At 63.3% G+C, this 114,164-nt stretch carries 113 protein-coding genes, 1 tRNA gene and 1 pseudogene (2 of these 115 cut by a window edge); 35 read left to right on the plus strand and 80 right to left on the minus strand.

The annotated features are described in order from the left end of the window. Together radA and disA are read left to right on the plus strand one after the other, a co-directional pair. On the plus strand, positions 1-504 hold the final stretch of the coding sequence (gene radA, locus ACUCCZ_RS09255; protein WP_435917252.1) for a DNA repair protein RadA. It extends 954 nt beyond the left edge of the window; the window shows 504 of its 1,458 coding nt (coding positions 955-1,458); its start codon lies beyond the left edge, outside the window; the stop codon is at positions 502-504. Beyond that, positions 501-1,604, plus strand: coding sequence for a DNA integrity scanning diadenylate cyclase DisA (gene disA, locus ACUCCZ_RS09260; RefSeq protein ID WP_435917253.1), 1,104 nt, complete (start codon positions 501-503; stop codon positions 1,602-1,604). The genes radA and disA overlap by 4 nt, the downstream gene beginning before the upstream one ends. Positions 1,605-1,658: 54 nt before the next feature. On the opposite strand, the gene ACUCCZ_RS09265 is transcribed toward disA, so the two are convergent. The 3 genes from ACUCCZ_RS09265 to ACUCCZ_RS09275 all read right to left on the minus strand — a co-directional run bounded on the left by ACUCCZ_RS09265 (position 1,659) and on the right by ACUCCZ_RS09275 (position 5,688). Continuing rightward, positions 1,659-2,021 carry a hypothetical protein gene (locus ACUCCZ_RS09265; protein WP_435917391.1) on the minus strand — a complete coding sequence of 121 codons (363 nt, stop codon included), beginning with the start codon at positions 2,019-2,021 and terminating at the stop codon, positions 1,659-1,661. 335 nt (positions 2,022-2,356) lie between these two features. Continuing rightward, a complete protein-coding gene (hemQ, locus tag ACUCCZ_RS09270) occupies positions 2,357-4,258 on the minus strand; it encodes a hydrogen peroxide-dependent heme synthase (protein ID WP_435917392.1) in 1,902 nt (633 codons plus the stop codon). Between the two features lie 95 nt (positions 4,259-4,353). Continuing rightward, positions 4,354-5,688, minus strand: a complete 1,335-nt coding sequence (locus ACUCCZ_RS09275) for a glutamyl-tRNA reductase (protein ID WP_435917393.1) — start codon at positions 5,686-5,688, stop codon at positions 4,354-4,356. Positions 5,689-5,812: 124 nt separating this feature from the next. On the opposite strand from ACUCCZ_RS09275, the gene hemE reads away from it, so the two are divergent. From hemE to ACUCCZ_RS09335, 12 genes are all read left to right on the plus strand, one after another. Next, complete coding sequence (hemE, locus tag ACUCCZ_RS09280; protein WP_435917254.1) at positions 5,813-6,874, plus strand: uroporphyrinogen decarboxylase; 1,062 nt, start codon at positions 5,813-5,815, stop codon at positions 6,872-6,874. A 23-nt stretch (positions 6,875-6,897) separates the two neighbouring features. Continuing rightward, positions 6,898-8,328 (plus strand): protoporphyrinogen/coproporphyrinogen oxidase, encoded by a 1,431-nt coding sequence (locus ACUCCZ_RS09285; RefSeq protein ID WP_435917255.1) that lies wholly within the window; start codon positions 6,898-6,900, stop codon positions 8,326-8,328. A 40-nt stretch (positions 8,329-8,368) separates the two neighbouring features. Continuing rightward, positions 8,369-9,373, plus strand: a complete 1,005-nt coding sequence (hemC, locus tag ACUCCZ_RS09290) for a hydroxymethylbilane synthase (protein WP_435917256.1) — start codon at positions 8,369-8,371, stop codon at positions 9,371-9,373. Next, positions 9,370-10,095, plus strand: coding sequence for a uroporphyrinogen-III synthase (locus ACUCCZ_RS09295; RefSeq protein WP_435917257.1), 726 nt, complete (start codon positions 9,370-9,372; stop codon positions 10,093-10,095). The genes hemC and ACUCCZ_RS09295 overlap by 4 nt, the downstream gene beginning before the upstream one ends. 141 nt (positions 10,096-10,236) lie before the next feature. After that, complete coding sequence (gene hemB, locus ACUCCZ_RS09300; protein WP_462981572.1) at positions 10,237-11,172, plus strand: porphobilinogen synthase; 936 nt, start codon at positions 10,237-10,239, stop codon at positions 11,170-11,172. 47 nt (positions 11,173-11,219) lie between these two features. Next, the gene (gene hemL / locus ACUCCZ_RS09305) at positions 11,220-12,527 is read left to right on the plus strand and encodes a glutamate-1-semialdehyde 2,1-aminomutase (protein WP_435917259.1); all 1,308 of its coding nucleotides are present in this window, start codon (positions 11,220-11,222) and stop codon (positions 12,525-12,527) included. 6 nt (positions 12,528-12,533) lie between these two features. After that, the gene (locus tag ACUCCZ_RS09310; protein WP_435917260.1) at positions 12,534-13,415 is read left to right on the plus strand and encodes an HhH-GPD family protein; all 882 of its coding nucleotides are present in this window, start codon (positions 12,534-12,536) and stop codon (positions 13,413-13,415) included. Between the two features lie 35 nt (positions 13,416-13,450). Next, entirely contained in the window at positions 13,451-13,948 is a 498-nt protein-coding gene (locus ACUCCZ_RS09315) for a nucleoside/nucleotide kinase family protein (RefSeq protein WP_435917394.1), read from the plus strand. A 148-nt stretch (positions 13,949-14,096) separates the two neighbouring features. After that, positions 14,097-14,813 (plus strand): N-acetylmannosamine-6-phosphate 2-epimerase, encoded by a 717-nt coding sequence (locus ACUCCZ_RS09320; RefSeq protein ID WP_435917261.1) that lies wholly within the window; start codon positions 14,097-14,099, stop codon positions 14,811-14,813. A 1-nt stretch (position 14,814) separates the two neighbouring features. Then, on the plus strand, positions 14,815-16,341 hold the full coding sequence (locus ACUCCZ_RS09325) for a PTS transporter subunit EIIC (RefSeq protein ID WP_435917262.1): 1,527 nt from the start codon (positions 14,815-14,817) through the stop codon (positions 16,339-16,341). A gap of 11 nt (positions 16,342-16,352) precedes the next feature. Beyond that, entirely contained in the window at positions 16,353-16,826 is a 474-nt protein-coding gene (locus ACUCCZ_RS09330) for a PTS sugar transporter subunit IIA (RefSeq protein WP_435917263.1), read from the plus strand. Between the two features lie 4 nt (positions 16,827-16,830). Next, positions 16,831-17,742, plus strand: coding sequence for a PRD domain-containing protein (locus ACUCCZ_RS09335; RefSeq protein WP_435917264.1), 912 nt, complete (start codon positions 16,831-16,833; stop codon positions 17,740-17,742). Between the two features lie 181 nt (positions 17,743-17,923). On the opposite strand, the gene ACUCCZ_RS09340 is transcribed toward ACUCCZ_RS09335, so the two are convergent. Beyond that, complete coding sequence (locus tag ACUCCZ_RS09340; RefSeq protein WP_435917395.1) at positions 17,924-18,418, minus strand: FxLYD domain-containing protein; 495 nt, start codon at positions 18,416-18,418, stop codon at positions 17,924-17,926. Between the two features lie 252 nt (positions 18,419-18,670). On the opposite strand from ACUCCZ_RS09340, the gene ACUCCZ_RS09345 reads away from it, so the two are divergent. The 3 genes from ACUCCZ_RS09345 (at position 18,671) to ACUCCZ_RS09355 (ending at position 21,268) form a co-directional block, all read left to right on the plus strand. Further along, a complete protein-coding gene (locus tag ACUCCZ_RS09345) occupies positions 18,671-19,903 on the plus strand; it encodes a sensor histidine kinase (protein WP_435917266.1) in 1,233 nt (410 codons plus the stop codon). Positions 19,904-19,982: 79 nt separating this feature from the next. Beyond that, a complete protein-coding gene (locus tag ACUCCZ_RS09350; protein ID WP_435917267.1) occupies positions 19,983-20,639 on the plus strand; it encodes a response regulator in 657 nt (218 codons plus the stop codon). A gap of 74 nt (positions 20,640-20,713) precedes the next feature. Further along, positions 20,714-21,268 (plus strand): nucleoside/nucleotide kinase family protein, encoded by a 555-nt coding sequence (locus ACUCCZ_RS09355; RefSeq protein WP_435917268.1) that lies wholly within the window; start codon positions 20,714-20,716, stop codon positions 21,266-21,268. Between the two features lie 17 nt (positions 21,269-21,285). Here the strand turns inward: ACUCCZ_RS09355 and ACUCCZ_RS09360 are convergent, their stop codons facing one another. The 6 genes from ACUCCZ_RS09360 to ACUCCZ_RS09385 form a co-directional block, all read right to left on the minus strand. Beyond that, on the minus strand, positions 21,286-22,188 hold the full coding sequence (locus tag ACUCCZ_RS09360; RefSeq protein ID WP_435917269.1) for a rhomboid family intramembrane serine protease: 903 nt from the start codon (positions 22,186-22,188) through the stop codon (positions 21,286-21,288). Further along, complete coding sequence (locus ACUCCZ_RS09365) at positions 22,185-23,084, minus strand: TIGR01777 family oxidoreductase (protein ID WP_435917270.1); 900 nt, start codon at positions 23,082-23,084, stop codon at positions 22,185-22,187. Before ACUCCZ_RS09365 ends, ACUCCZ_RS09360 begins: the two co-directional genes overlap by 4 nt. 69 nt (positions 23,085-23,153) lie before the next feature. Beyond that, positions 23,154-24,641, minus strand: coding sequence for a DHA2 family efflux MFS transporter permease subunit (locus tag ACUCCZ_RS09370; protein ID WP_435917271.1), 1,488 nt, complete (start codon positions 24,639-24,641; stop codon positions 23,154-23,156). A 71-nt stretch (positions 24,642-24,712) separates the two neighbouring features. Continuing rightward, positions 24,713-25,585 carry a 5-oxoprolinase subunit C family protein gene (locus tag ACUCCZ_RS09375; protein ID WP_016666905.1) on the minus strand — a complete coding sequence of 291 codons (873 nt, stop codon included), beginning with the start codon at positions 25,583-25,585 and terminating at the stop codon, positions 24,713-24,715. Then, on the minus strand, positions 25,582-26,202 hold the full coding sequence (locus tag ACUCCZ_RS09380; protein ID WP_435917272.1) for a 5-oxoprolinase subunit B family protein: 621 nt from the start codon (positions 26,200-26,202) through the stop codon (positions 25,582-25,584). The genes ACUCCZ_RS09375 and ACUCCZ_RS09380 overlap by 4 nt, the downstream gene beginning before the upstream one ends. Then, on the minus strand, positions 26,199-26,969 hold the full coding sequence (locus tag ACUCCZ_RS09385) for a LamB/YcsF family protein (protein ID WP_435917273.1): 771 nt from the start codon (positions 26,967-26,969) through the stop codon (positions 26,199-26,201). The genes ACUCCZ_RS09380 and ACUCCZ_RS09385 overlap by 4 nt, the downstream gene beginning before the upstream one ends. A gap of 128 nt (positions 26,970-27,097) precedes the next feature. Here ACUCCZ_RS09385 and ACUCCZ_RS09390 point away from each other — a divergent pair, with 128 nt between their 5' ends. From ACUCCZ_RS09390 to ACUCCZ_RS09400, 3 genes are read left to right on the plus strand one after another with little or no spacing between them, the layout of a single operon-like run. Then, positions 27,098-27,862 carry a DUF969 domain-containing protein gene (locus ACUCCZ_RS09390; protein WP_435917274.1) on the plus strand — a complete coding sequence of 255 codons (765 nt, stop codon included), beginning with the start codon at positions 27,098-27,100 and terminating at the stop codon, positions 27,860-27,862. Next, positions 27,859-28,845 (plus strand): DUF979 domain-containing protein, encoded by a 987-nt coding sequence (locus tag ACUCCZ_RS09395; protein ID WP_435917275.1) that lies wholly within the window; start codon positions 27,859-27,861, stop codon positions 28,843-28,845. Before ACUCCZ_RS09390 ends, ACUCCZ_RS09395 begins: the two co-directional genes overlap by 4 nt. Further along, entirely contained in the window at positions 28,842-29,864 is a 1,023-nt protein-coding gene (locus tag ACUCCZ_RS09400; protein WP_435917276.1) for a DUF2891 family protein, read from the plus strand. The genes ACUCCZ_RS09395 and ACUCCZ_RS09400 overlap by 4 nt, the downstream gene beginning before the upstream one ends. A 1,863-nt stretch (positions 29,865-31,727) precedes the next feature. Here ACUCCZ_RS09400 and ACUCCZ_RS09405 read toward each other — a convergent pair. From ACUCCZ_RS09405 to xylA, 3 genes are all read right to left on the minus strand, one after another. Continuing rightward, entirely contained in the window at positions 31,728-33,110 is a 1,383-nt protein-coding gene (locus tag ACUCCZ_RS09405) for a xylulokinase (RefSeq protein ID WP_435917277.1), read from the minus strand. A gap of 83 nt (positions 33,111-33,193) precedes the next feature. Further along, positions 33,194-34,549: a sugar porter family MFS transporter gene (locus ACUCCZ_RS09410; RefSeq protein WP_435917278.1), complete on the minus strand. Its 1,356-nt coding sequence runs from the start codon at positions 34,547-34,549 to the stop codon at positions 33,194-33,196. 169 nt (positions 34,550-34,718) lie between these two features. After that, a complete protein-coding gene (gene xylA / locus ACUCCZ_RS09415) occupies positions 34,719-36,065 on the minus strand; it encodes a xylose isomerase (protein WP_435917279.1) in 1,347 nt (448 codons plus the stop codon). A gap of 355 nt (positions 36,066-36,420) precedes the next feature. Here xylA and ACUCCZ_RS09420 point away from each other — a divergent pair, with 355 nt between their 5' ends. Further along, positions 36,421-37,671 (plus strand): ROK family protein, encoded by a 1,251-nt coding sequence (locus tag ACUCCZ_RS09420; RefSeq protein WP_435917280.1) that lies wholly within the window; start codon positions 36,421-36,423, stop codon positions 37,669-37,671. Positions 37,672-37,749: 78 nt separating this feature from the next. On the opposite strand, the gene ACUCCZ_RS09425 is transcribed toward ACUCCZ_RS09420, so the two are convergent. Both ACUCCZ_RS09425 and ACUCCZ_RS09430 read right to left on the minus strand, forming a co-directional pair. Further along, a complete protein-coding gene (locus tag ACUCCZ_RS09425; RefSeq protein ID WP_435917281.1) occupies positions 37,750-40,284 on the minus strand; it encodes an ATP-dependent Clp protease ATP-binding subunit in 2,535 nt (844 codons plus the stop codon). A 261-nt stretch (positions 40,285-40,545) separates the two neighbouring features. Continuing rightward, entirely contained in the window at positions 40,546-40,863 is a 318-nt protein-coding gene (locus tag ACUCCZ_RS09430; protein WP_435917282.1) for a histone-like nucleoid-structuring protein Lsr2, read from the minus strand. 139 nt (positions 40,864-41,002) lie between these two features. Here ACUCCZ_RS09430 and ACUCCZ_RS09435 point away from each other — a divergent pair, with 139 nt between their 5' ends. Beyond that, positions 41,003-42,193: an NADH-quinone oxidoreductase subunit D-related protein gene (locus tag ACUCCZ_RS09435; RefSeq protein ID WP_435917283.1), complete on the plus strand. Its 1,191-nt coding sequence runs from the start codon at positions 41,003-41,005 to the stop codon at positions 42,191-42,193. Between the two features lie 96 nt (positions 42,194-42,289). Here ACUCCZ_RS09435 and ACUCCZ_RS09440 read toward each other — a convergent pair whose 3' ends face one another. The 22 genes from ACUCCZ_RS09440 to ACUCCZ_RS09545 form a co-directional block, all read right to left on the minus strand. Then, the gene (locus ACUCCZ_RS09440; protein ID WP_435917284.1) at positions 42,290-42,967 is read right to left on the minus strand and encodes a cell division topological specificity factor MinE; all 678 of its coding nucleotides are present in this window, start codon (positions 42,965-42,967) and stop codon (positions 42,290-42,292) included. 84 nt (positions 42,968-43,051) lie between these two features. Then, on the minus strand, positions 43,052-43,591 hold the full coding sequence (locus tag ACUCCZ_RS09445) for a DUF3180 domain-containing protein (RefSeq protein ID WP_435917285.1): 540 nt from the start codon (positions 43,589-43,591) through the stop codon (positions 43,052-43,054). Further along, positions 43,588-44,130 (minus strand): 2-amino-4-hydroxy-6-hydroxymethyldihydropteridine diphosphokinase, encoded by a 543-nt coding sequence (gene folK, locus ACUCCZ_RS09450; protein ID WP_462981573.1) that lies wholly within the window; start codon positions 44,128-44,130, stop codon positions 43,588-43,590. The genes ACUCCZ_RS09445 and folK overlap by 4 nt, the downstream gene beginning before the upstream one ends. Before the next feature lie 26 nt (positions 44,131-44,156). Next, a complete protein-coding gene (gene folB / locus ACUCCZ_RS09455) occupies positions 44,157-44,519 on the minus strand; it encodes a dihydroneopterin aldolase (protein ID WP_016666893.1) in 363 nt (120 codons plus the stop codon). Positions 44,520-44,606: 87 nt separating this feature from the next. Beyond that, a complete protein-coding gene (gene folP, locus ACUCCZ_RS09460; protein WP_435917287.1) occupies positions 44,607-45,455 on the minus strand; it encodes a dihydropteroate synthase in 849 nt (282 codons plus the stop codon). A gap of 21 nt (positions 45,456-45,476) precedes the next feature. Then, complete coding sequence (locus ACUCCZ_RS09465) at positions 45,477-45,950, minus strand: hypothetical protein (RefSeq protein WP_435917288.1); 474 nt, start codon at positions 45,948-45,950, stop codon at positions 45,477-45,479. Then, positions 45,947-46,348: a Tat pathway signal sequence gene (locus ACUCCZ_RS09470; RefSeq protein WP_252906064.1), complete on the minus strand. Its 402-nt coding sequence runs from the start codon at positions 46,346-46,348 to the stop codon at positions 45,947-45,949. Before ACUCCZ_RS09470 ends, ACUCCZ_RS09465 begins: the two co-directional genes overlap by 4 nt. A 181-nt stretch (positions 46,349-46,529) precedes the next feature. Then, on the minus strand, positions 46,530-47,996 hold the full coding sequence (locus tag ACUCCZ_RS09475; protein ID WP_252908266.1) for a hypothetical protein: 1,467 nt from the start codon (positions 47,994-47,996) through the stop codon (positions 46,530-46,532). Between the two features lie 107 nt (positions 47,997-48,103). Then, positions 48,104-48,580, minus strand: a complete 477-nt coding sequence (locus ACUCCZ_RS09480; RefSeq protein WP_435917396.1) for a hypothetical protein — start codon at positions 48,578-48,580, stop codon at positions 48,104-48,106. Between the two features lie 170 nt (positions 48,581-48,750). Further along, entirely contained in the window at positions 48,751-49,851 is a 1,101-nt protein-coding gene (locus ACUCCZ_RS09485) for an OmpA family protein (protein ID WP_435917289.1), read from the minus strand. A 148-nt stretch (positions 49,852-49,999) separates the two neighbouring features. Then, positions 50,000-50,617 (minus strand): pilus assembly protein TadG-related protein, encoded by a 618-nt coding sequence (locus ACUCCZ_RS09490; RefSeq protein ID WP_435917290.1) that lies wholly within the window; start codon positions 50,615-50,617, stop codon positions 50,000-50,002. Positions 50,618-50,760: 143 nt separating this feature from the next. Further along, positions 50,761-50,982, minus strand: a complete 222-nt coding sequence (locus ACUCCZ_RS09495; RefSeq protein WP_435917291.1) for a hypothetical protein — start codon at positions 50,980-50,982, stop codon at positions 50,761-50,763. A gap of 159 nt (positions 50,983-51,141) precedes the next feature. Further along, positions 51,142-51,828: a response regulator gene (locus ACUCCZ_RS09500; RefSeq protein ID WP_435917292.1), complete on the minus strand. Its 687-nt coding sequence runs from the start codon at positions 51,826-51,828 to the stop codon at positions 51,142-51,144. Beyond that, positions 51,821-52,987: a sensor histidine kinase gene (locus tag ACUCCZ_RS09505; RefSeq protein ID WP_435917397.1), complete on the minus strand. Its 1,167-nt coding sequence runs from the start codon at positions 52,985-52,987 to the stop codon at positions 51,821-51,823. Before ACUCCZ_RS09505 ends, ACUCCZ_RS09500 begins: the two co-directional genes overlap by 8 nt. A gap of 5 nt (positions 52,988-52,992) precedes the next feature. Beyond that, entirely contained in the window at positions 52,993-53,898 is a 906-nt protein-coding gene (locus tag ACUCCZ_RS09510; protein WP_252908260.1) for a type II secretion system F family protein, read from the minus strand. After that, positions 53,895-54,818 (minus strand): type II secretion system F family protein, encoded by a 924-nt coding sequence (locus tag ACUCCZ_RS09515; RefSeq protein ID WP_435917294.1) that lies wholly within the window; start codon positions 54,816-54,818, stop codon positions 53,895-53,897. The genes ACUCCZ_RS09510 and ACUCCZ_RS09515 overlap by 4 nt, the downstream gene beginning before the upstream one ends. After that, positions 54,815-56,128 carry a CpaF family protein gene (locus ACUCCZ_RS09520; RefSeq protein WP_435917295.1) on the minus strand — a complete coding sequence of 438 codons (1,314 nt, stop codon included), beginning with the start codon at positions 56,126-56,128 and terminating at the stop codon, positions 54,815-54,817. Before ACUCCZ_RS09520 ends, ACUCCZ_RS09515 begins: the two co-directional genes overlap by 4 nt. Continuing rightward, positions 56,125-56,487, minus strand: coding sequence for a TadE/TadG family type IV pilus assembly protein (locus ACUCCZ_RS09525; RefSeq protein WP_252908257.1), 363 nt, complete (start codon positions 56,485-56,487; stop codon positions 56,125-56,127). The genes ACUCCZ_RS09520 and ACUCCZ_RS09525 overlap by 4 nt, the downstream gene beginning before the upstream one ends. Further along, positions 56,484-56,861 carry a hypothetical protein gene (locus ACUCCZ_RS09530; protein WP_252908256.1) on the minus strand — a complete coding sequence of 126 codons (378 nt, stop codon included), beginning with the start codon at positions 56,859-56,861 and terminating at the stop codon, positions 56,484-56,486. The genes ACUCCZ_RS09525 and ACUCCZ_RS09530 overlap by 4 nt, the downstream gene beginning before the upstream one ends. Next, positions 56,858-58,135: an AAA family ATPase gene (locus ACUCCZ_RS09535; RefSeq protein ID WP_252908255.1), complete on the minus strand. Its 1,278-nt coding sequence runs from the start codon at positions 58,133-58,135 to the stop codon at positions 56,858-56,860. Before ACUCCZ_RS09535 ends, ACUCCZ_RS09530 begins: the two co-directional genes overlap by 4 nt. Then, a complete protein-coding gene (gene cpaB, locus ACUCCZ_RS09540; protein ID WP_252908254.1) occupies positions 58,132-58,860 on the minus strand; it encodes a Flp pilus assembly protein CpaB in 729 nt (242 codons plus the stop codon). The genes ACUCCZ_RS09535 and cpaB overlap by 4 nt, the downstream gene beginning before the upstream one ends. Continuing rightward, a complete protein-coding gene (locus ACUCCZ_RS09545; RefSeq protein ID WP_435917296.1) occupies positions 58,857-59,630 on the minus strand; it encodes a hypothetical protein in 774 nt (257 codons plus the stop codon). The genes cpaB and ACUCCZ_RS09545 overlap by 4 nt, the downstream gene beginning before the upstream one ends. Before the next feature lie 246 nt (positions 59,631-59,876). Between ACUCCZ_RS09545 and ACUCCZ_RS09550 the strand changes: the two genes are divergently transcribed. Next, a complete protein-coding gene (locus tag ACUCCZ_RS09550; protein ID WP_252908252.1) occupies positions 59,877-60,458 on the plus strand; it encodes a hypothetical protein in 582 nt (193 codons plus the stop codon). 79 nt (positions 60,459-60,537) lie between these two features. On the opposite strand, the gene ACUCCZ_RS09555 is transcribed toward ACUCCZ_RS09550, so the two are convergent. The 7 genes from ACUCCZ_RS09555 to dacB all read right to left on the minus strand — a co-directional run bounded on the left by ACUCCZ_RS09555 (position 60,538) and on the right by dacB (position 67,947). Further along, positions 60,538-61,212, minus strand: a complete 675-nt coding sequence (locus tag ACUCCZ_RS09555; protein WP_435917297.1) for a prepilin peptidase — start codon at positions 61,210-61,212, stop codon at positions 60,538-60,540. Positions 61,213-61,302: 90 nt separating this feature from the next. Next, positions 61,303-61,875, minus strand: coding sequence for a GTP cyclohydrolase I FolE (gene folE, locus ACUCCZ_RS09560; protein WP_435917398.1), 573 nt, complete (start codon positions 61,873-61,875; stop codon positions 61,303-61,305). Positions 61,876-61,930: 55 nt separating this feature from the next. Continuing rightward, positions 61,931-62,695: a DUF6498-containing protein gene (locus tag ACUCCZ_RS09565; protein ID WP_435917298.1), complete on the minus strand. Its 765-nt coding sequence runs from the start codon at positions 62,693-62,695 to the stop codon at positions 61,931-61,933. Positions 62,696-62,752: 57 nt separating this feature from the next. After that, positions 62,753-64,915 carry an ATP-dependent zinc metalloprotease FtsH gene (gene ftsH, locus ACUCCZ_RS09570; RefSeq protein WP_435917299.1) on the minus strand — a complete coding sequence of 721 codons (2,163 nt, stop codon included), beginning with the start codon at positions 64,913-64,915 and terminating at the stop codon, positions 62,753-62,755. Between the two features lie 141 nt (positions 64,916-65,056). Continuing rightward, positions 65,057-65,611, minus strand: a complete 555-nt coding sequence (gene hpt, locus ACUCCZ_RS09575) for a hypoxanthine phosphoribosyltransferase (protein WP_435917300.1) — start codon at positions 65,609-65,611, stop codon at positions 65,057-65,059. Positions 65,612-65,638: 27 nt separating this feature from the next. Continuing rightward, positions 65,639-66,574 (minus strand): tRNA lysidine(34) synthetase TilS, encoded by a 936-nt coding sequence (gene tilS, locus ACUCCZ_RS09580; RefSeq protein WP_435917301.1) that lies wholly within the window; start codon positions 66,572-66,574, stop codon positions 65,639-65,641. Next, positions 66,574-67,947 carry a D-alanyl-D-alanine carboxypeptidase/D-alanyl-D-alanine endopeptidase gene (gene dacB, locus ACUCCZ_RS09585; RefSeq protein ID WP_435917399.1) on the minus strand — a complete coding sequence of 458 codons (1,374 nt, stop codon included), beginning with the start codon at positions 67,945-67,947 and terminating at the stop codon, positions 66,574-66,576. The genes tilS and dacB overlap by 1 nt, the downstream gene beginning before the upstream one ends. A gap of 128 nt (positions 67,948-68,075) precedes the next feature. Between dacB and ACUCCZ_RS09590 the strand changes: the two genes are divergently transcribed. Then, a complete protein-coding gene (locus ACUCCZ_RS09590; protein ID WP_435917302.1) occupies positions 68,076-68,636 on the plus strand; it encodes an inorganic diphosphatase in 561 nt (186 codons plus the stop codon). Positions 68,637-68,779: 143 nt separating this feature from the next. Further along, positions 68,780-69,793: a TRM11 family methyltransferase gene (locus ACUCCZ_RS09595; protein ID WP_435917303.1), complete on the plus strand. Its 1,014-nt coding sequence runs from the start codon at positions 68,780-68,782 to the stop codon at positions 69,791-69,793. A gap of 2 nt (positions 69,794-69,795) precedes the next feature. On the opposite strand, the gene ACUCCZ_RS09600 is transcribed toward ACUCCZ_RS09595, so the two are convergent. Further along, the gene (locus ACUCCZ_RS09600; RefSeq protein ID WP_435917304.1) at positions 69,796-70,785 is read right to left on the minus strand and encodes an acetylxylan esterase; all 990 of its coding nucleotides are present in this window, start codon (positions 70,783-70,785) and stop codon (positions 69,796-69,798) included. Positions 70,786-70,832: 47 nt separating this feature from the next. Here ACUCCZ_RS09600 and ACUCCZ_RS09605 point away from each other — a divergent pair, with 47 nt between their 5' ends. After that, positions 70,833-71,318 (plus strand): SixA phosphatase family protein, encoded by a 486-nt coding sequence (locus ACUCCZ_RS09605; RefSeq protein WP_435917305.1) that lies wholly within the window; start codon positions 70,833-70,835, stop codon positions 71,316-71,318. Positions 71,319-71,337: 19 nt separating this feature from the next. Here ACUCCZ_RS09605 and ACUCCZ_RS09610 read toward each other — a convergent pair whose 3' ends face one another. The 3 genes from ACUCCZ_RS09610 to ACUCCZ_RS09620 form a co-directional block, all read right to left on the minus strand. Then, on the minus strand, positions 71,338-72,237 hold the full coding sequence (locus ACUCCZ_RS09610; RefSeq protein ID WP_435917306.1) for a hypothetical protein: 900 nt from the start codon (positions 72,235-72,237) through the stop codon (positions 71,338-71,340). Positions 72,238-72,735: 498 nt separating this feature from the next. Beyond that, a complete protein-coding gene (locus ACUCCZ_RS09615) occupies positions 72,736-72,939 on the minus strand; it encodes a hypothetical protein (protein WP_435917307.1) in 204 nt (67 codons plus the stop codon). A 150-nt stretch (positions 72,940-73,089) separates the two neighbouring features. Continuing rightward, a complete protein-coding gene (locus ACUCCZ_RS09620; RefSeq protein WP_435917308.1) occupies positions 73,090-74,439 on the minus strand; it encodes a flavin monoamine oxidase family protein in 1,350 nt (449 codons plus the stop codon). 188 nt (positions 74,440-74,627) lie between these two features. Here ACUCCZ_RS09620 and ACUCCZ_RS09625 point away from each other — a divergent pair, with 188 nt between their 5' ends. Then, a complete protein-coding gene (locus tag ACUCCZ_RS09625) occupies positions 74,628-75,443 on the plus strand; it encodes a trimeric intracellular cation channel family protein (RefSeq protein ID WP_435917309.1) in 816 nt (271 codons plus the stop codon). A 109-nt stretch (positions 75,444-75,552) separates the two neighbouring features. Here ACUCCZ_RS09625 and ACUCCZ_RS09630 read toward each other — a convergent pair whose 3' ends face one another. Genes ACUCCZ_RS09630 through ACUCCZ_RS09655 form a run of 6 tightly spaced genes read right to left on the minus strand, consistent with a single transcriptional unit; the run spans position 75,553 to position 79,497 of the window. Further along, on the minus strand, positions 75,553-76,218 hold the full coding sequence (locus ACUCCZ_RS09630; RefSeq protein WP_435917310.1) for an ABC transporter ATP-binding protein: 666 nt from the start codon (positions 76,216-76,218) through the stop codon (positions 75,553-75,555). Further along, complete coding sequence (locus tag ACUCCZ_RS09635) at positions 76,167-77,654, minus strand: beta-carotene 15,15'-monooxygenase (RefSeq protein WP_435917311.1); 1,488 nt, start codon at positions 77,652-77,654, stop codon at positions 76,167-76,169. The genes ACUCCZ_RS09630 and ACUCCZ_RS09635 overlap by 52 nt, the downstream gene beginning before the upstream one ends. Next, entirely contained in the window at positions 77,651-78,022 is a 372-nt protein-coding gene (locus ACUCCZ_RS09640) for a hypothetical protein (RefSeq protein WP_435917312.1), read from the minus strand. Before ACUCCZ_RS09640 ends, ACUCCZ_RS09635 begins: the two co-directional genes overlap by 4 nt. Before the next feature lie 17 nt (positions 78,023-78,039). Further along, positions 78,040-78,630, minus strand: a complete 591-nt coding sequence (locus ACUCCZ_RS09645) for a hypothetical protein (protein ID WP_435917313.1) — start codon at positions 78,628-78,630, stop codon at positions 78,040-78,042. A gap of 4 nt (positions 78,631-78,634) precedes the next feature. After that, positions 78,635-79,213, minus strand: a complete 579-nt coding sequence (locus ACUCCZ_RS09650) for a stage II sporulation protein M (RefSeq protein ID WP_462981574.1) — start codon at positions 79,211-79,213, stop codon at positions 78,635-78,637. Then, positions 79,213-79,497, minus strand: a complete 285-nt coding sequence (locus ACUCCZ_RS09655) for an uberolysin/carnocyclin family circular bacteriocin (protein WP_435917315.1) — start codon at positions 79,495-79,497, stop codon at positions 79,213-79,215. Before ACUCCZ_RS09655 ends, ACUCCZ_RS09650 begins: the two co-directional genes overlap by 1 nt. A 287-nt stretch (positions 79,498-79,784) precedes the next feature. Here ACUCCZ_RS09655 and ACUCCZ_RS09660 point away from each other — a divergent pair, with 287 nt between their 5' ends. Beyond that, entirely contained in the window at positions 79,785-80,069 is a 285-nt protein-coding gene (locus tag ACUCCZ_RS09660; protein ID WP_435917316.1) for a hypothetical protein, read from the plus strand. A 33-nt stretch (positions 80,070-80,102) separates the two neighbouring features. Here ACUCCZ_RS09660 and ACUCCZ_RS09665 read toward each other — a convergent pair. After that, positions 80,103-80,178 (minus strand) — tRNA-Thr (locus tag ACUCCZ_RS09665). Between the two features lie 157 nt (positions 80,179-80,335). Between ACUCCZ_RS09665 and ACUCCZ_RS09670 the strand changes: the two genes are divergently transcribed. Then, the gene (locus ACUCCZ_RS09670) at positions 80,336-81,985 is read left to right on the plus strand and encodes a DUF885 domain-containing protein (protein ID WP_435917400.1); all 1,650 of its coding nucleotides are present in this window, start codon (positions 80,336-80,338) and stop codon (positions 81,983-81,985) included. A gap of 104 nt (positions 81,986-82,089) precedes the next feature. Here ACUCCZ_RS09670 and ACUCCZ_RS09675 read toward each other — a convergent pair whose 3' ends face one another. The 10 genes from ACUCCZ_RS09675 to ACUCCZ_RS09720 all read right to left on the minus strand — a co-directional run bounded on the left by ACUCCZ_RS09675 (position 82,090) and on the right by ACUCCZ_RS09720 (position 94,286). Beyond that, complete coding sequence (locus tag ACUCCZ_RS09675; RefSeq protein ID WP_435917317.1) at positions 82,090-82,422, minus strand: hypothetical protein; 333 nt, start codon at positions 82,420-82,422, stop codon at positions 82,090-82,092. 127 nt (positions 82,423-82,549) lie between these two features. After that, the gene (locus ACUCCZ_RS09680; RefSeq protein WP_435917401.1) at positions 82,550-83,992 is read right to left on the minus strand and encodes an alpha/beta hydrolase; all 1,443 of its coding nucleotides are present in this window, start codon (positions 83,990-83,992) and stop codon (positions 82,550-82,552) included. A 268-nt stretch (positions 83,993-84,260) separates the two neighbouring features. Further along, a complete protein-coding gene (ricT, locus tag ACUCCZ_RS09685; RefSeq protein WP_435917318.1) occupies positions 84,261-84,935 on the minus strand; it encodes a regulatory iron-sulfur-containing complex subunit RicT in 675 nt (224 codons plus the stop codon). 74 nt (positions 84,936-85,009) lie between these two features. Next, positions 85,010-85,816, minus strand: a complete 807-nt coding sequence (locus ACUCCZ_RS09690) for a DoxX family protein (protein ID WP_435917319.1) — start codon at positions 85,814-85,816, stop codon at positions 85,010-85,012. Positions 85,817-85,948: 132 nt separating this feature from the next. Beyond that, entirely contained in the window at positions 85,949-87,157 is a 1,209-nt protein-coding gene (locus ACUCCZ_RS09695) for a DNA polymerase III subunit delta' (protein ID WP_435917320.1), read from the minus strand. A 54-nt stretch (positions 87,158-87,211) separates the two neighbouring features. Further along, entirely contained in the window at positions 87,212-87,859 is a 648-nt protein-coding gene (gene tmk / locus ACUCCZ_RS09700) for a dTMP kinase (RefSeq protein WP_435917321.1), read from the minus strand. Beyond that, positions 87,852-89,339: a hypothetical protein gene (locus ACUCCZ_RS09705; protein WP_435917322.1), complete on the minus strand. Its 1,488-nt coding sequence runs from the start codon at positions 89,337-89,339 to the stop codon at positions 87,852-87,854. The genes tmk and ACUCCZ_RS09705 overlap by 8 nt, the downstream gene beginning before the upstream one ends. Before the next feature lies 1 nt (position 89,340). Beyond that, positions 89,341-92,133, minus strand: coding sequence for a type I DNA topoisomerase (gene topA, locus ACUCCZ_RS09710; RefSeq protein WP_435917323.1), 2,793 nt, complete (start codon positions 92,131-92,133; stop codon positions 89,341-89,343). A gap of 243 nt (positions 92,134-92,376) precedes the next feature. Then, positions 92,377-92,667, minus strand: coding sequence for a DUF2249 domain-containing protein (locus ACUCCZ_RS09715; protein WP_435917324.1), 291 nt, complete (start codon positions 92,665-92,667; stop codon positions 92,377-92,379). A 101-nt stretch (positions 92,668-92,768) separates the two neighbouring features. Next, entirely contained in the window at positions 92,769-94,286 is a 1,518-nt protein-coding gene (locus ACUCCZ_RS09720) for a DUF7059 domain-containing protein (protein ID WP_435917325.1), read from the minus strand. Between ACUCCZ_RS09720 and ACUCCZ_RS09725 the strand changes: the two are divergent. Beyond that, positions 94,274-96,577: pseudogene (locus ACUCCZ_RS09725) on the plus strand (DEAD/DEAH box helicase); the annotation flags it as partial. The gene ACUCCZ_RS09720 and the pseudogene ACUCCZ_RS09725 sit on opposite strands and share 13 nt — an antisense overlap. Before the next feature lie 313 nt (positions 96,578-96,890). On the opposite strand, the gene ACUCCZ_RS09730 reads toward ACUCCZ_RS09725, so the two are convergent. From ACUCCZ_RS09730 to ssd, 7 genes are all read right to left on the minus strand, one after another. Then, complete coding sequence (locus ACUCCZ_RS09730) at positions 96,891-97,310, minus strand: Rv3654c family TadE-like protein (RefSeq protein ID WP_435917326.1); 420 nt, start codon at positions 97,308-97,310, stop codon at positions 96,891-96,893. Continuing rightward, positions 97,307-97,624 carry a TadE family type IV pilus minor pilin gene (locus ACUCCZ_RS09735; protein ID WP_435917402.1) on the minus strand — a complete coding sequence of 106 codons (318 nt, stop codon included), beginning with the start codon at positions 97,622-97,624 and terminating at the stop codon, positions 97,307-97,309. The genes ACUCCZ_RS09730 and ACUCCZ_RS09735 overlap by 4 nt, the downstream gene beginning before the upstream one ends. An 89-nt stretch (positions 97,625-97,713) precedes the next feature. Next, complete coding sequence (locus tag ACUCCZ_RS09740) at positions 97,714-98,001, minus strand: DUF4244 domain-containing protein (protein WP_435917327.1); 288 nt, start codon at positions 97,999-98,001, stop codon at positions 97,714-97,716. Between the two features lie 215 nt (positions 98,002-98,216). After that, positions 98,217-98,951, minus strand: a complete 735-nt coding sequence (locus tag ACUCCZ_RS09745; RefSeq protein WP_435917403.1) for a type II secretion system F family protein — start codon at positions 98,949-98,951, stop codon at positions 98,217-98,219. An 11-nt stretch (positions 98,952-98,962) separates the two neighbouring features. Then, positions 98,963-99,733 carry a type II secretion system F family protein gene (locus tag ACUCCZ_RS09750; RefSeq protein WP_435917328.1) on the minus strand — a complete coding sequence of 257 codons (771 nt, stop codon included), beginning with the start codon at positions 99,731-99,733 and terminating at the stop codon, positions 98,963-98,965. Continuing rightward, positions 99,730-100,896, minus strand: coding sequence for a TadA family conjugal transfer-associated ATPase (locus ACUCCZ_RS09755; protein ID WP_435917329.1), 1,167 nt, complete (start codon positions 100,894-100,896; stop codon positions 99,730-99,732). The genes ACUCCZ_RS09750 and ACUCCZ_RS09755 overlap by 4 nt, the downstream gene beginning before the upstream one ends. Beyond that, complete coding sequence (ssd, locus tag ACUCCZ_RS09760) at positions 100,893-101,939, minus strand: septum site-determining protein Ssd (RefSeq protein WP_435917330.1); 1,047 nt, start codon at positions 101,937-101,939, stop codon at positions 100,893-100,895. Before ssd ends, ACUCCZ_RS09755 begins: the two co-directional genes overlap by 4 nt. Positions 101,940-102,067: 128 nt before the next feature. Here ssd and ACUCCZ_RS09765 point away from each other — a divergent pair, with 128 nt between their 5' ends. The 3 genes from ACUCCZ_RS09765 to ACUCCZ_RS09775 all read left to right on the plus strand — a co-directional run bounded on the left by ACUCCZ_RS09765 (position 102,068) and on the right by ACUCCZ_RS09775 (position 104,872). Next, positions 102,068-102,826 carry a class I SAM-dependent methyltransferase gene (locus ACUCCZ_RS09765; RefSeq protein ID WP_435917331.1) on the plus strand — a complete coding sequence of 253 codons (759 nt, stop codon included), beginning with the start codon at positions 102,068-102,070 and terminating at the stop codon, positions 102,824-102,826. A 167-nt stretch (positions 102,827-102,993) separates the two neighbouring features. Then, entirely contained in the window at positions 102,994-104,262 is a 1,269-nt protein-coding gene (gene nhaA / locus ACUCCZ_RS09770; RefSeq protein ID WP_435917332.1) for a Na+/H+ antiporter NhaA, read from the plus strand. Positions 104,263-104,356: 94 nt separating this feature from the next. Continuing rightward, the gene (locus ACUCCZ_RS09775) at positions 104,357-104,872 is read left to right on the plus strand and encodes a phage holin family protein (RefSeq protein ID WP_435917333.1); all 516 of its coding nucleotides are present in this window, start codon (positions 104,357-104,359) and stop codon (positions 104,870-104,872) included. 101 nt (positions 104,873-104,973) lie between these two features. Here the strand turns inward: ACUCCZ_RS09775 and ACUCCZ_RS09780 are convergent, their stop codons facing one another. Then, positions 104,974-105,618 carry an NUDIX hydrolase gene (locus tag ACUCCZ_RS09780; protein WP_435917334.1) on the minus strand — a complete coding sequence of 215 codons (645 nt, stop codon included), beginning with the start codon at positions 105,616-105,618 and terminating at the stop codon, positions 104,974-104,976. 73 nt (positions 105,619-105,691) lie between these two features. After that, a complete protein-coding gene (gene nth / locus ACUCCZ_RS09785; RefSeq protein WP_435917335.1) occupies positions 105,692-106,417 on the minus strand; it encodes an endonuclease III in 726 nt (241 codons plus the stop codon). A 96-nt stretch (positions 106,418-106,513) separates the two neighbouring features. Between nth and ACUCCZ_RS09790 the strand changes: the two genes are divergently transcribed. Further along, a complete protein-coding gene (locus tag ACUCCZ_RS09790; protein ID WP_435917336.1) occupies positions 106,514-107,245 on the plus strand; it encodes a Crp/Fnr family transcriptional regulator in 732 nt (243 codons plus the stop codon). A gap of 112 nt (positions 107,246-107,357) precedes the next feature. Here the strand turns inward: ACUCCZ_RS09790 and ACUCCZ_RS09795 are convergent, their stop codons facing one another. From ACUCCZ_RS09795 to ACUCCZ_RS09805, 3 genes are read right to left on the minus strand one after another with little or no spacing between them, the layout of a single operon-like run. Continuing rightward, positions 107,358-107,813 carry a RidA family protein gene (locus ACUCCZ_RS09795; RefSeq protein ID WP_435917337.1) on the minus strand — a complete coding sequence of 152 codons (456 nt, stop codon included), beginning with the start codon at positions 107,811-107,813 and terminating at the stop codon, positions 107,358-107,360. Between the two features lie 5 nt (positions 107,814-107,818). Beyond that, positions 107,819-107,983 (minus strand): DUF4177 domain-containing protein, encoded by a 165-nt coding sequence (locus ACUCCZ_RS09800; protein ID WP_435917338.1) that lies wholly within the window; start codon positions 107,981-107,983, stop codon positions 107,819-107,821. Beyond that, a complete protein-coding gene (locus ACUCCZ_RS09805; RefSeq protein ID WP_435917339.1) occupies positions 107,980-108,279 on the minus strand; it encodes a WhiB family transcriptional regulator in 300 nt (99 codons plus the stop codon). The genes ACUCCZ_RS09800 and ACUCCZ_RS09805 overlap by 4 nt, the downstream gene beginning before the upstream one ends. 112 nt (positions 108,280-108,391) lie before the next feature. On the opposite strand from ACUCCZ_RS09805, the gene ACUCCZ_RS09810 reads away from it, so the two are divergent. Beyond that, the gene (locus ACUCCZ_RS09810) at positions 108,392-109,414 is read left to right on the plus strand and encodes a Gfo/Idh/MocA family protein (protein WP_435917340.1); all 1,023 of its coding nucleotides are present in this window, start codon (positions 108,392-108,394) and stop codon (positions 109,412-109,414) included. A gap of 81 nt (positions 109,415-109,495) precedes the next feature. Here the strand turns inward: ACUCCZ_RS09810 and ileS are convergent, their stop codons facing one another. From ileS to ACUCCZ_RS09825, 3 genes are all read right to left on the minus strand, one after another. Beyond that, the gene (gene ileS / locus ACUCCZ_RS09815; protein ID WP_435917341.1) at positions 109,496-112,801 is read right to left on the minus strand and encodes an isoleucine--tRNA ligase; all 3,306 of its coding nucleotides are present in this window, start codon (positions 112,799-112,801) and stop codon (positions 109,496-109,498) included. 397 nt (positions 112,802-113,198) lie between these two features. Next, complete coding sequence (locus ACUCCZ_RS09820; RefSeq protein ID WP_435917342.1) at positions 113,199-114,008, minus strand: Cof-type HAD-IIB family hydrolase; 810 nt, start codon at positions 114,006-114,008, stop codon at positions 113,199-113,201. Positions 114,009-114,017: 9 nt separating this feature from the next. Next, positions 114,018-114,164 carry the end of an HAD hydrolase family protein gene (locus tag ACUCCZ_RS09825; RefSeq protein WP_435917343.1) on the minus strand. It continues 654 nt past the right edge of the window, so only the last 147 of its 801 coding nucleotides appear in the window; its start codon lies off the right edge, out of view — the gene reads right to left on this strand; it ends in the stop codon at positions 114,018-114,020.

Raw genomic sequence — 114,164 nt, forward strand, 5'->3', positions numbered from 1 at the left:
TACCCGCGTCGCACCACCCACGGGGTCGAGGGCGGTAGGGTCGCCATGATTCTGGCCGTTCTGGAACGCAAGGCTGGCCTACCGCTGAGCAACCGGGACGTCTACGTCTCGACGGTGGGCGGAGCCAGGGTGTCTGACCCGTCAGCCGATCTCGCGATCGCGGTTGCGGTGGCCTCGGCCATTCTCGACACCAACTTCCCGACGCGAGTCGTCGCCCTGGGAGAGGTTGGACTCGCCGGTGATCTGCGACGAGTCCCTGGTCTGGAAAGGCGCGTCGGGGAGGCCGCACGTCTGGGCTTCGACCTCGCCGTCGTGCCACGCAATTCCCGGGAGGCGCACACCAAGGTCCCGACGATGCACGGACTCCATGTCATCGAGGTCGGCAGCGTGGCCGAAGCCCTGTCGGTGCTCAACTTGCGTCGGCAGCGCCAGCGCCAGGCGAGCCAGCATGACAAGACACCGGAGGTGAGAACTTCGGTGGGTAGAACTAGAGTCGTCTCATGAGCGATGCCCAGCCCGCCCCCGAGAGCGACCGGGAGATGGAGGCCGCGCGGATCCGTCACCTGATGGCTCTGCTCGCCCCTGGCACACCTATTCGGGAGGGACTCAATCGGATCATCAATGGGCGTACCGGTAGCCTCATCGTGCTCGGTAACGGCCCGGAGATCGACGAGGTCTGTTCGGGCGGTTTCCCCCTTGACATCCAGCTCACCCCGCAAGCGCTCCGCGAGCTGTCCAAAATGGACGGTGGTCTGGTCGTCTCCAGCGACCACGAGCGCATCACAGCCGCTGCGGTTCACTTCGTACCTGATGGCAATCTGCCGACGATGGAGACCGGCACACGTCACCGCACCGCCGATCGACTCTCGCAGCAGACCGGCGCACCGGTGGTCGTCGTCTCGTCATCCATGTCAGTGATGTCGCTGTTCCTCAATGGTCGCCGCTACCCGATCGAGAGACCGGAGCAGCTGCTGGCTCGGGCGAACCAGGCCTTGGCAACCCTGTCGAGTTATCGCGCACGTCTGGTCGAGGAGGCCGAGAACCTCACCATGCTGGAAGTCCGCGACCAGGTGCAGGTTCGCGACGTCGCCGCTGTCGCTCAACGAGTCGAGATGTGGCGTCGCATCGACGCCGAGGTCCGCAGTTATGTGTCAGCACTCGGCGTCGAGGGTCGGCTGGTCCAGTTGCAGCGCAACGAGTTGTCCCTAGGCGTGGAGGACCTGGGCCGTCTCCTCACCGAGGACTACCGGCCTGAGACCGTCGCCCCGGGCGAGTTTTCCCTGTCCGGGCTACAGGAATTGCCGTGGGAGGACCTTCTCGACGTCGCCAAGGTGGCTGAAGCCATCGACCTCGATCCCGTCGAGCATCCTCTCCACGCCCCCATGCAGCCACGCGGCCACCGCCAGCTGGCATCAGTCGCCGATCTGTCGTCCCTGACGATCCAGGCGATCATAGATCATTTCTCAAACCTGCAGAGTCTGGTTTCGGCGTCCACCTCGGAACTTGGCGACGTCAAGGGAGTCGGTCTGAAACGGGCACGCGAGATCAGGCAGGCCTTGGAGGCGATTTTCGAGAACGACCAACGCACCCACCGCTTCCACTGACACATGACATCGGTCCCAGCTCATGAGCTGGGACCGATGTCATGTGTCAGAAGGTCACTCACTCACCTGCATGACGAATCGATCGCTTGAGCCGCCGTCGATCTCAACGGTGGCAATGTAGTAGCCACCACCCAGGGGTTCCTTCGACACCTTGCACTTGCCGGTGGAACGCTTCGTCGGCCATGAGACCTTGTAGGTCCACGGATTCTTAGACGTGATCTCGTGGACTCCCCTCGGCCCCCAGGACCCGCAGTCCTCGGTCGACCAGATGCGATCGGTTCCGGACGTCACGGTGAGGGATTGCGTCACCTTCTGGGTGTCCCAGCGGCAGTCAGACGAGCTCTTCACCTCCACGGTGAAAGTCTCGGTGCCACCCACCTTGGGTTTCGCGGTGTCTCCCGTAACCTTGACCGCCAGCTGAGATCCGTCACAAAGCTTGCCGACGGTCGGCGCGGATGGAGATGACGACGCTGATGGGGATTCCGATGGGGAAGCGGACGTGTTGGAGCTGGCTGAACCCGCGGAAGTCGGAGCCTCCTGCCCCCATGCGGTGTCCGTCCATGACGGATTCGGGGTGACGGAGGATGCCACCGGCGCAGCCTGTTCCTTCGAGTCACCCATGAGCTTGGACATACCCGCGATCACCAGGACAACGACAACCACCAGGGCGATGAGCAGGACGAGACGCCGCACCCAATAGGTCTGCGGTGATTCCGGACCCACTGGGTCAGTCAGGCCATGCAAAGGCACCATCAGGCTCTCATCTGACGGTCGGCCCACACCACCGGGGAAACACGCTCACCAGTGAAGAAGGGGGTGTCGACGTCGACATGACGACGAGCCTCGACGTAGCGCAGGTCCTTCATGACGTCGACGAGACGGACGAGGTCGTCACCCTCCAGGGTGAGAATCCACTCGTAGTCGCCCAGGGCGAAGGCAGCCAAGGTGGACGCCTTGACGTCGGAGCTGGCGGCACCGACCATGCCGTGCTCGCGCAGCATCCGAGAACGGTCGGCAGCCGGAAGCAGGTACCACTCCTTGGATCGGATGAAGGGGTAGAAGGCTGCCCACTGTCGCGCAGCGACTCCGGCGAAGCAGGAGGGCAGGTGAGACTTGTTGAACTCTGCCGGGCGATGCACGCCCATGTTCGACCACACCGGGTCCAGGTGGTGACCCAGGCCGGACCCACGGAAGCGGTGGTAGGCGTCCTGCAGTGCAGCCGGGTCGTCGCTCAGCCACCACACCAGCAGGTCGGCGTCAGCACGCAGACCCGACAGGTCGTACCAGCCACGGGTCTCGACCCCGGACCGTCCGACCCACTCGTGAGAACCGTCAATGAGCTGACGACGCTCGACATCATCAGCGGGCAGCGGGGTGGCAACGCGGAACACGGAGTACATGGCCCACTTGCTGGAGGAATTGACCTCCTCCGGGACGACGGCGTGGTCACGCGGGTCAGTCGGCGCGGTGTAGGAACCGGCGGGGGCCTCGTCGTCGCGAGGCTCCTCACGCACCGAGTCGGGGCTCGAGGGATCAGTCATGGGGATCTCCTTGGTCAGAAGGTCGTAAGGGGACCGAGACTCCGGCTCCGATTCGCAGACCGCGGAGGCGGCGACCAGTTCGCAGGCCTGACTCTCGTCAGGCTCGGCGATGTCACTTCCAGAAATGGCCGGAATGTCCTTGGCATCCGGGCAACGTCGGCAGCATCCGGGCGCGCAGGGGGTGGGCCAGGAGGTCAGACTTCCACCCTCTCCTCGAGCAGCCGCTGCCTGGGCCATGATGAGGCCCGCCATGTCGGCGACGAAGGCCGGATGGGCGCCAGCGGTCGCAGCTCGGGCAAAGGCCAGTCCGATCTCGGCCGCCGTCTCGGCTGCTTCGTGATCGAGGTCATTGACGACCTCCATGTGATCAGCAATGAACCCGATCGGCGCAACCGCGACGGACTTGACTCCTTGCTCCGGAAGGGTGCGCAGGTGGTCGTTGATGTCAGGACCCAGCCAGGGATCGGTCGGTCGTCCCGATCGTGAACAATAGGCCAGATCCCACTGCGGCATGTTGCCGAAGGTCTGACGCACCTGGTCGGCGATCTTCTCGCACACCGCCTTGTGCTGGGAGACGTAGTCGGTCCCCGGCTGTCCCGTCCCGGACGCCTCCTGCATGGAATCAGGGATGGAGTGGGTGACGAACACGACTCGAGTTGCCTCGAGCGGGGTCGGCGGGATGCGCATGAAGGACTGCATGAGGGCTTCCGCATTGGCACGGATGAAGCCGGGCGCCTCGTTGAAGGGAGGTACCTTGTCGATCTGCATGTCGGTGACGCCGGCCTTGTCGAGGGCGGCAGCAATCTCCTCACGGTACTGCCGACAACCGGAGTAGCAGGCGTATGCGGAGGTGACGACGACAAGAACTCGACGCACACCGTGGTTGTGCATCTCCGGCAGGACGTCATCAAGGAAAGGTGAGCCGTTGCGGTTCCCCAGCAAGACCGGGATTCGAGCTCCGCGCTGGTGAAGCTCATCCTTCAGGGCGTTGACGAAGGCATCCGTCGCCACGTTGATGGGACTGGCCCCGCCGAACCGGTCATAGTGGTGGGCGACCTCGGCCAACCGCTCGTCCGGGATACGACCGTTGGAAACCCTCCTCAGGAAGGGCATGACCTCCTCGGGGGAACGCGGCCCACCGAAAGATGCGATGAGCACCGCGTCATAGGGAGCCAGCGGATCCTTGGGGGCTGAATAGGGGTTGGCGGTCACGAGTCTTTCTCCTCACCTCGGTGGGCCGCGTCCGCGGCAAGGTCCTCCACCCGCAGGCCGGTGACCGGGCAGACCATGCAGTCAGCGTTGGTGAAGGTTGACATGTCGATGACGGGAGCGGCGATCTCGACGTCGATGCCCAACACGTCCGACAACGAGTTGAGCCAGCGATCCCCCAGGCCCTTTTCAGAGGCCATCCTGGCTCGCGCCGACGGGATGTGCGCCATGGACGCAGCAAGACGACGCAACGATGCTGCCACCTCGTCGACCGGCACGGATCCCTCCTCGGGAAGGCGCTCCAGCTCGGCGGTGACCAGATCCGAGATGACGTCGCGCAAGGCGACGACGGCGGGTGCCATCCGGCGGCGTTCGAGGTCAATGGCGAGATGACGGACACCGGTGGCGACGATGTGCTCGGCGGCGGCACGCTCGGCCTCGGCCGAGGCGGGAACAGCATGACGTATGGTCTCCAGGTCGATGACCTCAACCCCGGCGGGCACAGGTTCCTCGACGTCTCCGCTGACGGCCAGGTCAAGCACCAGCAGGTCGCGTCCGGCGCGAGCATCCACTGCACGTCGGGCGACCTCTGTGGAGAGGGCAGGCACACCCGAGCCACGGCAGGTGACGACGAGGTCGGCCTGCTCCAACGCGGCATCCAGATCGACGGCCTCGGTCACACGGTGACGGCGAGCGAATCCGGCGGCACGGCCAGAAGCGGAATGAACCTGAATCTCAGTCACGCCACGCGAGTTCAGTTGGGCGCACGATGCTCCGGCATAGGAACCCGTTCCCATGACGAGGACACGCGCCCCACCAAGGTCCATCTGCTGGGAGACGAGGTCTAGTCCAACGGCCACCACGGTGCGTCCCCCGGCAGCCAGTGCGGTCTCGGTGGCGACATGACGAGAGGTCTTGAGCGCTTCCTCGACGAGGTGGCCGATGGTGTATGACACCGTCTGCTCCTTGCGCGCCTCATTCAGAGCACGCTTCATCTGTCCGGCAACCTCGCGCTCACCGACAACCATCGACTCCAGACCAGCAGCTACCCGGAAAACTCGCCAGACGGCGTCTGTCTCACAGAAGATCTGGGCCGAGTCAGCCAACACAGCCGCCCCCTGGTCGGCGAGACAGGACCGCAGTGCGGCCTCGTCGAATCCCTGAGCGGCAGAGTCAGGAGAAGTCTCCACCATCAGGCACACTCGGTTGCACGTTGACAACACGAGAGCGCCACGGATCTGGGGATGGTCAGTCAGTGCCAGGGCGAGCCCATCGACCTGCGCGGCCGCCTCGGAAACGACGCCGAGTCCCTGCTCGGCATAATCCACGGTCAAGACACACAATCCCACGAAGCGCTATTCAACCATGCGGTTCCGACGAGCCCCAGTAGCAATGAGCCTCGCGCCCAACAACCGCCCCATGAACAGCCTCTCGACGACGTGGGGCACAATCGAGGTGATGACTGAAACCACCACCTTCACAGCCGATTCGCCGCTTCTGCAGGCCATGACCGGGCATCGCCCTGCCGTCACGCCGGTTTGGTTCATGCGTCAGGCGGGCCGTTCGCTCCCGGAATACCGCAAGGCCCGCGAAGGCACGACGATGCTCGACTCCTGTCTCAACCCTCAGCTGGCAGCCGAGATCACCTGCCAGCCGGTGCGACGCCACCACGTCGACGGGGCAGTTCTCTATTCCGACATCATGGTGCCCTTGGCCCTGGCCGAGGTGGGGGTGCGGATCGAGCCGGGAGTCGGACCGGTCCTCGACGAGCCTGTTCGCACCGTTGCCGACGTCGCGCGAATCACCCAACGCGAACCCGGTGATGCCTCGGCCATCGAAGAGACTGCCCGACTGGTGGTGGAAGAACTCGGTGACACCACGCCCCTGATTGGTTTCGTCGGGGCCCCGTTCACGATTGCCGCCTACCTGGTGGAAGGCGGACCCTCCCGCGACCACTTGGCCGCCCGCGCGATGATGCACTCAGATCCCCCGGCCTGGGCCAAGCTCATGGAGTGGGTAGCCGACCTTGACGCCGCCTTCCTGGCCGCCCAGGTGGGCGGTGGGGCCCGTGCCGTCCAGCTCTTCGATTCCTGGGCCGGTTCGCTGAACGCCGTCGACTACCGCGCCAGCGTCGCCCCGTTCTCCCAGCGAGCCCTCGCAGAGCTCGACCCGGACACCCCTGTGGTGCACTTCGGCGTCAATGCCGGCCATCTTCTCGCCGAGCTGGCCCAGGTGGCCGCGACGGCGTCCCGCAACCCGGTGCTCGGCATCGACCACCGCATCAGCCTCGACGAGGCTTGCGCCACCCTCATGGTCTCCGGAATGGACATGCCGGTACAGGGCAACATTGACCCGGCCCTGCTCTTCGCCGATTGGGATTCATTGGAGACCGCTACTCGCGACGTCGTCGCGGCTGGACGCCAGGCCCCTGGCCACGTCGTCAATCTGGGCCATGGCGTGCCCGCCAACACTGACCCCGACGTCCTGACGCGACTGGTGGAGCTGGTGCACTCACTGTGAACCACAATTGCGAGGAAGTGACGATGAGCATCCCTGATCCACACAACGTCGACGCCGTCGTCATCGGTGGTGGCATGGCCGGGCTCGTTGCGGCCTGGCAGCTCACCCAGGAAGGGCTGCACCCTGTGCTGGTGGAGTCCCGCGGGTACACCGGCGGCCTGGTGGTTGGGGCCACGTTGGCGGGGATCAGCTACGACATCGGCGCCGAGGGGTGGGCCATTCGTCTTCCCGACACCGCCGAGCTGGCCGAGGAACTGGGGGTGACCGTCGAGAAGCCGAGGACTGCCCCGTCCTGGGTGTACTTCGACGACGCCTGCTTCGCGATGCCCGGCAATGCCATCCTGGGCATCCCAGCCGATCTGTCGGATCCGGCGGTCGTGATGGCGCTGGGGGTCGACGAGGCCGCCCGCGCCGCCGAACTCGACAACGCCCCGATGCCCGACGAGCTTCCCCGAGATCTGGGGACCCTGGTGGAGTCCCGCATGGGTCCGGATGTGCTGAGGCGACTCGTCACGCCGATCGCCGGTGGCATCCATGCCGCCGATCCGCACCTGCTCTCGGCAGACGTCGTCTCCCCCGGTTTGCGAACTGCCGCCCGGACCACCGGATCCCTGGCAGCCGGCGTGGCGCTGTGCCGCTCCCGGATGCCAGAGGGGCCGGTCGTCGCGTCAGTTGCCGGTGGCATGTTCACCATGCCGGCCGAGCTGCGCCGTCAGGCCGAGGAGGCCGGTGCAACGATCATGACCCGAGTAGGTGCGCGAGAGCTGACCCACCATGGCGACCAGTGGCTCGTCGAGGCCGCCGACACCTCACGCAATCCCAATCCGTCCCTGCCTCCCATCCCCGACGGCGAGGTGCACTCCTTCCTGACCCCGCGCGTCGTGGTGGCCTGCTCGGCTGGCTCTGCCACCGAGCTGATGAGCAGCATCATTGACGTGTCCGGCCCCGGGATGGTTCCCGGCGCCCCCATTGGTCACGTCAATCTGGCCCTGCAGGCTCCGCAGCTGGACGACTGCCCGCGGGGAAACGGCATGTTGGTGGCTCCCGGGACGACGAGCGTCAAGGCCAAGGCTCTGACGCACATGTCGGCCAAGTGGCCAAGCCTGAGCCAGTCCTGCCCCGACGGTCTGCACCTGCTGCGAGTTTCCTATGGACGATCCGGGGAGACGGACGTCGAGTTCAGCGTCGAACGGGCGCTGGAAGATGCCTCGGTCCTGCTCGGTGTGGAATTGTCGTCGGACCAGGTGGTGGACTCCCAAATCATCTACTGGACGGGTTCACTGGCCCCACTGACCCCACAGACCAGGGCGTGGCGCGACGGCCTGCACCGTCAACTCGAGGCGTTGAACCAGTCCGGACGAGGCCGCATCGGCCTGGTCGGGGCGTGGGCGTCGGGCTCCGGCATCGCCGCCTTGGTGCCGCAGGCCCGCCACACGGCTCGTCAACTGGTCTGAGAGCAGGGGAGGCGTCGGATCCGGGTGCCACAATGGGGGCATGTCTTCAATCCGTCTGGGAACCCGTGCCAGCACCCTGGCCACCACTCAATCCGAGATGGTCGCAGAGCTGCTGAGATCGCAGGGGCTCGACGTCGATCTGACGACGATCACCACCCACGGTGACACCTCGACGGCCTCGTTGGCGTCAATGGGTGGCATCGGGGTGTTCGCCTCGGCGATCCGCGCTGCCCTGTTGGAGGGCTCAGCCGACATCGCTGTCCATTCCTTCAAGGACCTGCCGACCGGACGCCCGCTCGGACTGACGATTGGTGCCGCCCCTGTTCGCGAGGATCCGCGCGACGCCCTGGTGGCTCGTGACGGTCTCACCCTCGACGAGTTGCCACAGGGGGCCAGCGTCGGAACCGGTTCGCCGCGGCGAGTGGCCCAACTGTTGGCGGTGCGACCGGATCTGACGATCGTCGACATCCGCGGCAACGTCGATACCCGTCTGGGCCGGGTCAAGGGTCTGGGTCACTACGCCAAGGACAGCGGCACGGAGGACCTCGACGCCGTCGTGCTGGCTGCCTCAGGGCTTGCTCGTCTGGGTCACAGTGACGTCATCACCGAGCTTCTCGACCCGTCGGTCGTGCTGCCGGCTCCGGCCCAGGGAGCCCTGGCCGTCGAGTGTCGGACCGCCGATGTGCATCACGGCAAGCTCGCCAAGGCCCTCGCCAGAATCGACGACCACGGCACGCGACTGTCGGCCACCGCCGAGCGAGCCGTGCTGTCCCATCTGGGGGCCGGGTGCGCCGCCCCGATCGGCGCGTTGGCCCATCTCACGCCGACCCCCGGGAGGTCCCCAGACGTGTTGACCCTGGACGTCGTTGTGGCTGCGGTCAACGGGTCGCGCACCATTCGGGAACAGGTGAGCGTCGAATTGCCTGAGGAGGTCGAGCCGGCACTGGCCGCGGCGCATACCCTGGGAGTGACGGCCGCCGAGGAGCTGCTGGACGACGGCGCCGCCGATGTCGCAGACCTCAAGGCCTCAGGAAGCACTCGATGACCACGAACCCTGCTGATCTCATCAAACCCCCAGTCGTCGTCCCCCGTGACGACTCCCACGACAAATTCGTGACGACCTTGAAGCAGGCCGGTTACGGGGTCATCCACAAGGCGCTGACCCGGACCGTCGAGCTCCCGGACGCCGATAGGCTCTCCGAGGCCGACCTGTGGCAGGCCGACTGGCTGGTCGTCACCTCGAAGACCACCGTCGGGCTGCTGCCCGATCCACTGCCGAACCCTGACATCAAGGTGGCAGCCGTGGGCGCAGCTACTGCGAGGGCCCTGGAGAAGCGCAGTACTGGCGTCGACTTCGTGCCGGAGGACCACAGCGGAGCCGGTCTGGTCGCCGAATGGCCGGGTGGTGCCACGAACGTCCTACTCCCGGTCTCGAAACTGGCCGCCGACACCGTCCCCGAAGGACTGACGAGGGCCGGTTGCACCGTCAACCGGCTCGAGGTGTACACCACCGCTGCCGTTGAGGAACTGCCCCAGGTGATCGCCCAGTCCTGGCCGTCGGTCGGGTTCGTCGTCGTCACTGCATCCTCGGTGGGACGTGCCCTGATCGACCTCGTCGAACCGTTGGGATGGCGTCGTCAGAAGCTCGTCGCTCTCGGCAGACCCACTGCGAAGACCCTCAAGGAGCTCGGCCACCCATCAGACGCGGTGGCCTCCTCCCCCACCCCCCAAGCCGTCCTCGAGGCGGTCGAATCCTTGGTCGCCTGATCGACGACCTGTTTAAGAAGGAAGATGATCATGAACCTGTACCTGCCTGATTCCAGCGATCTCCGCATGGCCGATGTCAAGCCGCTGCCCGAAGAACTTCGCCCGGTGTCGCGTCCACGCCGACTGCGCACCACCCCTGCGATGCGACGCATGGTCGCGGAGACCCGGGTCGCCCCGGCCCAGCTCATGCTGCCGGTCTTCGTCAAGGAGGGCATCGACTCCCCTGTCGAGATCACAAGTCTGCCTGGCCAGTACCAGCACTCCATCGAGTCCATCAAGGAACTCGCCACCAAGGCCGCCGAGGCCGGCATCGGCGGTATCGACCTGTTCGGTATTCCCGAGCACAAGGACGAGATCGGTTCCCAGGCCTGGGATCCCAACGGAATCCTCAATGCCGGTATCTCTGCGGTGCGCGAGGCTGTTGGTGACGACCTCGTCATCTGTGCCGACACCTGTCTGGATGAGTTCACCGATCATGGCCATTGTGGTGCGCTGACTCCTGACGGCCGCGTCGACAACGACTCCACCCTGCCGCTGTATGCCGCGATGGCGGTCTCCCAGGCTCGGGCCGGAGCCCACATGGTGTCCCCGTCGGGAATGATGGACGGCCAGATCGCCGTCATCCGCGACGCCCTCGACCGCGAGGGGTTCACCGACGTGTCGATCATGGCCTACTCGGCCAAGTACGCATCCGCCTTCTTCGGACCCTTCCGCGACGCCGTGGACTGCTCCCTCAAGGGTGATCGCAAGGCCTACCAGCAGGATCCGTCGAACCGTCGTGAGGGCATGCGCGAGACGCTGCTCGACCTGGCCGAGGGTGCCGATGCCGTCATGGTCAAGCCGGCCTCTCACTACCTCGATGTGCTGGCCGACGTCGCCGAGGTCTCCCAGGTGCCAGTAGCCGCCTACCAGGTTTCCGGCGAGTATGCGATGCTCGAGGCCGCTGCCGCCAAAGGTTGGATCGACCGTCGTCGCTGCATCAACGAGTCCCTGACCTCGATCGTGCGCGCGGGCGCCGATCTCGTCTTGACCTACTGGGCCATTGAGGCCGCTCAGATGTTCCGCGAAGACTTCTGATCCTTGATGATCATGCCCACCACGAGCCCAAGCACCGGAAGGAAGAGATGACCTCCAACGCCGAACTGTTCTCCGCCGCACAGACCGTCATTCCCGGAGGGGTGGATTCCCCGGTGCGGGCCTACGGATCGGTGGGCGGGGTTCCCCGCTTCATCGAGAAGGCCCGGGGCCCGTGGATCTGGGACGTCGAGGGCACCCGGTACGTCGACCTGGTGTGCACCTGGGGTCCGGCCCTTCTGGGTCATGCCCACCCCGAGGTCGTCGCCGCCGTTCAGGAGGCCGCGTCGAAGGGGCTGTCCTTCGGTGCTCCGACCCGCACCGAGACCGAGTTGGCTGACGCGATCATCGAGCGAATGGCCCCGGTGGAGAAGGTGCGCTTCGTCTCGACAGGTACTGAGGCGACGATGACAGCGGTTCGACTGGCCCGTGGCGCCACCGGGCGTGACGCCATCATCAAGTTCGCCGGAAATTACCACGGTCACTCCGACGCCCTGCTCGCCGCTGCTGGTTCCGGCGTGGCCACTGCTGGTCTGCCTGGTTCAGCTGGTGTCCCGGCTGCCTCGACCGCTGACACCATCGTCGCGGACTACAACGACGTCAAGGCCCTCAAGGAGGTGTTCGCCGAGCGTGGCGACCAGATCGCCGCTGTGATCGTCGAGTCCTGCCCGGCCAACATGGGTATCGTCCCGCCCGAGCCCGGCTTCAATGCGGCGATTCGTCGACTCACCAGTGAGCACGGCGCCCTCATGATCACCGACGAGGTGCTCACCGGATTCCGGTGCAGCGCGTCGGGATTCTGGGGTCTGCAGCAGCAGTCCGGCGAAGCCTTCGCGCCCGACATCATCACCTTCGGCAAGGTGGTCGGCGGCGGCATGCCGCTGGCTGCCCTGGGTGGACGCGCCGAGGTCATGGATCTGCTGGCACCGACCGGTCCGGTCTACCAGGCCGGTACCCTGTCGGGTAACCCGCTGGCCACCGTCGCCGGGGTCACGACCCTGCAACTGGCTGACGCCGGGGTGTACCAGCGTCTCGATGCCCGCTCCGAGCAGTGGCGCGGCGAGTTGGTCGCCGCCCTCGATGCGGCTGGCGTTTCCTACCGCCTGCAGAACGCCGGGAACCTTTTCAGCGTCTTCCTCGGGGTGGATGGTCCGGTGCGCGACTACGACGATGCCAAGGCCCAGAGCGCCGAGGCGTACACCGCCTTCTTCCACGCCATGCTGGGAGCCGGGGTCAACCTGCCGCCCTCGTGCTTCGAGGCCTGGTTCCTCTCCGACACCCACGACGACGAGGCCTTCGAGATCTTCCGCAAGGCCCTGCCGAAGGCTGCCGAGGCCGCCGCCAGGGTCACCGGCTGAGATCGGATGTCGGTACCTGTAACCGGGCTGAGTCCGCACGCCGTCAAGACGGTTTGTGACTGGTTCGACGTCAACGGACGAGATCTGCCGTGGCGTCGGCCAGGCACCTCCCCGTGGGGCGTCCTCGTCAGCGAGGTGATGAGCCAGCAGACACCTGTGTCGCGGGTCATCGGCCCGTGGCATGAGTGGATGAACCGTTGGCCCACCCCTGACGACCTGGCAGAGGAGGATTCTGGCGAAGCGGTTGCCGCGTGGGGGCGACTGGGCTACCCGCGTCGAGCCCTTCGGCTGCATGCGTGTGCCGTGGCTGTCGCCACCGACCACGGTGGGGTCGTACCCAGCGATTATGACGACCTCGTTGCGCTGCCAGGTATCGGTGACTACACCGCTGCCGCAGTAGTCTCCTTCGCATTTGGTGGCCGCGCCACCGTGCTCGACACCAATGTGCGCCGCCTCATTGCCCGGGCAGAGTCTGGGATCGCGAACTGCCCCACCTCGGTGACGAAGGCAGAGCGAGTGGTTGCCGACGCGCTTGTCCCCACAGACGACGTCCGGGCCGCGAGGTGGGCGGTGGCCTCCATGGAGCTGGGAGCGCTGGTCTGCACAGCGAGGTCTCCGCTGTGCGAGGTGTGCCCCATCCAGGGTGTTTGCCGGTGGGTAGCTGATGGTAAGCCCGACAATGCCCCGGCCCGCCGGAGACAGCCGTGGAAGGGCACCGATCGTCAGTGCCGTGGCGTGATCATGGACGTCGTCCGCAACAGTCCGCACGGCGTCAGGGTTGATGTGGCCCTGTCCGCGTGGCCGGAATCTGATCAGGCGTCGCGCTGCCTGGAATCCTTGCTCCACGACGGTCTGGTCCATCGCAGCGGGGAGTTGGTGACGCTGTGAGCACGATCGCGGGAAGTGTTGCCGCTGCCCAGGCCATTGCCGGGCACATCGACGCGGCGGCGAGGCGGGCAGTTGTCCTCATCGACGGCGGCTCGGGGTCGGGAAAGACGACCCTTGCCAACCGCGTCGCCGAGATGAGCCCGAACACCCAGGTCGTCCACGGCGACGACCTCTACCCCGGCTGGACCGGCCTGTCAGCGGTGTGGGACCTGAGCGAGCTCATCGTCGGGAACCACTACCAACGCTGGGACTGGTACCAGGACCGGTTTGCCGAGGAGGTCACCCTCGACGCGCATCGTCCCCTCGTCATCGAGGGGTGTGGGGTCCTCACCACGACGAATACCAGGCACGCCTCGATGACGGTGTGGTGCTCCTGCCCCTATGACGCACGCCGCGACCGAGCCCTGGGACGTGACGAGTTCTTCATCGACTGGTGGGCAATGTGGGCCATCCAGGAGAGGCTTCACCAAGTTCGTCACCATCCTGAGCAGCTTGCTGACGTCATGGTGGATCTGACCACCCTCACCCAGTGACGCACCCCTCCCCGTGGCACTCAACTAAGGGTGTGTTACGGTTCCTGCAACATTCCATGGATCTCAGGCTTGTGACTTTCGGCAATACCTGATCCACCGGCGGGCACGAGTGTGTCCACGCCGGTATCCCACGTTGCCGGAGGTACTCATGAATCCAGTGGTGCAGTCCCTGAGAAAGGGACTCGTCGTCTCCTGCCAGGCGTTGCCCGGCGAACCCATGTATTCCGAGAACGGTGGCGTCATGCCCCTGTTCGCGACTGCCGCTGCGCAGTCCGGTGCCGGTGGCATTCGCGCCAACTCGGTCCGAGACATCAAGGAGATCCAGGCAGCCGTCCCGTTACCGGTGATCGGCCTGCTCAAGAAGGAGTACGGCGGTTTCGAGCCCTACATCACCCCGACCCTCGACGACGTCGAGGCAGTCCTGTCTGCCGGGGCCGACATCGTCGCCTTCGACGCCACCGACCGCGTCCATCCGAACGATGTCTCCACGCCGAACTTCATCGCCCAGATCCGCAAGGCCCATCCGACTGCCGTTCTGATGGCCGACATCTCCACCTACGACGAAGCCGTCACGGCCGAGAAGTGCGGAGTCGACCTGGTCGGAACCACCCTCTCCGGATACACCGCCGCCTCCGCGGACTCCCCCGTCCCCAATCTCGAGTTGGTGCGTCGTCTCGCCTCCGACCTGTCCATCCCCGTCATCGCGGAGGGCAACATCTCGACCCCCGACCTCGCTGTGGCCGCCCTCGACGCCGGGGCCCACGCCGTCGTCGTCGGCGGCGCAATCACCCGTCCCGCCCAGATCTGCACCCGATTCGTCGACGCCATCCACGCCCGCGCCGCCCAGACCCCCTCAGAGAACTGACATGTTCAAGACCCTGCAGAAAATCGGCAAGGCCTTCATGCTACCGATCGCCATCCTCCCAGCCGCAGGCCTGTTGCTGGGTATCGGTGGCGCGTTGTCCAACCCCACCACCGTCAAGAGCTACCCCGCCCTCGGCAATCCCATCCTCCAGGACATCTTCCAGGTCATGAGCGCAGCTGGAAATGTCATCTTCGAAAACCTCGCGCTGCTGTTGTCGATCGGCCTGTGCATCGGCCTGGCGAAACGCGACAAGGGAACCGCCGCACTGGCCGGCATCACCGGATTCCTCGTCATGACAGCCACCACCAAGGCCCTCGTCTCCCTGTCCTCCAACCCCGACCGGACGATTGACACCGGCGTCATCGGTTCACTCGTCATCGGCGCCGTCGCGGTGTGGCTCCACAACCGCTACCACAACATCGAGCTGCCGGCCTTCCTCGGCTTCTTCGGAGGCTCGCGCTTCGTGCCGATCGTCACGGCCTTCGCCGGAATCATCATCGGCGCGTTCTTCTTCCTGGTGTGGCCGCCGATCCAGGCCGGAATGGTGTCCGCCGGCACCGCGATCGCCGGATGGGGCGTCATCGGCACCCTCTTCTACGGATTCCTGATGCGTCTGGCGGGTGCCGTCGGTCTGCACCACATGATCTACCCGATGTTCTGGTACACCCCGCTGGGCGGTTCCGAGGTCGTCGCCGGACAGACCGTCGTCGGCGCGCAGAAGATCTTCTTCGCCCAGCTCGCCGACCCGAACCACGTCGGACTGTTCACCCATTCGACCAGATACTTCGCCGGCCGCTTCGCCACCATGATGTTCGGTCTGCCGGGCGCGTGTCTGGCGATGTGGCAGTGCGTGCCCAAGGGGCGTCGTGCCAAGTACACCGGCCTGTTCGCCTCGGTCGCCTTCACGTCCTTCCTGACGGGAATCACTGAGCCGATCGAGTACATGTTCCTCTTCGTCGCTCCCCTGCTCTACGTGTTCCATTCGGTCCTCGATGGCGTCTCCTTCCTGGTGGCGGACCTCATCAACATTCGTATTGGCAATACCTTCTCGGGTGGTGCTATCGACTACCTCCTGTTCGGTGTGCTGCAAGGTGAGGCCAAGACCCACTGGCTGTATGTGTTGCCTGTCGGCGCGCTCTGGTTCGTCATCTACTATTTCTCCTTCACCTTTTTCATCAAGAAATTCCGGATCGCCACTCCGGGACATCTCGAGGACACCATGACTGCCGCCACACCCACCGACAGAAGGTCCCAGGAAAAGTCCGAGCGGAGGAACAACGGGATCGACGAGACAGCGGCGGAGATCATCACTGCCTTGGGCGGTGCCGAGAACATCGAGGACGTCGACGCGTGCATCACGCGTCTGCGTGTGTCAGTAAAGGTGCCTGATCAGGTCAACAAAGCCAGACTCAAGAATCTCGGAGCGACCGAGGTCTTCGAGGTCGGCGGCGGAGTCCAGGCCGTCTACGGAGCCAAAGCCATCCTCTACAAGAACGCCATCAACGCCCAACTCGGAATCGACGACTGAAAGGTGTCGACATGTCCATTTTTCGCAAGCGCCGCAAGGCCACACCCCTGACCATCGCAGCACCGGTCTCGGGCGAGATCATCGATATTGCTGACGTACCGGACCCAGTATTCGCAGGCAAGCACATGGGCCCAGGCTTTGCGGTCGCCCCGGTCTCGGGCGACTTCACCTCGCCCATCGACGGCATCGTCATGCTTGTCGCGCCGACCCTCCACGCCGTTGGCCTGCGCGCAGACAATGGGGCGGAGGTTCTGGTCCACGTCGGCGTCAACACCGTTGAGCTGAAGGGCGAAGGTTTCACTGCCCACGTCAACGAGGGCGACTGGGTCAGGACCGGCGATCTGCTCCTGAGCGTCGATCTGGACAGCATACGGCCACACGTACCGTCGCTGATCTCCCCCGTGGTCGTGACCAACGCGGCCAGGTTCACCATCTCGGAACGCAGCAATGATCCGGCGTCAGTGCTCTCAGTCACCGCAGGATGACCCGGTGCAACGTTCGGATCGCTCACGGCACGCAACGACGAAGCAGGGATCGCTCAGACCAGGGCACGTCATCGTCAAGAAGATTTACAACAACAATGTTCTTCTCGGCGTCAACGGTTCGGGGACCGAAATAGTCGTCAATGCTCGCGGTATCGCCTATGGACGACACCGCGGGGAGATCGTCGATGCCTCATCGGCCCAGCGATATGTCGCAGAGGGTGCCTATCGCACGACCGCCATCGCATCACTGCTAACGAACGCCACTCACACCGAGGTGCGAGTGGCACAGGCAATCGTCGAATTGGCGCGCAAAGAGCTGGGCACTCCCCATGCCCGACGGATGATGCTGCCCATCCTCGATCACCTCGTCGCAGCTGTGCACCGAGCTAAGCAGGGGGCCGTCATCGATTTTCCCCTGGAATGGGAAGTCCGTCAGCTCTATCCCGATGAGGCGGAACTGGGCCGACGCGCTGTCGAAATCGTCGACGGTGCTCTCGGAATCCATTTGCAACCCGAGGAATGGGTGGCATTCTCCCTGCACTTCATCAATCAGCGGTGGGACAGTAGAGACGTTTCGCGGACCATGTCGATGACTCAGACGATCTGCGACGTTTTCACCGAGCTGGAGGACCTGTGGCACGTTGAGATCGACCGTTCGTCCATGAGCGCATCCCGCTTCGTCACCCACCTTCGCTATCTGTTCGCTCGGGCCTCGGACAACAAGCAGCTCTCTCACGTTGACCTGGACATTGTGGGACTCATGTCAGATCACTACCCAGAAGCCACATTGGCAGCTAGCCAAGTGGCCGAGCACATGTCGAAAGTAATCGGCAACGACCTGACGAAAGCCGAAATCAACTACATCGCCTTACACACCACCCGGCTCTACAACGAGGTGATGGGGATGGATGACTGACGATCGCGCACCTGTTAAGGCTCATCGGTAGCGGTCAATACACAAAAATGGCGATGACCCTCCTGCCGGAAAGCCAGCACCAAAGTCACCAGATCAAAATCCAGATGCGTGCCTAACTCCCACCGCAACATAACGAGGTTCAGCCGCTGCGATCCATCGCAGCGGCTGAACCTCGGGCTGATCAGATTCCGGTGATATCCTTAAATTTCACGGTCTTGATCTCACTAGGGTTTTGGGAACAAATCGCATCAAACTTCCATTTGCCGTGAGCATCGATAGAGTTGGCGTTGGCCAGACAGGTGTCCGTGTTGTTGCCGGACGCGTCATAGGCGTTGAATTCGATCTGGACGTAGTTGTTGATCGACTCGTCAGAGTTGTTGCGTACGTACCCCGTCACATGGACCGTGAACTCGTCCTTCTTCAACTTCCAACCCTTGAGCAGGGCAAGGTCGCCCTTAACTTGATCCTCGTCGGTGGTCTTCGCGGCAGGCTTTTCGACCTGCTTGGCCTGGCTCGTAGCTGGGGCGGACGCGGCCTTGTCGCTACCGGACTTCTGCTCGTCACCTCCTTTCGACCCTCCTTCCAGACCTGCGAAAATCCCCAGAATGACGACGGCGATGACAATCCAGAACCACACCCGCTTGTAGATCGGCTTTTTTGGCTTCGACGGCGGCATCCCGCTCGAGTTCAGGGCATATTGGAAGTTGGGCTGACCTTGCGGACCTTCTCCCGGGTACTGCGGTTGTGGGTAGTGGGGTGATTGCTGGTCATTGGACATTGGTGTCTCCTTTCGACTCCACACCAGTGCATCCCAGGATCGGGCCCTCCCGCATCGGCCGAACGGACAGACCGCAGGTGGCCGATTGGGCAGGTGTTTTCGTCCATCCGGTCGAGGCAGCCCTACCGAAACCGCCCTTAGGATGAGGGCATGATCGAGTACGAAGTCGTGGGCGACGATCGCAGGCCCGCCGTTTGGCTGTCCATCGTCCTCATCGCCATCGGAATACTCGGATGCTTCACCTCGACCGCGTTCTGTCCACTGGCCCTCCATATGACGGCGCAGAACCCCTCCGGTCTCACCGTGCTGCACGGAATCGCTACCCTCGTCGCAGATGTGGTTTTGCCCGTCTGGCTGCTATGGCGACATCGTCAACCGTTCACAATCACCCTCGTCACAGCGGCAATCAGCCTGGTGCTACCGATCGGTAACACCGTTCCTCTTATCGCCCTGGCATGTTTGCTGGGACGACGACGTGGCGCGGCACCGTGGTGGACCACCGCGGCCGTGACGATCACGACTACCATCGTAGGAGTCGTGGACGCCGCCAGGTCTCCGAAGGCCGCGTCGACGATCAAAACTCTCTTGTCCCCAGCAAACACCCCTGACACTGCTGATCTGACGGTCTCTTGGTTCACCGTTGCGGCCTTCATCGCCGCCGGGCTCATCATCTCCATTGGTTCGGGGCTGTGGCGCCGCACCCAACGCACCACAACCTCACTTACCCGGGAACGCGACGTCGCGCAGGCCACCAACGCCAAACTCGGCGACGAATTGTCACGCCGCGAGGAACGCGAGCGCATCGCCCAGGAAATCCACGATCAACTCGGCCATAGATTGTCCCTTCTCAGCCTGCAGTCCGGGGCGCTAGAGACTCAACTTCGGGACAATCCGGACGCCGTCAAGGCCGCCCACGAGGTACAGGCTGGGGCAGCTGCAGCCGTCAATGACCTGCATTCCCTGTTGTCGGTACTTACCGAGTCCCGCGTGACACCCGATTTGCCCCTGTCGAAACTGGCCGAGGTCATTGACGAGTCCTTCGGCGCCGGTCAGCCCCTCAATTCGAGCGTCTTCATTGAGGACGCCGATCGGGTCGATCCCGCCGTGTCGAGGGCCGTCTACCGCATCGTTCAGGAGCTGCTCACTAACGCAGCCAAGCACGCACCCGGGCAGACGACGACCCTGCGCGTACGCGGGAATCCCCGAGACGGAATCAGCATCGACGCGACGAACGGCTACATCGGCGGATGGGCTGGAGGACCGAGTGCCCATTCCCGCGGGCTTAAGGGGATCACCGAGCGTGTCGAGCTACTTGGGGGCAGCCTTCACTACGGTCTTGACGACGATCTGTTCCACGTCCATGTGGACATCCCGTGGCGGTGATAATCATCCCCGCCTGCTCCTAATAGACCACGGTGCAGCCGCAACGAATCGCAAACGGTGAACATCATAGGATGTGGCCATGCTGCCCGTTCGCGTCTTACTCGTCGACGACGACACGCTCGTACGCAGAGCTGTACGCCAGATCCTTGAGGCCGCTGATGACCTTGAGGTGGTCGGTGAGGCCAGTGACGGCGACGGAGCCGTGAGGCAGGCTCCCCAGGCCGATGTGGTCCTCATGGACCTGCGAATGCCCGGAATGAGTGGTGTGGAGGCGACATCGCGAATCACCCATTCCCCGAGCTCGCCCAAGGTCGTCGTCCTCACTACCGTCACCACCGATGCGGCCATCACCGACGCAATTCACGCCGGGGCATTGGGGTTCCTACTGAAAACCTCCTCACCTGAGGACATCGTCAGTGCCGTGCGTGCGGCCCACACTGGAGATGCCTTCATGTCCCCGACGTCGACCCGCCAACTTCTAGAACAGTTGCGGAGCGACACTGGTAGACAGGGCCACCGGGCTGCCCGCAAGACCCTTTCCGCCCTCACTGACCGGGAGCGAGAGGTTGCAATAGCGGTGGCCGAGGGACTAACCAATGACGCCATTGCCGCGCGGTTAAACATTTCGGCAAGCACCGTCAAGGCGCATCTGTCGACGATTCAGACCAAGCTCAACGTCGACAGTCGAGTCCGCATTGCGGTACTCGTTGAGCGGGCTGGGTATCTTGCTGCATAAGCGCAACGGCGCTGATAACTTGGGGCCACTGCGTGAAACTACTCACCTGATGACGGGCTGACCGCCCCCAATCGTTGCTTTCCTTGGCCCAAGGCGACGAGACTAGTGAGGTGCTCATTGACGCCGACCGCTTTGACCTTCTGGAGGAACTCATCCTTGCCGAACCTTTACGACACGGGCAGCCGGTTGTCCTCATCGATGGGCGCTCTAGGGCAGGAAAAACCACCTTAGCCAATACCCTCATCTGTCACCATGCCGACTGGCAGCTCGTCCACGCTGACGACCTGTACCCTGGCTGGTCCGGATTGTCATCGGTGTGGGACCTGCGTGATCTCGTCGCTAGACGCCGGTACCGGCGCTGGGACTGGTATCAAAACCGCTTCGACGACGAAGTCATCCTAGATGCGAATCGTCCCCTCGTTATCGAAGGCTGCGGGGTACTGACGCCGACGAATGCACCTTTGGCATCCCTGCGAGTGTGGTGCGAAGTCTCGGCACCGCTCAGGCGCCACCGAGCCTTAACCCGGAACCCAGAATTTCGCGACCAGTGGGCCATGTGGGCCATTCAGGAGGGGCTACACATCGCACGTCACCGACCAGCTGATCTCGCTGATCTCACCATTTCCTGACCGCCACCAAACGCGTATCAGACCACCAGATATTTGACCACCAGCGCGGCCACCATGGCAAGCAGTAACAAAACCATTCGAGGCCATGTCTGCGCGGATTTGCCAGCCTGAATACGTTTGGGGTCCTCGAAGAAAATAACCCCGCACATCATTCCGACGAGAAAACCCCCAAGGTGGGCCTGCCATGCGATCCCGGAGATGAACAACAGCAGTGCCGCGTTGATGGCCAGCACGATCCACAGGTCGCGGGTCGACGCCCCGAGCCTGCGTTGCACGATGAGCAGCACTCCGAACAGGCCGAAAATCGCGCCGGATGCGCCGACGACGCCGTCATTCATGTTCGGCAGGAGCGTCCCGTCACCGTGCGGGGAGGCCATCAGGCAGAACAGCACTCCCCCGCCCAGGCCGGACATGAGGTAGGCGGCGAGGAATCTGGCGCGTCCGAGGAAGGGCTCCAGAGATCGGCCAAGGGCCCACAACGCGTACATATTGAAGCCGATGTGGAAGATGCTCAGCGCGTGTCCGAACATCGACGTGACGAATCGCCACGGCTCATGGAACCCCTCGATCGGCGCCAGGACGACGGCGTCGCGGATCTGAGGGCTGACCCACTCCCCCGCCCACACCAGGAAACAGACGCCGATGAGGGTCCACGTCGCTACCGGAGCGTCGCTGCGTCGCTTAGGGCGGGCAACGGGTTTGGGCGCGGCTTGCTGGTACGACGCCGAGGGTGCTTCCCACGAGGGATCGACCTCCCCCGAGCGATATGGCTCGGACTCCGGTCTCGACGTCCTTTCTGCCTGCCCGGAATCTGGCTGCGAAGGTGCCCAGGAGGACTCGTCATGTTTCGGCTCGTCCGCCCATGAACCCCACTCGTCTGGGCGGGAATAATTGTCGGGACGTTGGTTGTTCTGGCTCATCGGCGTCCTGCAAGTACTGAGGTGATTGACTCGGTGATGGAGGTGTCGCGGAACTCGAATCCGTGCTCAAGGAGCTTGGCTGGCTTGACCCTCTGCCCTGCACACAATGTCTCGTCAACGAGCTGCGACCCGAAGATCGTCTTTGCCACCGGAACCGGGAATGGCACCACTGCCGGACGATGCATCGCCTTGGCCAGGGTTTTCGTGAACTCGGCATTGGTGCATGGATTCGGTCCGACGAGGTTGACCGGTCCACTGATGGAATCCTCAGTGAGGATCCGCACCATGGCCGACACATGGTCATGAAGGCTGATCCACGACATGTACTGGCTGCCGTCACCGATCTTGCCGCCCAATCCGAGCCGGAAGAGTGGGCGCTCCTTGCCGAGGATGCCGCCGAACGAGCTCATGACGTGACCGGTACGCAGGGTTGCCACGCGCACTCCCTCGGGAGCGGCGCACGCGGCTGCTTCCCACCGCTGGCAGACCTCGGCCAGGAACCCTTCGCCAGCGGGGTCATTCTCGTCGAGCCATTCATCGCCACGAGGGCCGTAATAGCCCACGGCTGATCCGTTGATGAAAACCCGGCAGCGTGGTGAGGATGCCAGAGCGCGCACGATGAGACGGGTGGAGTCAATGCGGGATGCCAGGATGCGGGTCTTGCGTTCTTCAGTCCAACGTCCCTCCGCGATGGGTGCTCCAGCCAGGTTCACCACGGCGTCGACATCGTCGAGGAATGGCGGGGCGATGGACAGGGTGTCGAGGTCCCATCTGCGGTCGGAGGGTTGGATGGCTTCATGACGAGTCAGCGTGACGACGTCATGTCCTCCCTTGCGCAGCCGCTGAACCAGCGCTGTGCCGATGAGACCGGCAAATCCTCCGATGGCAACCCTCATATGGCCATCCTACGGGGCAGGCGAAAGGCTCCTCGTGCCGTCCACCTGCCCCGTAACGGATTGTTGTCATCAACAATTGTGTTGACGCGAACGCTGGAAGTTCGCGAAGAAGGCACAGACGATGCCGCAGATCGTACCGGCGATGATGGTGATGAACATCGACTCGCCGAGCCCTCGTCCCAGATCATGACGAGCCATGATTCGGGCATCCATCATCATGGCGATGAACGCCGAACCAAGGGCTGAACCGACCTGGCGGGTGGCGTTGAAGACCCCCGAACCAGCTCCGGCGTCAGCCTGTCCGAGGTCGTCAGTACCAACGAGAGAAATCGGGCTCCACGTCATGGCCGAACCGATACCGGTGATGATCGAGAGCAGTGGGAAGACCCACAGACCTGTCGACGGCACGGTGAACAGCCACCATCCGATCGAGGCAATCACGTAGAGAGCCACGCCGATGGCAGCCATTCGTCCCGACGAGCGGCGCTGCAGAACCCGCCCAACCACCGGCGACAGCAAACCGGAGAAGATGGCGGTCGGGATGAGCAACAGAGCAGCAACCGTCGGAGACTTCCCACGAACGTTCTGCAAATAGACAGCCGTTGGCAGGAAGTAGGCAGTCACGAGCATGCCGACCAGGAAGATCGCGATGTTGGCAAGAGCGAAGTTGCGCTTGGTGAACAGACGCAGCGGAACCAGCGGTTCGAAGTCGCTCGCGTGCGCGTGCAGATGGGTCTGTGCCCATCGGGTCTGCGAGACGATGAAGAGCACCATGAAGACCACGCCGAGGATGATGAGCAAGGGCACCGAGATGATGCCAGTGATCGTCCCCCAGTTGTACTGCTCGCCCTCCTGGATACCGAAGACCAACAGGGTCATGCCGATACCCGACAGGATGACGCCGAGCCAGTCGAAGGCGTGGCCGTGGGTCTCGAGGGCAGGGACGTTCCGGATGGCCAACCAGAGCCCGATGACGGTGATCGGGACGTTGACGAAGAAGATCCACTCCCATCCCAGGGTGTCGACGAGGACGCCGCCAAGAACCGGGCCGATGAAGCTGGCCACACCTGCCGTGGCTCCCCACAGACCCATGGCGGCGCCACGCTTCTCCGGCGGGAAGAGTCGAGTGATCATCGACAGGGACTGCGGAGTCATGAAGGCAGCGCCAATGCCCTGAACCGCACGGGCGGCGATGAGGACGCCGATCGTCGGGGAGAGACCGCAGGCCAGCGAGGAGACTCCGAAGACGAGCATGCCGATGAGGTACATGCGACGCGGGCCCCAGCGGTCACCCATACGTCCGGTGATCAGCAGCGGGACGGCGTAGGTGAGCAGATAGACACTGGTGATCCACACGCCGTGGTTGAGATTGGCGTTGAGGGCGCGGATGGTCGCTGGCAGTGCGGTCGTGACGATCGACGTGTCAACGAGGATCATGAAGAAGCCCACGAGGAGGGCCCACAGAGCGCTCCATGCCTGCCTCTCGGAGACAACATTTCCATCTCGGTCCCGGGCAAGGCGATCGACGTCCACGACTGGCGATTGCTCGGACGACAAGAGGTCTCCTAGGGGGCGAAGAGGTTAGGGCAAGGGCCGATGATACCCCGGCGGATTACCCCGGGAACGTGTCATCGCCACGGCTGCGATGACATCCGAAACCTCACGACGACCCCGGCTCGAGCCTGGGCAAGACGGTCTGCGTCGTCGGGGTCGACAACCCCGATGACTGGGTACCCACCGGTCGTCGGATGATCCGGGCCGAAGACCAGGGGCACACCCGAGGTGGGCACCTGGATCGCTCCTCGCACCACCGGCTCACTCGTCAACTCCCCCGTCACTGCTCGCTCCAGGGACGGCCCTTCCAGCCGCGTCCCGACGCGGTCGCTCGCCTCTCCGACCCGCCATGTCGTCTCCTCGAGCGCGCGTCGGCCAGCGTCAGTGAACCAGTCGTCGCGCGGGCCCCATACGCCGTGGAGGATGAGTTCTTGTGGCGCGGGACCGACGTTGACAGGCTTCGTAGTGATGACGCCGGCTGGCCCATCCCCAACGGTGACGACGTCTCCCGTCTTGAGCGGGGCTGGTCCCATCCCTCGGGTCGGGTCGGCCGAGACGCTGGCAAAGGTCGGCGTCGCACTGATGCCTCCGGTGACGGACAGATAACTCCGTAATCCCGTTTCCGGCGCACCGACCGTCAGCGTCTGACCATCGGCGACGAGGAATCCACGGCCGTTGGGACGTGGTGATCCATCCAGATCAATCTCGACGTCTGCCCCTGTCGCAGCAACAAGAACAGGCTCTCCGATGCACGTCAGACGCACTGGACCGAGCAGAACTTCCAGGCACCCGAGACCGGCTGCGTTACCGACGAGACGAGCTCCCTCCCGATAGGCGCGACGATCCCACGCCCCGCAGCCACTGATCCCCAGATCGGCCCATCCGCGACGTCCAGCATCCTCGACGAGGGTTCTGGGCCCGGCCATCTCCACGACGAAGTGAGTCATGAGGTCACCGCCTCGAACTTGATGACGGCACCCGGCAACAGCAGGGCCGGCGGGTCAGCGTTCTCGTCCCACAGCGTCATCTCCGTCGTCCCGATGATCTGCCAACCGCCCGGTGACGCTTGCGGATAAGCCCCGGTGAATCCGTCGGCCAGGGCGATACTGCCCGGTGGGATCCGGGTTCGGGGGCTGGAGCGACGTGGAATCCGGTAGGGCCAGTCCACCCCGGACATGTACCCGAACCCAGGCATGAATCCCGCGAACTCCACCGTCCACAGCTGGTCGCTGTGGTGCTTCACCAGCTCGTCGGTCGTCATGTCGAGCAGATCTGCCACGTCCGACAGATCGAGTCCGTCGTAACGCACGGGCACTGGGAGGGGCTCCCGCGATCCCTCCTCGACAGCGTCCAATCCCCCGGCGAGCAGGTCTTGGACATGGGCGACGGCTCCCGGCAACAGGTCAGCGGACTCCACCTGGACGAGCACCGTCGTTTGGGCCGGTACGAGATCCACCATCCCTTCAGCCGGGTGGTCGCTCAGGGCGCGATGCAGACGCCGCCGCTGACCGGCGTCGTCCAGTTCGACGAGAACCGCCGTCCGCCCGGCCGGCAGCAGTCTCATGCGACAGCCCGCAGCTCGACACCGGCAGCAGCAAGACAATCGCGCACCGCCGTGGCCATCGTGACAGCCCCCGGGGTGTCACCGTGAACGCACACCGAATCGGCCTGGATACTCACCTCGGTGCCATCGATGGCGGTCACCGCCCCCTGGGTCACGAGCTTGACGACCCGCTCGGCGACCTCGTCGGGGTCGTGCAACACCGATCCCTCCTGGCTACGCGACACCAGGGTGCCGTCCGGGTTGTAGGCGCGATCAGCAAAGGCCTCACGCAGGGTTCGCACCCCCTGCTGCTCGGCAAGGTCGAGGACGAGGGCGCCGGGCAGACCGAGGATGGCCACGTCAGAATCCGTGGCGGAATTGACGGCGACGATCGCCTCGACGACAGCTCTGGCCTGCGCCTCGTGGTGGACGATCGTGTTGTACAAGGCGCCATGAGGCTTGACGTAGCGCACCGACGCGCCGTGAACCGCGGCAACCCCGCGCAGCGCCGACAACTGGTAGATGACCTCGTCACGCAGTCGTCCGGGGTCTACGTCGACGAAGTTGCGACCGAACCCGGCGAGGTCCCGGTAGGCGACATGGGCCCCCACGCACACCCCGCGTTCTGCGGCGGCCTTGCAGGTGCGTCCCATGACGACGGCATCGCCGGCATGGAACCCGCAGGCCACATTCGCCGAGGTGACGATTCCCAGCAGGGACTCGTCGTCACCCATCTTCCACGACCCGAAGGACTCCCCCATGTCTGCATTGAGATCAACAGTTGTCATGACCCAAGATTGCCGCAATCTGCCTGGCCGTCGTGACAGATCCGGCAATGGAGACGTGAAATACTCCCGACACGCTCTCTAGAGTGACGCGACAAAATCCCCAGAAACACCCAGGAGAGGAGCGAACCATGTGGGTTCTGCTTGCCGTGGCGATCGTCGTCGTCGGCTTCGCGCTGCGGCTCAACGCCATGCTCGTGGTCGCAGTCGCCGGTGTCGCTGCCGGTCTCATTGCCGGCATGTCGCCGGTCAAGATCATCGAAACTTTCGGTACCGGATTTGCCAGTTCTCGATCCGTGACGGTCTTCATCGTCGTGCTGCCTGTCATCGGATTGCTAGAACGTCACGGCCTAATGCAACAGGCCGGCCGCCTGATGTCGAAGATGAAATCCATGACGGCTGGGAAGCTCCTCGCCATCTACCTCGCCATTCGCCAGATCACCGCTGCACTGGGGTTGTCATCCATCGGCGGACCCGCCCAGGCGGTGCGTCCCCTCGTCGTGCCGATGGCTGAGGCTGCCGCCCGACGCAGTCACCCTCGCTACACCCGCAAGATGCGGGAGAAACTGCGCTCCTATGCCTCCTCGGCGGACACCATTGGACTGTTCTTCGGTGAGGACGTCTTCATTGCCATCGGGTCGATCCTGCTCATCACCGGCTTCGTCGATGCCACCTACAACCTCAAGCTCGAAGCCCTCCAGATCGCCCTGTGGGCCATCCCGACGGCTATCTGCGCCTTCCTCATCCATGCCCCACGGATGTGGCTGCTGGATCGCAAGCTCGCCAAGATGGCCGCCGAGGGAGGGGACGACGTCGGCGTCGACACCACTCCTGAGCCTGGCCGCACCGTCAGTCTGCCTTCGGGCGGCAATCCTGAGCAGGGGGTCCGCGAATGATCAAGGTGGAATGGTTCTACTGGCTGTGCGGAATCCTCTTCCTCATCATCGCCGTCATCCGGATGCGCGATCGCGATGACAGGAAGCGGTTAGGATCAGCAGCCTTCTGGGCGATCCTGGCCTTCTGCTTCGGCTACGGCACCTTCGTCGTCGACAAGACGGCACCGGCACTCGTGGAGGGCGTCGCTGTCCTCCTCCTGGTCGTACTGGCGGCATGCGGCTTCCCGGGCCGCGGCTCCAACGAGACCACTACTGACGCCGAGCGGGAGGAGCTCTCCGAGAGGTTCGGCAACAAACTGTTCGTGCCCGCCCTCATCATTCCGATCGTCGCCGCGATCTTCGCGGTGGCCGGCATGCGTGACCTGTCCTTCGGCGGAAATCCGGTGTTGGAAACCGGCATGGCGACCATCATCGGTCTAGGAGCTGCTTCGCTGATCTCCCTCGTCGTCGCCATGATCATGTTCAAGGTGCGCTCCCCCATGGTGCCCTTCAAGGAAGGTGACCGGCTGCTCGGCCACATCGGTTGGGCAGCGATCCTGCCTCAGTTCCTGGCGACCCTGGGCACCCTGTTCAATAATGCCGGCGTCGGTGACGCAGTGGGACGCATCACGTCGTGGATCCTGCCGTCCGGAAGTCTCTTCGCAGCGGTCTGTGTTTACTGCATCGGCATGGCCTTGTTCACCCTCGTCATGGGCAACGCCTTCGCGGCATTCCCGGTGATGACGGCTGCCGTCGGGTGGCCGCTACTCATCCAGCACTTCGACGGCAACATGGCTGCCATCTTCGCAATGGGTATGTTGGCCGGATTCTGCGGCACCTTGTGCACCCCGATGGCCGCGAACTTCAATCTGGTCCCGGCAGCTTTGCTTGAGCTTGATGACAGTTATGGTCCTATCAAGGCGCAGATCCCCACCGCTGTTCCACTGCTGTTCTGCAACATTCTCATCATGTATCTGTGCTGCTTCCCAGGAGGTTTGCTGTGAACGTTGACGATTACGCCCAAGGATGGGCCACGACGATCATTGACGGCCTGAATCGGCCCTTCCCATGGGGTTCAGCCCACCAGTCCCAGGGGCCGGACGACGTCGACGTCACGCCATGGCGTCTCCATCCGTGTTTTCATGGGTGTCTGGACTGGCATTCCTCGGCACACATGCAGTGGTCGGCCCTCACCTTGCTCGAGCACGCAAACCAGTCGATCGATTGCGCAACCATTGACGAGCTGGTTGGCCTTCTCAATGCGCGTCTGACCAATGAGAATGCCCAGGTGGAGGCGGAGTACCTGCGGGTTCATCGCGGGTACGAGCGTCCCTACGGCTGGGGATGGGCGGCACTGTTGTCCGCCAAGTGTTCAGCGCTGGCCACCATGACGAGCAATTCGCCGGAGTGGGCGTCCGCGACTCGGATCGTCGGACGCCAGATCTTCGACAACCTGCTGGCATGGCTGCCGACGATGACCTTCCCCGTCCGCACCGGAACCCACGACAACACCGCTTTCGGTATTGGCCTGTGCCTCGATGCCGCCCAGGCCCTGGGACGTAGCGACGTCGTCGATGCCATTGTCAAGCACTCCCACCGTTTCTTCGACGCCGACACCGACTACCCGTCGTCCTGGGAGCCCAGCGGCAATGACTTCTTGTCGGCGGCGTTGAGCGAAGCCCACCTCATGGCGCGGGTCTACCGGACCGAAGGTCGCTCCGATGAGTTTGGCACCTGGCTGCACGCCTTCCTACCGCATCTGGGACAGGCTGACGACAACCTGTTGGATGTCGCCGAGGTGACCGACGGCACCGACGGCAAGCTCGCCCACCTGTATGGGCTGAGCCTGTCGCGGGCCTGGCAGCTGCGGGTGCTGACACCATGGCTCGACGACGACGCTCGTCGCCGCATCGAGGTGGCCACTAATCGTCAGATCAGCGAGGTGGCCTCCCAAATCACTGACGGCGACTTCATGTCCACCCACTGGCTGGTGTCCTTCGCCCTCCAGGCGTTGCTGGTGTGACGAGGCACACCTGATATCAGCGAAATGTGATATCACGACTACGTCCCAGCCGGGGACGTTCAGCCTCTACGGTCATGCATGCGGTGCACCGCCTCGGCGTTAGTATCCAGGAAGTCGGCGTACCGAAAGGCAAGCGATGCCACGGAGCCCGCAGTCGTCACAGGAACTGAGCCGTCCTGCCATAAAACGTGCCTGCGCAGTGCAGGGAATGGCGGCATACCGACAAAACTGCACGACCGAGCGATCCTCAGCCAAGATGAGGAACTTGTCGCCAACTGCAGAGCGGTCAGCCCATATTGCTAGAGTGACACACTTCCCCATGTCCTTCCTACGGGGTGTCCGAGGGCTAGTGGCCGTTAACCTGCCTCCGAAACACATCGTCCACATAGTTTTAGAATTAATCACTTCTGTTGGATTCACCTGAATTGAAGGATCGAAAGTTCCCTCCAACCGATCGTGGTCTAGACGTTGTTTTTGACATCCCACCTCCACATCGCAAGTCCACGATCTATTAAACTCATCGAAAAGCATCTCCATGAAATGGAGCCGTCCCAAGTCACGAATATTTCGCATCAGCGACGTATCAGAGACGACAATGCGAATCATGCCACAATCCAATCTCCGAAATCTCTGAAAAGGCGGGCATTGCGGGAACCGGCGACGCTACAAGGTCTTCGACCGGTGTAGCGGTCATCTTTGTCAAGGCGCCAGGGAGATGGCAACCTCACTGACAAGATCGGCATGCCGCTCAATGATCCACTGTGGGACTATTGGAACCCGCAATAGTCGAGTGTGATCCGATGCTATAACTGGATTCTTCTTGTTCCATAACTCAGCAAACTCCGACTAGGCTAGAATCGAAAGACTATTTCCAAGATTATCGCAACGGATGCGAAGCGCAGCCACGCCAATGGTATAACCCCAACAGAAATCCGCAATATTCGGACGCATCGGCATCTTCACTGAGGCCTACGACGTCGCCAGAGGCATAAGGAAGTCAGCGGCAAACCCGTTGACAATTACTTCTTCATTCAACTGGACATCGGGGTTGCCCCCCAGTTTGAACCCTGCCACGCCAAAAAAGCAAATGCACCAACTCGTAGAATATCCTGAAACCGCCGAATACCATGCAGAAGTCGTGTGCACGATGACAATTCTTCGACCACAGACCACCACCGAATAAGTTTAAACTAGGTCCGCGTGGACATGAGACAAGAACACTAAATCCACGCCAAGACTCGAAAGAAAACCAGATAAGTTAATGACCGGAGCCGGGAAGGCTCGTCCTCCGCCGCGACCCACCTTGCTATACGCACGAGCGGACTTCTTTCCCCGGGTCGCTCGCGGCACTTACACTGTAGCAAGCACATCGAATATAGTGTCACCGGTCACATCAGCCAGCAGCAAGGCTGGCTCAACCAATTCCAGATCTGCACAGCCAATAGCATCTGAAAGAATATGCACTACTCCATCAGAGTCATACTTATGCCTAAATATAGTGCGAATGATCTTAGCATCAACACTCCCGTCAATGAGCCAACCCAGATCAATGTCAAGTACTTGACTGATACATTCGCTTCACCAACTGTGAACTACCTGACGCCATTGAGTGACTTACCCCGGCTTGTCCTTGCATATGCCAATTCAATCGGCAAGGCCCTGTTGATCCATGGGCCGCTTACCAAGCACTTTCTTAATACGCTCACCCATCTCACTCATGGCGTGTGCATGATCCCGGGTTAGGATTCTGGCAACTCTATCGGACTGTCCTGTTCGCTTTCCCGAACACATGGCTCGCAGGACAATTTCGCCCGCCTAACAGTCCCATTCAATAGTTTCATACCTCAGTGCGAGAACGCGAGGTCATCTAGCTGACATACGCACCCGCTCAGCCTGCCGCGCCGCCCCAAGAGCCACGTACTCCCCTGGTTCAGGAATACTCACTTTGCACCCCAAAACGGAGCCCGCAAGCTGTTGAACTGCATACAAGCGGGCCCCTCCTCCGACGAGAACCACTTCATCGATGATGACATCCAGCCGACGGAGAGCATCCAACGCTCCGCGCATTAAATTGAGTAAGCCTTCTACCGATGCACGAGCCACATGGGCACGGTCGCTATTCGCCAGATTCATCCCGGTCAGAGCTGCGGTGGCATCAGGAAGATTCGGGGTCCGTTCCCCCTCGAAGTACGGGGTAAGAATAAGTCCGCCAGCATCCGGAACCGACAGCGCCAAGTCGCTGAAACGTTGATAGTCAGTACCAATACCGGTAATCGAAGCCATTGCGTCAATGATGCGCGCGGCATTGAGGGTGCAGGCTAGCGGCAACCATCGTCCTGTTGCGTCACTGAATCCAGTCACCAATCCAGAACCGTCGGCAGTCGGATGCTCTGATACCGCAGCCACGACTCCCGACGTACCGAGCGAGAGCATCGCCTGTCCGGGCTTCAATCCAAGAGCCAGCGCAGCTCCAGCATTGTCCCCACAGCCGGGCCCGAGGATAACGTGCCCCCAATCATGCTTCGAGTCCCCATTTCCGGCGCGTTCCCACGGTGAGAGGACCCGCGGCAAAACAATCTGTTCTGCTCGTTCATAACTGACGCGCAGAGCATCCATCAAGATATCTCGCCGATATGTCGAATCTCTCCCATCGAAATACCCTGTACCCGACGCCTCAGAGCGGTCCGTAATCAAGTCATTCACATCGTGACTACCCGAGATCCTCCAAGTCAGCCAGTCGTGAGGCAGGCATATCGCAGCAACTCTGGCAGCATTGTCAGGCTCATGATCAACTAGCCACCGAAGTTTCGTCACCGTGAGTGATGCCACGGGTACAGACCCAACGGCGTCCGCCCACCACGCAGCTCCACGCTCACGATCTCCTCCACCAGCTTCGAGGATCAGAGCCTCCGCCGCTTGCGCCGATCGGGTATCGTTCCACAGCAGTGACGGGCGGATGACATCGCCATTTTCGTCGAGGCAGACCATGCTATGCTGTTGGCCCCCGACTGAAAGTGCGGCCACATCGTCGAGCCCGCCGGCCTGTGCAACCGCATCCTGAAATGCTCGCCACCAAGCCTGCGGGTCTACTTCCGTGCCGTCGGGATGCCCTGCCCGCCCCCCTCGCACGACCCGTCCAGACCGCGGGTCAATAACGAGCACTTTGCATGACTGGGTCGAGGTGTCCACCCCAGCTACGTATCGATGCACGTTGTGTTCCAATCGACCAGATGCCGTGGCAATCATCGTCTCTCCTCCTTCGTTTACAGGTCGGCATTGTCACAAAATCGCGTCGACGTATCCGATCGCCGCGGCTGAAACATCAATCCTCAGGCGTGAGCTAGATTGGGGTCGTCCTTAGCAGAGGCAGCACGTAGCGCCTCTTCGATCTCTTCCAAGGAGCGATTACGGGTTTCAAAGCATTTAGCGTGCACGAACCACAACGCAGCGAGGCATAACACGCCATACCCAATAAACAGGTTGGCCGTACCTAACGAACCAAGTAGAACTGGGAAAGTCAGCGAGACGATAGCATTGGCCGCCCAGTTGATGACGCTACCGAAGGAGTTCCCCAGCCCACGGATATTGAGAGGGAACATCTCACCAATCATAGTCCACATCACCGGACCCCATGTTGCTGAGAAGAAAGCGATATAAATCGTCAATGCAACCACACAAATCACCCCAGCGGCCAACGACCCCTCAGCGAAACGCATGGAAAAACTCATGACGAAGAGGGAAACAGCCATACCCAAACCGCCAGCAATGAGCATCACCTTGCGGTCGACTTTATCCATAAGCCAGATCCCTAGTGCAGTGACAATAACATTGAACACACCAATACCGATGTGAGCTAACAAGGCTGCTGAGACTCCAAATCCTACGACAGTAAAAATGGTGGGTGCATAGTACAGTACTGTGTTGCAGCCCATGATCTGCTGAAACACCGCCAGACCGATGGCTGCGATGAGAGCCGGACGAGCCGTCTTGCCGAACAACTCCTTGTGCCCACCATTTTCCACGGCAGCTTGTTGACGGATCCCGGCAATCTTTTCGGTAACAACTTCGTCGTTATCTCGGTATATACCTCGCAAGATGACGGTGGCCTCGTCCTCTCTACCCGCACGTACTAGAAACCGCGGGCTTTCGGGAAGCACTAGGGCTCCGAAAAATAAAATTGCCGATGGAATCGCAGCGCAGCCTAGCATCCAACGCCAGCCACTGTAGAACCCTGCAAAAGCATAGTTAGTGACATAAGCCAGCAAGATTCCTGTCATAATCATGAGCTGGAACAGCCCAGTAAGGAAGCCACGGCGGCTCGCGGGGGCAAGTTCCGAGAGATATGTCGGAATCAACGCCGATGCGATACCTACACCCATGCCAAGAATCACGCGAGCAATAATGAGCATGGTCACCGAGTGGGCCAACCCAGACCCAAGCGCCCCGATGAAGAAAATCACCGATGCGAGCAGGATGAGCCGGCGCCTGCCGTAACGGTCAGACATTGGACCGATAAATGCTGAGCCAAGTACCGCACCAAGCAAAACAGAACTGACAACCCAGCCCTGGCCCCAAGATTGCAACTGGAGCTGATCCTGAATGAATAGGATAGCGCCAGAAATGACTCCCGTGTCATAACCGAACAGGAGTCCGCCCAAGGACCCGAAAACGTAGATGAACCCCATGGGAGTTTTATGCTTCTGCATCACACACCGCCGTTGGTTTGCGTTTCTTACCTCGCACCGTCGCGAGGGTGCCCCGAGGCTCTGAAGCATCAGGGACTTAAATTAGAGATTTCGGGAAATCCGTGGGCCCCGGGCCGACAGCTACCGCCGGCCCGAGCCACGCGTGCGATCAGGATTGGGCTAATGCCGCCACAACGTAGTTGCTGACAGTAGCCTTCACAGCTTCTGCATGATCGGAATGGGTTGCCGCTATAAGCTGGCTTTGAGCCATGTCTAGAGCGTGTTCCTCAAGCTCAGCCAGAGTTGCACTGCCCTCGTCTATTTTCTTGCCTAGACCATCTTCGTAGGAGCTATAGCGATCGGCGATGACGTCCTCGATGTACTTGTCTTCATGCAGCTTCGCCGCTACGAGCAGACCGGCAGCATAGGTATCCATCCCAACAATGTGTGCACCAAAGAGATCTTCTGGGGCGAACGAGGTACGTCGTGGCTTAGCGTCGAAGTTGAGGCCGCCATGCGGGCCGATACCACCAGCGTCAAGAATCTCCCACATCACAGCGGTGGCCTCATACAGGTCAGACGGGAACTCGTCGAGATCCCACCCGAGCAGTTTGTCGCCCTGGTTAGCATCCAAAGAGCCAAGCATGTTGGCAGCCCGAGCCACACGGATCTCGTGCTGGTAACTATGTCCTGCCAGGTTAGCGTGGTTTCCCTCGAGATTAAGACGGAAGTGATCATCCAGCTCATAGCTCTTCAGGAATGCGATCGTCGTAGCAGCGTCATAGTCATACTGATGAGTCGTTGGTTCCTTAGGCTTGGGCTCGATTAAGAACTGCGCTCCTAGACCGATTTCCTTGGCGTAATCCACAGCTAACCGGAAGAATGAAGCCTGATGGTCCTGCTCACGCTTGAGATCGGTATTCCACAAGTTCTCATAGCCCTCACGACCGCCCCAGAATACGTAATTTTCGGCGCCTAGACGTTTTGCGATCTCCAAGCTGTGCTTGAGTTGGGCAGCGGAGTAGGCATAGATGTCAGCGAACGGTGACGTGGCGGCACCAGCCTCAAAACGCGGGTTCGTGAACAGGTTACTGGTATTCCAGAGCAGCTTAATACCGGTCTCAGCCTGAAGATCGGCGATATGGTCAACGACACGGTCGAGATTCTTATTCGTCTCACGTAGAGTGTCGCCCTCAGGCGCGATGTCACGATCATGGAAGCAGAAGTATTCCACACCAAGTTTTCGGTAGAATTCAAACGCGTAGTCCACCTTCGCCAATGCCAGATCCATCGGGTCAGTGAAGTGGTCGTACGGACGCTGCGCAGTTCCATCCCCAAAGGGATCAACCAGGCGCTGATCGAAAGTATGCCAATAGGCAACAGCAAAGCGCAGCCACTCAGCCATGCGCTTCCCAGCAACGATGCGATCGGGTTGATAGTAGCGGAAGCCCAGATTCTGCTTGAGATCCTCAGGGCCCACGAATGGGATGGGATCAACATTCCATAGTCCAGACATGCTGTGCGTACCTCCTTGTACATCCGAGCGAGCGTCTTGGGTAGGCAGTCGCTCCATAATTTGTTTTTCGATGTTACAAACATCAGCGTAACCCATCTCTCCAACCCCCCGCAAGCACCTCGTCTACAAGATTTGATCGCCCCATGCACTTTTGTAGCCAGGCATCCCAACACAACCATAGTTACGGCTCTGACAAGCTATTACGCTCTGGAGTATGTCGACATCCGAGTGGACATAGGCGTCACCGCCACCTCGTCAGGCGCCAGTCTGGCCGTACCGCCCTATCCAAACAAGTCCCATATTCACATCAGATCAGCCAACCGAATCCCCCTGTTTGTTTTTCTGTTCGATTATCATGAAGGCTTTGTGGTTTAGTGTTGTCGTCATGCCTAGGCCGAAGCGACGCAACCCGGCATCCCCTGAGCAACGCACGATAAGCATGAACGCTCGAGACGTCCGTGCTTCGAACCTAGCCAGCGTCTTCTCGGCTATTGCCACCCACCCAACTGCCCTGTCACGTGCTGACATCGCCGATGAAGTCGGTCTGACACGCTCGACTGTTTCCCGGCTAGTGGACAGTCTGTTGTCCAGCGGCATCATCATGGAACTCAACGCTCCGAACAATGGCACCCCCGGCCGACCCGCAACGCCTCTCATTATCCGGCCGGGAGCTGTCTTCACGATCGGGTTAGAGGCGAACGTGTCTTACCTGACGGCTCTAGCGATGGATCTAACTGGTGAGGTCTTGTTCCAAGAGGCACGGACCGGGGACTTCCGTCATAGCGAACCTAAGGCCGTCTTGACTAAGCTCGGCGCAATGGGTTCCGCCATGGTCAACCGGCTACGCTCATCGGCCATTAGTTTTGGAGGAACAGCGCTCGCTCTACCCGGCATCGTTGTCGGTGACACCCTATATAAGGCCCCCAACCTTGGGTGGGAACACGTAACCCCCGCACCTCTGCTCGATCCCGGAGAAGAGCTCGGCGACATCCAGGTCGGCAATGAAGCGACCTTCGCCTCGTGGAGTGCTGCAAGGCTCTCTCCCGGTGTCCCGAACGGTCCTGAGAACTTTCTCTATATCTCCGGCGATGTCGGCGTCGGTGGGTGCATCGTCGCCCATTCGCGCCCTTCCATCGGCAGACAAGGATGGGGAGGTGAGATAGGCCACGTCTGTGTAGATCCAGCTGGACCGACATGCTCCTGCGGTTCAACAGGTTGTCTTGAGGCTTTCGTAGGCCACCGTGCGCTCGCCCGTACACTCCACTTGCCTAGTTCCACGACGGCTGCCGGGATGCTCTCCAGCCAGCCCCTTCCCGAACTTATCCAAACACTTTCCCTAGCTGGACGAGCGCTCGGCCGAGCCATCGCAGATATCGCCAATCTCCTCGTCATTCATGACGTCATCTTCGGCGGCGAACTAGCCACGCTTCTGCCTGCGTTGGAACCGTCCGCGCGCATCGAACTCGATCAGCGAGTTTTAGGGCCCCGACCAGTACGGTTCATCACCTCTCCAGATGCGTCGGAGCGCTGGGCCGCTTCCCGAGGGGGAGCAATCAGCCTTCTCGAGCCGCTCCTCGATAATCCAGACAAACACATCAATGTGTGACGAAGCCCCGAACTCTTCCCCATACGACACTGTGGCCCGGCGCATCGAGCGCCGGGCCGCAGTGACGTGCTCAAGTGATCAGTCCTGCTGACCGTTGTTGTTGTCCCCTGCCGACGAGGTGAGCTCCTCAGGGACCTCATCCGGAAGCTCGGAGCGCTCCGTGCCCTTGAACACGAACGGCTCCTCGGAACCCTCCGGAGCGGCGTCGACAACCACGATCTGACCGGGCTTGACCTCGCCGAAGAGGATCTTCTCGGCCAGGACGTCCTCAATGTCGCGCTGGATGGTGCGACGCAGTGGACGGGCACCCAGCAGCGGATCGAAGCCACGCTTGGACAGCAGCTCCTTGGCGGCCGGGGTGACCTCGATGCCCATGTCCTTGTCGCCCAGACGCTCCTCCAACTGGTCCACCATGAGGTCGACGATCCGTAGGATGTCGGACTGGGTGAGCTGGTGGAAGACGATGATCTCGTCGAGACGGTTGAGGAACTCGGGGCGGAAGTGCCCCTTGAGCTCCTCGGTGACCTTGGCCTTCATCTTCTCGTAACTGGACTCGGCGTCGTTGGCCTTGGAGAAGCCAAGGTTGACCGACTTGGAGATGTCACGGGTACCGAGGTTAGTCGTCAGCACGATGACGGTGTTCTTGAAGTCCACCACACGACCCTGGGCGTCGGTGAGACGTCCCTCGTCGAGGATCTGCAACAGGGAGTTGAAGATGTCGGGGTGGGCCTTTTCGATCTCGTCGAAGAGGATGACGCTGAATGGCTTGCGGCGCACCTTCTCGGTGAGCTGGCCGCCCTCCTCATAACCGACGAATCCCGGCGGGGAACCGAACATCCGGGATGCGGTGTGCTTCTCGGAGTACTCACTCATGTCCAGTGTGATGAGGGCATCCTCGTCACCGAAGAGGAACTCGGTGAGCGCCTTGGTGAGCTCGGTCTTGCCGACACCAGAGGGGCCGGCGAAAATGAACGAGCCAGCCGGACGCTTCGGATCCTTGAGGCCGGCGCGGGTACGACGGATGGAACGGCACAGCGCCTTGACGGCGTCCTCCTGTCCGACGTAACGCTTGCCGATCTCGTCCTCCATGTGGAGTAGTCGCTGGGACTCCTCCTCGGTGAGCTTGAAGACCGGGATGCCGGTGGCTCCAGAGAGCACCTCGGCGATCTCGTCAGGACCGACGACGGCCGGAACCGACTCGTCGCCCTGTTTCCACTCCTCCTCCTTGGCCTCGCGCTCGGCAAGAAGCTTCTTCTCGTCGTCGCGCAGCCCGGCGGCACGTTCGAAGTCCTGGGCGTCGATGGCGGCTTCCTTCTCCACGCGCACGTGAGCGATCCGATCGTCGAACTCGCGCAGGTCCGGCGGGGCCGTCATGCGACGGATGTTCATCCGGGCGCCGGCCTCGTCGATGAGATCGATGGCCTTGTCAGGAAGGAAGCGGTCCTGGATGTAACGGGCCGCAAGGTTGGCCGCCGAGGCGATGGCCTCATCGGTGATGGTGATCTTGTGGTGAGCCTCGTAGCGATCGCGCAGACCCTTGAGGATCTCGATGGCCAGCGGGATCGACGGCTCAGCCACCTGGATCGGCTGGAAACGACGCTCCAGGGCGGCATCCTTCTCGATGTACTTGCGGTACTCGTCAAGGGTCGTCGCACCGATGGTCTGCAACTCACCGCGAGCCAGCATCGGCTTGAGCATGCTGGCAGCGTCGATGGCTCCCTCGGCAGCGCCGGCACCGACGAGGGTGTGGATCTCATCAATGAACAAGATGATGTCGCCGCGATTCTTGATCTCCTTGAGGACTTTCTTCATCCTCTCCTCGAAATCGCCGCGGTACCGCGATCCGGCGACCATGGAGCCAAGGTCCAGGGAGTAGATCTTCTTGTCCCGCAGGGTCTCGGGGACGTCGCCGCGCACGATGGCCTGAGCCAAGCCCTCGACGCAGGCGGACTTGCCGACACCGGGCTCACCGATGAGAACCGGGTTGTTCTTGGTACGGCGACTCAGCACGACCATGACCCGCTCGATCTCGGTCTCACGCCCGATGACCGGGTCGAGCTCGCCGTCACGGGCTGCATCGGTGAGGTTGCGACCGAACTGGTCCAGGATCGTCGCCGAGGACTGCTGCGGACCAGCCTCGGGTGCGCCGGAGGTGGCGGCTTGACGCTCGTCCCCCTGGTAGCCCTGCAGCAACTGCAGGACGCTGTTGCGCACCGTGTTGAGGTCGGCACCAAGGCGGATCAGGACCTGGGCGGCGACACCTTCTCCCTCACGGATGAGGCCGAGCAGGATGTGCTCGGTGCCGATGTAGGAGTGATTCATCTGAAGGGCCTCGCGCAGACTCAGCTCAAGGACTTTTTTGGCGCGCGGAGTGAACGGGATGTGGCCGGTCGGCGTCGAGGAGCCGTGGCCAATGATTTCCTCCACCTGGGCGCGGACCGCCTCCAGGGAAATGTCGAGGGACTCGAGGGCCTTGGCCGCAACGCCCTCGCCCTCGCTGATGAGCCCGAGCAGCAGGTGCTCGGTGCCGATGTAATTGTGGTTCAGGGCCTTGGCCTCATCCTGGGCCAGGACGACGACCCGACGGGCCCGATCGGTGAACCGTTCGAACATGAACTCTCCTTGTATGTGGGGCAGATCAACCACCGGACACACCGGCGGACGGATCCACCCGCGGTCGCGTGAAACCTTCATGCAACCAACCGACAGCACTGGACTGTCGGCCTGTGTGGTCAGTCTAGTAACCGCTGACGACAGATCTGAGATACCCGCTTACGCCGCTGGCACAACCCCGGGTGGAACAGAACAGCGCCGGAGCCTTCCTGCTCCGGCGCCGTCACCGACACGCCTTGTCAGACGATCACATAACTGGGATCAATGAGCTCGATCGTAGGCCTCACAAATCTCGTTGGAGACGCGCCCACGCTCCGAGACCTCGAAGCCGTGCTCCTTGGCCCACCGACGGACCTCGTTGGCAGTTGGTCCTCCGGTGGGACGACGACCACGAGTACGCCGGCCACCGGTGCGACGAGCATTGGCGGTCCACGTGGACAGATCATCGCGCAGCTTGGAGGCGTTCTCGGCGGACAGATCAATCACATAGCTGACGCCGTCAAGGGCGAAATTGACGGATTCCTCAGCAGGACTCCCGTCCACATCGTCGACAAGATCAACACGTACGCGCTGTGCCATGGTATTCCTTTCAGACTTGCGTTGTAGATACAACCTCGGCTTTCAAAGCCTAGTTTATGTTCATGGCAAAGAGAATCACAAGACGACTTCTGTCCCATTTTCACCGAATGGCTGTCCCGGAGATGCATCTGGCAGCGCAATGAGGCATCCTCAGGGTGTGTTCAGTTCCACGCGAAAGATCTTGTTTGCCGTCGGATCGGTGATGTCAGCGACTCCCGCAGAAACGCCGGATGGCGAATCCGGTGGGGAATACGAGGTGATCCGGCTTGACCTCGGGCGACTTCACCCGACGAGGCCGGGGCTCGTCAGCATTGCCACGACCGTCGACGGCGAGCTCATCACCTCTGCACAGGTGAATGTCGGCAACCTTCATCGCGGAGATGAAAAACTGTTCGAGGTTCGAGATTACCGACAGATTCCCATGCTTGCATCGCGCCATGACTGGACGTCACCTTTCATCGGTGAGACCGGCGCAGCCCATGTCATCGAAGAGGCGATGGGCATTACCGTGCCGACTCGGGTGGCATGGATACGCACCTTGCTCACGGAGTTCAGCAGAATCACCTCACACCTCACGTTTTTGTCCTGGTTGGGCCACCACTGTGATGATCCAGGCCTTGAGAGTGAGGTTGCCTCCACGATTGAAAATTCACGAACGATCTGGCAATGGTGTTCAGGAAATCGAATTCATCCCATGATCACGCGCATCGGAGGGCTTGAGATCCATCCTGAACAGGAGTGGTGCCCCGGGTTACGGGAATGGCTCGACGAGGCTGACATTCTCCTGCCCCGGTTACGGGCCGCCCTCGACGCCGCCGAAGGGATTCGCGAGGTCACCGTCATCGCAGGCGAGATGGTTGACGCCTACGGCCTCTCAGGGCCGGTTTCCCGCGCCAGCGGAATCAACCTGGACACCCGTGAGAGCTCACCGGTCTACGATGAACTGACCTGGCCTGCGACCGTCACCGAACCTCAGGGTGACGCCTATTCGCGACTGGCGGCCCTGTGCGACGATGTGACGGTGTCGTCGAGCCTGTGCCGCCAGGTCCTGGACCGACTACCAGCTCTAGACGGACCACTGGAGACGCGCCTGCCGACGGCTGTCAAGGTTCCCCGGGGACGCACCTGGACGGCCATGGAGGCACCTTGGGGACGAACCGGGTACCTGCTGGAATCTCGCGGCGGCACGACGCCGTGGAGAATGGCGCTGCGCACTCCCACCTTTGCCAACGTCCAAGTCTTGGAAGCCACTCTGCCGGGGACTCGGGTAAACGATCTCGAGGCCACCATCGCGTCCTTGGGATGGACATTGGGAGATCTTGACAAGTGAGGACGGGGCATGACACCCCCAGATCCCCTTCAGGTCGACAAGCGTGGGGCCCAGCCAAGTGGCTGGGCCCCACGTGAGGTTTTCGGTGGCGGAGTGTCAGGCCTGGCGGCGGGTCACGTGAGTCTCGTCAGACAGGCGAGGGAAGGCGACGCGAGACAGATCAGCAATGGTCGCGTCATTGCCGCGCTCCCAGATCTCCTCAGCGGTGGGGACGCCCGCATCAGTGACGGTGCGCAGGGTTCCCAGGCGTCCCGAACGACCGTCAGCCAGCAGGGCGTCAAGCTCAGTCTCCAGCTCGGTGATACGCATCTCGAGCGAAGCGACCCTCTTATTACCGACCGTGACCTTGTACTGCAAAGCAGCCTTGTCGCCACGGAGGGTCGACAACTCGCTCTCGGCGTGATCCAGCTTGGCGCGAGTGTCGGCGAGGGTCTTCGAGATGGAGCCGACACGACGCGAGAAGGTGTCGATCATCTCCATGGACTCAGCATGGTGACGCTTCTCCTGCTCGGATGCAGCGTGACGAAGTTCCTTGATGGTGTCGTAATGCATCTGGCGAATGGCATCGACCTGACGCCACGCCATGAAGACCGAGACCCACGCTCCGACGAGGGCTACGAGCACGCCAGCCCGGACCGCCCAGATGGAGGGAATCAGTCCACACGCAATGGCAACAACCGTTGCCGCGATGAGAATGACGAGCACACCCTTGCGCTCGCCAGTGTCCTTTTCAACCCGTTTGAGATCATGCACGCCGCTCACGCAATCAATCATATCGCGTGAGGCGTCCTCAAGTACAGTCCGTTGGGCCTCGCGTCAAGCACTGAACACTGGCGAGTCGCGATCTTGTGGTCGCTGTCACCTCTTGGAGCGCTCGTCCGGATCCTCCGGACCCTTCGGCACCTTGCAGGCGTTCTCGAGGAACCACCCGGCCCATGCCATGACCGCGCAGGTGATGGCTGTCACCGCCCCGACGATGGTCCGCTGCCGGGGGTAGGGGATGTTGAGGTGCCAGACGTAGGTGAGGACGTACACGATGCACGCCCCGACGAGAGCAGCACCCGACAAGGTGATGGCCTTTCCCAGTGCCAGTGACACGAGGCCTTGGTTCGCCTCGACCTCTCGCTTGGGGTCGACGACCTTGGCGCGAAAGGCCCTGGCATATCCCCATGTCGCGACGGCGACGACAAGGATGACCACCGGGAGCGACCAGGGCAGGATCGGAACGGTGTTGTCACTGACCTGGTAGATGCTCAGCGTGAACCATCCCAGGGCAGCTCCACACAGAGCTGCCACGATGACGACCTTCCAGTCGGTCGGAGCGAGATTGCCGTGGGGATCATCGCCGCCGTCGGGGCGTCGATCGTCATCCCAGTCCGGTGGCAGGCTCCGTGTCATAGATCCTCCTCTTCTAGATCCTCCTCTTCGCGCCTCTCGTCCCATCCTCTCGCAACGGTGACACCAGCCACGTCAATCTGGCGTGAATACGGCTTGACGGCGTTGGCTACGTCGTCGGCGTCGAAGCGGGCCAGCAGATCGACAACCCGTCCGTACCCGGGCAATTCGGCCTCAGGGTCGGCGTCGGACCACGGCACGAGGACGAATGCGCGCTCATGTGCTCGGGGGTGCGGAAGCGTCAATTCGTCAGTAGTGACGGTTTCATCGCCGACGCAAATGAGGTCAACGTCGAGGGTACGAGGACCATTTGGGATGGTGCGCTCACGCCCGTGGGCGTCTTCGATGACGTGAGCACGCTCCAACAAGACTGATGGTGGAAGGTCACTGGTTGCGACGACGACCAGATTGAGGAAGTCGTCCTGCTGCACTCCCCCAACAGGGGCAGTGACGTAGACGGGCGAGACGACGACGTCGTGAAGACCGGGGGTTTCGGAGATGAGGCGGACGGCGTCTCGCAGATGAGCAAAGGGGTTTCCCATGTTGGAACCCAGGCTGAATACAGCTTTCACTCGGCATCCTTTCGGCACGTGACGGCCACGTCGTCGAGGGCTACTCCTACCGGGGCGTGCGGCTTGTGGACGGTCACCTGGACATGACGTACTCGCGGACTGATCGCGAGAACGGTGTCGGCAATCCTGCCAGCCAAGGTTTCGATGAGATTCACCGGTTCCCCTGCGAGAACGTTGAGCACCTGCTGTGCGACTGTCGCATAATTGACGGCTTTGGTGATGTCGTCAGAGTCGGTGTCCATGTCGACGTCGAGGGTGACGTCAGCGCTGAAGGGCTGGCCGAGCTCACGCTCGCTGGCGAGGACGCCGTGGTTCGCGTGGGCGCGGATGCCCGTCAGGGTGATCTGTCCATCGGTCATGTCGGAAGGTTACCTGTACACCGCAATTGGGCTTGTCGACGACGTCTGCGAGGAGAGGCACAGCGTCAATCAGCAAGAAGCGCAGGCTCAGGCGAGGAGGCGGGCGACGGTCTCCATGGCGTCGCGGTTGGCACGGACCTCGTGGGTGCGCACACACCAGGCACGATGGAGGGCGAGGTAGGTCGACAGGGCCATCGTGCTGGCATCGCGTTCCAGGGCAGGGCGGTCCTGGCCGTTGTCAGCAAGTAGTTCGCCGAGGAAGCGCTTGCGGCTGACTCCCCACAGCACGCGCAGATCCTTGAAACCGTCCTGGAAGGCGTCGACGGCGTCGATGAGCTGCCAATTGTGTTCAACAGTTTTGGAGAAGCCGATACCGGGGTCGACGATGATGCGCTCGCGAGCGATTCCGGCGGCGATGGCGGCGTCGACCTGCTGGGAGGTTTCGCTGATGACGTCGGCGACGACGTTGTCGTAGTGGATGAGATCCTGCATGGTGGCCGACTGGCCACGCCAGTGCATGAGCACGTAGTCGACTCCGGCGTCGGCGACGACGTCGAGGATGGCCGGGTCGGCCTTGCCCCCGGAGACGTCGTTGACGATGGTGGCTCCGGCCTCGACAACGGCTTCCGCCACTGAGGCGCGCATGGTGTCGACGGAGACAGTGGCCCCGTCGGCTACCAGGGCTTCGACGACAGGCAGCACGCGACGCAGTTCCTCGTCCTCGGGGGTGCGCTCGGTGCCAGGGCGAGTGGACTCGCCGCCGACATCAATGATGTCAGCCCCGTGGGCGACGAGGTCGCGGGCGTGCCGGATGGCCACCTCGGGATCGGCCCACATGCCTCCATCGGAGAAGGAGTTGGGGGTCACGTTGACGACTCCCATGACAAGGGTGCGGGCGGGGTGCGGATTGGTGTTCGTGGGGTCCACGGAGATCATGGGGTGAAGTCTAGGGCGAGCTCACAGGTGGCGGTGATCAGCAAGGAGGCGTTCGCAGAGCCTCCACAGATATCCCAGGCCCAAGGCGCTGCACGCTGCCAGCGGGAAAATCGAGACGAGCACCGCAACGAGACGCGGGTTCGTCGGGGGGAAACCTATGCGAACCCAGGCGTACCCGGCAATCCCAGCCAGAGCAAGCAAAATCACCGCACAGGCCCACCACACGGTCGTCGAGGCCCGGCGCGCAGCCCACGAGTGCGCCAACGGCAGGGCAGCAATAAGCCCAAGCAGGGCCGATCCCACCTGTGGGTGGTGGACGCGCACTCCCGTCCACACGACGACAACATCGGCCAGACCAGCCGCCACGAAGGTGAGCACGCACAACCACGCGACATGCCACGCACCAGACCGCCGCGACGCCGGTTGGGCCAACGCCGGATCAGACCACGCCGATTCCTGACGTCGCTGCCGAGCACCCAGGCCCACGCCTCTCATTGGTCGTGCAGCTCCATCGTTGGTATGACCTTGTCAACGAAGTCGGTATCCTCGGTGAGCAAATTGATACTCACGACACTGGTGCCACCGATGGGTGCCGGAAGCGAAGCAATGAGCCACCAACCGTAGGCCCTCTTGCCTTCCCGGTTGAACACAAACGGGCACTTGACGGCCTCCCCAGCCCCCTTGACGGTAATTTCATCCCAGCCTTTGGCCTCAAACCCATCCACGTTCCCGGTCATCCGGACTTCAAGTCGGTCCTGAACAAGCACGGGATCGGTGTTGTCACTGTAGTCACCAGCGATATACATCCAGCCGGTCTCGTCTGTGAACATTTTCGTGAAAACCTTGCTGTGAGAGGGCTTCTCGACCCACTCGGCGGGATGACGCACCGACACACGCCCAACCTCAGCCTTGACCCAACTCGAGTCCCCTTGCGCACCTGCATTCTGTGAGCTCGAACACCCAACGAGACCGGCGCCAACAATGGTCAGCCCACCCAAAGCACCCCCAGCAAGAACACTACGGCGAGACATGACGTCACCAGCGGTCATCTTCATAGTCCTCGTGTTCCTTCACTCACTTACAACCAACGACCGGATGAGACACTCGTTGGCCATTCTCCAAGGAATAATATTTCTGACCCATCGACACTGACGACGTAGTGTCGTCTCTGCTACCGCCCGAGGCAATGATCAGCTTGACGCTGTGGTCATCGGACGAACTGCTCTCCGTGGTCGTCTGAGAGTCAAACTGGGCATCCTCGGAGTCGCGGAGGAACTTCGCGAAGCCGTCGCTGGGGTGGGCATCGAGCGGGTGGATGCTTGACGCCTTCCAGAGCAAGCCAACTACGTCCACGGGGTTGCTGGAGATACCGTTACCGCCGAGCCACTTGGTAACCTCGGCACGGTTGCTGTCGTTGACGGCGAGCCGGTAGGTCGTCGTTGTACGATCCATTCCGTTCACACCAGACTTGAGGGCAAACTTGGGGTCGGGACGCTTCTTGTCGGCCGCATGACGAGGCTTGTAGTCAGGATCCGAAGAACCCTTGGCCGCCTTGCCAGCTGAATGTTTGGGTTTGTACTTGCCCTTGCCAGTACTGCCCTCACCCACGTCGAGGCCAAAGCCGCTGCCTCCGGCCTCACTCTGGGTGATGACGAGTTCGGTGATCTTGCCCGACTTGTCCTTGGTCACCGAGACGGAAGTCTTGCCATCCTTCTGACCGTTAGCATTGGCCGACAGGTGGGGCCCCGAGCCCGGGGTATTGACGGTGGCGTTACCCTTGAGCGCCCCGACGGTCTCGACCTTCGTCGTCTTCGCCCCCGTCCGCTTGTCTTCCTTGCTGGTGTACAACACCTTACCGTCGGCTTTCCCATCGAGTCCGGCAGCCGTCGACTTATGGGCGCCACCGCCGAGGTTGAGCCCACCGTCGAGCTCGCCACCCAGGCCATACTCCCACACCTTGGAGGTCGCAGTGTGCCTGGCGCCCTCCAACTTCGGCTCCCCACCCCCAGACTTTTCCAAGGCCCTTTCCTCGACGTACCGCCTGAAGTCAGCCACATGAGCCTGCGCGGCAGAAAGGCTGTCGTAGTGGAAGACCTCGCCCTTCTGATACTTGCCCGACCCAGTAAGCGAGACATCCGCACCGACCTTCCCGTTTCCGCCGAGCCCCCAATCGGCACCGACCTCTCCCTTGCCGGAGCGGTACAGCTCGACATCGACGGTGCCATTGCTGTACCGGATAAACCGGTATCCGAAAGTATCCTCGCCGCCAGCGTTAACAACTTTGAAACTGCCCTTGGCAAACCACGTATTGGACTCGGTCGAGCTGTTGATCGTGCACACCTTGGGTGGGGTCTGGGCCGGCGGCTTGGCGGGGGCGCTGCACGACCCTTCCCCAGAAATGGCCACGAGGGCCTGGCACACCTTGTACCGCACCCATTCAGGTTTGATGCTGACGGCCACGGCCCCGGCGAACAACGCGGCGACAAGAAGCATCGCCACATACTCCATCGACGCGGCACCCCGCTCATTCTTGGCCCACATCGGTCTTCCTCTCGACGGTGTCGCGAACCGGTAATGAGCCTAGGAACACACCACCCCGGACACCTGAGTCCGTGGCCCCAAATGTGGGCCCAGAAGACAGAGCACGTTCAGCGGGTCACCGGGATATCGGGGGACGTCTTCGCCGATCCGACCGTAACCTTGACTTTCTTCACTGAGTCGGGCAACGGCGGGTAGGCCGCCTCCATGACGTAAACCCCATCTGGACCCACCTCTGGCGAGTCAGTCCCAATAACGAACCTCTTCTTGTATCCGGCAGGGTAGGAGTCGACCGAGTACTTCACACCCCCGGCGGTGTCGATCAGGGAGGGGTAGCCCTCCGGGTTGACGAAAGACATGGCTAAGGAGCTCATGTCGTTCGAGGTGAGCCAGAAGGTGAGGACGGTGCCCGTGGCACTGGCTTTGACCGAGGCAACGTGAAGTGTAGCTTGCTGCGTTTCATAGAGATAGGGGTGGAAGGGGATCGTGGCCACTTCCTTGGGAAGAGGCCCGCCGGCATCCTTGACCTTTCCCATGACCTGCTGGGCGGCCGCCGACTCCCGGGACGCCACCTCAGCCGAGCTCATGACACTCGGTGTCACAGAAGAACTCATACCCGACGTCGTAACAGCCGTGGAAGGAGTCGTAACAGACACCGACGGCCTCGGGGTCTCCGACCCAGTAGGCTTGTCAGAACCTCCACAGGCACTCAGAGCCAAAACAGCGGCAAGGCCGATAGCGACACAACGCCCTTTCATCATCTCTCCTTGACGGTGATCGTCACCCGACGGTTGAGACGCCGCCCAGCCTCAGAGTCATTACTAGCCACCGGATCAGCCTCACCCTTACCAGCCGTCACCAACGTGACCCCCTTCGGCAACTGAGGCCCCAACACCTTGGCCACCGACCCCGCACGACGCCGCGAAAGATCAAGATTATGCTCAGCGGCACCCTCACTACTGGTATACCCAGTGACCTCAACCTTCCCCGTCGCCTTGGCCGCCACAAGATCCTTGGCCGCCCGATTGATGACAGCACGCCCAGCAGGCTTGACGACGTCGGAATCATGATCAAACAACACCGACGAATCCAAATCGATGTTCGTAGTGTCCCCCATCACCCGCTTACGCTTGGCATCGGAGACCTCCCCCGTCGTGATGATGAGCGGGTTGACATAAGAAGCCACATCAACATCCGACAAAACGCTTGGATCCAAGGCAGGCCAAGCCGCCCCCAAAGGAAGGCCGTCAAGCCACTGGTCCTTCGCGGTCTCCTCGTCGATGGTGGGGGTAAGCGGACCATCCTCAACCGGCACATCATGAAAGAGGCGGTTACCGACCGCGACATCGACCCGCTGAACATCAGACGGCACCCGAGGAGTACTGAACCAGCCAACCGTCGCGTGCCCAGGCTGGGTGTACCCCAGGGACCCTGAGTTCCACCACTCTTGGACACACATCTTGCAGCCCGGGGGGTCCACGATCGTGCGGTAGAACTTGTGATTGCGGACGTCAAGGATGCCGCCATCGGCTTCCAGAATCCCGCTGTAACGCGGGGTGCCGGGCACGCCGACCAAGTAGCCCCCATCAATCGGCCCGGACGCCGACGAGTCGACGGTCAGCGAGTAATAAACGACAGTCGCCTGAGGCAGACGCCGCACAGCATGCAACGCCAGCACCACCGAGCCCGGCTTCGCAGCCCGACGCTTCTCAACGTCCCCATGGCTCACAGCCACTGCACCGATGATCGGCACCTGCCCTGGCGTCGCGTCGTCGGCTTGTGCCGGCACCACCGCCGAAACCACCGCCATAGTGAGCCCGCAGAGGAGCCCACTGGCTCTAACGTTCAACTTACGCATAATAATGACCCTACGATAGAGGCCGGGTCACGTCCACAGCCCACCAGAATAGGCAGCCCTCGCGCAGAGAACCGTTGCGGTGATACCCGGCCAACTTCCATTAACCATCGGCCCTACGACGCGAACCGACGCCCACAAACATGTCGACTCACTTGACCAGGGACGCCTTGTCATCGCCGACAAGAAGGGTCTTGATCTGCTCAGGAGGCGTCGTCACGGTGATCTTCCCGAACCCGTCCATCACGATGTCTATCGACTTTCCATTGCACACCATATGTCCGTTTGCCGAAGGCGAGAATGTCTCTCCCTCCTTCGGTTCCGCTGGTTCCATGTCGATACTGCAACCGAAACCGAAGGCGAATCGAGAATCGGCGACAGCATGCCCTTCGTTGTGTTGACCGTTGGTTTGCACATCACGGCTTCGGACCGACACCGTGATCAAACCGTTCTCCGGTGTGTACTGATAGGAAATGACATCCGAGCCATTTCGCTGCGCAAAGGAAATGGCCGAATCCGCTCCAGCGTCGCCAACCGGCGCGTCGAGCCCACCAGACTTCGCGTACGCGTCGACGATCTCCGGAAGCATGTCCTGCACCTTCTGCGCTCCGGCAAGGGCAGCCGCGTCCGCCGAAGAGTCCAGACCGGTACGTTCGGTCCCCGCAGTGGCAAACCGCGGGATTGCCAGCACCGCCACCATGATGATGACGAAAGTGAACACCGCCAGCAGCGCCGTGCTGGCCTGCCCATCGTCGCGTCTCCAGTTCATCGGCCTACCTCCCCGCTGTGGGTTGACTTCGGATCACCCGAGGCATGGCGACGCGGTGGACGCCATATGCATCCACCGCGCCACACCACAGTCGGGACATCATGCTACGGTGTCGTTCCGACTGGTTTGCGTCATCTCCAAGATCACGGGTGGATATTACCGATGACGTCGGTGGCGGTCTTAACCCATTTCCCGACAGTGCCCGGATTGATGGCCGCGTGGACGGCGCCCACGATGACGGCGCCGATGAGCAGCATGCCAACATACTCGAGGGCGCTGGCACCGCGCTCCTGACGAAGCTTGTCGGCGATCGACTTCATGGCGAGCTGCGTGCGGACGGTGGTGGCGAGAACCAGATCGTTCATGATGGTTTCCTCTCCCTGTGGTGTGATGTTCCTCCGAGGTGTCCGAGAGAAGGCATCTGGTGAAATCCCTCCCTCACCTGACATGGAAAAACCTACGGATTCTCACCAGCCCATCACAGGGTCCCAAGGCCCAACTATGTGCCCATGTTGAGCCCACTGTCAGGGGAGTCCGTGAGGGCCCGAACCGTGGAGCCACAGCACTATGGCCTGGGCCCGTGTCGTCACCCCGAGGGTCGCGAAGATCTGATTGATGTGGTTCTTCACCGTCTTTTCAGCCAGGAACAGCGTCTTGCTGATCTCCTTGTTCGACTTGCCGTCGGCGATGAGCTCCATGACCTCGACCTGCCGACTGCTAAGGCCCATGGTCGTCTTGCGGGGGAGAACGGGCTCCCCCGCAACCGACCCCTCCCCTGTCCGCGCAGCAGGCCCTTTTTCGGCCAAGGTCTTCATCACCGGTGCAGTCAAGGTCATGGCTCCAGCCCTGGCACTGCGGATCATGTGGCCCAGGGACTGGGCGTCGAAGGCGCCATGGACAAGGTACCCGACAGCGCCCTCGGCCAGGGCGCGACGAATCGACTCCGAATCGTCGGTGAAGGTCGTCATGATGACCGTCGACCCGGCAGCAAGCTGCGGCAGGACTGACAGGCCGTCACGACGCGGCATCCGAATGTCACGCAAGATGACGTTCGGTTTGAGTTCTTCGGCCAGGCGCAACGCCTCATCACCATCGGCCGCCTCACCGACGACCTCAAGAGCGCCGTCCTGCTCGAGCAGCGTACGCAGCCCCACACGCATGACCGCAGAATCGTCGACCACCATGACTGTGGTCACTTCGGGCTCACTCACGTTCCTCCCAAAGCTTATCCTGGACAACCATCGTCACCGTCGTCCCCTCTCCGACCTCACTCGAGACCTCGGCCCTTCCCCCAACACGTAACAAACGACGCTGGATATCGAGCACGCCTTGGTGACCAGCACGCTGACAGGCGCGCAACTCCGGCTCCGAGAACCCCTTACCCGTGTCCCGAACGACGACGCTCAGGGTTGGCCCTTCCTTGCTGGCAACGACCGACACGTCGCAAGGACCAGCATGTTGGGCGATGTTGTCGAGGGCCTCGCTGATCGCGGCCAATACCTCAAACTGCACATCCTGGCGCTCGAGGACCATGTCCTTGTCGATGCTGAGACGGACGTGACGATCTTCGGCACACTGCCAGGCACTTACCAGACCGATGACGGCTTCTCCGAAAACGAGCTCGGTGGAATCCTCGCGCAACCCAGACATCACGCAACGCAGTTCGGAGACGGCTTGCGCACTCATCTGATGCGCCTGCTTGGCGACCATGATGGCTCGCGACGGATCGGACTCCACGGCGTCAGGGATGACCGAAGTCGTGAGAGCCACACTCTGTATCGTCTTGGCCAGCTTGTCGTGCAACTCAGTGGCGAGCTTGGCGCGTTCTTCGGCCGCTGTGGTGGCGATGATGCTGGCTTGCAGAACCTTGTGACTACGTTGTTCGTTATCAGCAGCCTTGCGCACCACAAGACCGAGGAACCACATCGCCATGAGCATGAATGACATGATGAGCCCGGTTGACCCGTCCTGCCCTGATCTCGTCCTCCACCCGAGGAAATACAGGACGAGGAGAAGCACCATCGTGACGAGCCCACCGACACGATCCACCCAGACGCCGACGAGGAAGGCCGTCGTCAGCACCGTCAGCTGCAACGCCCCCGCCGCCCCAGCCACGACGACGAAGCCGACGACGACAGTCAAGTCGACCAGCGTCAACAACGGGTGGGCCTCCAGGAGCGACAAGGACTCGGGGGAACGCACCTCAAAGATCGACAGCACCACAATGGCGACAACGGCCGCGATCTGGAGAATGGACAGGTTCCTGCCAAAGGGGCAGAGCAGGGCGATGAACACCGCGACGAGCCGCAGCGAAAGCGCCGCCCGGGTGAGCTCATGGAGCTGGGAGCCACCTATCCCGGGCCGGGGCATAGCGCTCACTTGAACAACCCCGAAATCTGGTCGAGCATGCCAGTCCCGATGAGCAGGCCACCGATGAGCAGAACGAGGACACCCGGCACCATGACGGTCGTCGTCACCAGTGACACCCGAGGCTCAATCTTCGCCGCCCGCTGGCGGGCAGCCTGGGCCGCAGAGCGTCGCATGTCGGCGGCAATGTGGTTGAGGGTGTCGACGAGTGGCGCACCGAGTTCTTCTGACTGCACATAAGCCGAGACGAATTCGTCCACCGCTGCCGAGCCCGTCCGGTCGCGCAGGGCGGTGAAGGCCTGACGCATGCTCGCGCCATTGTCGATGTGCTGAAGGGTGAGCTGGATCTCTTCGGCGAGTGGGCCACCATAACGCTCCGACACAGTCCGCAAAGCGCGTCGGAAGCCGATACCAGCGGTGACCGTCACCGCCAAGACATCCATGAAGCTCGGTAGGTCGTCATCGATACGCTCCTTACGGCGCTTGACATCACCAGTGAGCTTGCCCAGCGGGAGGATGATCGGGATGAACAGCGCGAGCAGAGCAATGAAACCCATTCCCCGCACCATGAGAACCACCGCTAGGGGAACCACGAGAATCGCCCACTTGAGGATATCGGTGATCACCGTGTCAACGGTCATCCCATCGGGACGTCCAGCGGCGTTGACCTGACGTTGGATCCAGGTGACGGCGCGTTCTGGGAGGGCATTGCGGACAGTCGGCAGCATGGTCAGGGCGAGTGACTCCAAGGGGCCGGCACGACGAGCACTCTCGGTCTTCTTGAGGAGAGCCACCTCGTCGAGGTCCAATGCCTCGGCCGGGTCCGAGGTCGCCAGATAGATGCCTCGTATGGCAAGAACGACAGCTCCCAGGGCAACGAAGCCTGGGATGAGACCAAACAGGATCGAGTTCACAACTTCACCTTCGTCATCTGGCGGATGATGACGAACCCCACCGCGAACAATGACAGGCCCGCGATGAGGCAGATCCGCCCCACCATCGACTTCGTCATGAGCTCGACAGTGCCGGGGCTCAGGAAATTGAGCGCAACAAGTAGGCCCAGTCCGATGATAATGATGAGATAAGCCGTGGACAAAGCCTGCGACAGGATCGTCGTCACCTCGCGACGAGTCTCCTTGCGCTCCTCGAGAGAGTCAGCGATGCCACGCAGGGCCGTCACCAGCGAGCCACCACTACGGGCCGACACCACCAAGGTCGACATGAGGACCGACACCTCACGCGAGCGCATGTGGGAGGAGAGCTCATCGAGGGCCGCTTGCAGTGGGGCACCGAACCTGAGTCGGTTCTCGACCGCGGCGAACTCGCTCCGGGCTGGCTCTCCGAGTTCTTCAGACACCATCGCAATAGCAGTCGGCAGCGACAAACCAGCATGGCTGGCGTTGGCCAGGAGACGGGCGAGCTCCGGAAGCTGGTCGACGAACCTCGCCGTGCGCCGCTGCTGTGCTCGTCGGACGAACTCCCACAACCCGGCCAGCCCCAGCACGACACCGAGGACTGCCAGGGCCGGGGCCAGGATCTGGTAGAAGACCACCGTAACAAGAATCGAGACGGCCACCGTGATGAGAGCCACAGCGGCAGGCGGCTGGGTGATGCCACCGGCCTCGAGCTCGCGCGCCAGCCATCGGCCCGGTCGGGTCTGCACGAACCGGGCGTTGAGATCACCGAAGGCGGTCTTTGGACGCAACCCGACGAAGGCTGCGCCTCTGACGGCACGTCGACGTTGGGACCGGACCCACCAAAAGTCGCGCAGAGCAAACAGAATGAGCCCAGCGATGGTACCGGCCTCGAGCAACAACAACCAGAACCAGATCATGCGGCCTCCTGGTGATCGAGGCCCACCCCGGCCGCAGCCAGTCGGGCAGCAAGAGCGTCCGGAATCTCGCAGGTGCGGAAGGCGCCGTCCCCCGGGTTGGACGGCGAAGGTACCCACTCCATGATCGGCTGGAGTCTGAAAGGTTCCTGACGACGGCTCGACACATAGGCGACGGTCGTCACCCGGCGGGCGCCGTCACTGGTGCGCTGCAGCTGCACAATGACATCAATGGCCGAGTTCACCTGGTCGTGGAGGGCTTGGAAAGGCATGCCGACGTCACTCATCGAGGCCAAGGTCTCCAGCCTGACCAGAGCGTCGTCAGGGGAATTGGCATGCACGGTCGTCAGTGACCCCTCGTGGCCGGTGTTCATGGCCTGGAGCATGTCGAGAGCCTCTCCCCCACGGCACTCACCGACGATGATTCGATCCGGTCGCATACGTAGCGAGTTGCGCACCAGGTCACGAATCGTCACCTGACCGCCACCCTCAACGTTGGGCGGCCGAGTCTCGAGTCGGATGGTGTGAGGCTGGTCCAAGGTGAGCTCTGCGGCGTCCTCGATGGTGACGATCCGCTCAGACGGATCAATGAAACTTGAGAGGGCATTGAGCAGGGTTGTCTTGCCCGAGCCGGTGCCCCCCGAGACGATGACGTTGAGTCTGGCTTGGACGAAAGACCGCAGCAACTGCGCGGTAGCTAGGTCGAGGGAGTTTTTCTCGACCATCGCCTCGAGGCTGAGAGCCTGGGGGAACAGTCGAATGGTCACCGTCGGACCGTTGAGGGCCAGCGGCGGCAAAACGACGTTGACTCGAGCGCCGCGAGGCATGCGGGGATCGGGTGGTAGGCGGGCGTCAACCATCGGACTGGACTCATCAACGCGACGGTTGACGGTGGAGACGATCCGGTCGATGGACTGCATGAGCTGGTCCTCGGAACTGAAGGCAGTGGGCCACAACTCAAGCCTGCCAGCCCGCTCGACGTAGATCGTCTGGTGTCCGTTGATCATGATCTCGCTGACGCTCGGGTCGGAGAGGATCGGTTCGAGCACACCCAGGCCCACAGCCTCATCCACGACTCGGCGCACAAGTTGGTTGCGCTGCGAGGTGGAAAGAATGACCCCTTCGCGGGAGACGAGGTGCGCGATGACCCGCTCCAGGCGGACCTTGCGCTGAGCGGTGTCGAGTTTTGACAGTTCGCCCAGATCGACCTCCTCAAGCAGGAGGCGCCGAAACACCGAGACCAGCGACTCCCTCTGCTCATCGGACTCCGCCGTGTGCGGGCGGGCGTCCTCGAAGGCTGCATACGATCTCATGGCCGCAACCTCGGCATCTCCGCCGCGCGGGTCACCGTCCCGACCTGGAACCCGATAAGGGAAGGGATGCGCACGGTGAGGCTCACCCGGCGGCTGTCACTACCACCGACCGACATCGACTCGACGTGAAGACCCCCAGTGAGAGAATTCTGCGCGGCTGAGGTCGGGTCCTCGTGGAGAGTCGCAGCTCGCGCAGCATCCCGGGCAGCATGGGTGGTCTCGACTGAGGTCCAGCCGACCAGGCCGAGCTGAACGGCGGCAACAGCGACAAGGAGGAACGACGGCAGGAGCCCGATAACCTCGATGGCGGCACCACCTTTGTCATCCTCCCACACCCTGCGGTTCAATCGGTTACTCATCGAGGCTCCTCTACGACACTCTTCGATGCCTCTACGACGTGCATGGCACCCCACACGCCGGTGAGAGACCCAGGCACCCTGAGTTTGACGGTGATGGAACTTCCGCCACTAACGCTGACGTCGTCGAAAGGACGAGGCAAAGCGCCGCGAGCCTTGTTAGTGGCCGAGGTCAGGGAACCTGACACGGAATACTCGCGCGAGGCCGCGGCCGCCGCACGGCCCACCATGACATCGGAAACCCCGACGACGAGCATCTGCCAACCCGCCAGCACCACCAATAGGACGATCGGCAGGATGCCGACGTCCTCCAGGGCGACCCCACCGGCGTCATCGCGCCACCAAGAGCCACGCATCGCACTCATCACAGTCGTCATCGTTTGCCCCTGTCCTTGTCTGCTTTCCTTCGGGCCGCACGTCGTGCGGTAGCACTCTGCCGGCCCGTCTCTGATCGAGCTCGCTCACGTCGGCCCGTCACCGCCTCCTCGGCTGGCTCAGGAGACTCGATATCAGCACCAGCCTCGCGGCGCAGAGCCGAGATGAGCCGCCACCAGGACACCTCGGTGAGGGCCCGCGGATCGCGATCGTTCGAGGCAACCTCCAGAGCCCTGGGCATGAACGGCAACATGACGTCCAGCACCTTGGCGACGGTGAGCTTGGCCACGGCCGACGCCGGGAAGACCGACCTCTTGTCGACCTTGTTGACGACCACCTTGAGAGCCGATTCGTCACGCACACCCAGCGATTCCCAGGCTGCCGCGCGCTTACGGAAGGCCCTCATGACCAAGGCGTCGGGGGTGGTGACGACGACCATCTCGTCGGCCATCTGGGCCACCGCCGCCTGGCCGGGCGAAACATGGCCGCCGGCGTCGACGATGACCAAAGGGAACTCAAAACGCAGCAGATCCAGCACGGCACGAATGGCCTCGGGTGTGATGTAGTCGGACTCACGCACGTCGCTGGGCGCGAGCATGACGTGGATGCCACTCTCGTGCTGGATGACGGCATCGGCCACGGTCGACGCCGAGAGGTCGGAGGAGACCTTGGCGATATCGGCGATGGACACCGACTGACGGATGTCGAGCATCGCGGCTACATCCCCCTTCTCCACGTCGGCATCGACCACGCACACCCGCGAGTTCGGGTGAACGCGCAGGAAATCAGCCGCCATGTGAACCGCCAGAGTCGTCGTTCCGACTCCGCCCTTGGCACCGGCGACGCAGACCAAGCGTCCACGCCGACGGGACTGGGCCGCGGTACCTGCAATGACCGTGCGCATCGTCTCGGCGTATTCGAGGGCATTGGCGACGCGCTCCGAAACATCCTCGTAGACGAAAGGCTGGCTGATGACGGCACGGGCACCCGACTCCATGGCGTGCATGGCCGCCGAGTCGGATCGGTGAGTCATGACCTCAACGACGGCGGTCCCGGGATGAGCTGACAGGAACGACCGGCAGACATCCTCGACAGGGTCAGGGCCGGTCTGGTCACCAATGAGGACGAGGTCCGGTGCCGACCGGGCAACGGCCTTCCTCAATTCGATGGTTGTCGCCACGACGTCGGTGACCGCCAGATCGGGCAGCTCCGACAGGAGGGTCTGGAGGTCACCGACGACGTTCCGGTCGGCGTGGCAAATAATTGCGGTGCTCACCTCTTGCCCTCCGGAACGGCCTGGCCACCCAAACTAGAGGCGTCGTACTCGCTATTCTCACCATTGCGGTTGGCCCCAGCATCAGTGGGCAGCGCCACCAGACGAACCTCCTTCGCGAAGGCGGCGGCATAGGTGACGGCCGTCGCGTCATTCGGGGTGAGGGCGAGGGTGACTGGGATGACCTCGGTCTCAGCCAGGCCGCTGCCGGACTGGTTAGTGACATTCATCTTGCCCGCAATGGACACCACGCGGATGTTGCGTGTCAGGACACGAACCGATTTCGGCAGGCCGGGAACGTCAGCGAAGACGGCGTAAATATCGACCCTGTCGCCCGGCTTGACTCGCCCGGCGACTCCAGTCACCGAGTTGACGTTGATGGCGATCTCACGCTCGTCTGGATTGAGATCGGAAGGAGCGATGAGCATGTCGCGGGTGATGACGGTTCCAGGCTCCACACGGAAGCCGATTCGGCGTCCCTTCAAGGCTGACATGCTGACGATTGAGGAATCAGAGGTCCATCGGCGAGGCACCTCGACAGGCTCAAGAAGCGACTCGGACAGCGGGGTGTAAGGGCTGATCGGAGCCTTGGCCCGGTACACGGTCACGCGCGACCCGACCTGACTGTTAACCGAGGACACATACCGCGTCACCGTCAGGAAGGTCGCAATGGCGACGACGACCGCAATGAGCAAGTAGATGAGACCACGACGTTGACGAGGGTTCACGCGACACTCTCCTGATTGAGGACATGGACATGGCACACCGGGCACACCGGGCGCAGGCAATCGGCAGCGCACACTGGGCACCTACCAAACGGTTCACGGACGTCGGTAGGCCAGCCGAGGAGGGCAAACTCTCGACCTCGGCTGCCGTACTCGGCTCGAACGTCAATGACAGGCCGTTCCACCGTGGCCGACTGCAGTGGGCCAACCAGTGGGCAGTCCCCCTCGGTAACCCTCCATGCCTGGAGCCAGTAGTCGGCACTACCGGTCCCGGCCTTAGACTCTCGAGAAAAGTGAACCTCGGGGGTGAACTGGACGACCGATACGCCTCCCCAGGGAAGCAGGGATGCCAGATGGCGCCCAAGCCCGGGGGAAGGGTCATTGAGGCCGGACAGCGAGCGAAGGACCACGCCGGACCTCGAGGTGGTCAAGACACGCTCGAGTTGTTCGATCTTCGCCACTAGCGGTTCACGGCGAGGAGCAACCGCCGAGCAGGCCAGGACTGCAGCCAGGGCCGAAGCGCGATGCGTGACATGCGCCACGGGGACGGCCGATACGGCTCCGCTGGCCAAGGTGGCAGCGAACCGTGCCTGCCGGGCCACGGCCGGACGATACACGAGCGTCACGGAATCGACCGGATAAAACCTCAGCCAAGCGGCGAGCAAGCTCGGGTCATCGGCCCCCATGACAAGAACCGTCGGGTCGTCGCCCCGCCAAGCAGTGAGGCCGCTATGAACCGGGTAGGCCTCCACTACGACGAAGACATCGTTCATAGTCAACTCGCCTCCTTCTCGTGTGATTCGTGTCGGAACGGTCTCTGTCGGTCGAACCAAGCCCAGTGCGAGCCCTTGTCGGGCCAGATCAGCCTCTGGCCTGGGCATACGGGCATGACTCTTCGGCATTCCGGGCCAATTTTAACTGCGGTACGGGTCATTGCCCGATCATTCGTAATACGTGATGTATATGTAGGCCTGTCGGGTATGGTCATGGCGTTCCGGTACCAACGAATAGGACTACAGATGGACCGCCACCTCGCCCCACCCCACCGTCGCGGCTGGCGGCGGATGACCAACTCGCGTCGAACGCAGACAGCCCGGCTCATCCTCACCACCGTCCTCGCGCTGTGCTCGGTCGGGCTGTTGGGACTTGGCATCGCCGCCTGGAGTCTGCCCGAGACGCCAGAGGTGCACGTCACAGCCGGGAAGCCGGTGCAGCTGCATCGCTCCCCACCCCTCTCTGAGGGCCAGGTGATCTTCGTATCCAAGCAGGTGCAGCTCAACGGCACCGGCCCGGACGAGGTCTTGACCTGCACCCTTACCCGAGACTCGTCAACCACATCCATGACGACGCCTGCAGACCCGTCCATCGGTGAGCGTGCCAGACATCGAGATGCCCTTCGCCCGGTGTTGGCCGTCGGCACCACCGACGGCAATGAATCCATGACATGCTCCGGGACGGCAGTCGCGTCAGGGGCGGTGTGGCTGCTGCCGACCCGAGTCGGAGTGCCCTTCCGAGCACTCGTCGTCACCATCGCGGGAATCGGCCTGCTCGGCATGGCGTTGCTAGTCCACTTCGGACGCGTGCTGGCCAAAGAAGGTTGAAAGAGGCATTGCACGGCCGCCGGAAACTCACCCGAGGTTACGGGTGCCACCCGGGCTATCCAGTCAAAGGAAATCACGATCACACCGCCGTCAGCACCGGCAGGCAGAGCACTAGATGCAGGCCCGCGACGAGATGTGGACCAAACGCGAAATCCTGGGAGGCGTCACGGCCGCGCACCACTCGAAGACCCAGCCCCCACACAGTACCGATGAGAGCCGCGGCGAGCACGCCCAGAATGACGTGAACCCACGACACATACCCCGCGAGCAGGCCGATCGACGCGGAGAGCTTGACATCCCCCATGCCCATTCCGCCTTGTCCGATCAGTCCTAGGAGCAGAAAGACCAGGAAGACGACGGCCGCAGCGAGTACAGCCCGCCCCAGCGCCGACCAGGCGCCCGTGACCGCCGCCAGAACGCCCAGAAGGGCCAGAAGAACCACCAGTAGCGGCAAAGTGAGAATGTTGGGGAGACGGTGCACGTCAACGTCGACGACACAGGCCGCGACCATGACTGCGACCGACATCAGCAGAATTGAAAGGAACGCCGGCATCAACCGCCAGGACACGGCGATAAGGGCGCATACCACCGTGGTCCACAACGGAACCCACGCGCGGCGTCGGACCGGTAGACCACACTCGTCGGGTCGCCGGTAGCGCTTCGGGGTCGCCAACGCAAGTACGAGTGCCCCCTCGGTGGCTCCGATAATTGCGCCGATAGATGCGGCAGCCGGCACGCCAAGAGGACTCGACACTGTCCTGATGCTATGTGGACAGCAACTTGTGACGATGGGGCCCAAGACCCAAGTACAGGCCCAAAGCGAGCCAGGATCCTCCCGCGTACGTCAGCGCGTGATCAACCCCATCGCCTCGGCGCGTGTGGCCGGATCACGAAGAATCCCTCTCACCGCCGACGTCACCGTCCTCGACCCCGGTTTGCGCACGCCGCGCATCGTCATGCACATGTGTTCACACTCAACAACAACAATCACCCCACGGGCATTCAGGTGTTGGACCATGGCGTCAGCAACTTGAGTCGTCAACCGCTCCTGGACCTGGGGGCGTCGGGAATACACGTCGACGAGTCGGGCGATCTTGCTCAAACCCGTGACCCGGCCACCCTTAGCCGGGATATAACCCACATGTGCCACACCGATGAACGGCAACAAGTGGTGCTCACAGGTCGACTGCACCTCGATGTCTCGCACCAACACCATCTCGTCGTGGGAGATGTCGAAGGTCGTCGCCAGCAGCTCAGCCGGATCCTGCGTGAGACCCCCGAACAGCTCCTGGGCGGCTTTTGCCACGCGCGACGGAGTCTCGCGCAGCCCCTCCCGGTCGGGGTCCTCTCCGATGGCCAGAAGGAATTCGCGCACCGCAGCCTCGGCCCGAGGCACGTCGACGGGTAACTCTGGCATGGACTCGCTCACCCGCACGATTCTAGGGCAGCGCTCGGCAGGCCCGAGAGCCGTTTCAGAGCGCATCCGCCAGGCTCGACAGCGGCTGCACGCGGTCACGAGCCCGAGTGATCAGCACCTCAACGACGATCTTGGCAGTGACGTAGAGCAAGAGCACCCCGACCGCCACGACATGCAACCTGGCCTCGAAGTTCATGTGTCCCAACCCACCAGAGTGCCCCAGGTGGTCGTCTGCAAGGTTGAGCGCGCCGATAAACAGCCCCCAGGCGACGAGAATGAAGACATGCTGGACCACAACCCGCCAGTTGGCATCCCGAGCGGCCCGCAAGTCCTTGGCACGCCGCACAGCGGGATCACCCAAGAAATCATTGAACGCCTCGACGATATGACGCACAACAGCCAGCACAAAAGGAACACCAGCCGCAGTGATAGTCATTTTCACCCCGACGAATACGGCCAACACGCCAGCAAACACGAGGTGACCGAGGGAGAAGAAAAGATTGGATAACAAGTAGGCGAACGGCGGAGCGGTAGCATCGAGACTCATATTGCCAGCCTGTACAGCCGACGGATCTACCGGGATCGGTAAGCCGGTGCGCCTCGACTCCCGCTGCACACGACCATTGGCCAGCGTCGCGGCAATAACGAACATGACATTCTCGCACCAACCAAGCAAAAGAATGTTGCCCACCGGCCAGTCAAACACGACGACGCCGACCACCGTGAACAGGTTGTACGTGACGATGGCCGCGTAAACCGTCAGGCTGGTGCGACCCCGTGGGGCCTGGTCGGGGTCAAGCGGCAGATTGGTCGACGTCACAGCGGATAGCCTAGAACAACGGCCTGCCGGGCCATTTCCGGCAGGCCGTGACGATCATCAAGACCTCGGTGGCCCCCACGGATTTCCACTCGAGGGCGGCTGAGGACCCTCACCCGGCTGGGTAGGCCCAGGCGTCGGGGGCTGAGGCGGCTTGCCTCCCCCAACACTCGGCGGCTCCCAGTCGGACGGCGGCTGCCACCCACCGGGATTGTCGTCCCCCGGAACATCCCCACCGGGCTCGGGAGTCGGCGGAGCAATGACACCACGACGCCCGGCACCCACCTGGGGAGCATCCTCGTCCACACCAGCAATCTGCGGCGGCGTGACCGGCGGGATGGACGACGGCACGCGCTTGTCAGAACCGGTGAAGGCGCCGCGCTCGGGCCAACGATTCAGCGGCTTGAAGATCTCGGCGACCTCGGCCTTGCTCAGCGTCTCCTTGGCGAACAGCTGACGGACCAGCTCGTCGAGCACCGCCCGGTTGGCCTCCAGACAGTCAAAAGCCTCCTGGTGGGCGTTCTCAAGCAGGTCACGTACCTCGTCGTCAATGATCTTGGCTGTCTCGTCGGAGTAGTCACGCTGCTGACCAGCAGTCATGCCGAGGAAGGGCTCAGCGTCTCCCGACCCCAGCTGCACCGTGCCGACACGGGCCGACAAGCCGTATTGGGTGACGAGGGCCCGGGCCACCTTGGTGGCCTTCTCAATGTCATTGGAGGCACCCGTCGACGGGTCGTGAAAGATGAGCTCCTCGGCCGCGCGGCCACCAAGCATGTAGGCCATCGAGTCGAGCAACTCACTGCGCGTCTGGGAGTACTTGTCCGAGTCAGGCATGACCATCGTGTAGCCCAGTGCCCGGCCACGTGGCAGGATCGTGATCTTCTGCACCGGGTCGGTACCCGGCATGGCCGCCGCCACCAGGGCGTGTCCACCCTCGTGGTAGGCCGTCACGAGCCTCTCGTGCTCGTTCATGAGACGAGTCCTCTTCTGGGGGCCGGCAATGACGCGGTCAATGGCCTCGTCGAGCTCAGCATTGCCGATCACCGGCAGGTTGGCCCGAGCCGTCAGCAGAGCAGCCTCGTTGAGCACATTGGCCAGGTCAGCACCGGTCATGCCGGGGGTGCGACGGGCGATCGACGCCAGGTCAACGTTGTCGGCCATCGGCTTACCGTGGGCGTGCACCTGGAGGATCTTGAGACGACCGTCGAGATCCGGGGCCTCCACCGCAATCTGACGGTCGAATCGACCGGGACGCAGCAGGGCTGGGTCGAGGACGTCGGGACGGTTCGTGGCAGCGATGAGGATGACTCCACCGTGAACGTCGAAGCCATCCATCTCGACGAGCAACTGGTTCAGGGTCTGCTCACGCTCGTCATGGCCGCCGCCCATGCCAGCACCACGGTGACGACCGACGGCGTCAATCTCGTCGATGAAGATGATGGCTGGGGCGGCTTCCTTGGCCTGCTCGAAGAGGTCACGCACACGGGAGGCACCGACACCGACGAACATCTCGACGAAGTCCGAACCCGAGATCGAGAAGAATGGCACCCCGGCCTCGCCGGCCACGGCACGGGCCAGCAACGTCTTACCAGTGCCAGGCGGGCCGTACAGCAGCACACCTTTGGGGATCTTGGCACCGACCCGCTGGAACTTCGCCGGCTCGGCGAGGAACTCACGGATCTCCTGCAGCTCGTCGATCGCCTCCTGGCAGCCGGCGACGTCAGCGAACGTCGACTTGGGGGTGTCCTTGCTGCCCACCTTGGCCTTGGATTTACCGAACCCCATGACGCCGCCGCGGCCACCCATGCCCTGGGCCGCGTTCATGGCCCACAGGAAGAACAGCAAGATGATGATGAACGGCAAGAAGTTGATGAGCAGAGCCTTCCAGATGCTCTGCCCCGGATTCTCCCCCTGCCACGACTTCAGCGTCTTCGCCCGGACCCGGTCGTCGAGCTTCTCAACGAGTTGGTCGGACTGATTGCCAACCCAGTACGAGCGGTACTTCTTGTCGTCGTTCTCAGTGATCTTGATGACCTGGTCACCGTCAGTCAGCGTGACGTCATCCAGCTTCTTGGAGCTGTTGATGATGCTGACAGCCTCAGAAGTCGGAATGTCCTTGTACCCGTTCCCCGACCCGGCGAACTGCAGGAACACAATGATCAAGCCGATGCACAACAGGATCCAGATCAGAGGACCTTTGAAGATGCGGGACGCGTTTTTCATAGACTACCTAGAGGCATGATGGGTGGAACTCAGAGCGTCACGATACCAGCGCATGACAACATTCAGCCCTTGCTACGTTTCGCGGACAGCTCAGAACAGGAATAAACCACTGGCACGACGTCGCGACGCGGGATCCCGCTCTCAGGACTTGTAGACGTGCGGTGCCAGCGTCGCCACATCCGTGAGATTGCGGTACTTGTCGGCGTAGTCCAAGCCGTATCCGACGACGAACTCGTTGGGGATGTCGAAGCCGACGTACTTGACGTCGAGCGGGCAGGTGACGGCCTCCGGCTTGCGGAACATCGCCATGATCTCAATGGAGTTGGGGTTGCGGCTGCGCAGGTTCTGCACCAGGTAACTCAGCGTCAGGCCGGTGTCGATGATGTCCTCGACGATGAGGATGTCGCGGCCCTCAATGTCTTTGGTGAGGTCCTTGAGGATGCGCACCACGCCGCTGGACCTCGTGCCGGCGCCATAGGACGACACAGCCATCCAGTCCATGGACATGTGGGACTTCATCGCACGGCACAGGTCCGCCATGGTCATGACAGCACCGTTGAGCACGCCAACCATGAGGATCTCCCGCCCGGAATAATCGGCGTCGATCTGGGCAGCAACCTCGCGGATTCGAGAGGCCACCTGCTCCTCGGTGTGAAGAACGTGGTCGAAATCTCCGGGAATGTCAGAAGCTCGCACGGGTCCACCTTACCGATTCCCGATCCGTCACAGGCGCCGGGTGAGGTACAGGGTCCCGCGTCTCACCTCGACGCGACCACCCGGGACGTCGACCCCAGCGCCTCCGGGACCGCCCAGGAGACCCAGCACCGCGTCGACGTGCACCATCGCCGCTTCGGGCAACCACTTCTTGACGACCCGCCGGGCCAACCCGGGTTCCACCTCTCGCAGCCCGGGCAGAACGTCGTCGGTCACCTCGTGGTCTCGTGCCCACTGACCAGCCACACCCGTGAGGATGGCGTCCTCTCCGGCCAACAGGGTCGCGCTGCGGGCCAGGGACTCCGCCACCCCCGGCCCAAGGACTTCCTCGAGAACCGGCATGAGCTCGGTACGCACCCTGGAACGGAGAAACCGGGGCTCACTGTTGTGGGGATCGTGCCAGGGCTCAACACCCCATTCCTGGCAGGCCTGCAGGGTCTGGGCCCGACGCACCGCCAGCAACGGGTGCCAGAACTGGCCTGTCCGTGGCCGGATACCGGCCAGCGACGTCGCCCCGGAGCCACGGGCCAAGGACAGCAAGACCTGCTCAGCCTGATCATCGAGGGTGTGACCGAGCAGAATCGGCGCTTTCCCGGCGACGTTGACCAGCGCTGCTCGGCGCGCGGTTCGCGCTGCTGCCTCCGGGCCGTCAGGGGCATTCGGATCAATCTCGACGCGACGCACACAGGCGTCCATCCCACGGTCGGTCAGCAGGTCTCGAGTGCGCGTTGCCACCTCGTCCGAGCCGTCCTGCAGCTGATGGTCGACGATGACGACCGTCATCTCGACTCCACAACGTCGCGATGCCCACCTCGACCCCAGCACCAGGGCGAGGGAGTCCGGCCCACCAGAACACCCGACGACGAATCGATCGATTCCACGGACCTCTCGCTCGACGGCCTGGGCGATAGTCAGGGCTGCTGGCCCCAGTTCACGTCGTGCCATCAGCGGGTGCAGCCGCACCCGGCCAGATTGCCGTAGACGACGTCGAGCCAGGATCGGGCAGAGCCGTCAGTCTGGTTGATGATGAAGGAGGCAACGAGGATCCGCCCATCGGCGTCACGCAGCCATCCCGACATCGAGATGACCCCTTGCAGGGTGCCAGTCTTGGCGTGGACCACGCCACGAGCTGCTGCCGTGCTCGGCTCGGAGAAACGCGCGTAAAGGGTTCCCGAGACTCGACCGACGGGAACCGCATTGGCCACCGGCTGCAGCTTCGGCGTCACCAGAACCTTCCGCCAGACGTGGGACAGCATGGCCGCCGTGATCTGGTTGCCTCGGGACAGGCCCGATCCGTCCTGAACGACCGCGCCATCCTGCCAGGCCTCCATGTTCTTGAGATGCTCCTCGAGGGCCTGGGAAGCACCGGCAAAGGACCCCGGCTTCCCGCTCGCGAGGGCCATCTGACGGCTCAGCACCTCGGCGGCGGAGTTGTCTGACTCCTCCAGGGTGCGGGTCACGAGGTCTTCCACAGGTATCGACTGCACCGCGGCAATCTGTGTGTCGGACTCGCCCGCCTTGTGCCGGACCACCGATCCCGTGACCTTGATCCCGGCGCTGCGCAGCTGCCCAACGAAGGTGTTCGTCGCCAGATCCGCAGGAGTCCTGCTTCGATTCCACCGGTCGTTGTTGACCATTCCTTCGTCAACCCACAGTGAGGTAATCGGGGTGACCTCATCGGCGTAGTTGGCGATCGGCCACGCGCTGTTCCAGGCGGGACCGGAGAACAGCGTGTCGTCAAAACTGACGGTGACCGACGTCGTGCCAGCCTTCTTGAGGGCCGCCGCCGTGCGTTTGGCGAGCTGTTCCATCGACGGGTACTCAGGATGTTCGGCGGACGCCGTGGAACGCAAGTAGGGATCGCCACCGCCGACCAGGGTCACTGCCGACCCGTCAGTGACAACCTTCGTCGTGTAACGGTGCCCGGCATCCGTGCAATCAAGCAGCGCAACCGCGGTCATCACCTTGAGGTTCGACGCAGGAGTCATCAGGGTGGTCTGCCCTGATTGATAGAGGGTTTCACCAGTCGCCGCATCCATGATGTCGGCACCCATCACGCCCGGGGCCGCACCGGCAGCCTTCACACGAGCGGCGACGCTTGCGGCCAGCGGCTTGGCTGACGGAGTTGTCGGGGCCACCGCAGCGACAACCCCACGACCGGGCTGCACCGCAGGCGCGGTGTTCCCGTGACGGCGAGGCAACAGTCCGCGCTCCGCCTCGTTCGTTGACGTCCCAGTTCGTAGCGAACTGACGACCACCGCAATCACGACGATGACGATCACGGCGACCCCGACTACGACTGGAACCCATGCCGGCACACGACGTCGTAGCTTGGGCACAGCACGTTTCGGCTTACGTTGATCTGGGTGTGGCACGAATAATCCCCTCCTGCAAACGGATACAGTGTCGATCATTACCGTGTCCAATACAAGAAGAGGGGCCCCTCGTGACTGATGATTTCACCAACCCATTCCAGGGAGAACAGCCCGATAGCTTGCACTTTGATGTGACGATCGAGATTCCGCGCGGCACCAAGAACAAGTACGAGATGGATCACGAGACCGGTCGTATTCGCCTTGACCGCACGTTGTTCACCTCTACCCAGTACCCGTACGACTACGGGTACATCGAGGGAACCCTCGGCGAGGACGGCGATCCGCTCGACGCCCTGGTCCTTCTCACCGAGCCCACCTTCCCCGGCTGTCTCATCGAATGCCGGGCACTGGCCATGTTCCAGATGCAGGACGAGATGGGTGGCGACGACAAGGTGCTGTGCGTCCCCGCAGACGACCCTCGCCGTACCAACCTCATCGACCTTGACGACGTCGGCAGCATGACCCTCATGGAGATCGAGCACTTCTTCACCGTCTACAAGGACCTCGAACCCGGAAAGTCGGTCGAGGGCGCCACTTGGACAGGTCGTGAGGAGGCCGAGGCCGAGATCAAGGCCTCGTTCGAGCGCGCCAAGGGCACCTCCTACGAGCACCTGCAGGTCAACCTGGCCTGACAGGTCGACCTCGTCACCCGACACCGCCCCGACATCGGGAGGCGAGTTCTCACCAGCACACCGCGATCGGCGACCGCAACGCAGCGGTCGTCGATCGCTGTTTCCTCGGCAACTCGGACGGAGGGCATGACACAATGTCAGCCATGCCCAAGACCCTCGTCCTGCTCGCCCCTGCCGCCAACCACGTATATGCCGGGCAGGCAGGCCGCCTGTGCGCTGCAGAGTTGACCCTCACCTGCCCGAATGCCACGTCGGTCTCACCGGTGACGGTGGCCGGGGTCGGGTACCTCGCCGTCAGTAGCGACGAACCCTTGGGACCTGAGGATTTGGGTGCGGTGGCACGAGCCTCGGCAGCTCTCACCTGCTTCGAACGTCGCGACGACCTGCTGGCTCCCCTCGAGTTGCCACGAGTCGACGTGGTCGATGAGGATCTCGTGACCATCCCCAAGTACCGCGGTAAGACCAATGAGCAATTCACCCGACTGCTGCTCAACCTCACCGTTGCCAGCCTCAGCGGTCGCTGCGCCACTCGTCGCGACGAGGGCCAACGGTTGGCCATTCTCGACCCGTTGGCCGGGCGTGGCACCACCTTGGAGTGCGCATGGATGGCCGGTCACAACGGGTTCGGGGTGGAGCAGGACACCAAGGCCGTCGAGGCGATGGCCGCCCACGTCACCACCTGGCTGCGACGCAAGCGCCTCAAGCACAACTGTGGCACCCATCCGGTACGCCGCGACGGCCGCTCCATCGGAAAGCGGTTTGACGCCGAGCTCCGACTCCCTGGAGCCGAACCCCTGACGATGGGGGTGTTCTCGGGGGACGCCGTCGATTCGGCGAACCTGTGGGGACGCAAGACCTTCGATGCCATCGTCACCGATGCCCCTTACGGGGTCGTACACGGGTCCCACAGCGGATCGTCGCGACGTCGCTCCCCCGCCGATCTACTGTGCGAGGCCGTTCCGGTGTGGGCCGGACAGCTGCGCCACGGCGGTGCGCTGGGAATGTCGTGGAACACCTTTGGTCTGTCCCGCGAGGATCTCGTGGCGATCCTGTCCGACGCTGACCTGACTGCCCTCGATGACGACCTGTGGCGTCAATTCAGCCACCGCGTCGACTCGTCGATCCATCGCGACCTCGTCGTCGCCGTCAAGAGCTGAGCTCAGGAGAAGAGCTGGGCCAGCACGCCGAGCTGGTTCCAGCGCTGCACGTTCTCTCCAGCTGAGTGCCCTGCGAAGGGATAGACGGCGATCTGCTTGTCCGCAACCATCCCGTCGCCCCAGGCGTTGTAAGCCGCCCACACGGATGACGGAGGTACCAGCTGATCCATCATCGCCACGGAGAACCAGGTGGCGGTGCGGGAGCGACGGGCGAAGTGCAGACCGTCGAAGTAACCCAATGTCTGGAAGGCCTTGCCACACATGGACGGATGAGCCGCCAGGTACTTGACGACCTCGAAATACGGGCCATCCGTGGCGATGTCGCAGCTGCGCCTCATGTGGCACAGGAAGGGGGCATCAACGAAAGCACCAGCCAGCTCGATGCCACGCATGGCCGCCAACCCGCACACCGCGATCGTCTGACCACCGCCCTGGGAGTGGCCCAGGACGGCAATTCTGGTGGGATCGACGATCTCCATCTCCCGAGCGACCTGAAGGCACCGGAAGGCATCGGTGAACAACCGGCGGTAGTAGTGGCCGCGCGGGTCAGACAGGGATTGCGTCATGAATCCTGGAGCGCCGGAACCCTCATGGGTGTCCGGGGAGTTCTCGGTCAGAGCAGGATGGCCCCACCCCTGACCGCGCGGATCGACCACGACGTGGGCGTACCCGGCTGCCGCGAAGGCCGACCCGATGGGGACCCCACGCGAACCCGAGTAGCCGATGTATTCGATGACAAGGGGCAACGGACCATTCGCCCCGGCAGGGGCATGTAACCAACCACTCACCCGAGAACCGTGGTATCCCGCCCATGACACGTCCCAGGTGTTGATGAGGGCCTGGCGATTGTCGAACGGATCCGCCGTCAGATCGAGTGGGATCCCGGCGTGCTCGTCGAGGGTTTCGGCCCAGAAGGAGTCGAAACCGTCGGGTTCAGGGACGACCGGGCGGTAGTTGCGCGCGTCGTCAATCCCCATGTCCGTGAGCGGCATGCCAACATCGTAGGGCTACCTCGGCCACGTGGTGCAACGATGGAATCATGCACACCCTGTTCCTCATGAGACATGCCCAGCCTGCATCCCACGCCGCCGGTGGCGACAGGGAGCGTCCACTCACCGACTTGGGACGCCGTCAGGCCCGCGAGGCCGGAATGAGCCTTGGACTGCGCAATGTCGGCCATGCGCTGGTCTCCGACGCTCTGCGCACTCGGCAGACCTGGGACTGCCTCCAGCTGACTTGCCCCGTGGAATTCATGCGAGCCCTGTACTACTGCGGCACCGACACCATGCGTCAGCGCATCGGAGAGATCGACGACGACGTCAACAACCTGCTCGTCATCGCCCATGCCCCCACGATCCCCGGTCTGGCGGCGCAACTGGCCGCAATGAGCGGGGCCGAGGAGGAGGTCGGATGCTGGTACCCGCCAGCCACCCTCACCGAGGTCTCGGTCGACGGTAACTGGGCAGATCTGACGGACGAGTACTTCGACAAGGTGCACCTGGTCGGAGTCCAACGACCGATGTGATGGCTGCCCCGGTCCTCGCTCAGCGCAGGATGTGAACCTCGGCAGCGACACCGCCGGTGCAGGTGGTGTAGGTCTCCTGCGTCCTGCACTTCATGGTGTAGTCCTTGCCCGTCACCGGACTGTGGGCGTTCACCTCGTACTCGCCCTGCGCATCGTCAGGAATCACTTTGGCCACCTCAAGCGCAAACGGGCATGACGTCGTGCCCACCGCGCCAACCGTCGAGGAGCAAACAGTGTCTCCGTCAGGAAGCTTGTCGGCAACGTGGCGCGCACTCGAGGCCGGGGATTCCGGGGTGGACGGAGTCGAACTGGCCGCGGTCGCAGGCGAGGACTCGAGGAAGCTCGGGGTGGCATCAACGGATGCCGCGTCCTCCTGAGGTTCCTCCGAGGCAGGCTGCTCGGGCTGCGCACTGGTCGACGGCGTCGCCGCCGGCGCGGGATCCCCGCTCGAGGACCCCTTCAGACCGCCAGCGAAGAGCAGAATCGCACCCAGGACGACAAGCACGAGTAGCCCGATCACCAAGCCGATGAGCACATTGCGGTGGCGAGACGAATCCTCCGGAGGCGGCGGAGGGTATGCCGTGGCAGGAGTAGACGGTGGTGGGGGTGGGGTGAAGACGGGGGTTTCCGGAACTGTCGCCATCGCGCGTGTCCACTCCGCCTCAGGGTCACGGAACCAGTCATTGGGCAGATGAGAATCGCCAGATCCCTGATTCTGGCCCTGCGGAGGCTGCTGATCCGACCAGGGCTGGCCGTCGGACCTCTGCTGGTTGGTGTTCCACTGCTGGGTCGGCGTCACGTCCTGCCGATCTCGCGGCTCCGACAGGGTCTGCACTCGAGGGATTTCCCTCGTCGGAGCCTCATTGGGGCTCGCAGGGCGCCGCACAACCGTCTCGTCGAAGGAGCCTGGGTCTGTCATGCGCACGGCGCCGGGCAGGCGCAGGTCCAGCCCGCATTGTCTGCAGGCGGCATCGTGCGCACCCACCTGGGTGCCGCATCGCGCACAAAACATAGTCTCATCTCCGTCCGTGAGTGGCGCATCAAGGATATGGCATGTTTTCAAGGTCTCCGCGTCACGTTCCTGTCACCGTCGTAACACAAGATCGCGATTCTTCACACGTCCGTAAGACCAGTCGACCGGTTCCGCAACGCTGGCCGATTCTGTGAATCGGCACTTCGGGTCCGCATGGATTGGCTTTGCTCCCGCGTGGGTTCGGTGGTGATTGGGGTCGAGACAGGGGTCGCTGCCACGCCAGGTGGGAGCAGATTCCAGTAGAAACCCATATGCCACACCCACCCTTGCGGCAGCCCTACCGCCTTCATGGTGGCGATCTCGGTTCTGACGAGGGTTACTTGCCAGCCCTGATTGCAGCGCATCGCATCAGGAACCCAATTGCCACGGGTGGGGAGAGCAGCGTCAGAGATGAAGGACCAGGACGGTCTTGTGACGCAGCACCATCTGCCGGTACTCGATCTCGACATGGGCCAGCGGATCGAGGAGGAAAGCGTCGGCAACCGTGAGGCTGTGATCCCTTACTCGGTAGAGCAGACCCGAATCGGCCACCCGGCCCTTGGGAATCTCGATGCGTTCATCAGGACTGGGGTGGCCGTCGGGTCCCACTCGACGATCCTCTCCTGATACATAGCAGTAAGGTTTCACGCCGACCCGAGGTCGTGTGTGATGACAAGGGCAGGCACCCCGAGACGATCACGCAGTGTGCGGCAGGGAGAGGATCTCGCCACGCACCGAGGAGTCCAGAGCGTCTGAGTGTCAGAGCAGGTCGACGGCCTCCTGAGCAGCGCGAGCACCGGCTCGCAGCGCACCCTCCATGTAACCGTTGAAGGAGGAGGCGTACTCGGCGCCGGCGAAGAGCACCCTGCCCAGTTGCTGGGCGAGGACCGGGCCGGTGGTCGTCCAGAGGCTGGGAGCGAAGTGAGCTCCGTGGCAGCCACCGGTGTAGGGCTCGGCGAACCAGTCTCGATCGAGGTACTCAATCGGGGAGCTGGGGGCCTCGCCGAAGGCGGACTCGACGACCTCCTCGAAGGCGCGCTGGCGCAGACCAACCGAGAGTTGGCCGTAGCCAGAGGCTTCGGCGCCCTCGAAGAAGCCCATCAGGACTCCCTTGCCGGTCTCGTCGTCGGACGTGTCGAAGATGACACGAACGGCGCCCTCGTCGGCACCCATCTGGCCGGAGGCACCAGAGGTACGCCACCACGGGCTGTCGTAGACGAGGAAAGCCTTGATGACATTGCCTGCGGGCACCTTCTCAGCCATCTCCAGACGCTCTGCCGGAAGGGCGGGCTCGAACTCGATCTCCTTGAGAAGACGCGGCGGGATGGTGACGATGACGCTGCGGCCCTGGTACTCGGTGCCGTCGGACGTCGTGACGGTGACGGTGTCGTCATCTGCGCGGACGGAGCGAACCGGGCAGGAGAGCTTGAGGTCATCACTGAGACGCCCCGCAAGGTTGCGGGCGACCTGCACGACACCGCCCTTGACGCGCTGTTGCTTGAGTCCACCGTTGACGGCGACGAGGGATTCCAAGTCCACCCCGGCGTTGGCCTTCGTCAGCCCCTCAAGCAGGGTGGTGTCGTCGGGAGAGACCCCGAAGGCGCGGCGGAGGAGATTGGTGATGTAGTCGCGGCCGGCGTCGGTACGCACATTCGACACCACCCACTGGCTCAGGGACTGATTCAGCCAGGTGCCGTTAGCCGTCGTCCAACCATTGTTGTTGGCAACGCGATCGGCCAGACGGCGGAACCTGAGAAGGCCCTGACCGAGATCAGAAAGCTCGAAGGGGGTGAGGGTGTGGGCAGACGGTTTGGACGAATTGGTGACGTGGGAGACCCGCCCACGGGCCTTGACGACGACGTCGCCCTCGGTGGAGTCGACCAGTTCAAGACCCTGCGAGGCGATGAGGGAGTGAAGTTCCTCATGGCCCGCACCGACCCATTGACCACCCAACTCGACGACCTGGCCATTGGACAACTCGGCATTCTCGAGGCGCCCACCCACTCGGGAGCGAGCCTCCAGAACCACCACTGAGTGTCCTGCGGATGCGAGTTCTTCGGCGGCTGTCAGTCCGGCAAGACCTGCGCCGATAATGATGCTGTCGTACATGCGTCCCCTTGCAATTCCGCTGGACGGCCGAACCGAGAAGTCAGGCCGCGACCTATGAATCGTGGTGTCTCGATCGTACCGGGCCCTCTGTCGCGTTGGGTGTCGACCCGCTTCGATACCCCGGTTCGCGCTTGCTGGGCCGGTGAGCAAATCTGAGTTGAGTGAGCTGGTGCGGTACCTTGTCCGCGATGCTCTCCCAGTTCAACTCCCTGTTGCCCGAACTGTTCCGCGCCATTGACCTCACCGGCGTGCTCCTCAACGGAGTGTTGGGTGGCAGGTTGGCACGCATCAAGCGATTCGATGCTGTGGGTTTCTGTGTGTTGGCGATCACGAGTGCGTTGGGCGGCGGGATGGTCCGTGACGTCCTGCTGGGAGCCGCTCCCCCAGTTGCCCTGACCGACCCGCGCTACTTGACGGTCGCGCTCGTCGGCGCTGGCGTGGCGATGTTATGGAAGCTGGATTCCCGACCCTGGAGGATCGCCCTCATTCTCGCTGACGGCATGGTGTTGGGCTGTTGGGCGGCCACCGGCGCCCTCAAGACCTTGACCGCTGGGTTCAGCATCATGCCCGCAGTGCTCCTGGGGCTCATGACGGCCGTCGGTGGCGGCATGATTCGTGACGTCTGCGCAGGAAATGTGCCGCAAGTTTTCGGTGGCAACAATCTGTATGCAACACCCGCGCTGGCCTCGGCGATTGTCATGGTCGTGGCGCAGAAGCGTGGGTTCCCCTCGTTCGGAATGGTTGTCGCGACCCTCATCGGTCTGGGATTCACAGCCTTGGCACATCGTCGTCGGTGGGTATTGCCCCAGAATTCGGAGTGGACCCTGCAGTTGTCGTCGTCACAGGTGCAGAGCATGTTGCGAGCACGAGCCGCACGCCGTGCGGCGAAGCTGCGGGCACGTCAGGAGGGCAGCACTGCCGACGATCCACAAAACCACGAACTCAGTCCTACCGGTACTCGCAGGAGAGTCATCCCCGTCGACGTCACTCGCCAGCGCCTCTGAGACCTGCTCAACACGGCCTTGCGCGCCCACTCGAATCCTGTCCTGGTGGGGAAGCGACACATGCCGACCGTCTTGAGACCCGAGTCGCGCCAAGCCGGTCGCGGCATCGTCACTGGGTTGGCGAGGAGTGTGCACTATCCGTCGTCCGGGGCAGGCCCAAGACCTCGTCGACCATGAGACCGTCGGGCAAGGCGTGGGCCACCAGCAGGACGAGGCTCCCCTTACGCCATTCGTTGATGTCAGAGACCATCACACGGCTCGACTCCTCGTCCACCCCGTTGAACGGCTCGTCGAGGACGACGACGTCGAACTTGCCCGTCGTGCACATGAGGTACCACAGCCGTTTCGCGGTTCCTGTCGACAAGGTGGATGTGCGGTAGTCGAACCATTCGTCGAGGCCGATGTCCTTGGCACGCGCCATCGGCTCAGCCCTGTCGCAACCTGCCAATCGAGCGGCGAGAGTCAGGTGATCAACCATGCTCAGATGGGGATGTAGTGACGGTTTAGCGCGACACACTCGTCGTCGCCTCCGCGCTGCGGGGTCCGACGCCTTTTTGCCACAGACGATCAGCTTGCCCTCAGTGGGACGGAGGTAGCCGGAGATCCCCTCGATAAGGGTCGACTTACCGGTCCCGTTCGGTGCATCGAGTCGCACTGTCGCGGGACCTTGGAGATGGAACGACAGACTTTGGACGACTGGCCGGTCCGGGGAATAACCGAGCGTCAGGCCAATGGCCTCGATGGCAGGGCGAGAACGCGTCGTCTCGTCACCCATGTTGCACCTCCCAGGAGAACGAAGGTCAGGATGAAGCCGATCCAGCCCACCCCGTGCAAGGCCGTCATCAGGATGACGGCCATCATCGCCGTGGATGCCAGGACACTGAGCAACCCTACGGACGTCGAGGTCGGAACCGTGCCGTCTGGAAGAGCCGCGTCACTGGCGACGACAGCAGCGGCAACCCAGGCGCACGCGATCGACGCCCACACGACGAGCAGAGGAATGAGGGCATCACCGCCCAGCACACCAGCTGCCACCGCGGCAGGTGCGACGAGGAAAACACCAAAGAGGAGGGCAACGCCCAGGGGCGCGATCGCCAGCTGGGTCGGACTGGCACCCAGCTCCCACGCCATCCTCCAGCGTGGCGCCAATGCCGCAGGACCGATACGTGTGGACAGTAGGTCCGAGACCACCAGGCCAAGGATCAACAGCAGGATGGCCGAGAGCTGAGTGACACTCCGCGCCGGCAGATCAAGCCCTGATCCACCCAGTGCCGTCACAGCGATGACCACGACCACCGCACCAACGCTCCACACGAGGAAGACAAGACGCGCTAACGCGGCCGCAACCGGAACTGGTGACAGATCACTCATGACCACGCGCACCCACGGGCTGATTCCTCTCGACCGGCGCAGGTGGACCCTGGCCTTTTCATGAGACACACTGTTTCGCACCAGGAAAGGGGCAGATCGCAGGGTGACGCATCCGGTCACCGCCCCGATGCCGGTTGCCGTCGTCGCCACAGCGACGCCGACGGTGACCCATGTCCACGTAAACGCCGGTATGGCGTGAAGATGCTGAAGACTGACATCAGCCACCCACCTGACACTCAGAGCAAGGATGATTCCGGTGACAGCTCCGCTGCAGGCAGCCCCCACCTGACTGGGACGGTGAGAGTCATTGAGCTTCGCAGCGACCCATGTCGTGATGGCCACCATGCCCAGAGCGGTGGCGACCGGAATCATCACCAGAGCACCTACCGCGGTGGGCGGTATTCCCGTCAACGACACTCGCAATCCGGCACCCCAGGAGAGCCCCGCGACGACCGCAGACGTGATCACGAGTCTTTCGAGCATTTCCGCCACGACGACGTCGGACCTCGAGATGTCCAGAGCACGGAAGAATTCAGCACATGGGTGGTTCGTCAGTCGGATTCTGCGAGAGGTCAGCGTCTCCCGAACGGCGTGAAGGATGAGGACGTACAGGCTCACGGCAAGCGGCAGTGTGACTCCGACGACGACGCCGCCCTGGGCAAGCCGATTGACGAGCCAGTCACATCCCACGACCGCCACCGCAGCCGCGAAGGCACATGCGACGAAGGCGACCAGAACGCGCATCACTCGATAACCCTTGAGGGAGAGCCTCCACCCAAGGGCGTCGAGGGAGGAAGCATCGCAGATGTCATGTGCCGCCCGGAAGGTCAGCGCGTTCACAGGCGATCCTTGGTACTCTGAGAATCAATTTCCGCCTGGACCATGACCGCGACCGTTGCGCAGCAAATGGCGACGACGACAGCAGGAACCACCATGTACCCAGCAGCACTGAGTGTTCTCCCCAATGTTCCTTGGCAAGCACCAAGGCAGATCGCTCCACTGAGGAATGCGGAAGTATCACGTCGGAGGCGTATCCCGGGAAGGACGGCCACCAGTACCAGCAACGCCGCCACGACGATGCCGACGATGCCCACTACTACGCCCACGACCTGCGGATCTCTGACCAGCGTCATCACCGCACACACGCTGAGGGCGACGGCCAGCACTCCCGCAAGAATCCGCCGGGAACGCATGTACAAAACCTGCATAAATGCTCCTCATTTCCTCACAGCACGAGAGAAATCGCACCAACCGCAAGCAACAACGCGGCTGAGGTTACTTTTCCACGTGTTCCAGCCCGGCCCATTGCGGGCCGCCTCCACGTCCACACTATGGTGGCAACCGCGACCGCGAAAAGCCAGACGAACGTTGCCGGATACTCTTTCGGCGCGGACACATTGGCAATCAAGGCAACCAATTGCACCGGGACCGTGGCGCACAGCCCGACGAAAACCGCGGGCCCCAACCCGGTCTTTCCGTCGGTGCCCTTGTCCTCTCTGACGGGCACCATGGTGCCCTGAAGAATCTTCTCGTCCACCACTGCACACAGAAAGAGATACAGCCCTTGGAATACGGTCGAGAGAATCATTGCAAAGACTATTCCGAGACGGACGGCAAGCTGAGCAAGCGCCGGGTCCTCGAGACCCGACGTGTGGCCTCGTGTCCAGCCGACCTGGCTGATGCGATCAGCCAACTGGGTCCAGAGGCGAATGGCAATGAGAAGACCTGTCATCACCACCGCGATCCACACGACCGCTCTATCCGTTTTGAGACGCCCGACAGCATCGGAAACGTAGCCCGCTGATGTGAAGCTCATGATATCAACCATTTCTTGACTGGATGATCGCCGCCTCGAGCCCAGCCCCCACGACGACGAGGACCAACGAGACAGCCAGAAGGACCAATGACTGGCGCAATGGAGCGAGATAACGGGTGACAACTTTCTCTTCCGCGGGAGGTCCAGAAGTCAGCACCGCGGTACTGACTGGCAGTAATCCAGCCGCCGCAGCTAACAGATATGCCAAGATCTCGACGACGGCATAACCACTCACGGACCACAGCGCCATCGTCAGCCCAACTTCATTGGCAGCTGCCGCCGTGCTTGCTCCGATCAAAAAGCCGAGAGAGGCGATGCCGACCATCGCAATAATTCCGATTGAGATGACGCCTGCATATAAGCTCAGGACAACCGAGGCATTTCGCACAAGGATCGAAATGAAGAGCGAATCTCCGGAGCCCCCGAGGGGCTTGCCAAGCATACCCCCACCTCCTGGTGTCGCTCCGTCGAGCGTGCCGAACGCGATTACTGCCGACACCGCGAAGATGGCGAGCGCACAGAGGAAGGATGCGATGAAACCGCAGTTCCTCATGTGCACCCACCTTCGACAAGAGACGGACATCAGGCGATTGCGACCTTCTTGCCCCACTTCTTGATAGCCCACTTGGCAGTGGCCACGGCGGCGCCAGCAATGCCACCGGAGGCGACGGCCATGGCGATCGACAGCGCGGCACCACCAACCGAAACCGCGTTCACGATCTGGCTAGCCGCAGAGGTGGAAAGACCGAACATACCGGCAATGTAAGCGCCAGTGAAGGTCGACAGCACAACGCCGATAACTGCGACCAAAGCAGCAACGCCAACAGTGCTTCGAGATGACTTGGACTGAGTCAGAGTGTTCTGCATTGGGTATCCCTTCTTCGAGTACTCACCAACCAAAGATTGGCGACCCACCCAGCGTGGGCAATGCCATGTATACCATCTACAGGATCACCACAGATTAGACAGAATAAAATCACAGATAAACGGAATACTTATCAGGGGCTCCTCGTGTCTTACATGTCATTTTATAAGCGAGTTGCACCCCCAAACGACGGTTCCACTTCCACTCGCCAGAGCGCAGAAGGAGGCCGATCGCCATCCCTGCCACGAGCGTGCGACGCAACCACGCTCTCCTGCCAACAATGGCGGCAATGCCGACGACCTTCGCCGCCAACTTCATCCACTCATGCGGAAAGAGGACCATCGCTCTACCCGATACCGAGCACCGGACGACCACCCCTAGTGACCTTGAGGCCAGTACCCCCACAATCCTGGCCTGTCGGATGATCCCCACTGACCACGCCAAGAAGCCCGCAGCGATCACTCACCTGACCAAGGTCGTCAGTGGCCCTCGCGTGTTCGCAGCGGTCACCACCGCGACCGTAGATCACCACGGGGATCCATCGGCAAGACAGGGAGCCGTCGTCAATTCCTGACGACCCATGCGAGCATTCCTGGCCGGGCGCTCATGGAGCCAACTACGGGAATCGAACCCGTGACCTACGCTTTACGAGAGCGTCGCTCTACCGACTGAGCTAAGTTGGCACGCCTGCCATGGCAGGCTCGCAAGACTATACCGGCATGATGACCTCGTCGCGAAACCGGTACGCTTCTTTCTGGAACACCACGCGACTCCCACCTGTCCACGACTCGCGATAGCGTCATCACCGTGACCAACGACAACGCACACACCACCCACCAGATGGGGTCAGAGGTCGACGAGGTTGCCGACCACCACTGGGACTCCCTCGTCGCGTCCAGCCCGATCGTGGCCACCGCCCTCGGCCTGGACCTCAACCAGGACGAGTACGACGACCTGTCCCCCGCCGGCATGGAGGCCCGGTACCAGCTCGTCATGGACACCTTGGACCGTCTCGACAAGACCATGCCCGCCGACGACACCGACGAGATCACCGTCGCTGCCATGCGCTCCAACCTGGGTCTGGAGGCAGAGAGCCACGACAGGGGATACGACCTCCTCACCCTCAACGGCATTGCCTCGGGCGTCCACGAGATCCGCGAGGTCTACGACGCCATGCCCACCGAGACCCCCGATCAGGTGTCGACGGTCGCACGTCGTCTGCACGCCACCGCCCCGGCCCTCGACGGCTGGCTGAAGACCCAGCGCGCCTCGATCGATGCCGGCATCGCGCCTGCCATCCGTCAGGTGAGCCTCCTCGTCGAGCAGATCACCTCCTGGACCTCCGACGGTGGATTCTTCGACGACTACCTCAAGCGGACTGCCTCCGACGACCTGCCGGGCTCCGTGAGGTCGGCGCTTGCCGAGGGCATCAACGCGGCCAAGGCCAACTTCCGTCGCACCGCCGAGACCCTCGCCACCGACATCGCCCCGCTGGCTACCGATACCGACGCCGTCGGTATCGATCGATACCGTCTGGCCTCCCGCCAGTTCGTCGGCACCACTGTCGATCTCGCCGAAACCTATGACTGGGGCAAACGGGAACTCGCCCGCATCGGGCAATTGCAGCGCGAGACCGCCGAGCGTATCCGTCCGGGGGCCAGCGTCAGGGAAGCCATGGCAGCCCTCGACGCTGATCCGGCCTACCAGATCTCCGGCACCGAGGCCCTCAAGGCATGGATGCAGCAGCGCGCCGACGAGGCCATCTCTTTCCTGGACGGCACCCACTTCGACGTTCCCGAGCAGGCTCGTCACATCGAAGGCATGATCGCCCCGACCCAGGACGGAGGCGTCTACTACACGCCTCCGTCCGACGACTTCTCCCGTCCTGGCCGGATGTGGTGGTCGGTGCCGGAAGGAGTCGACATCTTCACGACGTGGCGAGAACTGACGACCGTTTACCACGAGGGCGCACCCGGCCATCACCTGCAAACATCCTCGGCCATCGCCGCCCGTGACGAGCTCAACTCGTGGCGACGCAACTACTGGACGTCGGGTTACGGTGAGGGCTGGGCCCTCTATGCCGAGTGGTTGATGGCTGATCTGGGCTACATGGACGATCCCGGTCACTTCATGGGCCTGCTCGACGGGCAGTCCATGCGTGCCGCCCGCGTCGTCCTCGACATTGGCCTCCATTGCCAGTTCGAGGCACCCGAGGAAGTCGGCGGCGGTGAATGGAACTGGGACAAGGCGTGGACCTTCTTCAACAACCATGTCTCCATGGACGAGGGATCAGCTCGTTACGAGGTCAACCGCTACTTCGGCTGGCCCGGACAGGCCCCGTCCTACAAGCTCGGTGAGCGCACCTGGCTGGAACTGCGCGAGGCCGCGAAAGCCAAGGACCCGAACTTCGACCTGAAGAGGTACCACACCAAGGTGCTGCGGATGGGAGCCCTGCCGCTTGACGTGTTGCGTCGAGCGGTGCTCTCCTGACGACTCATTCCTGAGATCCCGCGGGCTGGCCGCGAATTGGTTGGCGCGATCAGGTCAGGTGGCCTGGACAGCGATTCTGACCGCGCTGGTCAAACCGTGCTCGATCAGGGATTCTGCACGCACAAGGCACCGACGTACCCGGTGTCGTGGCTGAGCTCGTGTCGCACTGACACCCGCGTCAATCCTTGCGGGCAGTTCGTACCGGGCTTGACAACGTCCTTGACGTAGCGGGCACCGTCCTCCTCGCATCCCACCTTCGGGACACGTCCGTCATCGACCCGCGCCCCGACCATGACGCAATGCCCGTCAACGGCTTCCAGATCGTTCCATGCGTGGGACCGCCACGCCCACTCCAGCGCAAGGAGCGCGGTTGCGAGCAAGGCCAACCCCGTGATGCGCAACACGATGCCAATGGCATGGCGCTGACCCAACGTCATGAGCGATCCCTCCTCACGACGACAAGGGTAACGACGTCTCCCAAACCTCCAGCGCGGCGCGCACGTCTGTGCTCACGGCCGAGGACGGATACCGTCGCACCAGAACGCCTGCCACCAGGCCCTTACGTCAGCACACCGTCTTGTCCTTGGGGACCTTCCCGTCATTGACGTAACCCTTGACGGCCTCCTTGACGCATTGGTTGCCAAGCTCCCACGCCGAGTGCCCGGCGCCGCGCCAGGTCAGCAACACACCGGACTTGAGCTGGCCAGCCATCCACTCGGCCTGCTCATAAGGGGTGGCGGGATCGCCAGTGGCACCCAGAACCAGGATCGGCGCCGCGCCCTGGGCCGTCAGGTACAGCTGATACGTCGGGTGAGCCGTCCAGACCTCACAGGTCGGTGTCACTCCCAGGGCCTTGCCGACGGTCGGCGCCCTGGCTGCCTCCTTGGGCCATTCCTTCTGGGCGTGGTTAAGACCGAAATCGGCCTGATCCAGGCAGGAGATCGCGGGGAAGGCCGAGGCGATCGTCTCCCACTGGCCGTTCTTGCCACGCCCGTTCAGGAGGTCTGCTGCCGTCAGCAGGTAGCTGCCGTTCCCGTTCTTCATGGCACCCAGCAAGGAGCCCGCCAGGTAGGGATACGCCTCCTTGCCTGAATACAGGAACAACGCGATGCCAGCCGCTGCCAGACTCTGCGTCAAGGCCCGGTTCTCGACCTTCAACGGATGGGAGTCGAGACGGTTGAGGAAGCTCAGGGTGGTCTTGCGAACCTCGGCCTCGCTCGTCCCCACTGCGCAGCGCTCCCCCTGCTTGGCGCACCACGTGGCGAAGTCGCCGAAGGCCCGGTCGAATCCGACGATCTGGCTGATCGTGTCGTGGTTGGTGATGTTGACCGTGGAGTCCAGCACCATCTGCCCAACTCGTCCCGGGTACAGCTCGGCATAAGTCGCACCGAGGAAGGTTCCGTACGAAATGCCGAGGTAGTCGAGCTTCTTGTCGCCCATGAGATAGCGCAGATAGTCTAGGTCACGAACAGTGTCAATCGTCGAGATGTGGTCCAGCAGCTCTCCGGAGTGCGCCCGGCAACTGCGCGCGAAATCCCTCGTACCACGGACGAGTGCCTTCCACTCAGCCTCGTCGTCGGGGGACGCGTCAAGGCCGAAAAAAGCGTCCATCGTCTTCGCAGGACCGCAATCGGCATGGGTCGACTGTCCAGTCCCGCGCGGATCCCACCCGATGACGTCGTGGTTCGGGAATGCCGTGGAGTTGAAGTTGTCCACCATCTCCTGGCCGGAACCGCCGGGCCCACCGGGATTGACGAAGAGGGTCGCCTTGGACGACGACTCCGCTGGCTTGCGCTTGAGGGCCAAGGTGATCGCCGGACCATTCGGATCGTCCCAGTCCAGCGGCACGAGAACCTTGGAACACTGGTGGTTCCCGCAGGCATGCCACGAAATCTTGCGCGACAGGTATCGGTTCATCCCCTTACCGGCTGGCGGCTTGCTGAACTGCTTGTCGTCCTGCGATGCGGGGTGCATGGTCTGGCGGTCCGGGCTCTCTGGGCCCTCCATGTGGGCGTGGGCCTTGGGGTCGAACGAGGCGACCGGAGGGTTCGGATCAGCCGTCTTTTGGGCTGGCTTGACTGACGCCGTCACGGACGGCGATGGCATGGGTTTCGGGGTGGCGGACAGCTGGCCCGTCGACGCGGGTTGGGTGATCGTCGGCCCCGAGGTGGGTTCCTCACCGGTACAGGCTGTCACCGACAGCAAGGAGCAGGCGACCAAGGCCGCGGCAATCGTGCGCCGTCGCGGATCGCGTCGAGTCATGGGGCCTCCTCGGTCAGGTGTCCTCGCGCTCCTCGTGAAGCCGGCGTCGTCCGACCGTCGAGCAGGCCGACACCAGTGGACAACCCGGACCGTCCGGGCCGCTGGCTTCTCCCAAGGCAGCCTCGAAATCAGCGTAATAGGGAGACTCGTAACGCAGGCAGCACATGAGTTTGCCGCATGCGCCGGTCACAGCCAAGGGGTTGGACGCCATTCCTTGCTCGGTGACGAGACGATTGGGCACCGACAACGGCTCGGGCAGGAAGGTCGCGCAACACAGCGGACGGCCACACACTCCCACCCCGCCGACAGCTCGGGCGGTGTCCCGACCGCGCAGCTGACGTAGGTCGATGCGTGCATGTAGCCGTCGTGCCAGCGGACCGACGATGGTGGCGAACTCGACCCGACGGGGAGCACGGAAGTACACCGCAATGAGGCGATCATCGTCGGACTCCACCACGTCGATCGCCAGGACCTCCATCTCGACGTCGAAGTCCTCGACGGTGCGGCGGGCAGTCTGCAAGATCTCATCCCGGCGGTGTCGATCCCGAGCCGCCGCGGAAACGGCCTCGTCGTCGGCGATCCCTGGGCACACCGGCAACGCTGCGTCGGGAACAACCTCTTCCGGCCCCCACACACACCGGCACACCAGTGGGCCTTCAGTGGTGGGGTAGAGCAACCATGAACCCACCTCGACGTCGAGAGTTCCGACGTCGAGGTGGAAAAGTTGTCCGTATTCGCGGAAGGCGACCGCTACGACTCGGCTCAGTAGCCGACCTCCTCGGTCTTCGCAGCGGCACGGCTGTGCCGGTAGGCGGCGTCAATCGACCAACCGCCGGCCCCCAGGAAGAGCAGCAGAACACCACATCCGGCCAGCAGGAGCTCCAGTTCGCCCTTGAAGCCCATGGTCTTGAAGATGGCGAAACTGCCCCAGAAGATGAAGACCAGCGCCAACACCATGATGATGACGACACCGGTTCCCGCAATGCGGGTGAACAGGCCGAGGACGATGCACACGGCAGCGACACACTCGCAGATGCCGAGCACCCACACACCAGCCTGGGCGTATCCGCTGGACAGCGGAAGGGTCTGCACGGCGCGCAGGGTCAGATCACGCTGGGTGAGGTGCTGGAATCCGTGGATGCCCAGGATGCCGCCGACGACGATGCGGAACAGGAACATCCCCAGGGAGGCCATGGCCTTGTCCGTGGTGCGCTTGGGGGCCGGCTCAACGACTGGCTCCGGCTCCGGCTCGGCATGGGCAGCACGACGCTGACGCTCAGCCTCGATCGCCTGGCGGTCAGCACGCTCACGGGCACGCTGTTCAGCCAGCTCGCGGCGGCGACGCTCCTCCTCGAACTCACGATCATCAACAACGCGGGTCTCCTCGGTGTCGGAACGGAAGACGTCGTCGTCAATGACGCTGGTGCGCTCCGAGTCCACCGAATCGCTGGAGTTGATGACCTCAGCGCGGTTGGCATCGGAATCCGCGCGGGAGGCTCCCGTCCGGATGACCCGGGTGGTCTCGGCGTCGGTGGAGTCCGCTGCAGTCCTCTTGATCGCCTTGCTCACGCTCAATCCTCACGACTTGGGGACCGCACCGAGGATACGGCACGGCACACTCACACTGTGTCACGAAACTGGCTTCAGCAGCGGTGCAACACACCGTTGTCATTCACTTTGTCAGGCCTTGACAGGCGGGATTCACCACGGAGCGCGGTCTGCTCGCGTCATGGCGATGAGGAGGGTTTCCATGACGAGCAACGGGGTGACGCCGTGCTCGAGGGAACTCCTCGCGCTCAAAATGGCGTCGATGGTGGCGACGGTGTGTTCGGGACTCCGGGACTGCGCCACCCGGTGAAGGGAGGCTGACCAACCGGCATTGACCAGTCGAGCCCCTCGCAGGGCGTTCTCCTCCTCCGCACGCACGGCCCCGGTCTGGATGGCCAACACGTCGCGGTGATAGGCCGTCAGCTCCGTCAGGACACGGTCCAAGGCGTCGCGTTGAAGGCGCTTCACTCGCGCGGCCTGCTGCTTCTCCAGATCCCGGATGGCGGCCTGGGCATTGCGTGGACGAGCCCCGGATGACCCGAACCCCAAGGCCTTCTCCAACTCAGCTCGCTCGGCAGCGTCGACCTCGGCGGTTGCGGCTGCTGCCTCCTCGCTGGCCTGATTGACGAGGTCCTCAGCTGCATGCAGGCAATCTCCGAGGCCTCGCAACCTGGTGGGGAGCTCACCGATGGTGTTGCGGCGGGCTCGCGCCTCCTCGTCACGGGCAAGACGTCGTGCCCGACCGATGTGGCCCTGGCCGGCCCGAGCAGCCTCGGCGGCCATCTCAGGGGGGATCCCGTCGCGCCGAGTGAGCAGGTCTGCCACGGCTTCGTCGCGCGGAGTCGCCAGGTGGAGACGTCGGCACCGGGACCTGATGGTCACGATGACGTCCTCAGGGGTGGGCGCACACAACAACCACACGGTCTTGGGGGCGGGTTCCTCGATGGCCTTGAGCAAGGCGTCGGCGCCGCGTTCAGTGATGCGGTCAGCGTCCTCGACGACAACCACCTGGTGACGACCATGCACCGGGTTCGTCGCCGCCCGACGCACCAGCTCACGCACTTCGTCGACGCCGATGGACAGCGCCTCGGTGCGAACCAAGGTGACGTCAGGATGCGCACCTGACGAGGTAGTTCGACAGGCGTTGCACCGCCCACAGCCGTGATCGGCACACTGCAACGCCGCCGCGAAGGCCTTCGCCGCGTTGGACCGACCCGATCCCGGCGGACCGGTGATGAGCCATGCGTGGCTCATGGCGTGGGAGAAGCGACCCGGTTGCGACTCAGCGGCACGGCGCAGCACCTCGACAGCCTTCTCCTGGCCCACGAGATCGGCCCACACGCCGGTCAACACATCGCTCACGGGGCTATCGTTGCAGATCGTGCCGACACCTTCATGGTGACGGCATCCAGTTACTCACCGGTCGAGGAGTTTGCTCACCTGCTCAATGATGGCCGCGCTGATCTCGTCGCGGCTCTTGCGGGCGGGAAGAACGAGATAGCGCTCCGGGTGAGCGTCGGCGAGATCGAGGAAGTGCTGACGCACCCGCTGGTGGAACTGCTCACCGGCAGCCTCCATGCGGTCCTTGGCGGCGATCTTCCCGGCGCCCTCGGAGGGATCGACGTCGAGAAGCACCGTCAGATCGGGGACGAGGCCGCCGGTTGCCCAGCTCGCGAGCTGGGCAACCTCGTCAGGGCCGAGGATGCGCCCGGCCCCCTGATAGGCAATCGTCGAGTCGACGTAGCGATCACAGACGACGACCTTGCCCTCGCGCAGAGCCGGCATGACCACCTGCTCGACGTGTTGGGCCTTGTCAGCGTTGTAAAGCAGGGCCTCGGCACGTGGGCAGATCTCCGCTGCGTCGGAAAACAGCACCAGTTCCCTAATCCTCTGCCCGAGCCCGGAACCACCGGGCTCACGGGTCATGAGACGCGGCACACCTTCACAGGTCAGCCACTGGTCGAGGCGTCGGGATTGAGTCGTCTTGCCGGCACCGTCCCCACCCTCGAGGACGATGAAGAGGCCGCCCAGGTCGCGTCCGGTTCGAGTCTGATGATCAGTCATGGAGAGCCTTCAAAATCTTGCGACGATGCTGTGGCCAGTCGTCGCGGAACGACTGCCGGGCCGCAGACAGGGCTGCCCGGGACCGCTCGACCTGACGTCCAGCCTCGAAGGCATCCTCAGCAGACATCTCGGAGACGTCAACATCTTCGTTCATACTGCCCTTGAGACGAGCCAATTCTTTGACAACCGGACGCAGCCGCCTGGCCACCTTCTCGGCTCGACCAGTGTCAAGAATGTCGGCAACTGCAGCAGCATGGCGAGCAGACCTCTCTGCCGCCACCCATCCCTGAAAATCCTCGACGCCGTCGCTGGCTGCCACCGCCTGGGCAACCGATTCCTTGAGCATCCGCTTCATCGTAGAACGAGCCGGCTGGTCAGGATCAACCGTGACTCGTGGCGACCGCGCCGCCGTCGTCATCTCCTCGAGCAACTGGCAGTACTCACGAGGCAGGCTGTGGATGCTGATGTGACCGGGATCCAGCTCCATCATCTGCAGGCACAGGTCCTGGGCGCGCTTGACCCATGACGGATCGAGCAGGCCCGACATCGCATCGAGTGTCTCCGACAGCGCGTGAATGGCCTTCTGAAGAGGCCTGATAGACCCGTGGGCGCCGTCGTGAATGCTGGGAGCCGAGGTCGTCACCGGGTCATACCCCATGCCAACCAGGTCAGTGCTGTCCGGGGACTCGGGGAGGACGCGCGGCTCAGTGCGTTTCGTCTCGGTCGATCCGAGGTCCATTCCGTGGCACCGTACGGCCAGATCAGCCTCGACGACGTCGCGCAGCCGCCCGGCCACCTGGGCCGACACCCAGGCCTGCGCACCGGCGCCGTCATGCAGATGGGGACGGGGGTAATCGGTCAGGGCTCCGGCACCGGGGCCCAGGCGTCGCAACACCGACGGATGACGTGTGACGGGCACCCCGCCCAGGGCCAGGATGCGGCTGGTGAGCCATTCCCGCTGTCCCTCGGTGAGCCCGCGCCATGGATTGATGGTCAGCTCACGTACCCGCGAGGTCGTCACCCCGGACTGAACGACGGCAATCCGGTCGTCGCGGATGAGGGCCAACTTGGTGGAATCGGGGGCCTCGAGCATGGTCTCGTTGCGCTCCCACGACAAGGCCGCACCCGGGCACAGGGTTGCCCCCCGCAGAAAAGGACGAGCCAAGCAGGCGAAGTCCTGGGGCAGCTCACCAGCCGCGTCGAGGGCCACCGAGCGGGCCACCGGAAGCCATGGCGACCACTCGGGAGCGTCCATGTACCACTCCCCCAGTCCGTCCACGACGCGGTGGGCAATCACGATTCCCGACCTCAGCAGCCGGTGGTCCGGGGAGTCGAGCAGGGTGATCTCGCACTCGATGGTGCGACGCGCCCCGACAGCGGCGACGGTGGTGTGCAGGTCAGCCGGAACCGGCCGGGCAGCCGCCCACGCCAACTCGAAGTACAACGGTTCGGTGCTTCCCGAACGCCACGCGGCGGTCATCTCAGCTTCCCGACGACGACGTCGCGGCGGTCTTCCTCGTCGTGGTCAACTTGGAGGATGTGGACTTCGAGGCGGACTTGGTCGTCGCCTTCTTCGCAGTGGTCTTGCGAGTGGTCGTCTTCCGCGTCGTCCGCTTCTTGGCCGGCCCCTTCGCCCTCTTCTCGGCCAGCAACTCCTGAGCACGCTCGGGGGTGATCTCCTCGACGGAGTCGTCCTTGCGCAGGGTTGCGTTGGTCTCGCCATCGGTGACGTAGGGGCCGAAACGACCATCCTTGACGACAATCGGGCGTCCCGAGGTCGGATCCTCACCGAGGTCGCGCAGCGGCGGCTTGGCGGCGGCCCGACCACGCCGCTTCGGCTGGGAGTAGATCGCTTCGGCCTGCTCCAGGGTGATGGAGAAGATCTCCTCCTCGCTGCCCAGGGAGCGTGAGTCGGTGCCCTTCTTGAGGTACGGGCCATAGCGTCCGTTCTGAGCGGTGATCTCTGTGCCGTCAGCAGCGGTGCCCACCACGCGCGGCAGGGAGAGCAGCTTGAGAGCCTCGTCAAGGGTGACGGTCTCGAGACTCATCGACGTGAACAGGCTGGCGGTGCGCGGCTTCACCTTGCGCTTGGTGCGACGCTTCTTGCCGTCCTTGGCGGTCGTCTCGACGACCTCGGTGGCCTCGTCCTCATCAAGTACTTCCGTGACGTAGGGACCGAAACGGCCATTGCGGGCCACGATCGGACGGTGGCTGTGCGGGTCCAGCCCGAGCTCGCGATCCTGACCGTTCGGGCTTGCCAGCAGCTCCTTGGCAGCTTTGATGGTGAGCTCGTCGGGGGGAAGGGTGTCGTCAACGTTGGCCCGGTTGCCCTCGGAGTCCTCAACGTAAGTGCCATAACGACCAACCCGGACGACGACGTCGGAGTCCCCGAGCGGGAAGGTGCATATGGACCGGGCGTCAATGTCCCCGAGCTCGGTGACGAGCTGGTGCAGACCCTCGTGACCCTCGGTGGGCGTCGGGACGTCACCGTCGTCGGACTTGGTCTGGCCGAAGTAGAAGGCCGAAAGCACCGTCACGCGGTCAGCGTTACCGCGAGCAATCTGGTCGAGAGTCTCCTCCATGTCAGCGGTGAACTGGTAGTCGACGAGGTTGGAGAAGTGCTCCTCGAGCAACCTGGTGACGGCGAAGGCCAGCCAGGTCGGGACGAGGGCTGATCCCTTCTTGAAGACGTAGTCGCGGCTGGTGATGGTGCGAATGATCGAGGCGTAGGTCGACGGACGACCGATCTCCAGTTCCTCGAGCTTCGCCACCAGGCTGGGCTCGGTGTAGCGGGCCGGAGGGCGGGTGTCGTGACCGTTGGCCGTCACCTCGCGCGGATCCAGCTCCTGGCCCTGCGCGAGCTGGGGCAGCCGCTTCTGAGCGTCGTCGGAGGCTCCTTCGTCGACCGACTCGACGTAGGCGCGCAGGAAGCCGTGAAAGGTGATGGTGCGACCGGATGCCGTCAAGGTGGCAGTGGTGACGTCACCGTCGGCAACGCTGATCGGACAGGACGGGGTGGCCTCAATCGTCACCGAGAGGGTCTCGCCCTTGGCGTCAGCCATCTGGGAGGCCAAGGTACGCATCCAGATCAGCTCGTAAAGCTTGAACCTGTCGCCGGTGAGGCCGGTCTCAGCCGGGGTGCGGAAGTGCTCACCGGCGGGACGGATGGCCTCGTGGGCTTCCTGGGCGTTCTTGACCTTGGAGGCATAGATGCGCGGCTTGTCCGGGACGTGGTCGGAACCGTAGAGCTCGGCGGCCTGGCCGCGAGCCGCGTGGATGGCCTCCTGGGACAGGGCCACCGAGTCGGTACGCATGTAGGTGATGTAGCCACCCTCGTAGAGCTCCTGGGCTACCGACATGGTGCGCTGGGAGGTGAAGCCGAGCTTACGGCCGGCCTCCTGTTGCAGGGTCGTGGTGCGGAAGGGGGCGTACGGACGACGGGTGTACGGCTTGGACTCGACCTTGGTGACGGAGAACGGGGTCTTCTCGAGAGTCTTCGCGATGGTGGTCGCGGTGGCCTCGTCGAGGCGACGCACCTTGGAGGTGAGGTTGCCGTGGGAATCGAAGTCGCGCCCGGCGGCGATCCTGGTGCCGTCCAGTGCCGCGAGGCGAGCCTGGAACTCATCGGACTTGGTGGCCAGGGTGGCCTCCATGTCCCAGTAGTTGGCGCTGATGAAGGCCATCCGCTCGCGCTCGCGGTCGACGACCAGACGGGTCGCCACCGACTGCACACGACCAGCGGACAGACGTGGAAGCACCTTCTTCCACAGCACAGGAGAGACCTCGTAGCCGTAGAGACGGTCGAGAATGCGCCTGGTCTCCTGGGCGTCGACGAGGTCGGTGTCAAGTTCACGGGTGTTGGCGACGGCGTCGTTGATGGCCTTCTCGGTGATCTCGTTAAAGACCATCCGGCGCACCGGGACCTTGGGCTTGAGCTCGTCGAGCAGATGCCAGGCGATGGCCTCTCCCTCGCGGTCACCATCGGTGGCGAGCAGGAGTTCGTCGGACTCCTTGAGCAGGCTCTTCAGCTCGCGGATCGTCGATCGCTTCTCCGGGGAGACGACGTAGATGGGGGTGAACTCATCATCAACGTTGACTCCTGTGCGCGCCCAGGGCTGGCCCTTGTACTTGGCGGGCACCTCGGAGGCGCTGGTGGGCAGGTCACGCACGTGACCCTGGCTGGCTCGCACGGTGTACTTGGGTCCCAGGTACCCGGCGATCATCGTGGCCTTGTGGGGTGACTCGACGATGACGAGGCTCTTGGTCGGTGACATTCCTGCCTTCTCCGTTGACGTGACGTGGGCTGCCGGGCTGACCCGAGGGGGCGGTACGCGGCCCAATGAGCGGCACCGTCGCCGGTGACCGCGCGTCAACCGTAACAACAGCCGTCGGATCCGGCACCTCGGGTCCGCCCGGAACGAGAACACCCTGCTCGTGACGAGCCTGTTCTGTCGGCCTGTCTCAGACTGGCCGACAGAAGGTCGGGGCAGGGTGCATTCACGTCCTGCGAGAAGGTCTCAGCCCTGCTTGGTGAGCTTGATGCGCCACTCTTCGGGCCCCTCGGTGAGGTACTCGACGTCGAGCGATCCATTGATCTGCTCGAGCTGGCTCAGCAGGGGCAGCGGGTTGTGCGGGGCGATGAGGACCATCGAGGCACCCGGCTGCAGTTGGGCGAAGGCACCGATGACGGCACCGTGGCGGATGGCGTGCGGAATGGTGCGCACGTCGAGCTCGGGCAGTCCGGCGTTGCTCTCACCGCAGCTGCAGTGATGGGTCTCGGTGAGCGGGATTTCCTGGTGATCGGTCATCGGTTCTCCTTTTTGACGATTCTCTCAAGAAAATAGCGCATCGCGGAACACCCTTGCCACAGGAGACTCGCAGTGGTCGACGTCCACCCGTTCGTGCGGACTCAGGCAGCCTCGACGATGCCGTGACGCAGGCACGTGCGGACCAGCGGAAGCACCTCGGCGAGGAGGTCGCCATGGTCGACCTCGAGGATCGCCGAGACGGCTCCGGTGATCTGGCCGAGGGTGAGCTCCCCGTCGCAGGCTCCCAGTACTCCACCGGAGGCCGTCGTCATCTCGACGGCCCGGCACAGTCCCCGACGCTGTCGCAGCACGATGTGCTCGGGGTCGGTGGCCCCGGGACGTCCGGTGGTCTCGTTGTCGACGTCGGAGGCGATCCGCCAGCGTCGCGCCAACAGGTCCTCGTCACTCAGACGAGCCCAGGTGACGGTCTGGGTGCGCTGGGCCAGCGTTCCTCCAATGGGCTGCGCGACCTGCCATGGCCATTCCTCGAAGGACAAATCCGGCGTGTCACGGCAGGTCTTCGTCAGGGTGATCCATCCCAGGGAGACACCGGTGACGCCGAGGGTATCGAAGTAGGACAGCCATTCGTCGTAGCGGGTACGCCACTGGGAGGATCCGTCAAGGCCCGCATCGGTCAGCCAGGTCTCGATGTACTCACAGACATCGAGATGTTCCCGCTCGACGACCCACAGATCACAGCCGGTCCCCTCAACCCAGGTGGCCAGCCGCTCGGACCAGGGCTGGTCGCCGATGTGGGCCCAATTCGCCAGTACCTGGAGCATGCCGCCGTCGCGGAGGCGGGCGGGAGCGCCGCGAACTACGGCCTCCACCAAGCCGTCACCACAGAATCCGCCCTCGCGGTAGACCAGACGCTGGCCGTCTGGGCTGGGAGGGGCCATGACGTATGGCGGATTGGTGACGATGAGGTCGAAGGTGTCATCTCCGGCGGGATCGTAGAGGGATCCTTCCCGGATATCCACGTCGACATGGGAGAGACGGCAGGTGAGTTCAGCCATCTCGAGGGCCCGTGGATTGATGTCGGTGGCGACGACGCGGTCGGCGTGGCGAGACAGGTGCAGGGACTGCACGCCACAGCCACAGCCCATGTCCAAGGCGCTTCCGACGTGGGTGGGGATGGCCATCTGGGCCAGGGACACCGATGCCGGCGAGACACCCAGAACGTAGTCGGAGAGGGTCCTGGTGATGACCTTGTCCAGGCCAGGAATGAGGTCGGAGACGGTCCAGCCGGAGGCGCCGTCGTCGGGAGAACCATAGGGACGCAGGTCAACCAGGGCGCGGGCCGTCTCCCCATCGACGTTCACGATGCCTGCCTCAACAAGGGTGCGCACCGGCAGAGGGGAGAGCTGCTCGACGGGAACCGCCTGCTGGAGTAGCCACAGCCGGATGACTCCTGCCAGCGGGTCAGTGCGGCCCGCCAGGGCCCGGGATGCCGGGGTGGTGCTGTTCCTCGTCAGTCCACGCTGTCCGGACTCTCCGATGGCTGCCATGACGGGGTCCGTGAGGTAGCCGATGTCAATGAGGGTGTTCCGCAGCTGTTCGATCTCGTCATCGATGAGGTGTCTGCCCATGATGGCAATCTTGGCGCGTGACCGTTCCACCTGTCCCGTCGACGCACGACGGCCGGACTGTGTCGCGATTACTGGCCAGCCCCCAGGTCGTGCATGTCGATCACCGTGACGCTACGGCTGAGCGCACTTGTGAATGGCCATCATGGCTGCCCGAGGATTGTCGTCAGGCTGTTGAAAAGGCCGGCATCTCGCGCCCGTGGGAGCACCAGGCGAGGGTCGCAGAATTGGCGAGGACTGGCCATCACACCGCTGTCTGCACGGCGACGGCATCGGGCAAGACCTTGGCGTATCTGTTGCCGATCATGGCGGCGACGGCATCGACGACCCCGGTTCTGCCGAAGGCGCCCACCCCGAATCTGCCAGCCTCCCTGCGCGATCACCTGAAACGCAACAGCGCCTTGTACCTGGCGCCGACGAAGGCCCTCGCCCACGATCAGGCCCGGGTGTGTCGCGAGGTCGGGCCACCGAACTGGCTGGTGTCCACCCTCGACGGTGACTCCGACGCCGCCGAGCGTCGTTTCGTCCGAGAGCAGGCACGGTACGTTCTGACGAATCCTGACATGCTCCACTACACGGTCCTGCCGTCCCATTCTCGGTGGGCTGGGTTGCTGGGGAGCCTGAGATACGTCGTCATTGACGAGGCCCACCGGTATCGCGGGGTGTTTGGGGCGCATGTGGCCCAGATCATTCGGCGGCTTCGCAGAATATGTCGGATGCACGGGGCCGATCCGGTGTTTCTGCTGTCCAGCGCAACGTCGACCAATGCGCATGAGGCTGGGTCTCGATTGCTGGGTGTGGACACGGTCGAGGTCATCGACGAGGACAGCTCCCCGCACCCCGGCCGTGACGTCGTGCTGTGGCAACCTGCTGAAACGGTGCCTAGCGATGCCACCGGTGTCGTGGCTGATCTCGCCGACGCTGGGTTACAGACGATCTGTTTTGTTGCCTCGCGATCTTTGGCGGAGATCATTTCGACCCGGGCCCAGGATCAGGTGATCAACGGTGCACGGATCGCGTCCTATCGAGCCGGATACTTACCCGAGGATCGCCGAGCCATTGAGGCGGGCTTGCAGAGCGGTACCATTCGGGCCGTCGTCGCAACGAATGCCCTGGAATTGGGGGTGGATATTTCCGGTATGGATGCTGTCGTCATCGCCGGATATCCAGGACGACTGTCAGCTCTGTGGCAGCAGGCCGGACGCGCCGGACGGTCCGGGCGTGACGCGCTGGTAGTGCTCATGGCTCGGGAGAATCCACTCGACCATTACCTTTTCGATCATCCGGAATCATTATTTTCTTCCTCAGTGGAATCCACTGTCCTCCATCCGGACAACCCCTATATTCTTGGTCCACATTTGGCGGCAGCTGCACAGGAGGCTTACCTATCCCCCGACGACGAGGAGTTTTACGGTCCAGCTTTTTCGCCTATGTGCAAGATGTTGGCTGACCAACACGTATTACGACGCCGTGGGAACCGGTTTTTCTGGACCAGACCGGAGCGGGCCGTCGATGCCATCGACTTACGATCGTCAGCAGGCAAGGGGATCGACATCGTCGATTCAGCTACCGGAAGGGTCATTGGCGTGGTCGACGAGGCCGCCGCGGACCGGACGGTGCACCCCGGCGCGGTATATCTGCACCAGGGTGACCAATGGCTGGTCGACGAATACGCTCCCGATGAGCACCACGCCCTGGTTCATCAGGACCTGCCGGGATATTGGACCCAGCCCCAGTCGGCGTCAACGGTGCGCATCCTCCACGAGGAACACCGTCGGGGTTTCGGGACTGGGTATGTGGCGTTCGGGCAGGTGGAGTTGACCGAGCAGGTCATCGGCTATCTGCGACGTGACGACATCACCAATGACGTATGGGATTCTGTCGCGCTCGAGATGCCCACCCACACCATGATCACTCAGGCCTGCTGGTGGGTGATCCCCGACGAGGTCGTCGATGAACTAGGACTGGATCCTGTTCGTCTGGCGGGAGCGGCCCATGGGGCAGAGCACACCGCGATCGGGTTACTGCCGATGTTTTCACCATGTGATCGTTGGGACATTGGCGGCGTGTCGACTGTGATGTTGCCCGACACGGGGGCATGCACCATCGTCATTCACGACGGTCAGGCCGGTGGAGCGGGATTCGCTGCGGCCGGTTTCGAAAAAGCTGAGATGTGGTGGCACGCCACCGCGCAGCGGCTGGCGCACTGTACGTGCGAGACTGGATGCCCGGCATGTGTCGTCTCCCCGAAGTGCGGTAACGCCAACCAACGGCTCGACAAAGCCGGGGCCGCCGCACTGACGGCGGCCCTGGACCCGTTGGCCTGGTCAGTCATCTCGCACCATCCGAATCGTGACTCAGGCCTCGGGTTGACCACCTGCCGAATGCCTCACGACGACCGTCATGAGCCATGACATCGGTGCATGTGCCGACGCAAGGTTGACGAGCTGGCGAGGACTGATCCTACGAATACCGTCGTGGAATCTCCATGACGCCATCAAGCGGCGTGTTCCCACCAGCTCCGGAGTGCGCTCCAATTTCGGCAAGCTCCGCGACGATCATGAGGCTCACCGGCGAGTTTCGGCGCGCGGAGCCCTGTACCGGCATGCCTCCATCTCTGTGTTGCTTCGCGCTCCTTCATTCCATCGGGCCAGCTGTGGCCATTTTCACCACCATCCGAGGCATGCCAGGAAGCTCCCATCCGCGATGGACGTGCATCCCGATCTCAACGGTGACCGTGAACCCCGTCGGTGCGGTGTGCACCTGGCACGAGATCAGCTGCGTCCCGTTTGCCCTGGCTGTCTGCTCAGCCACCAGACATGCGGCCTCACCAGTGGCCTCAGCTCGTCCAGCCGCCAAGGCGGCCATGTCGGCGACGTCTTCGGCCCGATGACCAGCTGACCACCAGCCTGCTACAACGACGGACAGCCATACCGCCGCAATGAACCCCACCGCTGCAGCTGCCAGCAACAGGGTTCCTGAGCCCCGCTCCCGACGCGCGTCGGCACGTGAATGACTCTGCAGCGTTGACCCGGGCCGCAATGCTGACGTGGTCATGTCTGTCCCGGTTCCATCGGAGATCGGGCCTGACCGCGCAGATGCACTGGACCTATCCGTCCCAACGAGCGTTCCACCTCAACTGTCACATTGACCCAGCCGCTCGACGTCGTAGTTGACACCTGTGCTCCAGAGGGTGCGTGCTGCTGGGCCTGACGAGCGGACGCGGTGTCCCCACGAGCCATCTGGCGTGCTACCTGAGCAGCCGTCGTACGGCAGGCGTCCTCAACGACTATCAATCCCACCACCCAGCAACTGGTCACGACAATCAAGGCAGCTGTGATGAGACTGACGGCCATCTCGACCGTCACCATTCCCCGCGACGCGCGCTGACCGGATCGCCACGGGGAGCGACCCGGCGTGGCGGACGCCCCGTGACGCCCACCACGACGAGTCAGGTTGGTCACGGCAGCATGCCTCCCGCCTTACCAATGATGCTGACAACTAGCTTGAGGAGCTTCGTGAAAACTTCTTGATGGGTGATGACCTTGAGCAAGACCAATGCGAGCGCGACGGCTGCAAGCATGCCGACGGCGTACTCCGCGGTGGCCATGCCACGATCGACGATCTTGTTGCGGACCACTCGACATCGCCGGTGAGCGGGTGGTTCCACCGCAGCTTCGGTGGCGCCAACCAGGTCGAGGGACCTGGCACAGATGACGGGTTCCGCCGTTGGGTTCTTCTCAGACACTGTCGTCTCCTGTCTGTTCGTGCGTCCGGGCCACTCCCGACCGCCGCGAGGCCCACGCCTCACGTCTTCAGTTGTCGTCGGTACCCTCGAAATCCGTCATCTTCTTCATTTCTGTGGACAACCTCCGCACGAACCTCTCAGCCCCTTGTGGATAACCGCTTTTGCCACGGGCATGACGATGCCGACCGCGTCCTCGGACACGGCCATCGCCCTCGTCACAACACGCCGAGAACCATCCCGGCGATGATCGGAACCACCCCGACCAGCAGGAAGGCCGGGAGGTGACAGCAGACCAGCGGGCCGATGGCGTCAACACCGGCCTTGCGTGCCTTCTTCTCGGCCTGTTCGGCGGCGGCTGTCTGCAGTTGTGCGGCGTGAGCCGACAACAGCTCACTGATCCCCTCCCCGGAGTCAACGGCACGTGAGACGTCCTGGGCCGGATCCCGCCACACCGGCACCGATGCGAGGGTGCTCCACGCCGTGGAGTCCGGCACCCCAGCGGCCAAGGATGACGCCAACCGGTTCAAGTCCTCCGCGCAGGGCCCCTCCACGGATTCCGCCACTGTCCTCACTGCCGATCGCAGCGGCAGGCCGGCTTCCATCGCGCTGGAGAGCATCATGAGGGTTTCCGGCAATTGGGCAGCCCGGCGCTGCTCCTCCCGACGATGGGCCGAGGACTCCAGCTGACCGGATCCCCACCACACCACGGCTCCGGCGAGCACGGCCACGGCAACTGCCACAGACACAGACCAAGGAACCGCTGCCATCACTGCGCAACCCGTTACCAGGCCTGCCACGACTCGAACCTCGGGCCCGGGGGCTCCACTGCGAGGAGCGAGCCAGGCTGGCAGAGGTGTGCGACGTTCCGTTCGAATGTCCACCGCTGGCGGGATGACCAGCCAGACCGCCGCCGCGGCCATCAGCATCGCCGCGATCAGCACTCTTCCCATGTTGATACTCGTCACGGCAAGGCCTCCCTCGCCACGCGATCCGCCAGCGCTTCGCTCCACAGCACCCCGGCGCAGGCCAGCAGGGTCGCGCCGACCAGGCAGGCCCTGCCCAACCAGGTGGTTGTCAGGAAGACCGTCGGGCGTGCCCCGACGAGGTGTCCCATGAGCAATCCGACGAAGGGCAGCAGGCCCATGATCCGTCCAGACGCCCTGGCCGCAGCGAGCTCGGAGTCCAGGGTGGCTTCCAGACGAGCCCGTCGGGTGGTTCCTTCCGCGACTGACTTGGCAGCCGGGGCCAGCGGAGCACCCGTCGTCGCAGCCAACTGCCAGGCATGGGCCAGAGGTACCAAGCCCGCCATGCCCGGCTGCCGAGCGGTGGCGATGAGGGCGTCGGGAACACTTCCGCCCACTGCCTGGGCCCTCCTGGCCCGGGCCAGCACCTCGACGTCATCAGCAACGTGGTCCAGGGCCGCCGACGGAATCTCCCCAACCGACACTCGGCCCGCCAGAGCCCTCGTGGCCCGAGCCACTTCCCGTCCGCCCTTGAGGGTCTGGGCTCGTCGCCGCTGCCTGCGCACGACGATGAACACCGTCTCACCCACGGCGGTGGCCATGACGGCCCACGCCACACCGCTGGCACCCCACACCAACCCGGCGACGACAATCCCGGCCGGCACCGCCGACCACGCTGGAATACGTCGTCCCTCTCGTCGCCTCATGGGCGGCGGGATCACCATCCACACCGCCGCGCCCAAGAGCACCGCGGCCATCAAGATCGTCATGGGGCCACCTCCATCCCCAGCAGCTCAGACAGTTTCCCCGCGCCCGCCTCAAGGGTTGCCGCACCATTCGTGTCCCATCGCACGGCTGGCACCACGACCGCTCGGTCATTGACGTCGGTGAAAACCCCGATCTCGGCCACTCGTCGCCCTGCCGGTCCCCGTTCCAGGTGGATGACGGTTTGCAGGGCCGCGGTGATCTGGGCCGAGGCCGCCTCTCGTGACAAGCCGCCCAGGGCCGCCAGGGCCTCCAGCCGAGCTGGCACCTCGGCCACACCGTTTGCATGCACCGTGCCACATCCGCCCTCGTGGCCGGTGTTGAAGGCCATGAGGAGGTCCCGCAACTCCGCCCCTCGCACCTCTCCCAGGACGATCCGATCTGGCCTCATGCGCAGGCACTGACGTACAAGATCTGTGAGGGTGACCGAACCCTTGCCCTCGGAATTGGCGGCCCGAGCCTCCATCGACACCCAGTGAGGGTGGTCTATCCAGATCTCCCGGGAGTCCTCGACGATGACGAGCCGCTGATCCCTCGGCAGGCTCGTCAGCATCGCCGACAGCAGGGTCATCTTGCCGGTTCCGGTGCCACCGGTCACCAGGAAGGCCAGCTTGCGAGCCAGGACCTCGTCGATGATCCGTCTGCACCCCGGAGTCATTGACCCCCAGGACACCCAGTCATCAAGGGAAAGACGACGTCGCGACGGCACGCGCAGACTCAGACAGGTTCCCGGCCGGGCCAGAACGTCGAGGACGGCATGAACTCGGGTGCCGTCGGGCAGCCGGGCATCCACCCACGGGTTGCCGTCGTCAAGGCGGCGTCCCACCGCAGCCGCCAGGCGCACCGCAAGCGCCCGCACTTCTTCCGGCCCGCTGAAGGTGACATCAGTCAGTTCCAGACCCTTGCCGCGATCGACGAACACCTGATCCGGACCGTTGACGAGGACATCCGTCACCCCGTCCATCACCAGCAAAGGCTCCAGGCGACCGGCCCCGGTACTGGTGCGCCGCAGCTCCTCGACGACGGCCAGCACCGTCTTGTCGGAGGCCACCTGACCGCAGTCGAGGATCGCGTGGGCTACGTCCATCGGCGTCCAGTCGCGGCCAAGACCGGCCAGTTGCCGGCGCACCTGCTCGACCAACTGAGGGTCTGACTCGTTGCCACTCATGAGCCCATCACCAACTCAGCCAGCTCCTGGCATCGACGACACCATCGCCGCGAAGCCACCACCCACGGTGCCTCCGCATGACCCTGCCCACGAACCAGCCGGCGGTCATCCCTCACCACGAGGTCCGGTCGCACTCCGAGTACCGACTCGATGTCCTCGTCCGGCATCGATCGCCCTGGGCCACGTCTGGTCACCAGCAGGTTGGGAAGGTCCTGGCCTCTCGCCGTCATGACGGACCTGAGATCGCCCGCGACCACACCGACCCGCACGTCCAGGGACACCTCCGGAGCCGAGATGGGTCCCGGATCCACCACGACGAGATCGTGATCCCCCGCCAAGGAATCCACGACAGCCCGGCGTGCCGCTGGAGGCACCTGGGCACCCGCCCTCCCCGCGCTGACCACCTCGACGCCGTCAATGGACGGCAGGTGGGAGCCCAGATCGGTCGTCACCCCGCGCGCCGAGGCCAGCTCAGGCCACCGCCATCCGTCCGTCCTCTCGATGCCCAACAACAGATCGATCCCGCCGGCGTGGGGATCGAGTTCGACCAGTCCAACCTTCATCCCTGATCTCGCAGCGGCCCACGCCAATCCGGCCGCCAGGGTGCTCACCCCGGTGCCGCCGCCACTCGAGTCCACCTGCACCACGGTGGCCTTCGAGGTCGCGACCATGTCGTCATGGAGGATCTCGGTGAGTACCTGATTGGCCCGCGGCACGACGATGACACTGGCCGACAGGCCTGCCGACCACCGCGCAGCCTCCTCGGCGTCGAAACCGACGACATGGGTTCCCGGCCGAGACGACAGGCCCCAGGCCATCACTGTCCCGGCCATGTCGGCGCCAACGAGCAGCGGGCCGTACCGCGACCATGCCCGCGACACGGCGTCCCGATCCGCCACGACCTCGACGACCACCCCGCCACTGGCCGCCACCGACCCGACAACTTCGGACAATCGGTTGTCTCGGCTCACCAAGGTCACGGAGGTAACGTCCTCGGCAGGCCGGCGCGGCGCCGTGTCCCGTCCTTCTCCAAGAATCCTCATACCTTCAGTTCTCGTCGCAGGACTCGAAATCCGTCGCCAAATCCTGGACCTGTGGACAACCGTGGCAAACCGCCGAGGAACCCCTGTGGACAACCCCGACCGCAGCAGTTCCCCCTACAATCGGGCCCATGGCAGTCTCCTCCACCCCGCGTTTGCCCAGTGGCACGCTCGAATGGCTGACTGCTGGGTGCCTGGAACCGGGCCATCGCGTCATCGTGCTGTGTCCAACCATCACCTACTGCCGGGCCGTGGCCGCTCACGGGGTCGACGTGATGGCCGTCCATCGCGACCCTGGGACGGCAGCAAGACTGAACCGGATCCCCGGCGTCATGGCTGTCTGCGGATCGCCTGAGTCCTTGCCGCTCAACCCCTGCAGCTTCGACGCCGTCCTGGTACATCAGGGATTCCACGAGCTCGCTCCCGGGCTCGTCCTGCCCGAGGTCGCACGTGTCCTACGACCCGGTAGCGTGCTGGGCGTCTCCTGGCTGGTGCGCGACGACACCGTTCCATGGGTCAAGAGGCTGGCAGCCCTGCTGCGCACTATTGACGAGAACGCCATGAGTGGCGATTACGGCACCGAGTCGGTGCAGGGCCTGATCTCGAACACGTACTTCCCCGACGACGAACACACCACCAAGCGCCTCTGGGTCCCGGTCGACCGGGACGTCCTCATCACCATGGCGGCCAATCTTCCTGCCGTCCAGGACCTTGACGCCGACTCGCGCTCCGAGCTGCTGACCAAGGTCGCTGCCCTTGCTGACGATTCTGCCGGCACGAGCGGTTTGAGGTTGCCCTACCAGCTGGAATGCTGGCGGGCCTGGGTCGACCACGACGAACTCACCACCCCCATCCGCCCTGACGACAACGGGCTCACCATCACCCTCTGACCTCGACCTGTGACGTGACGATTCCGTCAGTCCACGACATGAGCATCGGTGGGTGCCGCCACACCCATTTGGTAGGTTTCTGAGCGAGGTGTGCCGGGAAGTCTGGTCGGCGTGACCGTGTCCCCTATCCCCGCTGAGCCTGTGCCACGGGTGCGCGAAAGGCATTCATGACGGATTCCCACAAGAACAAGCGGCCTCGCATGAGCATCCTCCGGCCGGTGACGGGCCCCAACGCCCTTCACCTGTCCGACATCTTCCGAAACGAGACCACCGGCGGCATGTTGATGCTGGCAGCCACGGTCGCAGCCCTCTTGTGGGCCAATTTCGGTCAGCATTCGTACCACTTCTTCCGCGAGTTGTCCGTTGGCCCGCTCACCCTCGAGGAATGGGCAGCTGATGGTCTGCTGACGATCTTCTTTTTCATCGCGGGTCTCGAGCTCAAGCGAGAGTTCGTCGAGGGGTCACTGTCGCGACCCGCCGACGCCCTGGTTCCCATCGTCGCCGCCGTCTGCGGAATGGTGTTCCCAGCTGGTATCTACGCGTTGTTCAACGTGCTGTCCTCTGACGGACATCCAGCAGGGTGGGCCATCCCGATGGCCACCGACATCGCGTTTGCCCTGGCGGTGCTGGCCATCGTCGGATCTGGTCTGCCACAAGCAGTACGAGCCTTCCTGCTCACACTGGCCATCGCTGACGACCTCGGTTCCATCATCGTCATCGCGGTCTTCTTCTCCCACGGCATCAACATCTGGTGGCTCCTGGGCGCGATTGCCTGTATCGCCTTGTGGGGCTTCATGCAGCACTTCCACGTCGACAACGGTTGGTGGTACGTCCCGATCTTCATCGTCGGTTGGTGGTCGATGCTCCACTCCGGTGTCCACGCCACCATCGCCGGTGTCGCCTTCGGTCTGCTCACCCGCACCGAGGAGGACGTCCTCGACGACCCCATCGACCGCTGGCAGCACAAGGTTGAACCGTGGTCAGCTGGCGCCGTCGTCCCTTTCTTCGCCCTCATGAGCGCCGGGGTGCAGGTCAGCAAGGAAACCTTCCTCGGCTTGTGGACCCACCCCATCTCCCTGGGCATCATCTGCGGCCTCATCGGCGGCAAGGTCATCGGCATCACGTTGGGCTCCTGGCTGACTGCCCGATTCACCTCAGCCGAGTTGGGTCGAGGTGTGGTGTGGCGCGACATCATCGCAGTCGCCATACTCGCCGGCATCGGATTCACGGTCTCGATGCTCATGACCGACCTGTCCTTCCCGAAGGACCACGACTTCGCCGACGAGGCCAAGGCCTCCGTGCTCGTGGCCTCCTTCCTGGCAGCCATCCTCGGGGGTGGTTTGCTCCACCATCGCGGCAAGAGACACAGTCTGTGGCAGGAGAAGCATCCTCACGAGGTTCCGGTGGCTGCCGGTACCTCGAACACCAGCGGCTGACCCGTTCCCTCGACGACAACTCAACCCGAATCCAGCAGATCGATCCGATTCCCGTTAGGCTGAGATCACCACATTCATGACGCGGAGGCATCCCATGGCACACAAGCTCCCGGTTGGCGACACGATCGACAACCTCAAGACGGACGGCCAGAAGTTCGTCCAGGACTCCAAGTCCTTGGTGACGGCGGAGATCAAGCCCGCCGCCAAGCACGCCGGGATTGGTGCCGGCATGTTCGGCGGTGCTGGTTACTTCGGCATCATCGGCGCACTGCTGCTCTGGCTGTGCGGCGCCTTCGCCTTCTCCCTCATGTGGCAGCACATCGGTGACTGGAGCATCCTGCTGTCCCTAGTCGTCGGTTTCGCGACGATGGCCGTCGTCATGTTCATCCTGGCCGGCATCCTCGCCCTGATCGGCAAGGGTCAGATCTCCCGGGTCAAGGCTCCAACCGGCGTCGTCGACGAGGCCAGGTCCACCCTCGAGGCCGTCAAGTCGGCCCTCGCCCGTGGCAAGTACAACGCCACTGCCCGCAACAGCATCGACGCCGTCGAGACATCCTCGTCTGAAGCCGCTCCTCGCCGCGCCAGCGGCGCCACGGCTACCCGCCACTGAACTCAGGTGTGACGCTGGTCCTCCCACGGCAATGTGAGAGGGCCAGCGTCGTTTTGTGTACCTTGATCTCGTGCTCTGACCTCGCGGATCAGGCGATGTCGTCAGGGGGTGGTGCCCTCCGGCAGACGCCGAGCCCCCAGATAGCTCTCCGGAATCTCCACCACTCGTTCACGGTCCCACGGACGCGACCAGCCACCGCGGTCGAGGAGGGTGTCAAGGACGTGCGCGGTGAATCCCCAGATGAAGAGGTCGGGAAGCACGAAAGCGGGCCCGCGATACCCCGACGGGTGACAGGTCGTGGCGCGAGCGGCCGGATTGGCCAGGTCTGCCAGTCTGACGCGTTGCACCAAGGCAACCTCGGCAGGATCGACGACGCCGACATCCCCTTCCCCACACCAGGTCGCCACGACGGTGGTGACGTCGGACTGGCTGGCAGCGACGTGGGCCGCCGGGAGCACTCCCCTGACGGTGACGAGACCTCGGTCCAGCCCGACTTCCTCACGGGCCTCACGCAAGGCCGTGTCGACGATGGTGTCGTCGCCCTCCTCCGCGCATCCGCCCGGGAGGGCCACCTGACCGGCGTGGTGGCGCAGGGACAGTGGGCGCCGTGTCAGGATGATGTCATTGTCGGTCTCACTGACGAGGGCGAGTACTGCTGAGGACCGTCCACCACCGGGACGACGGCCTACCGAGAAACTGGGGTCGTCGCGACCCAGGCTGGCAATGAGGGTACTCAGATGGCTCATGACGTCCTCCCGATGACCATGTCGGCGTCTCCACCGCAACCAGTCATGACCGCGCCGAGAATTGCCGTCCTCCTCATCGTCGCGGCTCCCTGACGAGGGCGGCGGCCTCCTCGGGGTCGGTTGGACCTTCCCCATAGGAGGGGCATCGTTCGGCCACTGGACAGACCCCACATGCTGGTCGTCGCGAATGGCAGCAACGACGACCGTGCCATATGAGGCGGTGGCACAGCATCACCCAGTCGCCCGGGTCGAAGAGATCGGCAAGATCGCTTTCCACCTTCGCCGGAGTCGTCGCGTCAGTCCACCCGAGTCGTCGCGCCACCCTCATGACGTGGGTGTCGGGGGTGATCCCGGGAACTCCGAAGGCATTGCCGAGGACGACATTGGCGGTCTTGCGGCCCACGCCCGGCAGGATCACCAAGGAGTCGAGGTCTTCGGGGACGTCGGCACCGAACTCGTTGACCAGTTGTGCTGCCATTGACACCAGCCGCACCGCGCGGGTCGGCCCAAATCCCAAGGGTGCCACGACCGCCTCGACCTCGCCGACATCAGCGCTCGCGAGGGTCTGCGGATCGGGCCAGCGAGAGAACAGGGTGGGGGTGACGGTGTTGACCCGTCGGTCAGTCGTCTGAGCCGACAGCACGGTGGCGACAAGGAGCTGGTAGGGGCTGTCGTGGTGCAACTCGCAGCACGCATCGGGGTAGGCCTCGACCAACAACTCGGCCACCTCGTCAGCGTGCCTCCTGCACTGATCCCGACGCACTGAGGTGGTAGATGTGGCTGCCATGATTCCAAGCATAGAAGGGGGAAATGGCCCCCAGTGCCATCGCAAAATGTGACACCTGCCACAATACAGGGACATGTATGCGGTGATCCGGCCGCCGATGGTCGGACGATGCAGATGCTCGTGAGGGGAGACGTTCGAATGACAAATGTGGTGGCAGCAGCGGCGACCCAACCGTTCTTCGCAGCTCTCGGCCCCGCCTCTGCCGCCCGACTCATGGCGATGTGCGAGGCCTTGGTCTGTCCGCGAAACACGGTGATCTTCGAGGCCGGCGATCCAGCCGACAACCTCTACCTCGTCGTCGAGGGCAAGGTGAAGCTCACCCGCTCCACCACTGCCGAAGACCTCACCCCTCGAGACTCGCTGCTGTGGCTCATGGGCCCCAGCGACATGTTCGGGGAGCTGTCACTGGTCGACGGTGGCATGCGCTCCACGACGGCCACCGCCCTCACCCGCTGCAGCTTGCTCAAGGCACCCGGCTTGCAGATGCGCGAACTCGTCGAGACCCGCCACGATGTTGCCCTAGCCATGCTGGGTCGGTTGTCGGAACGACTGCGTCGGGCTGACGACAACACCGCCCACTTCGTCTCCGGTGACGTTCCCAGCCGTCTGGCCTACACCTTGCTCGACCTGGCACACCGGTTCGGCAACGAGAACCCGTCGACGGGCCACATCGTCGTCCGTCATGACCTCACCCAGCACGAGCTCGCCCAAGCCGTTGGTTCCTCTCGCGAGACCGTCAACAAGGCTCTCACCGACTTCACCGCGCGCGGCTGGATCGCCGTACGTCCCAAGGTCGTCACGATCATGGAGCCCGAGAAGCTGGCGGCACGCGCACAGTGACAGGCCCAGTTGAATGTCTGCCCCTCCGGGGACGCAGACATTCCCAGAACAGCGAAAACGTCCGGGTCCAAGTACAAAACCTGGCCCCGGATGCTCATTGATCTGTGAGTGATCAGGCCTCGACAGTCAGCTCAACCTCGACGGGCGATCCGAGTGGCAGGGTGGCCACACCGACGGCGCTGCGGGCGTGACGGCCTTGGTCGCCGAAGATCTGTCCGAGCACTTGAGAGGCGCCATTGGCGACCCCGGCCTGGCCGGTGAAGTCCGGGGCGGAGTTGACGAAGACGACAACCCGGACGACACGCTTGATGGCATCAAGTCCACCGGCGACCTCAGAGGCAGCCGCGATCGCGTTGAGGACCGCAGTACGAGCGGCCTCGGTGGCCTGCTCCGCAGAGACGGTGTCGCCCACCTTGCCGACAGCGGTCAGCCCGCCGTTGACGAGAGGCAGCTGGCCAGAGGTCAGGATCTGTGACCCGGTCTGGATGGCCGGCACGTAGTCGGCCACCGGAGCCGCGACCGGCGGGAGGGTGATTCCCAGTTCAGCGCACTTCGTCGTGGCACTCATCGGGACTACTCCTGCTCAGGCAGCGGGCGCTTGAAGTAGCCCACCAGTGATTCCGGGTTGGGGCCTGCAACGATCTGGACGAGTTCCCAGCCGTCGGCTCCGAAGTTGTTGAGGATCTGCTGCGAGGCGTGCACCAGAATTGGTGCCGTGAAGTACTCCCACCGGGTCATGACGTCACCTTGGCGGTTTTCGGTTGAGAGCCCTGATCGGCCAGCAACACGTCACGCCAGCTCGTCACGTCCGGACGCTCGCGCAGCAGGCGTCGCCTCTCGCGCTCGGTCATTCCTCCCCAGACCCCCCACTCAAGTCGGTTGTCCAGGGCTTCGGCAAGGCACTCCGGACGCACGCGGCAGCCAGTACAGATCCGCCGGGCGCGGCGCTGCTCCTTCCCGTCCGGGAAGAGGGCATCTGCCATTCCGCGACAATTCGCCCGGAGTGTCCAATCGTCAGCTTCGTTGCTTCCCACGAACCTCACGGTACGCGGTAAGGATGCCTCTTGACAAGGCACGGCACCTCCGAATCGACCGCACAGCGGGTCAACTCGTGGTGGTGCCCACACTGGAGTCTAAAGTTGTGTCATGGACACCACGCCCACCACTGGATGGGGAATCGCAGGCACCGGACGCATCGCCCGCACGGTTCTCGACGACTTCGCACACGTGCCTGGGGCACGCATTTGCGCAGTCGCGTCGAGGTCGCCCGCGCGTGCCAATGCCTTCGCCGATCTCGTCTCCCAGAAGCTCGGCACACCACGTCCCGACGCTCACGATTCGTATGCCGACATGATCGCCACCCCCGCTGTCGACGTCGTTTATGTGGCAACTCCGCATCCTCAGCACCGCCCGATAGCCCTGGCGGCCATCGAGGCGGGCAAGGCCGTCCTGGTCGAGAAGTCCTTCGCCGCCACTGCCGAGGCCGCGACCGAAATGGCGCAGACTGCTCGGGCCCACAGGGTCTTTGCGATGGAGGGAATCTGGACCCGATTCCTCCCCGTCGTCACGGAGATGATCGATGCCGTCAACAGCGGTGCGATCGGGGAGCCGACGGGTGTTCAGGGGGACTTGTTTGCCCTGCGCGATTACGACCCGGAGGACCGTCTCTTCTCCCCTGCGCTGGGCGGCGGAGTGACCCTTGACCTCGGTGTCTACGTCCTCGATTTCGTTATCCGGCTCTTCGGCGAACCCACCGAGGTCATCGCTCGTGGCAAGCACTTCCCCAACGGCGTCGACTCTGACGCCTCCATGCTGCTGACCTTCCCGAAGAACAAATTCGCCACGCTGGCGATCTCTCTGACCTCTGACGGTCCAGGACGCATGACGATCCAGGGCACTGACGGATGGATCGAGGTGGAGCCGCGGTTCCATCATCCCAGTCGCATCCTCATCCATCGTCGCGGGGTCATCCCGGAGGTCCACAACACCCCTGCCCTGGGACGCGGCTATGCCCACGAGCTCATCGAGGTCTGCGAGTGCCTTCGGGCTGGGCGCACCGAGAGCCGGACGATGCCGCTGGACGACACCCTGGCGGTGGCTCGCACGATGGCAGCCATCCTCGACCAGCTCGGCGTCGAGAATCACGACGACACCGAGCTGCCGTCCTGACGGTCACGCATCGACAACGCGCATCGGGTGGTCACCGTCGAAAGGTGGCCGCCCGATGTCATGGGTCCATCAGGGGTGCGATTAGGCTTTCTCGACCTTCACGGCCAGACCGAGCTCCTCGTCACGGAACCACTGGTCGTCGGCCTCACAGCGGTTGACGGAGGTGGCCAGCACCTCGCCGGAGATCTCGTCGAGGTGCTCCTCGACGGCCCCCGCGAGCTCATCATCAGCCTGCCAGGACAGGCAAATACGGTCGGAGACGTCCAGGCCGGCCTTCTTCCGGCTGTCCTGGATGAACCGGATGACCTCGCGAGCCTGACCGGCGCGGGCCAGCTCCGGGGTGACCTCCAGGTCCAGAGCCACCGTCTCACCCTGCTCGTTGAGGACACTCCAGCCCTCGCGCGGACGCTCGGAGATGATGACGTCGTCATCGGTCACGACCGCTTTCCCGCCCTCGACCTCAGGCACCTCCAACTCGACCGACCCGTTGGAGGCCAGCTCGGAGGCCAGCCATTCCGGATCGGCAGCGGCGATGGCGGCAGCAACCTTCGGCGTGGCCTTGGCGTACTTCTTGCCGAGTGAGCGGAAGTTGCCCTTCGCGGAGTGGTCAACGAGGTCGCCGGCCGCAGTGAAGGAGTCCAGAGCCATGACGTTGAGCTCGGAGCGGATCTCGGCCTGCAGGTCCGCGTTCAGCTTGGCCAGAGCGGCCCCCGAAATGAGGGCGCGCGACAGCGGCTGACGGATCTTGGCCTTGGCCTCAGCACGAGCGCCACGCCCCAGCTCGACGATGCGTCGGGCCAGGTCCATCGACTCGGTGAGGGACTCGTCGATGACGGACTCGTCGGCAACCGGCCAGGTCGACAGGTGCACCGACTTCGGGCCTTCCGGATTCGTCGTCACGAAGAGGTCCTGCCAGACGCGCTCCGTGATGAACGGCACCATTGGGGCCATCAGACGGGTGAGCGTCTCGAGAGTCGCGTGTAGAGTCCACAGGGCAGCCTGGTCGCCATCCCAGAAGCGACGACGGGAACGACGCACGTACCAGTTGGACAGCTCGTCGACGAACTGAGCGATGAGGGTTCCGGTGCGCTGGGTGTCAAAGTTGTTCAATGCCTCGGTAACCTCACGGACGAGGACGTTGGTGGCGCTGACCAACCAACGATCCATCACGTGACGCTGTGCGACAGCAGGGGGGACAACCCCCCCGGACCCCCTCGCGGGGACGGCATCGCGCTGCAGACCTGTGTCGGGGGACCACCTGTTGGCGCGGGCGTACAGGGCCTGGAAGCTGACGGTGTTCCAATAGGTCAGCAGCACCTTGCGGACCGTTTCCTGGATGGTGTCGTCACCGACACGACGAGCGCTCCACGGGGACCCGTCGGCCACCATGAACCAGCGCACCGCGTCGGCACCGTGGGCGTCCATGAGTGGGATGGGCAGCAGGATGTTGCCCAGGTGCTTGCTCATCTTGCGGCCGTCCTCAGCGAGGATGTGACCCAGGCACAGCACGTTGCGGTACGAGGTCTCGTCGAAGACGAGGGTTCCGACCGCCATCATGGTGTAGAACCAGCCGCGGGTCTGGTCGATGGCCTCACAGATGAAGTCGCCCGGATAGTGAGACTCGAACTTCTCCTTCGAACCCGGCACGTGTGGGTAGCCCCACTGGGCGAAGGGCATCGAGCCCGAGTCCAGCCAGGCGTCAGCCACCTCGGGGACGCGGTGGTAGGTGTGACCGTCACGGGTGATGGTCACTTCATCGATGAACGGACGGTGCGGGTCCATTCCGGTGAGGTCGCGTCCGGCGTACTGGGACAGCTCCGCGAGCGACTCCACGCAAATGATGTCGAAAGGATCGTCGTCGTTGCGCCACAGCGGCAGCGGGGTGCCCCAGTAACGCGACCGACTGACGGCCCAGTCGATGTTGTTCTCCAGCCAATCGCCGAAGCGGCCGTGCTTGATGGTCTCGGGGTACCACGTGGTGCCCTCGTTCTGCTCGAGCAGCTGTTCCTTGACGCGAGTGGTGCGGATGTACCACGACGGCTGGGCGTAGTAGATGAGGTGGGTGTCGCACCGCCAACAGTGCGGGTAGGAGTGCCAGTGCATGTCAAGGCGGAAGAGGATTCCGCGTTTGTCGAGGTCTTCGCACAGTGCCTTGTCGGCGGTCTTGAAGAACTGCCCACCAACCATCGGCACGGAGTCCTCGAAGGTGCCGTCGGGACGGATTGGGTTGACCAGAGGCAGGCCGTAGCTGCGGCAGGTCAGCAGGTCATCGGCGCCGAAGGCCGGAGCCTGATGCACCAGACCGGTACCGTCCTCGGTGGTGACGTAGTCGGCGAGGATGATGAAGTTGGCGTCAGCCGGGGTGGGACGACCGTCGGTGGTGACGCGCTCGGTCTTGGGCCACTCCAGGAAGTCGTACGGACGCTCGTAGGTCCAGAACTCCATCTCGCTGCCCATGAAGGACTCACCGGTGAGGCTCCAGCCCTCACCCAGCACCTTCTCGAAGAGCGGCTCGGCGATGACGAGGTCTTCGGAGACCGGGTCATCCCCGGACGTGGTGGCGACGGCGTCGGAACCCTCCGGAACCGGATCCTGGTGGGCGACAACGTAACGCACCTCGGGGTGCACCGCGACGGCGGTGTTCGAGATGAGGGTCCACGGGGTGGTCGTCCACACCAGCAGCTTGGCTCGGCCTGCCAGCGGACCGGAGGTCACCGAGAAGCGCACATAGATGGACGGGTCGCGGTCGTCCTGGTAGCCCTGGGCCAGCTCGTGGTCGGACAGGGTGGTACCGCAACGCGGGCAGTACGGGGCGACGCGGTGGTCTTCGCCGAGCAGACCCTTGTCCCAGATCCGTTTGAGGCCCCACCACACCGACTCGACGTAGGACGGGTTCATCGTCCAGTACGCCTCGTCCATGTTGACCCAGTAACCCATCCGCTCGGTGAGCTCACTGAAGGCGTCAACGTGACAGGTGACGGACTCACGGCACTTGGCGTTGAAGGGCTCAACGCCGTACTTCTCGATGTCGGGCTTGCCGGAGAATCCCAGCTCCTTCTCCACGGCCAGTTCGACGGGCAAACCGTGGCAGTCCCAACCGGCCTTGCGGTCGACACGGAATCCCTGCATGGTCTTGAAACGGGGGAAGACGTCCTTGAAGACTCGGGCCTCGACGTGGTGAGTGCCAGGCTGACCGTTGGCGGTCGGCGGGCCCTCGAAGAAGGTCCACGGCTGGCCGTTCTTGGTGGCTTCCAGGGTCTTCTCGAAAGTGTGTTCCCGGGCCCACAGATCCATGATCTCGTGGTCCATCGCGGGAAGGTCAATCTGCGGCGGCACGCAGTTGTACTGCCGGCAGGTGTCAGGGCGGACTGAGTTCACATCGGTCATCGCGGCGGGTGGGTCCTTCGTCTCGGGTCTCCGAGGGACGAGCACACCGGATTCTCCGGGTACCCGCGGTACCACCCTCCTTGCACGACGTCAACGACGTCGGCCTCTCGGTTCGTCGATCGCTGCTGGTTCTACTGAGGCGGTACATGCACTCGCCCGTTCTTCCGGCGACTCCGGGGTGATCGCCCCATCACTGCCTTGCGGTCGCAAGCATCCTACTCCACGAAAGGACGAGTGCGGCGGACCCAAGGGGCGCCGCCGTGGCAATTGTGTAGCAACGCATCGCCGATGCCACCGCAGGTGTCACCAAGGCCCATCACACACCGAAACACCACACGCAGCAGGTCGCCCACCGACCTGGTGTCTCAAGCACCGCACCAACCCAGGGCGGTGCGCTTCAGAACCCCCTCGCCGCGAGCAACTTCTCGATGACCTGCGCAACCCCGTCCTCAGCATTCGACGGCGCCCGGTGACGAGCTGCTGCGACCGCCACCGGCACCGCATTGGCCATAGCGTAGGAGTCCCCTGCCCAAGCGAGCATCTCGACGTCATTGGCTCCATCGCCAAAAGCCACCGTGTCCCCTCGGTCAATACCTAGGTGATCGCACAGCATCGACAAACCGGAATCCTTGGTAACCCCTCTGGCACTGATCTCCAGCATCGGTTTCCCCGAGGTCGTGACGTGCACCTCATCAGTCATCCCGACGCTCTCGGCGCGGGCAAGGATCTCCTCAATGGGCAGGTCCGGGTGGCGAGCAACCATCTTGAGGCAGTCTCCGTCAAGTACCTCGTCCAAATCCAGGGCAGGCATCTCGGACGGATCACGGGAATGATCGGCGAAGGTCGTCAGCTCGGCATAGCCGCGCTGAGATGCGAAGGTCAGGCCGTCATCCTTGATCGTCAGGAAGCGGATGCCAGGAGCCACAGCAAGGAGGCGATGAGCAAACTCGTTTGCCACGGTGGCTAACATGAGCTGACGAAACAGCACTGTGTGGGCCTGAAGGTCCCAGCAGATGGCGCCGTTAGAGCACAGTGCCCAGCGACCCAGGTCGTCCTGCCATCTCTCAATGCCATAAATCTGCCGGGCCGTGACCGGCACCACCGGCACTCCGGCTCTCTCCGCGGCATCAATGACATCGCGAGTACGAGGGCTGATGGTGCCGTCGGTGGTCAGGAGGGTTCCGTCAAGGTCTGTTGCGATGAGCACACTGCGAGGTTATCGAGATGCCAGTAGCTCCTCGACGACAACGGCGAAACCGTCCTCCTGACAGGAGGGAGCGCGCCTGTCAGCGGCAGCGATAGCCTCCGGCTGGGCACCGCCCATCGCGTAGGAGGTCCCAGCCCACTGCAACATCTCCACGTC

The sequence above is a fragment of the Cutibacterium nasicola genome (assembly GCF_052654715.2).

Bases quoted from the DNA above. Each gene is read 5' to 3' on its own strand.
- disA (WP_435917253.1), top strand. From the start codon at position 501: ATGAGCGATGCCCAGCCCGCCCCCGAGAGCGACCGGGAGATGGAGGCC.
- hemQ (WP_435917392.1), bottom strand. From the start codon at position 4,258: ATGCCCTTCCTGAGGAGGGTTTCCAACGGTCGTATCCCGGACGAGCGG.
- hemE (WP_435917254.1), top strand. From the start codon at position 5,813: ATGACTGAAACCACCACCTTCACAGCCGATTCGCCGCTTCTGCAGGCC.
- ACUCCZ_RS09285 (WP_435917255.1), top strand. From the start codon at position 6,898: ATGAGCATCCCTGATCCACACAACGTCGACGCCGTCGTCATCGGTGGT.
- hemC (WP_435917256.1), top strand. From the start codon at position 8,369: ATGTCTTCAATCCGTCTGGGAACCCGTGCCAGCACCCTGGCCACCACT.
- ACUCCZ_RS09295 (WP_435917257.1), top strand. From the start codon at position 9,370: ATGACCACGAACCCTGCTGATCTCATCAAACCCCCAGTCGTCGTCCCC.
- hemB (WP_462981572.1), top strand. From the start codon at position 10,237: ATGCGACGCATGGTCGCGGAGACCCGGGTCGCCCCGGCCCAGCTCATG.
- hemL (WP_435917259.1), top strand. From the start codon at position 11,220: ATGACCTCCAACGCCGAACTGTTCTCCGCCGCACAGACCGTCATTCCC.
- ACUCCZ_RS09310 (WP_435917260.1), top strand. From the start codon at position 12,534: ATGTCGGTACCTGTAACCGGGCTGAGTCCGCACGCCGTCAAGACGGTT.
- ACUCCZ_RS09320 (WP_435917261.1), top strand. From the start codon at position 14,097: ATGAATCCAGTGGTGCAGTCCCTGAGAAAGGGACTCGTCGTCTCCTGC.
- ACUCCZ_RS09325 (WP_435917262.1), top strand. From the start codon at position 14,815: ATGTTCAAGACCCTGCAGAAAATCGGCAAGGCCTTCATGCTACCGATC.
- ACUCCZ_RS09330 (WP_435917263.1), top strand. From the start codon at position 16,353: ATGTCCATTTTTCGCAAGCGCCGCAAGGCCACACCCCTGACCATCGCA.
- ACUCCZ_RS09340 (WP_435917395.1), bottom strand. From the start codon at position 18,418: ATGCCGCCGTCGAAGCCAAAAAAGCCGATCTACAAGCGGGTGTGGTTC.
- ACUCCZ_RS09345 (WP_435917266.1), top strand. From the start codon at position 18,671: ATGATCGAGTACGAAGTCGTGGGCGACGATCGCAGGCCCGCCGTTTGG.
- ACUCCZ_RS09350 (WP_435917267.1), top strand. From the start codon at position 19,983: ATGCTGCCCGTTCGCGTCTTACTCGTCGACGACGACACGCTCGTACGC.
- ACUCCZ_RS09360 (WP_435917269.1), bottom strand. From the start codon at position 22,188: ATGAGCCAGAACAACCAACGTCCCGACAATTATTCCCGCCCAGACGAG.
- ACUCCZ_RS09365 (WP_435917270.1), bottom strand. From the start codon at position 23,084: ATGAGGGTTGCCATCGGAGGATTTGCCGGTCTCATCGGCACAGCGCTG.
- ACUCCZ_RS09375 (WP_016666905.1), bottom strand. From the start codon at position 25,585: ATGACTCACTTCGTCGTGGAGATGGCCGGGCCCAGAACCCTCGTCGAG.
- ACUCCZ_RS09380 (WP_435917272.1), bottom strand. From the start codon at position 26,202: ATGAGACTGCTGCCGGCCGGGCGGACGGCGGTTCTCGTCGAACTGGAC.
- ACUCCZ_RS09385 (WP_435917273.1), bottom strand. From the start codon at position 26,969: ATGACAACTGTTGATCTCAATGCAGACATGGGGGAGTCCTTCGGGTCG.
- ACUCCZ_RS09390 (WP_435917274.1), top strand. From the start codon at position 27,098: ATGTGGGTTCTGCTTGCCGTGGCGATCGTCGTCGTCGGCTTCGCGCTG.
- ACUCCZ_RS09395 (WP_435917275.1), top strand. From the start codon at position 27,859: ATGATCAAGGTGGAATGGTTCTACTGGCTGTGCGGAATCCTCTTCCTC.
- ACUCCZ_RS09405 (WP_435917277.1), bottom strand. From the start codon at position 33,110: ATGATTGCCACGGCATCTGGTCGATTGGAACACAACGTGCATCGATAC.
- ACUCCZ_RS09410 (WP_435917278.1), bottom strand. From the start codon at position 34,549: ATGGGGTTCATCTACGTTTTCGGGTCCTTGGGCGGACTCCTGTTCGGT.
- xylA (WP_435917279.1), bottom strand. From the start codon at position 36,065: ATGTCTGGACTATGGAATGTTGATCCCATCCCATTCGTGGGCCCTGAG.
- ACUCCZ_RS09420 (WP_435917280.1), top strand. From the start codon at position 36,421: ATGAAGGCTTTGTGGTTTAGTGTTGTCGTCATGCCTAGGCCGAAGCGA.
- ACUCCZ_RS09425 (WP_435917281.1), bottom strand. From the start codon at position 40,284: ATGTTCGAACGGTTCACCGATCGGGCCCGTCGGGTCGTCGTCCTGGCC.
- ACUCCZ_RS09430 (WP_435917282.1), bottom strand. From the start codon at position 40,863: ATGGCACAGCGCGTACGTGTTGATCTTGTCGACGATGTGGACGGGAGT.
- ACUCCZ_RS09435 (WP_435917283.1), top strand. From the start codon at position 41,003: ATGAGGCATCCTCAGGGTGTGTTCAGTTCCACGCGAAAGATCTTGTTT.
- ACUCCZ_RS09440 (WP_435917284.1), bottom strand. From the start codon at position 42,967: ATGATTGATTGCGTGAGCGGCGTGCATGATCTCAAACGGGTTGAAAAG.
- ACUCCZ_RS09445 (WP_435917285.1), bottom strand. From the start codon at position 43,591: ATGACACGGAGCCTGCCACCGGACTGGGATGACGATCGACGCCCCGAC.
- folK (WP_462981573.1), bottom strand. From the start codon at position 44,130: ATGGGAAACCCCTTTGCTCATCTGCGAGACGCCGTCCGCCTCATCTCC.
- folB (WP_016666893.1), bottom strand. From the start codon at position 44,519: ATGACCGATGGACAGATCACCCTGACGGGCATCCGCGCCCACGCGAAC.
- folP (WP_435917287.1), bottom strand. From the start codon at position 45,455: ATGATCTCCGTGGACCCCACGAACACCAATCCGCACCCCGCCCGCACC.
- ACUCCZ_RS09465 (WP_435917288.1), bottom strand. From the start codon at position 45,950: ATGAGAGGCGTGGGCCTGGGTGCTCGGCAGCGACGTCAGGAATCGGCG.
- ACUCCZ_RS09475 (WP_252908266.1), bottom strand. From the start codon at position 47,996: ATGTGGGCCAAGAATGAGCGGGGTGCCGCGTCGATGGAGTATGTGGCG.
- ACUCCZ_RS09480 (WP_435917396.1), bottom strand. From the start codon at position 48,580: ATGAGCTCGGCTGAGGTGGCGTCCCGGGAGTCGGCGGCCGCCCAGCAG.
- ACUCCZ_RS09485 (WP_435917289.1), bottom strand. From the start codon at position 49,851: ATGCGTAAGTTGAACGTTAGAGCCAGTGGGCTCCTCTGCGGGCTCACT.
- ACUCCZ_RS09490 (WP_435917290.1), bottom strand. From the start codon at position 50,617: ATGAACTGGAGACGCGACGATGGGCAGGCCAGCACGGCGCTGCTGGCG.
- ACUCCZ_RS09495 (WP_435917291.1), bottom strand. From the start codon at position 50,982: ATGAACGATCTGGTTCTCGCCACCACCGTCCGCACGCAGCTCGCCATG.
- ACUCCZ_RS09505 (WP_435917397.1), bottom strand. From the start codon at position 52,987: ATGCCCCGGCCCGGGATAGGTGGCTCCCAGCTCCATGAGCTCACCCGG.
- ACUCCZ_RS09515 (WP_435917294.1), bottom strand. From the start codon at position 54,818: ATGATCTGGTTCTGGTTGTTGTTGCTCGAGGCCGGTACCATCGCTGGG.
- ACUCCZ_RS09520 (WP_435917295.1), bottom strand. From the start codon at position 56,128: ATGAGATCGTATGCAGCCTTCGAGGACGCCCGCCCGCACACGGCGGAG.
- ACUCCZ_RS09525 (WP_252908257.1), bottom strand. From the start codon at position 56,487: ATGAGTAACCGATTGAACCGCAGGGTGTGGGAGGATGACAAAGGTGGT.
- ACUCCZ_RS09530 (WP_252908256.1), bottom strand. From the start codon at position 56,861: ATGACGACTGTGATGAGTGCGATGCGTGGCTCTTGGTGGCGCGATGAC.
- ACUCCZ_RS09545 (WP_435917296.1), bottom strand. From the start codon at position 59,630: ATGAACGATGTCTTCGTCGTAGTGGAGGCCTACCCGGTTCATAGCGGC.
- ACUCCZ_RS09550 (WP_252908252.1), top strand. From the start codon at position 59,877: ATGGACCGCCACCTCGCCCCACCCCACCGTCGCGGCTGGCGGCGGATG.
- folE (WP_435917398.1), bottom strand. From the start codon at position 61,875: ATGCCAGAGTTACCCGTCGACGTGCCTCGGGCCGAGGCTGCGGTGCGC.
- ftsH (WP_435917299.1), bottom strand. From the start codon at position 64,915: ATGAAAAACGCGTCCCGCATCTTCAAAGGTCCTCTGATCTGGATCCTG.
- tilS (WP_435917301.1), bottom strand. From the start codon at position 66,574: ATGGCACGACGTGAACTGGGGCCAGCAGCCCTGACTATCGCCCAGGCC.
- ACUCCZ_RS09595 (WP_435917303.1), top strand. From the start codon at position 68,780: ATGCCCAAGACCCTCGTCCTGCTCGCCCCTGCCGCCAACCACGTATAT.
- ACUCCZ_RS09600 (WP_435917304.1), bottom strand. From the start codon at position 70,785: ATGCCGCTCACGGACATGGGGATTGACGACGCGCGCAACTACCGCCCG.
- ACUCCZ_RS09605 (WP_435917305.1), top strand. From the start codon at position 70,833: ATGCACACCCTGTTCCTCATGAGACATGCCCAGCCTGCATCCCACGCC.
- ACUCCZ_RS09610 (WP_435917306.1), bottom strand. From the start codon at position 72,237: ATGACAGACCCAGGCTCCTTCGACGAGACGGTTGTGCGGCGCCCTGCG.
- ACUCCZ_RS09620 (WP_435917308.1), bottom strand. From the start codon at position 74,439: ATGTACGACAGCATCATTATCGGCGCAGGTCTTGCCGGACTGACAGCC.
- ACUCCZ_RS09625 (WP_435917309.1), top strand. From the start codon at position 74,628: ATGCTCTCCCAGTTCAACTCCCTGTTGCCCGAACTGTTCCGCGCCATT.
- ACUCCZ_RS09630 (WP_435917310.1), bottom strand. From the start codon at position 76,218: ATGGGTGACGAGACGACGCGTTCTCGCCCTGCCATCGAGGCCATTGGC.
- ACUCCZ_RS09640 (WP_435917312.1), bottom strand. From the start codon at position 78,022: ATGCAGGTTTTGTACATGCGTTCCCGGCGGATTCTTGCGGGAGTGCTG.
- ACUCCZ_RS09645 (WP_435917313.1), bottom strand. From the start codon at position 78,630: ATGAGCTTCACATCAGCGGGCTACGTTTCCGATGCTGTCGGGCGTCTC.
- ACUCCZ_RS09650 (WP_462981574.1), bottom strand. From the start codon at position 79,213: ATGTCCGTCTCTTGTCGAAGGTGGGTGCACATGAGGAACTGCGGTTTC.
- ACUCCZ_RS09655 (WP_435917315.1), bottom strand. From the start codon at position 79,497: ATGCAGAACACTCTGACTCAGTCCAAGTCATCTCGAAGCACTGTTGGC.
- ACUCCZ_RS09660 (WP_435917316.1), top strand. From the start codon at position 79,785: ATGCCGACGACCTTCGCCGCCAACTTCATCCACTCATGCGGAAAGAGG.
- ACUCCZ_RS09670 (WP_435917400.1), top strand. From the start codon at position 80,336: ATGGGGTCAGAGGTCGACGAGGTTGCCGACCACCACTGGGACTCCCTC.
- ACUCCZ_RS09675 (WP_435917317.1), bottom strand. From the start codon at position 82,422: ATGACGTTGGGTCAGCGCCATGCCATTGGCATCGTGTTGCGCATCACG.
- ACUCCZ_RS09680 (WP_435917401.1), bottom strand. From the start codon at position 83,992: ATGGAGGGCCCAGAGAGCCCGGACCGCCAGACCATGCACCCCGCATCG.
- tmk (WP_435917321.1), bottom strand. From the start codon at position 87,859: ATGACTGATCATCAGACTCGAACCGGACGCGACCTGGGCGGCCTCTTC.
- ACUCCZ_RS09705 (WP_435917322.1), bottom strand. From the start codon at position 89,339: ATGACCGCCGCGTGGCGTTCGGGAAGCACCGAACCGTTGTACTTCGAG.
- topA (WP_435917323.1), bottom strand. From the start codon at position 92,133: ATGTCACCGACCAAGAGCCTCGTCATCGTCGAGTCACCCCACAAGGCC.
- ACUCCZ_RS09715 (WP_435917324.1), bottom strand. From the start codon at position 92,667: ATGACCGATCACCAGGAAATCCCGCTCACCGAGACCCATCACTGCAGC.
- ACUCCZ_RS09730 (WP_435917326.1), bottom strand. From the start codon at position 97,310: ATGACCACGTCAGCATTGCGGCCCGGGTCAACGCTGCAGAGTCATTCA.
- ACUCCZ_RS09735 (WP_435917402.1), bottom strand. From the start codon at position 97,624: ATGGTGACGGTCGAGATGGCCGTCAGTCTCATCACAGCTGCCTTGATT.
- ACUCCZ_RS09745 (WP_435917403.1), bottom strand. From the start codon at position 98,951: ATGGGAAGAGTGCTGATCGCGGCGATGCTGATGGCCGCGGCGGCGGTC.
- ACUCCZ_RS09750 (WP_435917328.1), bottom strand. From the start codon at position 99,733: ATGACGATCTTGATGGCCGCGGTGCTCTTGGGCGCGGCGGTGTGGATG.
- ACUCCZ_RS09755 (WP_435917329.1), bottom strand. From the start codon at position 100,896: ATGAGTGGCAACGAGTCAGACCCTCAGTTGGTCGAGCAGGTGCGCCGG.
- ssd (WP_435917330.1), bottom strand. From the start codon at position 101,939: ATGAGGATTCTTGGAGAAGGACGGGACACGGCGCCGCGCCGGCCTGCC.
- ACUCCZ_RS09765 (WP_435917331.1), top strand. From the start codon at position 102,068: ATGGCAGTCTCCTCCACCCCGCGTTTGCCCAGTGGCACGCTCGAATGG.
- nhaA (WP_435917332.1), top strand. From the start codon at position 102,994: ATGACGGATTCCCACAAGAACAAGCGGCCTCGCATGAGCATCCTCCGG.
- ACUCCZ_RS09775 (WP_435917333.1), top strand. From the start codon at position 104,357: ATGGCACACAAGCTCCCGGTTGGCGACACGATCGACAACCTCAAGACG.
- ACUCCZ_RS09780 (WP_435917334.1), bottom strand. From the start codon at position 105,618: ATGAGCCATCTGAGTACCCTCATTGCCAGCCTGGGTCGCGACGACCCC.
- nth (WP_435917335.1), bottom strand. From the start codon at position 106,417: ATGCTTGGAATCATGGCAGCCACATCTACCACCTCAGTGCGTCGGGAT.
- ACUCCZ_RS09790 (WP_435917336.1), top strand. From the start codon at position 106,514: ATGCAGATGCTCGTGAGGGGAGACGTTCGAATGACAAATGTGGTGGCA.
- ACUCCZ_RS09795 (WP_435917337.1), bottom strand. From the start codon at position 107,813: ATGAGTGCCACGACGAAGTGCGCTGAACTGGGAATCACCCTCCCGCCG.
- ACUCCZ_RS09800 (WP_435917338.1), bottom strand. From the start codon at position 107,983: ATGACCCGGTGGGAGTACTTCACGGCACCAATTCTGGTGCACGCCTCG.
- ACUCCZ_RS09810 (WP_435917340.1), top strand. From the start codon at position 108,392: ATGGACACCACGCCCACCACTGGATGGGGAATCGCAGGCACCGGACGC.
- ileS (WP_435917341.1), bottom strand. From the start codon at position 112,801: ATGACCGATGTGAACTCAGTCCGCCCTGACACCTGCCGGCAGTACAAC.